This is a genomic window from Paracoccus sp. Arc7-R13 (genome assembly GCF_004010775.1).
Classification (GTDB): domain Bacteria; phylum Pseudomonadota; class Alphaproteobacteria; order Rhodobacterales; family Rhodobacteraceae; genus Paracoccus; species Paracoccus marcusii.
Genome location: NZ_CP034810.1, coordinates 971,824 through 1,083,952, shown reverse-complemented (window position 1 = coordinate 1,083,952; position 112,129 = coordinate 971,824). Strand labels below are relative to the sequence as shown.

At 68.4% G+C, this 112,129-nt stretch carries 109 protein-coding genes, 2 tRNA genes and 1 pseudogene (2 of these 112 running past the window's edge); 63 read left to right on the top strand and 49 right to left on the bottom strand.

All coding sequences use genetic code 11. The features are described from left to right. Positions 1 to 710, top strand: partial view of a phosphoenolpyruvate carboxykinase gene (locus tag EOJ32_RS05375; protein WP_127897936.1) — the 3' portion only. It extends 886 nt beyond the left edge of the window; only the last 710 of its 1,596 coding nucleotides appear in the window; its start codon lies beyond the left edge, outside the window; its stop codon occupies positions 708 to 710. A gap of 716 nt (positions 711 to 1,426) precedes the next feature. On the opposite strand, the gene argF is transcribed toward EOJ32_RS05375, so the two are convergent. From argF to EOJ32_RS05355, 4 genes are all read right to left on the bottom strand, one after another. Beyond that, positions 1,427 to 2,353 carry an ornithine carbamoyltransferase gene (gene argF, locus EOJ32_RS05370; protein ID WP_046000086.1) on the bottom strand — a complete coding sequence of 309 codons (927 nt, stop codon included), beginning with the start codon at positions 2,351 to 2,353 and terminating at the stop codon, positions 1,427 to 1,429. Positions 2,354 to 2,500: 147 nt separating this feature from the next. Beyond that, the gene (locus EOJ32_RS05365) at positions 2,501 to 2,977 is read right to left on the bottom strand and encodes a GNAT family N-acetyltransferase (RefSeq protein WP_164871397.1); all 477 of its coding nucleotides are present in this window, start codon (positions 2,975 to 2,977) and stop codon (positions 2,501 to 2,503) included. Beyond that, positions 2,970 to 4,142, bottom strand: coding sequence for an aspartate aminotransferase family protein (locus EOJ32_RS05360; RefSeq protein ID WP_127897934.1), 1,173 nt, complete (start codon positions 4,140 to 4,142; stop codon positions 2,970 to 2,972). Before EOJ32_RS05360 ends, EOJ32_RS05365 begins: the two co-directional genes overlap by 8 nt. A gap of 151 nt (positions 4,143 to 4,293) precedes the next feature. Next, positions 4,294 to 5,130 (bottom strand): ABC transporter permease, encoded by an 837-nt coding sequence (locus EOJ32_RS05355; RefSeq protein ID WP_240542500.1) that lies wholly within the window; start codon positions 5,128 to 5,130, stop codon positions 4,294 to 4,296. 117 nt (positions 5,131 to 5,247) lie between these two features. Between EOJ32_RS05355 and EOJ32_RS05350 the strand changes: the two genes are divergently transcribed. The 5 genes from EOJ32_RS05350 (at position 5,248) to rocF (ending at position 11,728) form a co-directional block, all read left to right on the top strand. Next, positions 5,248 to 5,871, top strand: coding sequence for a GcrA family cell cycle regulator (locus EOJ32_RS05350; protein ID WP_127897933.1), 624 nt, complete (start codon positions 5,248 to 5,250; stop codon positions 5,869 to 5,871). A 165-nt stretch (positions 5,872 to 6,036) separates the two neighbouring features. Next, positions 6,037 to 6,726: a metal-binding protein ZinT gene (locus EOJ32_RS05345; RefSeq protein WP_127897932.1), complete on the top strand. Its 690-nt coding sequence runs from the start codon at positions 6,037 to 6,039 to the stop codon at positions 6,724 to 6,726. Between the two features lie 94 nt (positions 6,727 to 6,820). Beyond that, positions 6,821 to 8,539, top strand: a complete 1,719-nt coding sequence (metG, locus tag EOJ32_RS05340) for a methionine--tRNA ligase (protein WP_127897931.1) — start codon at positions 6,821 to 6,823, stop codon at positions 8,537 to 8,539. 154 nt (positions 8,540 to 8,693) lie between these two features. Continuing rightward, positions 8,694 to 10,730 carry a TonB-dependent receptor domain-containing protein gene (locus tag EOJ32_RS05335; RefSeq protein ID WP_240542499.1) on the top strand — a complete coding sequence of 679 codons (2,037 nt, stop codon included), beginning with the start codon at positions 8,694 to 8,696 and terminating at the stop codon, positions 10,728 to 10,730. A 74-nt stretch (positions 10,731 to 10,804) separates the two neighbouring features. Beyond that, entirely contained in the window at positions 10,805 to 11,728 is a 924-nt protein-coding gene (rocF, locus tag EOJ32_RS05330; RefSeq protein WP_127897930.1) for an arginase, read from the top strand. A gap of 52 nt (positions 11,729 to 11,780) precedes the next feature. Here the strand turns inward: rocF and EOJ32_RS05325 are convergent, their stop codons facing one another. After that, complete coding sequence (locus EOJ32_RS05325) at positions 11,781 to 13,805, bottom strand: catalase (protein ID WP_127897929.1); 2,025 nt, start codon at positions 13,803 to 13,805, stop codon at positions 11,781 to 11,783. Positions 13,806 to 14,179: 374 nt separating this feature from the next. Between EOJ32_RS05325 and EOJ32_RS20055 the strand changes: the two genes are divergently transcribed. Then, positions 14,180 to 14,251 (top strand) — tRNA-Leu (locus EOJ32_RS20055). Between the two features lie 49 nt (positions 14,252 to 14,300). Here the strand turns inward: EOJ32_RS20055 and EOJ32_RS05320 are convergent. After that, positions 14,301 to 14,852 (bottom strand): NYN domain-containing protein, encoded by a 552-nt coding sequence (locus tag EOJ32_RS05320; RefSeq protein ID WP_127897928.1) that lies wholly within the window; start codon positions 14,850 to 14,852, stop codon positions 14,301 to 14,303. Positions 14,853 to 14,903: 51 nt separating this feature from the next. On the opposite strand from EOJ32_RS05320, the gene folK reads away from it, so the two are divergent. The 4 genes from folK (at position 14,904) to EOJ32_RS05300 (ending at position 18,823) form a co-directional block, all read left to right on the top strand. Then, positions 14,904 to 15,551, top strand: coding sequence for a 2-amino-4-hydroxy-6-hydroxymethyldihydropteridine diphosphokinase (gene folK / locus EOJ32_RS05315; protein WP_371705972.1), 648 nt, complete (start codon positions 14,904 to 14,906; stop codon positions 15,549 to 15,551). Between the two features lie 70 nt (positions 15,552 to 15,621). Next, a complete protein-coding gene (rpoZ, locus tag EOJ32_RS05310) occupies positions 15,622 to 15,978 on the top strand; it encodes a DNA-directed RNA polymerase subunit omega (protein ID WP_042245492.1) in 357 nt (118 codons plus the stop codon). A 33-nt stretch (positions 15,979 to 16,011) separates the two neighbouring features. After that, positions 16,012 to 18,126, top strand: a complete 2,115-nt coding sequence (locus tag EOJ32_RS05305) for a bifunctional (p)ppGpp synthetase/guanosine-3',5'-bis(diphosphate) 3'-pyrophosphohydrolase (RefSeq protein ID WP_127897927.1) — start codon at positions 16,012 to 16,014, stop codon at positions 18,124 to 18,126. Between the two features lie 37 nt (positions 18,127 to 18,163). Then, a complete protein-coding gene (locus EOJ32_RS05300) occupies positions 18,164 to 18,823 on the top strand; it encodes a DUF2062 domain-containing protein (RefSeq protein WP_052714835.1) in 660 nt (219 codons plus the stop codon). On the opposite strand, the gene EOJ32_RS05295 is transcribed toward EOJ32_RS05300, so the two are convergent. The 7 genes from EOJ32_RS05295 to EOJ32_RS05265 all read right to left on the bottom strand — a co-directional run bounded on the left by EOJ32_RS05295 (position 18,817) and on the right by EOJ32_RS05265 (position 27,083). Further along, positions 18,817 to 19,725, bottom strand: a complete 909-nt coding sequence (locus tag EOJ32_RS05295; RefSeq protein ID WP_127897926.1) for a glyoxylate/hydroxypyruvate reductase A — start codon at positions 19,723 to 19,725, stop codon at positions 18,817 to 18,819. The two genes, EOJ32_RS05300 and EOJ32_RS05295, sit on opposite strands and share 7 nt — an antisense overlap. Then, positions 19,722 to 20,861, bottom strand: coding sequence for a rod shape-determining protein RodA (gene rodA / locus EOJ32_RS05290; RefSeq protein WP_045982737.1), 1,140 nt, complete (start codon positions 20,859 to 20,861; stop codon positions 19,722 to 19,724). Before rodA ends, EOJ32_RS05295 begins: the two co-directional genes overlap by 4 nt. Before the next feature lie 4 nt (positions 20,862 to 20,865). Further along, on the bottom strand, positions 20,866 to 22,812 hold the full coding sequence (gene mrdA, locus EOJ32_RS05285; RefSeq protein WP_127897925.1) for a penicillin-binding protein 2: 1,947 nt from the start codon (positions 22,810 to 22,812) through the stop codon (positions 20,866 to 20,868). A gap of 10 nt (positions 22,813 to 22,822) precedes the next feature. Continuing rightward, positions 22,823 to 23,344 (bottom strand): rod shape-determining protein MreD, encoded by a 522-nt coding sequence (locus EOJ32_RS05280; RefSeq protein ID WP_127897924.1) that lies wholly within the window; start codon positions 23,342 to 23,344, stop codon positions 22,823 to 22,825. Then, positions 23,341 to 24,279, bottom strand: a complete 939-nt coding sequence (mreC, locus tag EOJ32_RS05275; RefSeq protein WP_045982735.1) for a rod shape-determining protein MreC — start codon at positions 24,277 to 24,279, stop codon at positions 23,341 to 23,343. The genes EOJ32_RS05280 and mreC overlap by 4 nt, the downstream gene beginning before the upstream one ends. A 23-nt stretch (positions 24,280 to 24,302) precedes the next feature. Then, on the bottom strand, positions 24,303 to 25,337 hold the full coding sequence (locus EOJ32_RS05270; RefSeq protein ID WP_045982734.1) for a rod shape-determining protein: 1,035 nt from the start codon (positions 25,335 to 25,337) through the stop codon (positions 24,303 to 24,305). Positions 25,338 to 25,520: 183 nt separating this feature from the next. Further along, complete coding sequence (locus EOJ32_RS05265; RefSeq protein ID WP_127897923.1) at positions 25,521 to 27,083, bottom strand: 2-isopropylmalate synthase; 1,563 nt, start codon at positions 27,081 to 27,083, stop codon at positions 25,521 to 25,523. Positions 27,084 to 27,438: 355 nt separating this feature from the next. Between EOJ32_RS05265 and EOJ32_RS05260 the strand changes: the two genes are divergently transcribed. From EOJ32_RS05260 to EOJ32_RS05245, 4 genes are all read left to right on the top strand, one after another. After that, positions 27,439 to 27,873, top strand: coding sequence for a universal stress protein (locus EOJ32_RS05260; protein ID WP_045982732.1), 435 nt, complete (start codon positions 27,439 to 27,441; stop codon positions 27,871 to 27,873). Positions 27,874 to 27,899: 26 nt separating this feature from the next. Continuing rightward, positions 27,900 to 29,432 carry a sodium:alanine symporter family protein gene (locus tag EOJ32_RS05255; protein ID WP_127897922.1) on the top strand — a complete coding sequence of 511 codons (1,533 nt, stop codon included), beginning with the start codon at positions 27,900 to 27,902 and terminating at the stop codon, positions 29,430 to 29,432. A 112-nt stretch (positions 29,433 to 29,544) separates the two neighbouring features. After that, positions 29,545 to 30,837 carry an L-fucose:H+ symporter permease gene (fucP, locus tag EOJ32_RS05250; protein WP_127897921.1) on the top strand — a complete coding sequence of 431 codons (1,293 nt, stop codon included), beginning with the start codon at positions 29,545 to 29,547 and terminating at the stop codon, positions 30,835 to 30,837. Between the two features lie 71 nt (positions 30,838 to 30,908). Further along, a complete protein-coding gene (locus EOJ32_RS05245) occupies positions 30,909 to 31,091 on the top strand; it encodes a hypothetical protein (protein ID WP_127897920.1) in 183 nt (60 codons plus the stop codon). Here EOJ32_RS05245 and EOJ32_RS05240 read toward each other — a convergent pair. Both EOJ32_RS05240 and EOJ32_RS05235 read right to left on the bottom strand, forming a co-directional pair. Further along, on the bottom strand, positions 31,088 to 31,792 hold the full coding sequence (locus EOJ32_RS05240; protein WP_045982728.1) for a phosphatidylcholine/phosphatidylserine synthase: 705 nt from the start codon (positions 31,790 to 31,792) through the stop codon (positions 31,088 to 31,090). The two genes, EOJ32_RS05245 and EOJ32_RS05240, sit on opposite strands and share 4 nt — an antisense overlap. A 48-nt stretch (positions 31,793 to 31,840) precedes the next feature. Continuing rightward, entirely contained in the window at positions 31,841 to 32,575 is a 735-nt protein-coding gene (locus EOJ32_RS05235) for an SseB family protein (RefSeq protein WP_046000067.1), read from the bottom strand. Between the two features lie 100 nt (positions 32,576 to 32,675). Here EOJ32_RS05235 and EOJ32_RS05230 point away from each other — a divergent pair, with 100 nt between their 5' ends. Continuing rightward, positions 32,676 to 33,686, top strand: a complete 1,011-nt coding sequence (locus EOJ32_RS05230; protein ID WP_127897919.1) for a serine hydrolase — start codon at positions 32,676 to 32,678, stop codon at positions 33,684 to 33,686. Positions 33,687 to 33,709: 23 nt separating this feature from the next. Here EOJ32_RS05230 and EOJ32_RS05225 read toward each other — a convergent pair whose 3' ends face one another. After that, positions 33,710 to 34,159, bottom strand: a complete 450-nt coding sequence (locus EOJ32_RS05225; RefSeq protein ID WP_045982726.1) for an outer membrane protein assembly factor BamE — start codon at positions 34,157 to 34,159, stop codon at positions 33,710 to 33,712. Between the two features lie 122 nt (positions 34,160 to 34,281). On the opposite strand from EOJ32_RS05225, the gene EOJ32_RS05220 reads away from it, so the two are divergent. The 4 genes from EOJ32_RS05220 (at position 34,282) to EOJ32_RS05205 (ending at position 37,363) form a co-directional block, all read left to right on the top strand. Beyond that, complete coding sequence (locus tag EOJ32_RS05220) at positions 34,282 to 34,818, top strand: DUF177 domain-containing protein (protein ID WP_127897918.1); 537 nt, start codon at positions 34,282 to 34,284, stop codon at positions 34,816 to 34,818. 241 nt (positions 34,819 to 35,059) lie between these two features. Then, a complete protein-coding gene (gene rpmF, locus EOJ32_RS05215; protein WP_042251337.1) occupies positions 35,060 to 35,266 on the top strand; it encodes a 50S ribosomal protein L32 in 207 nt (68 codons plus the stop codon). A 19-nt stretch (positions 35,267 to 35,285) separates the two neighbouring features. After that, positions 35,286 to 36,392, top strand: a complete 1,107-nt coding sequence (plsX, locus tag EOJ32_RS05210) for a phosphate acyltransferase PlsX (RefSeq protein ID WP_127897917.1) — start codon at positions 35,286 to 35,288, stop codon at positions 36,390 to 36,392. After that, complete coding sequence (locus EOJ32_RS05205; RefSeq protein WP_045982723.1) at positions 36,389 to 37,363, top strand: beta-ketoacyl-ACP synthase III; 975 nt, start codon at positions 36,389 to 36,391, stop codon at positions 37,361 to 37,363. Before plsX ends, EOJ32_RS05205 begins: the two co-directional genes overlap by 4 nt. A gap of 1 nt (position 37,364) precedes the next feature. Here the strand turns inward: EOJ32_RS05205 and EOJ32_RS05200 are convergent, their stop codons facing one another. Next, entirely contained in the window at positions 37,365 to 37,640 is a 276-nt protein-coding gene (locus EOJ32_RS05200; protein WP_127897916.1) for a DksA/TraR family C4-type zinc finger protein, read from the bottom strand. Positions 37,641 to 37,825: 185 nt separating this feature from the next. Between EOJ32_RS05200 and ihfA the strand changes: the two genes are divergently transcribed. The 4 genes from ihfA (at position 37,826) to EOJ32_RS05180 (ending at position 39,935) form a co-directional block, all read left to right on the top strand. Then, the gene (ihfA, locus tag EOJ32_RS05195; protein ID WP_042251331.1) at positions 37,826 to 38,128 is read left to right on the top strand and encodes an integration host factor subunit alpha; all 303 of its coding nucleotides are present in this window, start codon (positions 37,826 to 37,828) and stop codon (positions 38,126 to 38,128) included. Between the two features lie 15 nt (positions 38,129 to 38,143). Further along, positions 38,144 to 38,635 (top strand): MerR family transcriptional regulator, encoded by a 492-nt coding sequence (locus tag EOJ32_RS05190; RefSeq protein WP_127897915.1) that lies wholly within the window; start codon positions 38,144 to 38,146, stop codon positions 38,633 to 38,635. Positions 38,636 to 38,714: 79 nt separating this feature from the next. Beyond that, positions 38,715 to 38,792 (top strand) — tRNA-Pro (locus EOJ32_RS05185). A gap of 72 nt (positions 38,793 to 38,864) precedes the next feature. Continuing rightward, complete coding sequence (locus EOJ32_RS05180) at positions 38,865 to 39,935, top strand: 2'-deoxycytidine 5'-triphosphate deaminase (RefSeq protein WP_127897914.1); 1,071 nt, start codon at positions 38,865 to 38,867, stop codon at positions 39,933 to 39,935. Here EOJ32_RS05180 and EOJ32_RS05175 read toward each other — a convergent pair. From EOJ32_RS05175 to argS, 7 genes are all read right to left on the bottom strand, one after another. Then, complete coding sequence (locus EOJ32_RS05175; protein WP_127897913.1) at positions 39,932 to 41,050, bottom strand: class I SAM-dependent RNA methyltransferase; 1,119 nt, start codon at positions 41,048 to 41,050, stop codon at positions 39,932 to 39,934. The genes EOJ32_RS05180 and EOJ32_RS05175 overlap by 4 nt on opposite strands. Before the next feature lie 38 nt (positions 41,051 to 41,088). Then, a complete protein-coding gene (locus tag EOJ32_RS05170) occupies positions 41,089 to 41,322 on the bottom strand; it encodes a hypothetical protein (protein WP_127897912.1) in 234 nt (77 codons plus the stop codon). A 3-nt stretch (positions 41,323 to 41,325) separates the two neighbouring features. Continuing rightward, entirely contained in the window at positions 41,326 to 41,964 is a 639-nt protein-coding gene (gene scpB, locus EOJ32_RS05165; RefSeq protein WP_127897911.1) for an SMC-Scp complex subunit ScpB, read from the bottom strand. After that, a complete protein-coding gene (locus tag EOJ32_RS05160; protein WP_127897910.1) occupies positions 41,948 to 42,754 on the bottom strand; it encodes a ScpA family protein in 807 nt (268 codons plus the stop codon). Before EOJ32_RS05160 ends, scpB begins: the two co-directional genes overlap by 17 nt. A gap of 49 nt (positions 42,755 to 42,803) precedes the next feature. Further along, positions 42,804 to 43,781, bottom strand: coding sequence for a glycoside hydrolase family 3 N-terminal domain-containing protein (locus tag EOJ32_RS05155; RefSeq protein WP_127897909.1), 978 nt, complete (start codon positions 43,779 to 43,781; stop codon positions 42,804 to 42,806). A gap of 4 nt (positions 43,782 to 43,785) precedes the next feature. Further along, on the bottom strand, positions 43,786 to 44,934 hold the full coding sequence (locus EOJ32_RS05150; protein WP_127897908.1) for an SPOR domain-containing protein: 1,149 nt from the start codon (positions 44,932 to 44,934) through the stop codon (positions 43,786 to 43,788). A gap of 73 nt (positions 44,935 to 45,007) precedes the next feature. Beyond that, positions 45,008 to 46,750: an arginine--tRNA ligase gene (gene argS / locus EOJ32_RS05145; protein WP_045981793.1), complete on the bottom strand. Its 1,743-nt coding sequence runs from the start codon at positions 46,748 to 46,750 to the stop codon at positions 45,008 to 45,010. 270 nt (positions 46,751 to 47,020) lie between these two features. Here argS and EOJ32_RS05140 point away from each other — a divergent pair. Further along, positions 47,021 to 48,571 (top strand): annotated as a pseudogene (locus tag EOJ32_RS05140) (DEAD/DEAH box helicase); the annotation flags it as partial. Between the two features lie 572 nt (positions 48,572 to 49,143). Then, on the top strand, positions 49,144 to 50,661 hold the full coding sequence (gene lnt, locus EOJ32_RS05135) for an apolipoprotein N-acyltransferase (protein WP_127897906.1): 1,518 nt from the start codon (positions 49,144 to 49,146) through the stop codon (positions 50,659 to 50,661). Between the two features lie 19 nt (positions 50,662 to 50,680). Here lnt and EOJ32_RS05130 read toward each other — a convergent pair whose 3' ends face one another. Then, complete coding sequence (locus tag EOJ32_RS05130; RefSeq protein ID WP_046000058.1) at positions 50,681 to 51,310, bottom strand: J domain-containing protein; 630 nt, start codon at positions 51,308 to 51,310, stop codon at positions 50,681 to 50,683. A gap of 82 nt (positions 51,311 to 51,392) precedes the next feature. Between EOJ32_RS05130 and EOJ32_RS05125 the strand changes: the two genes are divergently transcribed. The 5 genes from EOJ32_RS05125 (at position 51,393) to EOJ32_RS05105 (ending at position 57,078) form a co-directional block, all read left to right on the top strand. Next, positions 51,393 to 51,653, top strand: coding sequence for a BolA family transcriptional regulator (locus EOJ32_RS05125; RefSeq protein ID WP_045981785.1), 261 nt, complete (start codon positions 51,393 to 51,395; stop codon positions 51,651 to 51,653). Positions 51,654 to 51,726: 73 nt separating this feature from the next. Further along, the gene (glpX, locus tag EOJ32_RS05120) at positions 51,727 to 52,692 is read left to right on the top strand and encodes a class II fructose-bisphosphatase (protein ID WP_127897905.1); all 966 of its coding nucleotides are present in this window, start codon (positions 51,727 to 51,729) and stop codon (positions 52,690 to 52,692) included. Positions 52,693 to 52,762: 70 nt separating this feature from the next. After that, the gene (gene recJ, locus EOJ32_RS05115) at positions 52,763 to 54,514 is read left to right on the top strand and encodes a single-stranded-DNA-specific exonuclease RecJ (protein WP_127897904.1); all 1,752 of its coding nucleotides are present in this window, start codon (positions 52,763 to 52,765) and stop codon (positions 54,512 to 54,514) included. A 69-nt stretch (positions 54,515 to 54,583) separates the two neighbouring features. Further along, positions 54,584 to 55,276 (top strand): metal-dependent hydrolase, encoded by a 693-nt coding sequence (locus EOJ32_RS05110; protein ID WP_127897903.1) that lies wholly within the window; start codon positions 54,584 to 54,586, stop codon positions 55,274 to 55,276. Further along, positions 55,273 to 57,078, top strand: coding sequence for an aminopeptidase P family protein (locus tag EOJ32_RS05105; RefSeq protein ID WP_240542498.1), 1,806 nt, complete (start codon positions 55,273 to 55,275; stop codon positions 57,076 to 57,078). Before EOJ32_RS05110 ends, EOJ32_RS05105 begins: the two co-directional genes overlap by 4 nt. A 56-nt stretch (positions 57,079 to 57,134) precedes the next feature. Here EOJ32_RS05105 and EOJ32_RS05100 read toward each other — a convergent pair whose 3' ends face one another. From EOJ32_RS05100 to gltX, 3 genes are all read right to left on the bottom strand, one after another. Beyond that, positions 57,135 to 57,800 (bottom strand): SDR family oxidoreductase, encoded by a 666-nt coding sequence (locus EOJ32_RS05100; RefSeq protein WP_046000053.1) that lies wholly within the window; start codon positions 57,798 to 57,800, stop codon positions 57,135 to 57,137. A gap of 88 nt (positions 57,801 to 57,888) precedes the next feature. Further along, positions 57,889 to 59,178: a citrate synthase gene (locus EOJ32_RS05095; protein ID WP_127897902.1), complete on the bottom strand. Its 1,290-nt coding sequence runs from the start codon at positions 59,176 to 59,178 to the stop codon at positions 57,889 to 57,891. Between the two features lie 79 nt (positions 59,179 to 59,257). Continuing rightward, a complete protein-coding gene (gene gltX / locus EOJ32_RS05090) occupies positions 59,258 to 60,646 on the bottom strand; it encodes a glutamate--tRNA ligase (RefSeq protein ID WP_127897901.1) in 1,389 nt (462 codons plus the stop codon). 107 nt (positions 60,647 to 60,753) lie between these two features. On the opposite strand from gltX, the gene EOJ32_RS05085 reads away from it, so the two are divergent. Next, positions 60,754 to 62,895 carry a ComEC/Rec2 family competence protein gene (locus tag EOJ32_RS05085; protein ID WP_127897900.1) on the top strand — a complete coding sequence of 714 codons (2,142 nt, stop codon included), beginning with the start codon at positions 60,754 to 60,756 and terminating at the stop codon, positions 62,893 to 62,895. 107 nt (positions 62,896 to 63,002) lie between these two features. On the opposite strand, the gene EOJ32_RS05080 is transcribed toward EOJ32_RS05085, so the two are convergent. Both EOJ32_RS05080 and EOJ32_RS05075 read right to left on the bottom strand, forming a co-directional pair. Next, positions 63,003 to 63,227, bottom strand: a complete 225-nt coding sequence (locus EOJ32_RS05080) for a DUF2798 domain-containing protein (RefSeq protein ID WP_046000050.1) — start codon at positions 63,225 to 63,227, stop codon at positions 63,003 to 63,005. A 36-nt stretch (positions 63,228 to 63,263) separates the two neighbouring features. Then, positions 63,264 to 64,625 carry an aminotransferase gene (locus EOJ32_RS05075; RefSeq protein ID WP_045981777.1) on the bottom strand — a complete coding sequence of 454 codons (1,362 nt, stop codon included), beginning with the start codon at positions 64,623 to 64,625 and terminating at the stop codon, positions 63,264 to 63,266. A 123-nt stretch (positions 64,626 to 64,748) separates the two neighbouring features. Here EOJ32_RS05075 and EOJ32_RS05070 point away from each other — a divergent pair, with 123 nt between their 5' ends. After that, complete coding sequence (locus EOJ32_RS05070; RefSeq protein ID WP_127897899.1) at positions 64,749 to 66,044, top strand: alpha/beta fold hydrolase; 1,296 nt, start codon at positions 64,749 to 64,751, stop codon at positions 66,042 to 66,044. A 4-nt stretch (positions 66,045 to 66,048) separates the two neighbouring features. Here the strand turns inward: EOJ32_RS05070 and EOJ32_RS05065 are convergent, their stop codons facing one another. Further along, positions 66,049 to 66,369 (bottom strand): TfoX/Sxy family protein, encoded by a 321-nt coding sequence (locus EOJ32_RS05065; RefSeq protein WP_045981775.1) that lies wholly within the window; start codon positions 66,367 to 66,369, stop codon positions 66,049 to 66,051. A gap of 64 nt (positions 66,370 to 66,433) precedes the next feature. Between EOJ32_RS05065 and miaB the strand changes: the two genes are divergently transcribed. After that, on the top strand, positions 66,434 to 67,747 hold the full coding sequence (gene miaB / locus EOJ32_RS05060; RefSeq protein ID WP_127897898.1) for a tRNA (N6-isopentenyl adenosine(37)-C2)-methylthiotransferase MiaB: 1,314 nt from the start codon (positions 66,434 to 66,436) through the stop codon (positions 67,745 to 67,747). A gap of 404 nt (positions 67,748 to 68,151) precedes the next feature. Further along, complete coding sequence (locus tag EOJ32_RS05055) at positions 68,152 to 68,991, top strand: universal stress protein (protein ID WP_127897897.1); 840 nt, start codon at positions 68,152 to 68,154, stop codon at positions 68,989 to 68,991. Positions 68,992 to 69,070: 79 nt separating this feature from the next. On the opposite strand, the gene queE is transcribed toward EOJ32_RS05055, so the two are convergent. The 5 genes from queE to polA form a co-directional block, all read right to left on the bottom strand. After that, positions 69,071 to 69,778, bottom strand: a complete 708-nt coding sequence (gene queE, locus EOJ32_RS05050) for a 7-carboxy-7-deazaguanine synthase QueE (protein ID WP_127897896.1) — start codon at positions 69,776 to 69,778, stop codon at positions 69,071 to 69,073. After that, positions 69,775 to 70,128 (bottom strand): 6-carboxytetrahydropterin synthase QueD, encoded by a 354-nt coding sequence (gene queD / locus EOJ32_RS05045; RefSeq protein ID WP_127897895.1) that lies wholly within the window; start codon positions 70,126 to 70,128, stop codon positions 69,775 to 69,777. Before queD ends, queE begins: the two co-directional genes overlap by 4 nt. Next, the gene (queC, locus tag EOJ32_RS05040) at positions 70,128 to 70,835 is read right to left on the bottom strand and encodes a 7-cyano-7-deazaguanine synthase QueC (RefSeq protein ID WP_127897894.1); all 708 of its coding nucleotides are present in this window, start codon (positions 70,833 to 70,835) and stop codon (positions 70,128 to 70,130) included. Before queC ends, queD begins: the two co-directional genes overlap by 1 nt. A gap of 88 nt (positions 70,836 to 70,923) precedes the next feature. Then, complete coding sequence (gene fnrL, locus EOJ32_RS05035; protein ID WP_127897893.1) at positions 70,924 to 71,694, bottom strand: transcriptional regulator FnrL; 771 nt, start codon at positions 71,692 to 71,694, stop codon at positions 70,924 to 70,926. A gap of 97 nt (positions 71,695 to 71,791) precedes the next feature. Continuing rightward, a complete protein-coding gene (polA, locus tag EOJ32_RS05030) occupies positions 71,792 to 74,590 on the bottom strand; it encodes a DNA polymerase I (RefSeq protein ID WP_127897892.1) in 2,799 nt (932 codons plus the stop codon). 82 nt (positions 74,591 to 74,672) lie between these two features. Between polA and EOJ32_RS05025 the strand changes: the two genes are divergently transcribed. Continuing rightward, a complete protein-coding gene (locus EOJ32_RS05025; RefSeq protein ID WP_045981768.1) occupies positions 74,673 to 74,855 on the top strand; it encodes a DUF2256 domain-containing protein in 183 nt (60 codons plus the stop codon). Between the two features lie 55 nt (positions 74,856 to 74,910). On the opposite strand, the gene EOJ32_RS05020 is transcribed toward EOJ32_RS05025, so the two are convergent. Then, positions 74,911 to 75,156 (bottom strand): zinc-finger domain-containing protein, encoded by a 246-nt coding sequence (locus EOJ32_RS05020; protein ID WP_045981767.1) that lies wholly within the window; start codon positions 75,154 to 75,156, stop codon positions 74,911 to 74,913. Between the two features lie 90 nt (positions 75,157 to 75,246). On the opposite strand from EOJ32_RS05020, the gene EOJ32_RS05015 reads away from it, so the two are divergent. Beyond that, complete coding sequence (locus EOJ32_RS05015) at positions 75,247 to 76,170, top strand: ABC transporter ATP-binding protein (RefSeq protein WP_045981766.1); 924 nt, start codon at positions 75,247 to 75,249, stop codon at positions 76,168 to 76,170. 1 nt (position 76,171) lies between these two features. Here the strand turns inward: EOJ32_RS05015 and EOJ32_RS05010 are convergent, their stop codons facing one another. Both EOJ32_RS05010 and EOJ32_RS05005 read right to left on the bottom strand, forming a co-directional pair. Beyond that, positions 76,172 to 76,546 carry an HIT domain-containing protein gene (locus EOJ32_RS05010; RefSeq protein ID WP_045981765.1) on the bottom strand — a complete coding sequence of 125 codons (375 nt, stop codon included), beginning with the start codon at positions 76,544 to 76,546 and terminating at the stop codon, positions 76,172 to 76,174. Between the two features lie 12 nt (positions 76,547 to 76,558). Further along, on the bottom strand, positions 76,559 to 78,136 hold the full coding sequence (locus EOJ32_RS05005) for a DUF5928 domain-containing protein (RefSeq protein ID WP_045981764.1): 1,578 nt from the start codon (positions 78,134 to 78,136) through the stop codon (positions 76,559 to 76,561). A gap of 166 nt (positions 78,137 to 78,302) precedes the next feature. Here EOJ32_RS05005 and EOJ32_RS05000 point away from each other — a divergent pair, with 166 nt between their 5' ends. Beyond that, complete coding sequence (locus tag EOJ32_RS05000; protein ID WP_127897891.1) at positions 78,303 to 79,121, top strand: sulfotransferase family protein; 819 nt, start codon at positions 78,303 to 78,305, stop codon at positions 79,119 to 79,121. Positions 79,122 to 79,206: 85 nt separating this feature from the next. Here EOJ32_RS05000 and EOJ32_RS04995 read toward each other — a convergent pair whose 3' ends face one another. The 4 genes from EOJ32_RS04995 to ndk all read right to left on the bottom strand — a co-directional run bounded on the left by EOJ32_RS04995 (position 79,207) and on the right by ndk (position 81,871). Beyond that, on the bottom strand, positions 79,207 to 79,440 hold the full coding sequence (locus tag EOJ32_RS04995) for an acyl carrier protein (RefSeq protein WP_042251881.1): 234 nt from the start codon (positions 79,438 to 79,440) through the stop codon (positions 79,207 to 79,209). A 170-nt stretch (positions 79,441 to 79,610) separates the two neighbouring features. Next, entirely contained in the window at positions 79,611 to 80,348 is a 738-nt protein-coding gene (gene fabG, locus EOJ32_RS04990; RefSeq protein WP_127897890.1) for a 3-oxoacyl-ACP reductase FabG, read from the bottom strand. Between the two features lie 63 nt (positions 80,349 to 80,411). Then, positions 80,412 to 81,338: an ACP S-malonyltransferase gene (fabD, locus tag EOJ32_RS04985; RefSeq protein WP_127897889.1), complete on the bottom strand. Its 927-nt coding sequence runs from the start codon at positions 81,336 to 81,338 to the stop codon at positions 80,412 to 80,414. 110 nt (positions 81,339 to 81,448) lie between these two features. After that, positions 81,449 to 81,871: a nucleoside-diphosphate kinase gene (gene ndk, locus EOJ32_RS04980; protein ID WP_045981761.1), complete on the bottom strand. Its 423-nt coding sequence runs from the start codon at positions 81,869 to 81,871 to the stop codon at positions 81,449 to 81,451. Positions 81,872 to 82,024: 153 nt separating this feature from the next. Between ndk and EOJ32_RS04975 the strand changes: the two genes are divergently transcribed. The 15 genes from EOJ32_RS04975 (at position 82,025) to urtE (ending at position 95,691) form a co-directional block, all read left to right on the top strand. Further along, positions 82,025 to 83,104, top strand: coding sequence for an AI-2E family transporter (locus EOJ32_RS04975; RefSeq protein WP_164871396.1), 1,080 nt, complete (start codon positions 82,025 to 82,027; stop codon positions 83,102 to 83,104). Positions 83,105 to 83,222: 118 nt separating this feature from the next. After that, on the top strand, positions 83,223 to 83,987 hold the full coding sequence (locus EOJ32_RS04970; RefSeq protein WP_127897887.1) for a GNAT family N-acetyltransferase: 765 nt from the start codon (positions 83,223 to 83,225) through the stop codon (positions 83,985 to 83,987). A gap of 125 nt (positions 83,988 to 84,112) precedes the next feature. Further along, the gene (locus tag EOJ32_RS04965; protein WP_127897886.1) at positions 84,113 to 84,928 is read left to right on the top strand and encodes an urease accessory protein UreD; all 816 of its coding nucleotides are present in this window, start codon (positions 84,113 to 84,115) and stop codon (positions 84,926 to 84,928) included. 2 nt (positions 84,929 to 84,930) lie between these two features. Further along, positions 84,931 to 85,245 carry an urease subunit gamma gene (locus EOJ32_RS04960; RefSeq protein WP_046000035.1) on the top strand — a complete coding sequence of 105 codons (315 nt, stop codon included), beginning with the start codon at positions 84,931 to 84,933 and terminating at the stop codon, positions 85,243 to 85,245. A gap of 8 nt (positions 85,246 to 85,253) precedes the next feature. Next, positions 85,254 to 85,811: a HupE/UreJ family protein gene (locus EOJ32_RS04955; protein WP_127897885.1), complete on the top strand. Its 558-nt coding sequence runs from the start codon at positions 85,254 to 85,256 to the stop codon at positions 85,809 to 85,811. 1 nt (position 85,812) lies between these two features. Beyond that, the gene (locus EOJ32_RS04950) at positions 85,813 to 86,118 is read left to right on the top strand and encodes an urease subunit beta (protein WP_045981756.1); all 306 of its coding nucleotides are present in this window, start codon (positions 85,813 to 85,815) and stop codon (positions 86,116 to 86,118) included. Next, entirely contained in the window at positions 86,115 to 87,800 is a 1,686-nt protein-coding gene (gene ureC / locus EOJ32_RS04945) for an urease subunit alpha (RefSeq protein WP_127897884.1), read from the top strand. The genes EOJ32_RS04950 and ureC overlap by 4 nt, the downstream gene beginning before the upstream one ends. Before the next feature lie 16 nt (positions 87,801 to 87,816). Next, a complete protein-coding gene (locus EOJ32_RS04940) occupies positions 87,817 to 88,368 on the top strand; it encodes an urease accessory protein UreE (protein ID WP_127897883.1) in 552 nt (183 codons plus the stop codon). Continuing rightward, on the top strand, positions 88,355 to 88,996 hold the full coding sequence (locus EOJ32_RS04935; protein WP_127897882.1) for an urease accessory protein UreF: 642 nt from the start codon (positions 88,355 to 88,357) through the stop codon (positions 88,994 to 88,996). Before EOJ32_RS04940 ends, EOJ32_RS04935 begins: the two co-directional genes overlap by 14 nt. Continuing rightward, complete coding sequence (gene ureG / locus EOJ32_RS04930; protein WP_127897881.1) at positions 88,993 to 89,616, top strand: urease accessory protein UreG; 624 nt, start codon at positions 88,993 to 88,995, stop codon at positions 89,614 to 89,616. The genes EOJ32_RS04935 and ureG overlap by 4 nt, the downstream gene beginning before the upstream one ends. Positions 89,617 to 89,832: 216 nt before the next feature. Further along, entirely contained in the window at positions 89,833 to 91,092 is a 1,260-nt protein-coding gene (gene urtA, locus EOJ32_RS04925) for an urea ABC transporter substrate-binding protein (protein ID WP_205963202.1), read from the top strand. 54 nt (positions 91,093 to 91,146) lie between these two features. Continuing rightward, positions 91,147 to 93,066, top strand: coding sequence for an urea ABC transporter permease subunit UrtB (gene urtB, locus EOJ32_RS04920; protein WP_371705949.1), 1,920 nt, complete (start codon positions 91,147 to 91,149; stop codon positions 93,064 to 93,066). A 3-nt stretch (positions 93,067 to 93,069) separates the two neighbouring features. Then, positions 93,070 to 94,245, top strand: coding sequence for an urea ABC transporter permease subunit UrtC (urtC, locus tag EOJ32_RS04915; RefSeq protein ID WP_127897879.1), 1,176 nt, complete (start codon positions 93,070 to 93,072; stop codon positions 94,243 to 94,245). Continuing rightward, a complete protein-coding gene (gene urtD / locus EOJ32_RS04910; RefSeq protein ID WP_127897878.1) occupies positions 94,242 to 94,982 on the top strand; it encodes an urea ABC transporter ATP-binding protein UrtD in 741 nt (246 codons plus the stop codon). The genes urtC and urtD overlap by 4 nt, the downstream gene beginning before the upstream one ends. Position 94,983: 1 nt before the next feature. Continuing rightward, positions 94,984 to 95,691: an urea ABC transporter ATP-binding subunit UrtE gene (gene urtE, locus EOJ32_RS04905; protein WP_127897877.1), complete on the top strand. Its 708-nt coding sequence runs from the start codon at positions 94,984 to 94,986 to the stop codon at positions 95,689 to 95,691. Between the two features lie 85 nt (positions 95,692 to 95,776). On the opposite strand, the gene EOJ32_RS04900 is transcribed toward urtE, so the two are convergent. Both EOJ32_RS04900 and EOJ32_RS04895 read right to left on the bottom strand, forming a co-directional pair. Next, on the bottom strand, positions 95,777 to 96,226 hold the full coding sequence (locus EOJ32_RS04900) for a DNA polymerase III subunit chi (protein WP_045983585.1): 450 nt from the start codon (positions 96,224 to 96,226) through the stop codon (positions 95,777 to 95,779). A 132-nt stretch (positions 96,227 to 96,358) separates the two neighbouring features. Beyond that, complete coding sequence (locus EOJ32_RS04895; RefSeq protein ID WP_127897876.1) at positions 96,359 to 97,942, bottom strand: leucyl aminopeptidase; 1,584 nt, start codon at positions 97,940 to 97,942, stop codon at positions 96,359 to 96,361. A gap of 110 nt (positions 97,943 to 98,052) precedes the next feature. Between EOJ32_RS04895 and lptF the strand changes: the two genes are divergently transcribed. Genes lptF through rsmA form a run of 6 tightly spaced genes read left to right on the top strand, consistent with a single transcriptional unit; the run spans position 98,053 to position 105,824 of the window. Beyond that, positions 98,053 to 99,174 (top strand): LPS export ABC transporter permease LptF, encoded by a 1,122-nt coding sequence (gene lptF, locus EOJ32_RS04890; protein ID WP_127897875.1) that lies wholly within the window; start codon positions 98,053 to 98,055, stop codon positions 99,172 to 99,174. Further along, on the top strand, positions 99,171 to 100,280 hold the full coding sequence (gene lptG, locus EOJ32_RS04885; protein WP_045983588.1) for an LPS export ABC transporter permease LptG: 1,110 nt from the start codon (positions 99,171 to 99,173) through the stop codon (positions 100,278 to 100,280). Before lptF ends, lptG begins: the two co-directional genes overlap by 4 nt. After that, positions 100,277 to 102,658 carry an LPS-assembly protein LptD gene (locus EOJ32_RS04880; RefSeq protein WP_240542497.1) on the top strand — a complete coding sequence of 794 codons (2,382 nt, stop codon included), beginning with the start codon at positions 100,277 to 100,279 and terminating at the stop codon, positions 102,656 to 102,658. Before lptG ends, EOJ32_RS04880 begins: the two co-directional genes overlap by 4 nt. A 31-nt stretch (positions 102,659 to 102,689) precedes the next feature. Further along, on the top strand, positions 102,690 to 103,961 hold the full coding sequence (locus EOJ32_RS04875; RefSeq protein WP_127897874.1) for a peptidylprolyl isomerase: 1,272 nt from the start codon (positions 102,690 to 102,692) through the stop codon (positions 103,959 to 103,961). Beyond that, the gene (gene pdxA / locus EOJ32_RS04870; RefSeq protein ID WP_164871468.1) at positions 103,958 to 104,923 is read left to right on the top strand and encodes a 4-hydroxythreonine-4-phosphate dehydrogenase PdxA; all 966 of its coding nucleotides are present in this window, start codon (positions 103,958 to 103,960) and stop codon (positions 104,921 to 104,923) included. Before EOJ32_RS04875 ends, pdxA begins: the two co-directional genes overlap by 4 nt. Before the next feature lie 55 nt (positions 104,924 to 104,978). Further along, positions 104,979 to 105,824 (top strand): 16S rRNA (adenine(1518)-N(6)/adenine(1519)-N(6))-dimethyltransferase RsmA, encoded by an 846-nt coding sequence (rsmA, locus tag EOJ32_RS04865; protein WP_045983591.1) that lies wholly within the window; start codon positions 104,979 to 104,981, stop codon positions 105,822 to 105,824. A gap of 123 nt (positions 105,825 to 105,947) precedes the next feature. Here rsmA and EOJ32_RS20625 read toward each other — a convergent pair whose 3' ends face one another. From EOJ32_RS20625 to speB, 4 genes are all read right to left on the bottom strand, one after another. Next, on the bottom strand, positions 105,948 to 106,916 hold the full coding sequence (locus EOJ32_RS20625) for a DUF4167 domain-containing protein (RefSeq protein ID WP_127897872.1): 969 nt from the start codon (positions 106,914 to 106,916) through the stop codon (positions 105,948 to 105,950). 254 nt (positions 106,917 to 107,170) lie between these two features. Next, positions 107,171 to 108,007, bottom strand: a complete 837-nt coding sequence (gene prmC, locus EOJ32_RS04855; RefSeq protein WP_046000019.1) for a peptide chain release factor N(5)-glutamine methyltransferase — start codon at positions 108,005 to 108,007, stop codon at positions 107,171 to 107,173. Then, positions 108,004 to 109,059 (bottom strand): peptide chain release factor 1, encoded by a 1,056-nt coding sequence (gene prfA, locus EOJ32_RS04850; protein WP_127897871.1) that lies wholly within the window; start codon positions 109,057 to 109,059, stop codon positions 108,004 to 108,006. Before prfA ends, prmC begins: the two co-directional genes overlap by 4 nt. Before the next feature lie 110 nt (positions 109,060 to 109,169). Beyond that, positions 109,170 to 110,129, bottom strand: a complete 960-nt coding sequence (gene speB, locus EOJ32_RS04845; protein ID WP_127897870.1) for an agmatinase — start codon at positions 110,127 to 110,129, stop codon at positions 109,170 to 109,172. A gap of 223 nt (positions 110,130 to 110,352) precedes the next feature. Between speB and rpsF the strand changes: the two genes are divergently transcribed. The 4 genes from rpsF to bmt all read left to right on the top strand — a co-directional run. Further along, complete coding sequence (rpsF, locus tag EOJ32_RS04840; RefSeq protein ID WP_045981105.1) at positions 110,353 to 110,793, top strand: 30S ribosomal protein S6; 441 nt, start codon at positions 110,353 to 110,355, stop codon at positions 110,791 to 110,793. Positions 110,794 to 110,806: 13 nt separating this feature from the next. Further along, positions 110,807 to 111,034 carry a 30S ribosomal protein S18 gene (gene rpsR / locus EOJ32_RS04835; RefSeq protein WP_042247758.1) on the top strand — a complete coding sequence of 76 codons (228 nt, stop codon included), beginning with the start codon at positions 110,807 to 110,809 and terminating at the stop codon, positions 111,032 to 111,034. A 13-nt stretch (positions 111,035 to 111,047) separates the two neighbouring features. Further along, a complete protein-coding gene (rplI, locus tag EOJ32_RS04830) occupies positions 111,048 to 111,638 on the top strand; it encodes a 50S ribosomal protein L9 (RefSeq protein ID WP_127897869.1) in 591 nt (196 codons plus the stop codon). Between the two features lie 163 nt (positions 111,639 to 111,801). Continuing rightward, on the top strand, positions 111,802 to 112,129 hold the start of the coding sequence (gene bmt / locus EOJ32_RS04825; RefSeq protein WP_127899291.1) for a betaine--homocysteine S-methyltransferase. It continues 647 nt past the right edge of the window; the window shows 328 of its 975 coding nt (coding positions 1-328); its start codon is at positions 111,802 to 111,804; its stop codon lies beyond the right edge, outside the window.

Genomic DNA, 112,129 nt, shown 5'->3' with positions numbered 1-112,129 from the left:
CGACCGTGATCGAGAACATGGTCTTCGACCCCGAGACGCTGGAGTTGGACTTCGAGGACAACTCGATCACCGACAACATGCGCTGCGCCTATCCGCTGGAGGCGATCAGCAACGCGTCCCAGACCAGCCTTGGCGGGCATCCCAAGAACGTCATCATGCTGACCTGCGACGCCTATGGCGTCCTGCCCCCGATCGCGCGGCTGACGCCTGCACAGGCGATGTATCACTTCCTGTCAGGCTTCACCTCCAAGACGCCGGGCACCGAGGTCGGCGTGACCGAGCCGATCCCGACCTTCTCGACCTGCTTCGGTGCGCCGTTCATGCCCCGCCGCCCCGAGGTCTATGGCAAGCTGCTGCAGGAAAAGATCGCTCAGCACGGGGCATCCTGCTGGCTGGTGAACACCGGCTGGACCGGGGGTGCCTTCGGCACGGGCAAGCGCATGCCCATCGCCGCCACCCGCGCCCTGCTGGCCGCCGCCCTGGACGGCAGCCTGAACACGGTGCAGTTCCGCCGCGATCCGAACTTTGGCTTCGACGTGCCGGTCAGCGTCCCCGGCGTCAGCCCTGTCCTTCTGGACCCGCGCCAGACCTGGGCCGACCCGGCCGCCTATGACGCCCAGGCCAAGAAGCTGGTGCAGATGTTCTGCGACAACTTCGCCCAGTATCTCGACGCGATCGACGACGAGATCCGCGCCGCAGCGATCGGCTGAACGAACTGACGGCCCCTTCGCGGGGCCGTTACTCTATTCGGTCGCAGCGATCGACAGGCCTCGGCTTCGGTATTCATATCCGGCAGAGCTTGTCCTTAACCTTATTAAGACGACCGCTAGCCCAGAGACACCTCGGCCCTTGCAATCGTGCTGTTACCTTTGGTCTTAACCAAACTGGGTCCAACCCGACCCGATCGATTGACGCGGTGATTGTAACGGTAAGACAGCATGAGCTACGTCCGGTCCCAGCCATGTGACACGGCATCGATTTCGGCAAGCGCGCCTCCCACCTGCGTAGCAGCAGCGACATCTTTGACGTAGCAAGCGCGCGGCCAGACTGGTCGCAACCCCTACATCCTGGTGATGGAACACGGTCCCTCGGAAAGCGAAATAGTGAATAGGCTTGCCGTACTCACTTTTGACAAATGGAATAGCCCGTACGCGGCATGCTTCGCTGATCGTCATTACAGCGATTGAGGCACTGCCGACTGATCCTCATAGTTGAGAGCGAATTAGGGCGCCCTTCGCAATGAATAGCGCTGTTTTCAAGATCGTCCCACTTAGCCCAAGTAAAGAGCTAGGTCTAAGGCGCAAAAGTTAGCATCCGCCTTCCTTTGCATTCGGATGCCGATGCAGAGCACCGGACCGAACCTGCCCCGCCCTCGCGGGGCCGGTTCAAGTGTCGTCGGGCGGCCCTTGGCCGCCCGTCAATCAGGTCACAGTCCCAGGCAGTGGCGCATGATCGCCTTCTGGGCGTGCAGCCGGTTTTCGGCCTCGTCCCAGATGACGGATGCGGGGCCGTCCATGACGGCACTGGTCACCTCGTCCTCGCGGTGCGCGGGCAGGCAATGCATGAACAGCGCATCCGGCCGCGCCTGCGCCATCAGGGCCTCGTTGATCTGATAGCCGCGCAGCTGATTGTGGCGCCGCTCCTTGGCCGATTGCGGGTCGTGCATGCTGACCCAGGTGTCCGTCACGACCAGATCGGCACCGATGACGGCCCGCGCCGGATCGCGCTCGATGGTGACGGGACGCCCTTGGGATGCCGCATAGTCGAGGCAGGCCGCTTCGGGATCCAGCGGCGGCGGGCCGGTGAAGGTCAGATCGAAGCCGAACTGCCCCGCCGCGTGGGCAAAGCTTGCGAACACGTTGTTGCCGTCGCCCGACCAGACGACCTTCTTGTCAGCGATGGGGCCGCGATGTTCCTCGAAGGTCATCACGTCGGCCATGATCTGGCATGGATGCGTGCGGTTCGTCAGTCCGTTGATCACCGGAACGGTCGCATGCTCGGCCATCTCCAGCAGCGTCGCCTCCTCGAAGGTCCGGATCATGATCAGGTCGACATAGCGGGACAGCACGCGCGCGGTGTCAGCGATGGTTTCGCCATGACCCAGCTGCATCTCCGAACCCGACAGGATCATCGTCTGCCCGCCCAGCTGGCGCACGCCGACATCGAAGCTGACCCGCGTGCGGGTCGAAGGCTTTTCGAAGATCAGCGCGACCATGCGGCCGGCCAGCGGCTGTTCGTCATCAGGACTGCCCTTGGGGCGGCCGTTGCGAGCGGCCTTCATCGCGTGGGCGCTGTCGATGATGCTGCGCAGGGCAGTGCGGTCGGTGGTGTGAATATCCAGGAAATGGGTCATCGTCTTGGTCTTTCGGCTTTTCTCCAGCAAGCCCCGCCGGACGGGCCGGGTCAAGGGCGGATCGGGGTTTCCGCGCCCCCGCAGGGGTCGCGCCCGACCGGGCCGGAGAAGATGGGTATTTGGGCAAAGAAAAAGGGCGCATGCGCCTCATCGGAGGCGGGTCATCACGCGGACAGGCCGGCCTTGCGCGTCCAGGCGGTGATCGTTGCCCGCAAAGCCCGCCTTGCGGTAGGCGGCAATGGCGCGCTGATTTCCGGGGGCGGGATCGATCGCCAGGGTCGAACAGTCCAGCAGCAGCAGATCGCCCAAGGTGCGCAGCCATGCGCCGCCCTGCCCCACCCCGTCAGGCCCGGAAAACACGTCCAGCGCCACGGCATCCGCCGGCAGCCCCGCAAAATGCGGCGCGGGCCAGTGATGGGCCGGATAGGATTGCGCATAGGCCAGGGCAGTGCCGTCCCGCACCACGATCATCTGCCGCATCACCCGGTGCCCCAGATCGTCGCGGATCAGGGCGATCTGGCGATCGGGGCCGGGCCACCAGGCCGCGACCTCCGGCTGAGCCAGCCATCGGGCCAGCACGGGCAGGTCGTCCCTGGTGACCGGCCTGAAGGCGTAGTCAGCCATCCAGGCTGGCGGCTGCCCTGTCCAGGCGCGCCACGGCCTCGGCGATCTCATCTTCGGTGATGTTCAGCGGCGGCAGCAGGCGCAGCGTGTCATCTGCGGCGGGCACGGTCAGCAGATGCTGATCATAGGCCGCACGCACCAGATCGGTCGGCGCCATGCGGCATTTCAGGCCCAGCATCAGCCCCTGCCCTCGCACGCCTTCGAAGATCTGCGGATGGGCGGCGACCAGCCCCTCCAGCTTCTGGCGGAACAGGGCAGCCTTGCGGTTGACCTCGGCCAGGAAGGCCGGATCGGCCACGATCTGCATCACGCGCGCGCCGACCGCGCAGGCCAGCGGGTTGCCGCCATAGGTGGAGCCGTGCGTCCCTGCGACCATGCCCGCAGCCGCGCCCTCCGTCGCCAGCACCGCGCCCAGGGGAAAGCCCCCGCCGATGCCCTTGGCGACCATCATGATGTCGGGGGTGATCCCGGCATATTCATGCGCGAACAGACGCCCTGTCCGGCCCATGCCGCATTGAACCTCGTCCAGGATCAGCAGCGCGCCGGTCCGGTCGCACAGTTCGCGCAGCCCCTGAAGGCAGGCGTCGGGCAGCGGACGGATGCCGCCTTCGCCCTGTACGGGCTCGACCATGATCGCGGCGGTACGGTCGGTGACTGCGGCCTTGAGCGCCTCGTGATCGCCGAAGGGCAGCGTGCGGAACCCCGGCATCAGCGGGCCGAAGCCCTTGACCATCTTCTCTGACCCTGCCGCCGCGATGGCCCCGGTCGAGCGCCCGTGGAACGCGCCCGAGAACGTCAAGATCTCGATCCGATCCGGATCGCCTGCGTGGTCCCAGTGCTTGCGCACCATCTTGATGGCCAGTTCGGCCGCCTCGGTGCCGGAATTGGTGAAGAACACCGTGTCCGCGAAGGTGTGTTCGACCAGCAGGTCGGCCAGACGCTCCTGCTCGGGGATCTGGTACAGGTTCGACACGTGCCAGATCCGGCCGGCCTGTTCGGTCAGCGCGGCGACCAGATCGGGATTGGCATGGCCCAGCACGTTCACCGCGATGCCCGCGCCCAGGTCCAGGTATCGCGTCCCGTCGGCGGTGACGGCCCAGGCGCCTTCGCCGCGTTCGAACGCCAGGGGGGCGCGATTATAGGTCGGCAGGACGTGCGGGATCATGGCAAGGCTCCGGCGATGGAAGGGGAATGGCGGAAACGGCAACAGGGACGCGGGCCCGCGAAGGGGCCGGCGTCAGCGTCGCGAACGGGTGGTGCGTCGTTTCGTCATGGCGCGAAGGATGCGCAGCTTTGCCTGTCAAGGCAAGCGCTAATCAGGCCTTCATGCGATAGCCCGACCGCAGCCACCGCCACGCCAGATACAGCACGCCCGCGACGACGCCCGCGCAGATCAGCGCGCCGCGCCAGACGGGCGCATCGCTGACTCCGGTCACGCCATAGCGCGCGCCGTCGATCAGGTAGAAGATCGGGTTCCAGTGCGACAGCGTGCTGAACGGCTGCGGCAGCGCCTGCACCGAATAGAAGGTGCCCGACAGGAACGACAGCGGCGTGATGATGAAATTGGTGATCGCCGCCATCTGGTCGAACTTCTGCGCCATGATCCCCGCCAGGATGCCCAGGCCGCCCAGCATCAGCGCGGCCAGCAGCACGAACATCGCCGCCCAGCCCGGATGCGCGATGCCGCGCCCGGTGACCAGCACCATGCCGGTCCCGATGACCGTGGCCACCAGCCCGGCGCGCACCACCGACCCGGCCAGATAGCCGGCCAGCAGCTCTCCGGCGGACAGGGGCGGCATCAGCGTGTCGACGATGTTGCCCTGCACCTTGGCCGCGGTGATCGAGCTGGAAGTGTTCGCGAAGGCGTTCTGGATGACCGTCATCATCAGGATGCCCGGCCCGAGGAAGACCAGGTAGGGCAGGCCCATGATCTGCCCCCGCCCCTGGCCCAGGGCCATCGCGAACACGACAACGAAAAGGCCCGCCGTCATCAGCGGCGCGAATATCGTCTGCTGCCAGACGGCCATGAAGCGCATGACCTCGCGCCGCGCCAGCGTACGCAGGCCCAGCCAGTTGACGCGGCCAAATCGGCGCACGCCCATGGCGGGGCTGTCGGAAAGCAGGGGCAGGCCGGGCATTGTGGGCGGGGTCATCTGGCGGTCCTTGAATTTCTGCGCTTCGGCGGCTAAATCTCGGCATCCCGTATGTGACGGGACCAATCGCAGGTTACAAGATGGGGCGGCAGGTCAGACCCGCCCGGAAAGGCTGCCATGTCCTGGACGGATGATCGCGTCGAGACACTGAAACGCATGTGGTCCGAGGGCCAGTCGGCCAGCGCCATCGCCAAGGAACTGGGCGGCGTGACCCGCAACGCGGTGATCGGCAAGGTCCATCGCCTGGGGCTGTCGAACCGCACCGAGGAGCCGGAAGCCGCAGCCCCGGCTCCCGCCCCCGCGCCGGAACCGGTCGCGCGCGAAAAGCCTGCGGCTCCCCGTGCGGTCCCGCAGCCAGCGACGGCCCCTCTGCGCCCCGAACCCGCGCCCGAGCCCGTGGCGGTCCAGCCCGAACCGGAACCCGAACCCAGCACGCAGCCGGCCTTCGTGCCGGTTCCCCGCCGCCCGATCGTGCCGGCGGGACAGCCTTTGCCGCCCCAGCCTTCGGCCAACGAGATCTCTCCCGAAGCCTTGGCCTCGGTCCGCGAGGTCGAGAAGCGCGCCAAGAAACTGACCCTGATGGAACTGACCGAGCGGACCTGCAAATGGCCCATCGGCGATCCGGCAACCGACAAGTTCTGGTTCTGCGGCCTGCCGTCGGTCGCGGGAAAACCCTATTGCGAGGCGCATGTCGGCGTCGCGTTCCAGCCGATGTCCTCGCGCCGCGACCGTCGCCGCTGATCGCTTTCGGGCGGGCCGCAAAGGTCCGCCCGGTCCCGACCCGCCCTTGCCATCCCCGTACGCGCGCCTTACTGCGGTCCTGTTATGTGATGACATATCATTCCATGATTCGTCAGATCTACAGAAGGACCGCCCCATCCCCTCCGCTCGCCCCTCCCCGCCAGTCTGCTGATCGCCGCGACGCTTGCCCTGACCGGGCCTGCGCGGGCCCAGGACAGTGCCGCCCCAGCCGCACATGACCACTCCCACGACCACGACCACGATCACGATCATGACCATGATCACGCGCACGATCACGCCCATGCCCGCAGCCCCGAGGCGCAGGCCATCTATGACGGCTATTTCGACGACGATCAGGTCAAGGACCGCCCCCTGTCCGACTATGCGGGCGACTGGCAGTCGGTCTATCCCCTGCTGCAGGACGGCACCCTGGCGCCGGTCATGGACCGCAAGGCCCAGAAGGGCGACCAGACCGCCGAGGAATACACCGCCTATTACCGGACCGGCTATGCCACCGATACGGACCGCATCACCATCGAGGGTGACATGGTGACGTTCTACAGCGACGGCACGCAGGTGTCGGGCACCTATGCCAATGACGGGCACGAGATCCTGACCTATGCCCGCGGCAACCGCGGCGTCCGTTTCATCTTTGCCAAGACTGCCGGCGACGCGGGCGCACCCGCCTTCATCCAGTTCAGCGACCATGGGATCGCCCCGGCCCGCGCCGACCACTTCCACCTGTATTGGGGCGACGACCGCGCCGCCCTGCTGGAGGAGGTGACGAACTGGCCTACCTACTATCCCGCCGACATGCCCCCCGCCCAGATCGTGGACGAGATGCTGGCCCATTGACGACCTGCGCACGCCCGGTGCGCCGGGCGTGCGCACCGCTTTTCATCACGGCGCAACAGGGCTAGAGATGCGCGACCCCGAAAGGACGCATGCCATGGCCCGCCACCTGATCACCTCTGCCCTGCCCTACATCAACGGCATCAAGCATCTGGGGAACCTCGTCGGTTCACAGCTGCCCGCCGACCTCTATGCCCGCTATCTGCGGGCGCGGGGCCACGAGGTCATGTTCATCTGCGCCACGGACGAACACGGCACCCCCGCCGAACTGGCCGCCGCCAAGACCGGAGAGGACGTGGCCGACTATTGCGCCCGGATGCATGGCGTCCAGACCGCGCTGGCCGACGGGTTCGGGCTGTCCTTCGATCATTACGGCCGCTCCTCCAGCGACCGCAACCGCGCCCTGACCCAGCATTTCGCGGGCCGCCTGGCCGACCAGGGCTATATCCGCGAGGTCGTCGAGAAGCAGGTCTTCTCCCATGCCGACAACCGCTTCCTGCCGGACCGCTACATCGAGGGCACCTGCCCCAACTGCGGCTATGACAAGGCGCGCGGCGATCAGTGCGAAAACTGCACCAAGCAGCTGGACCCGACTGACCTGATCAACCCGCGCAGCGCGATCTCGGGCAGCACCGACCTGGAGGTGCGCGAGACCAAGCACCTGTACCTGCGCCAGTCCGCGCTGAAGGGCGACATCGCCGCCTGGATCGACGCCAAGACGGACTGGCCGATCCTGACGACCTCGATCGCGCGCAAATGGCTGAACGACGGCGACGGGCTGCAGGACCGCGGCATCACTCGCGACCTTGATTGGGGCGTGCCGGTGAAGCGGGGCGACCAGGACTGGCCGGGGATGGAGGGCAAGGTCTTCTATGTCTGGTTCGACGCGCCCATCGAATATATCGGCGCGACCGCCGAATGGGCCGATGCGGCGGGCGCCGACGATGCCGCATGGCGCCGCTGGTGGCGCCTGGACCAGGGCGCCGAGGACGTGACCTATACCCAGTTCATGGGCAAGGACAACGTGCCCTTCCATACCCTGTCCTTCCCCGCGACCCTGATCGGTTCGGGCGAGCCGTGGAAGATGGTCGACTATATCAAGTCCTTCAATTACCTGACCTATCAGGGCGGACAGTTCAGCACCTCGCAGGGGCGCGGCGTATTCATGGACCACGCGCTGGAGATCCTGCCGGCGGACTACTGGCGCTGGTGGCTGTTGTCGCACGCCCCCGAATCCGGCGACAGCGAGTTCACCTGGGAGAATTTCCAGCAATCCGTGAACAAGGACCTGGCCGACGTGCTGGGCAACTTCGTCAGCCGCATCACCAAGTTCTGCCGCGCCAAGTTCGGCGAGGCCGTTCCCGAAGGCCCGGCCTGGGGCCCTGCCGAACTGGCGCTGATCGACACGCTGACCGCCCGCGTCCGTGCCTATGAGGCGAATATGGAGGCGATGGAGGTCCGCAAGGCCGCCGCCGAGCTGCGCGCCATCTGGGTGTCGGGCAATGAATACCTGCAGTCGGCCGCGCCCTGGACGGTGTTCAAGACCGAGCCCGACCAGGCGGCGATGCAGGTGCGCATGGGCCTGAACCTGATCCGCCTTTACGCGGTCCTGTCGCAGCCCTTCATCCCCTTTGCATCGGCCGCGATGCTGCAGGCGATGGACGCGCAGGATGCGGGCTGGCCCGACGACGTGGCGCAGGCCTTGCAGGCGCTGGCCCCCGGCCATGCCTTCACCGTCCCCGAGGTGATGTTCGCCAAGATCAGCGACGAGGACCGAGAGGCCTGGGCCGCCCGCTTCCAAGGCGTCCGCGCCTGACTGTCGCATTCGTGCCACAGGGGCGCAGGGGGCGGGCGCAGGCCTTGTTCCCCGCGCCCAGCCGCCGTAAAGGCGACTGAATTACCCAGGTAATCGGCTTTTCCCTCTGGCCACGACCCCAGGCAGCATGTCCCCTCCGACCCCGAGGCCCATGATGCCCAAGACCCCCTCCCTTCGCGTGACATTCCTGTCGCTGACCGCCCTGACCGCGCCGGCATTGGCCCAGGACACGGCCCCCATCCTGCTGGACGAGATCGTGATCACCGCGTCCGGGTTCGAACAGAACATCGCCGACGCCCCTGCCAGCATCTCGGTCATTTCCGGAGAGGAGCTGGCGCGGCGCAGCATCACCAGCCTGTCGGACGCGCTGCGCGGGGTGCAGGGCGTGGCCACAACGGGCGTCGCCAACGAACAGGACATCACCATCCGCGGCCTGTCCGGCCAGTACACGCTGATCCTGGTCGACGGCAAACGTCAGGGCACGCGCGAATCGCGCACCAACGGCAGCGCGGGGATCGAGCAGAACTGGATTCCCCCCGTCGCCGCCATCGACCGGATCGAGATCGTTCGCGGGCCGATGTCGTCGCTGTACGGATCGGACGCGATGGGCGGCGTGGTCAACGTCATCACTAAGCCGGTCGCCGACCGCTGGACTGGGTCGGTCACGGCCGAGGCCACCCTGCCCCAGGACGGCGACGACGCGTCCTCGCGCCAGCTGTCCTTCTATGGCAGCGGGCCGGTCGTTGCGGACCGGCTGGGCCTGCAGGTCTGGGGACGCCGCCTCGACCGGTCCGAATCGCGGGTCGTCGACGGGCTGCGCGACCGCGAACTGACGGACCTGTCGGCGCGGCTCAGCTGGACGCCCGACCCCGATCACACCGTCCACCTGGAGGGCGGGCGCACCACAATCGAGGATCTGGGACGCGTCGGCCGCACCATCGCGCCCGTCGATTTCCGCGGCACGCCACAGAACGACAGCCTTCAGGACAACACCCGCGACCGCGCCGCCCTGTCCTATGCCGGGCAGTGGGGCAATGTCGCGGCCGACCTGTCGGTCCTGCGCGAGGTGGGCCAGCGCAAGACGGCATCGGGCAATGGCGCGCTTGTCGCAGGCGACCGCGCGCCAGAGGTCACGAACACCGTCTATGACGCGAAATTCACCGCGCCGCTGGAATGGCAGGGCAGCCATACGCTGGTCTTTGGCGGGCAGGTGAACCGCACGGGGCTGCGCGACCAGAACCCCGGCCTGGGCGACGGGCGGACCTATTCCTTTGCGACCTCGCAGCACGCGGTGTTCCTGGAGGACGAATGGCGCCTGCGCGACGATCTTGCCCTGACCCTTGGGGCGCGGCTGAACGATCATGCCGAATACGGCAGCAACCTGACCCCGCGCGCCTATGCGGTGTGGAACGCGACGCAGGGCCTGACCATCAAGGGGGGCGTGTCGACGGGGTTCCGCGCGCCGGATCTGCGCTCCGTCGTGCCGGGCTATTTCTACACCACCGAACAAGGCGCAGGCGCGATCGTCTCGAACCCTGCCCTGCAGCCAGAGGAAAGCACCAGCTATGAGTTGGCGGCGCTTTACGATGCGCCGACGTGGCAGGTGGGTGCGACGCTGTTCCGCACCGATTTCGACGACAAGATCGAAAGCGCCCGCACCGACGACCAGGTCGTGATCGGCGGCACCAGCTTCAACCGATGGGAATGGTACAATGTCGGCCGCGCCCGCCTGCAGGGGGTAGAGTTGACCGCGGACTGGGACGCTACCCCCGACCTGACGCTGCGCGCAAGCTACAGCTTCACCGACAGCGAACAGCGGACCGGCGATTTCGCGGGCCTGCCGCTGGACCGTACGCCGCGCCATCAGGCCAGCGTGACCGCCGATTGGGTCACCCCCGTCGCGGGGTTGGGGGCCTGGGGGTCGGTGATCTATCATGGCCGGGAAACAGCCGCCGGAGCCCGCATCGGCACCAACGGCCGACCGGTGGCCTTCGACGCGGACGGGACAGCCATCGCCTATGAATACGGATCCTACCTGACGGTGGATCTGGGGGCGGATTACCAACTGACCGACCGGGTCAGCATGAACGGCGCGATCTACAACCTTCTTGACCGCGACATCACCATGGCCGCCAACAACACCGAGGGCGAGGGCCGCCGCCTGTGGCTGGGCGTGACCTCGAACTTCTAGGGGGATGCGCCCGGCCGGTGGACTTTCCCCGGCCGGGCGTGTTCAAACGGGGCACCATCCAGCCGGAGAGCCCCATGACCCATTGCATCCTGATCGGAGCCCCCGTGGACGAGGGCCAGCGCCGCCCCGGCTGCCTGATGGGCCCCGCCGCCTATCGCACCGCGGGCCTGGCCGCCACTCTGTCGACCTTAGGCCACACGGTCGAGGATCGCGGCGATGTCACGCCGGATCCGTTGGGCGACCATCGCTGCGCCAACCCCGCCGTCCATCACCTGCCTGAAACGATCGCCTGGACTGGTGCCCTGCGCCAGGCCACCCAGGACGCCCTGCCGCATGGCATGCCGATCATCATGGGGGGCGATCATTCGCTGGCCCTGGGCACCGTCGCGGGGGTCGCTGCGCATGCCGCCGCGCAGGGCCGCGCGCAGTTCGTGATCTGGCTGGACGCGCACAGCGACTTTCACACTGTCGCCACCACTACATCGGGAAACCTGCACGGCACGCCGATGGCCTATGCCAACGGGTTGGACGGTTTCGACCCCTTCCCGCCCTTCCCCGCCCCCATCCCGGGCGAAAACATCTGCATGTTCGGCATCCGCAGCGTGGACCCCGCCGAACTGGCCCTGATGCAGCCCACGGACATCACCGTGAACGACATGCGGGTGCTGGACGAACAGGGCATCGTGGCCCCGCTGCGGGCCTTTCTGGACCGCGTGCGCGCGGCCGACGGCCTGTTGCATGTCAGCCTGGACGTGGATTTCCTAGACCCCTCGATCGCGCCCGCGGTCGGGACCACGGTGCCCGGCGGCGCGACCTTCCGCGAGGCGCATCTGGTGATGGAGCTGCTGCACGAATCGGGGCTGGTCACATCGCTGGACCTGGTCGAGTTGAACCCGTTCCTGGACGAACGCGGCCGGACCGCAAAGCTGATGGTCGATCTGGTCGGCAGCCTGATGGGCCGCAAGGTCTTTGACCGCCCGACCCGCAGCTATGGATAAGGGGCGGACCACCGGCCCGCCCCCTTTCATTCCGATCCGGAACGGCTGAGGCCTACCAGACCTTGGCTTCGCGGTCATAGAACCGCTGCGCCGCCGCCTCGACGAACGCCGCCGGGTCCAGCTTGGTCACGCCCTTGTCGGGCTGCACCCCGGCCGCCGCCAGCAGCTTGGCGCTGGCATCGTCGGCGCCGATCGCCTTCAGATGCGCAAAGGCATCCGACACGAAGTCGACCGCGGGCTTGAACTTGGCCAGCTTGGCCGCGTCATCGGCGCCGATGACCAGCGCCACCGCATCGAACAGGACCGAAGGCGATCCCGCCAACTGCGCCTCGGCCTTGCCACGCTCCTTGGCGATCAGCATGACGGTGCCGCCCTGGGCCTCGACCGCGCCGCGCAGCGCATCGACCTTGGCTTGATCCCCGCCGTCGCCGATCAGGATGCCGACCTTGCGACCCTTCAGGCTGTGCTTGGCCTGCTTCATGATCGACAGCGCATCCGAAGGCGCCATGTCGATCGGCTCGCGCATGGGGGTCGCGGCGTCGGGCAGGTCCTCGGCCAGACCTTCGGCCACGGTTTCGGCTAGATCCTCGTCGATGACCCGCAAATGACCCAGAACGCGCTGGATCACGTGGCCAAGGCCGACCTTCGACAGTTCAAACGTGATCGCATCGGCGATGTGGGTCTGCTCGACCTCGGTCTGGCTGCGATAGAACAGCCGCGCCTGGCTGTAATGGTCGCCGAACAGGTCCGCCCGCACGCGCAGCTTCTCGTCCGGCTGGTTGCCCAGGTCGGTCATGTCCTTATAGGTCGCGAAGCCCTGGTCGGTGGCACGGGGTCCCGGCTCCTCTCCGGCCTGATCCAGGCTGTTCGGCTCGTAATTGGCGCGGCCTTTGGGCACTGCCATCTGCATCATGCCGTCGCGCTGAAAGTTGTGCATCGGGCATTTCGGCGCATTGACCGGGATCTGGTGGAAGTTCGTGGTGCCAAGCCGCGACTTCTGGGTGTCCATATAGCTGAACAGCCGTCCCTGCAGCAGCGGGTCGTCGGAAAAGTCGATGCCGGGCACGACGTTCGTCGGCAGGAAGGCCACCTGCTCGGTCTCGGCAAAGAAGTTGTCGGGGTTCCGGTCCAGCACCATGCGGCCCACGATGCGGACGGGAATATCCTCCTCGGGGATCAGCTTGGTCGCGTCCAGGACGTCATAGGGCTGCTTGGCGGCCCATTCGGCGTCAAAGGTCTGGATGCCCAGTTCCCATTCCGGGAAGTCGCCCGAATCGATGGCCTCCCACAGGTCCTGGCGGTGATAGTCCTGGTTCGCGCCGGCGGTCTTGACGGCCTCGTTCCAGACCTGGCTCTGCAGGCCCAGCTTGGGCTTCCAGTGGAACTTGACGAAGGTCGACTTGCCCTGGGCGTTGACCAGACGGAACGTGTGGACGCCGAACCCCTCGATCATGCGCAGGCTGCGCGGGATGGCACGATCGGACATCGCCCACATGATCATGTGCATGGATTCCGGCATCAGCGATACGAAATCCCAGAAGGTGTCGTGGGCGCTGGCGGCCTGCGGATAGCCCTTGTCTGCCTCCATCTTGACCGAATGGACCAAGTCGGGAAACTTGATGGCGTCCTGGATGAAGAACACCGGAATGTTGTTGCCGACCAAGTCCCAGTTGCCTTCTTGGGTGTAGAACTTGACAGCAAAGCCCCGCACGTCGCGCGGCGTGTCGACGCTGCCTGCGCCGCCGGCCACGGTCGAGAAACGCACAAAGACTGGCGTCTTGCCCGGATTGGCCAGAACGCCCGCGCGGGTCAGTTCCGGGATCGGGTCGGTGCATTCGAAATAGCCGTGTGCACCCGAACCGCGGGCGTGGACGATCCGCTCCGGAATGCGTTCATGGTCGAAATGAAAGATCTTTTCGCGAAGGACGAAATCCTCCAGCAGGGTGGGACCGCGGGCCCCGGCCTTCAGGCTGTTCTGGTTGTCGGAAATCGGGACCCCGTGATTGGTGGTCAGGGCCTCGCCGCCGGTCTGGTGGGTCTCTCCACCGTTGCCGCGTGTCTCGCTGATGCTGGACATGACGTCCTCCTGTGCTGGCGCGTTGCCTGTCCAACCAAGGCCGATGAAAACGGTTCCTGATTCGGGGGGCTATGTTTTGTTCACCCGCTTGCCCTGCGCCGCGCAGCCTGCGATACGCAGGAGTGATGATGATGCGGACGTGGCGAAATCGGTAGACGCAGCAGACTTTGACAATTGGAGTGCCCGGTCGGGAAACCGCCGGTGCAGAACCGCTCAAATTCGGGGAAAGCTGTGGGGCCCCGGCCCCGTGCCAATCCCGAGCCAAGCCCCGGACACGGGGAAGGTGTAGAGACTAGACGGGCGGCGCCTAACGTCCTTGCGGACCATGGCGAAGGGATAGTCCAGACCACGAACGGGGCATCGCACCCCCGGCGGCGAAAGTCGAAGTGGTACGAAAATCTGTTTTCCGAACGGAAGTGCGGGTTCAAGTCCCGCCGTCCGCACCATCATCGCGTCATGCGGCACCGGCGCTGTCAGGCCCCGGTGCACGCGGGATTAAGTCTCGACTTGAGCCGGGTCGCGCGGCGGGCGGCCAATGATGTCGCGCAGCGCGTCCAGTTCGATGAAGTTGTCGGCCTGGCGGCGCAGGTCGTCGGCGATCATCGGTGGCTGGCTGCGGATCGTGGACACGACCGACACCCGGACCCCCTGACGCTGAAGCGATTCGACCAGCGGCCGGAAATCGCCGTCGCCAGAGAACAGGACCGCGTGATCCATCCGCGGGGCAAGTTCCATCGCATCGACGGTCAGCTCGATGTCCATGTTGCCCTTGACCTTGCGGCGGCCCTGGGCGTCGGTGTATTCGCGCGCCGGCTTAGTCACGACGCAGAAACCGTTGTAATGCAGCCAGTCCACCAGCGGACGGATGGGGGAATATTCCTCGCCCTCGATCAGGGCGGTGTAGTAATAGGCACGCATCAGCTTACCGCGGCGATCGAATTCCTGGCGCAGCAGCTTATAGTCGATATCAAAGCCCAATGCCTTCGCGGCAGCATAAAGATTGGCCCCGTCTATGAAGATTGCCAATCGGTCGTCTTTGTAAAACATGGATGTTGCCTTTGATGAACCCGGTCCTTCACGGCACAAGCGCGGGCCAGGGTGAGGGACCTGAAATGCGCGGGCCCATGCCATGGACCTGTAAGGAAAGAGGAAAGCGTGGTTAACCTATCTTTTGGTATCGTTGCTTTTGGGGCCAACCTTCCCCTGTCGGATCAGGACCCCGTAACGACCCTGTGCACGACGATGGGCATTCTGCACAGCGCCCCGGGCATTTCAATCACCGCGATCAGCCGCATCTGGCGGACTCCCGCCATGCCTGCGGGATCGGGGCCCGAGTTTGCCAATGCGGTGGCGCTGATTGCCACGTCGCTGGATGCACCGCACGTCCTGGAAACGCTGCACCGGATCGAGGCTGACCACGGGCGCAACCGCAGCATGGGCCGTTGGTCGGCGCGCGTGCTGGACCTGGACCTGATCGCTTTGGATGACCGGATCGAACCTGATTCGAACCATCTGCGGACCTGGATGAACCTGCCCCCCGACCGCCAGGCGGTGCAGACGCCCGACCGGCTGATCCTGCCCCACCCGCGGATGCAGGACCGCGCTTTCGTTCTTGCCCCCCTGGCGGAGATCGCGCCGGACTGGCGTCACCCCCTGACCGGGCTCAGCGTCGCGGCGATGCTGAAAGCGCTTGGACCCGGCGCATTGGACGGAATGACGCCGGCCGAATTCCCAGGTTTTCCTTGACAATCGGCACCAAGCCGACCATCAGTCCGGTTCGCCCCGAATGTCCGATTCGCAACTGCACAGGTGATCCATGGCCCGCGTAACGGTCGAAGACTGCGTCGACAAGGTTCCCAACCGCTTTGATCTGGTGATGCTCGCCTCGCATCGCGCCCGAGAGATCGCGGCTGGCAGCGCCCCCACCGTCGATCGCGACAACGACAAGAACCCGGTGGTCGCCCTGCGCGAAATCGCCGAAGAGACCCAGCCCGTCGACGATCTGCGCGAGCGGATGATCGAATCGACCCAGACCCAGATCGAGGTTGACGAGCCCGAGGAGGACGCCATGGCCCTGCTGCTGGGCGCCGAGGTCGATCGCCCCAAGCCGTCCGACGAGGAATCCGAGGAACGGATGCTGCGCATGATGCTGGAAGCCAACCAGCGCGCCTGACACGGTCACACTGCAGAGGTCTTCGACACCATTATGATCGACGTCGAAGACCTGCTGGCCCTTGTCCGCAACTACAACCCGCGCAGCAACTGCACCCTGATCCGCGATGCCTATGAATACGGCATGCGCATGCACGAGGGCCAGTTCCGCCATTCCGGCGAGTCCTACTTTACCCATCCCATCGCCGTCGCCGCCATCCTGACCGAGATGCGGCTGGACGACGCGACCATCGTGACCGCGCTGCTGCACGACACGATCGAGGACACGCGATCGACCAAGGACGAAGTCGTCGGCATGTTCGGCGCCGAGATCGCCGAACTGGTCGACGGGGTCACCAAGCTGACCAATCTGGAACTGTCCAGCACCCAGTCCAAGCAGGCCGAGAACTTTCGCAAGCTGTTCATGGCCATGTCGCGCGACATGCGAGTCATCCTTGTCAAGCTGGCCGACCGGCTACACAACATGCGTACCATCCGGTCCATGCGCCCCGACAAGCAGGTCAAAAAGGCGCGCGAGACGATGGACATCTATGCCCCCCTGGCGGGCCGGATGGGCATGCAGTGGATGCGCGAGGAGCTGGAGGACCTGGCCTTCAAGGTCATCAACCCCGAGGCGCGCAGTTCAATCATCCGCCGTTTTGTCAGCCTGCAGCGCGACAGCGGCGACATCATCGGCCAGATCACAGCTGACATCCGCACCGAGATGGAGAAGGAGGGCATCGAGGCCGACGTGTTCGGCCGCGCCAAGAAGCCCTTCAGCGTCTGGCGCAAGATGCAGGAAAAGCAGCTGGCTTTTTCGCGGCTGTCCGACATCTACGGCTTTCGGATCATCACGCGGACGGAGATGGATTGCTATCGCGCGCTTGGCGTGATCCACCATCGCTGGCGCGCGGTTCCGGGGCGGTTTAAGGATTACATCAGCCAGCCGAAATCAAACGGATACCGCTCGATCCACACCACGGTCTCCGGTCGCGACGGCAAGCGGGTCGAGGTGCAGATCCGCACCCGCCAGATGCACGAGGTCGCCGAGGCCGGCGTCGCGGCGCATTGGGCCTATCGCGACGGCGTGCGCACCCGGAACCCCTTTGCGGTCGATCCGGCCGAATGGATTGCCCAGCTGACCGACCGGTTCGACACCGAGGACCACAACGAGTTCCTGGAACACGTCAAGATGGAGATGTACCAGGACCAGGTGTTCTGCTTCACCCCCAAGGGCGACGTGATGCAGCTGCCGCGGGGCGCGACGCCGATCGACTTCGCCTATGCGATCCACACCCGGTTGGGCAATTCCTGCGTCGGCGCCAAGATCGACGGCATCCGCGTGCCCCTGTGGACGCGGCTGAAGAACGGGCAGTCGGTCGACATCATCTCTGCCTCGGGGCAGCGCCCGCAGGCGACCTGGCTGGACATCGTGGTCACGGGCCGCGCCAAGGCCGCGATCCGGCGCAGCTTGCGCGAGGAGGACCGCGACCGCTTCATGCGCCTGGGGCGCGAACTGGTGCGCGTCAGCTTCGAGCATGTGGGCCGCAAGGTCACCGACAAGGCGCTGCGGACGGCGGCCAAGCAGATGGGCCTGCCCTCGGCCGAGGATCTGCTGGCCCGCATCGGCAGCGCCGAGAATTCCGCCAAGGAGGTCCTTGGCGTCCTCTATCCGGAGCTGGCCGACCACCAGGACGAGATCGACGGCAAGCGCCCCTTCGCGGGGCTGGAGGCCGACGCGAACTTCAAGCGCGCGCCCTGCTGCGCCCCCCTGCCCGGCGAGCGGATCGTGGGCATCACCTATCGCGGCGCCGGCGTGGTCATCCACGCCATCGACTGTCCTGTGCTGGCCGAGTTCGAGGATAGCCCCGACCGGTGGGTCGACCTGCAATGGCGCGAGGGGCGCCACCCCGCCGCCTATTCGACCGTGCTCAATTTGACGATCCGCCACGACGCAGGCGTGCTGGGACGCATCTGCACCTTGATCGGGGCGCAGGGGGCGAATATCTCGAACCTGGAGTTCATCGCCCGCAAGCCCGACTTCTACCGCATCGAGGTCGAGGTCGAACTGCGCGACCATGAACATCTGCACAACCTGCTGACTGCCCTCGAGGCGGAAAGTGATGTCGCGCAGGTCTCGCGCGTGCGGGACCCGGCGCTGAAACCCTGAGGCAGGCGCCCCCTGCCCGTCACGGATCGGGTTCGCCTTGTTCAAACGCCGCAAACCGCGCAGCTACGGCCAACTGGCCAGCCAGATGATCTATCCGCCGGGCGGCTGGCGGCGGGCCAGCGCCTACGTGGCCCACAGGCTGCGCCGCCTGCCCGACCAGCCGCATCGCATCGCGCGCGGGGTCGCGGCGGGGATCATGGTGAATTTCACGCCGCTGTTCGGGTTCCACTTCCTGTCGGCGGCGGCGGTGGCCTGGATCATCCGCGGCAACGTGCTGGCCGCGCTGTTGGCGACCTTCGTGGGCAATCCGGTGACCCTGCCCTTCATCGCGCTGATGTCGGTCAAGCTGGGCCGCGAGATCCTGGGCCAGGAGGGCGAGCTGACGCCCCAGTTCATCTTCCACGAATTCTCGAAGGCCACCGGAGAGCTGTGGCACAACCTCAGCGCCCTGTTCGGCCCGTCCGAGATGCACTGGTACAACCTCAGCGACTTTCTGGCGCAGGTATTCTGGCCCTACATGGTTGGCGGCGTCATCCTGGGGTCCGTCGCGGGGGTCATCACGCATTACCTGACCGTGCCGATCTTCATCGCCTATCAGCGCCGCCGCGAGAAGAAGATGGCAGAGCGCATCGCCCGCGCCTCGGCCCGCGCGGCACAGCTGAAGGCGGATCGGGCCAAGGGCGGTCCGGGTCAGTAACCGCGGTCGCGGTCCACTAGATGCAGCAGCGGCCGTCCCGCCATCGCGCGACGCAGGTTCTGGGCGACGACGGGGGCGGCGGTCGCAGGGCGGGTCTCGGCGGCGATATGGGGCGTGACGGTGACCGCGGGATGGGCCCAGAACGGGTGATCCTGGGGCAGCGGTTCGGTGCGGAACACGTCCAGCACCGCGTGCCCCGGCCGCCCCCGGTCCAGCCCCCGCAACAGCGCCTCGTCATCGATCAGCGTGCCACGTCCCGGATTGATCAGCCAGGCGCCGTCAAGCAGGCGCGACAGGCGGTCCGCATCCAGCAGCCCGCGGGTGGCGGGCGTGTCGGGCAGCAGGCAGACCAGAATCTGCGCGCGGGCCAGGGCCTGGTCCAGCTGCGCGATGGGCAGCACCGAAACCCCCGGCACCGCCCGCCCCGAGGCGCTGACCCCGGTGACCGGAAAGCCCAGGGCGGTCAGCATGGCGGCGGCGGCCTGTCCCAGTTCGCCCATGCCCAGGACGGTCACCGGGCGTTCGGCGGCCAGCGGCGGGATCTGCCCGTTGCGCCAGATGCCGTCCTGGGCATAGCGGTCCATGCCCAGATGGGCACGCATGGCCCATCCTGCGCAATATTCGGCCATCCCCTGGCGCAATCCAGGATCGACCATCCGCGCCAAGGGCTGGGTCAGCGTGGCGTTGCCCACGATGCGTTCGACCCCGGCCCACAGGCTCTGCACCAGCCGGACATTGGCGTAGGGCGCGAAATCGGTGATGTCGCCGCCCGGGGCGTAGATGATCGCATCGAACGTGGCCGGATCGCCGTCGCGGTCCAGATGCATCTCGGGGCAGGCCGCGCGCAGGGCCGGGGCCCAATCGGACCACGCATCGTCGCGGGCAGAGAACCGGACCCTCATCGGGGCCTGTGGACATGGGCGGATTGCACCAGACCAAATCCCAGCATCAGGATCATCAGCGACGTCCCCCCATAGCTGACCAGCGGCAGCGGCGACCCCTTGGCGGGCAGCAGGCCCATCACCGTCGCCATGTTGATCGAGAAGTACAGAAAGAAGGTCGCGCTGATGCCGATGGTGATCAGGCTGGCAAAGCGGTCGCGGTTGCTGAGTGCGGAATACAGGCAGAAGCCCAGGATCAGCATGTACAGCACCAGCAGCGACGACGCGCCGATGAAGCCGAACTCTTCGGACAGGACGGTGAAGATGAAGTCGGTGTGCTTTTCGGGCAGGAAGTTCAGCCGCGACTGCGTGCCCTGCATGAAGCCGCGCCCCGACAACCCGCCCGAACCAAGCGCGATCTGGCTCTGGATGATGTTGTAGCCGGCCCCCAACGGGTCGGAGGTCGGGTCCAGAAAGGTGTCGATCCGGCGGAACTGATAGTCGCGCAGCAGCTGCCAGTCCGTTCCGCGGCTGCGCATGACGGCCACGACCAGGCCCACCGCGGCGCCGATCACCGCCCCGAAATACCACAGTGACACACCCGCCGCGAACATCACGATCCCGCCCCCCGCGATCAGCATGATCGACGTGCCAAGATCCGGCTGCATCAGGACCAGCGCGGTCGGCGCCAGGATCAGCACCACCGGCACGATCACCCACAAGGGACGCGACACGCGGTTCAGCGGCAGCCAGTCGTAATAGGCCGCCAGCAGCAGGACCAGCGCGATCTTCATCAGTTCGGACGGCTGGATTCGGATCGGGCCGATGTCGATCCATCGCTGTGCGCCCATGCCGATGACCCCGAACAGGTCGACCGCGACCAGCATCAGGAAGCACATCACATAGGCGGCGACAGAGATGCCGCGCCAGAACCACATCGGCACGAAGGCCAGCCCCAGCATGATCACCATGCCCACGGCAAAGCGGATCATCTGCGGTTCCGCCCAGGTGTCCATGCGGCCGCCCGCGACCGAATACAGCATCAGGAACCCGATGCAGCACACGGCGGTGATCAGCAGGACCAGCGGCCAGTTGATGTAGAGGACCTTGCGGAACCCCGTCGGAACCTGCGCCACCTGATAGTCGAGATAGGACATCGCCTTACGCCCTGCTGCGGCCGGGGCGCGGGGCCTCGGGCTGGTAAAGGTGCATGGCGTTGTGACGCTCCTCCAGCGCGGCGCGCTGATCCGAGGGCACGGCGTCCACGGGCGGCAGCCCGCCGTTCAGCGCGAACAGCAGGATGTCGCGCGCGATGGGCGCGGCCACGGCCGATCCGCCGCCGCCATGTTCGACCACCACCGAGATCGCGTATTTCGGCGCATCATAGGGGGCATAGGCCACGAACAGCGCATGGTCGCGCCGCGCCCAGGGCAGCTGCTCGTTCGAGATGACGCCGCGCGCGCGTTCGGCGGCGGTGATGTTGCGGACCTGGCTGGTGCCGGTCTTGCCGGCCATGCGCCATTCCTCGCGCGTGATGCGGGCGCCGCGGGCGGTGCCGCGGGCGCTGTTCATCACCGCGTCCATGCCAAGCCGCGCGACGCGCAGCGATTCCGGGCTGATGTCCAGCGGCGGGTATTCGGGCGGCGCCTGCCGCACGCCGTCGACGGACCGGATCAGCTGGGGCCGAACCTCGCGGCCCGACGCGATGCGGGCGGTCATCACCGCCAGCTGCAGCGGCGACGCCAGCACGAAGCCCTGCCCGATCGAGGCGTTCAGGCTGTCGCCGATCTGCCAGGCCTGGCCGTGGCGGGCCATCTTCCATTCGCGGTCGGGGGCGATCCCTTCGGCCACCGCCGACATGGGCAGGTCGTGGCGCTGGCCCAAGCCAAGCTTGCGCGCCATGATCGCGATCCGGTCGATGCCCACCCGCTGCGCCAGTTCGTAGTAGTAGACGTCGCAGCTTTCCTCGAGGCTCTTGATCGCATCGACGGTGCCATGCCCGCCGCGCCGCCAGCAGTGGAACCGCCGGCCGCCCAGTTCGGTGTAGCCCGGACAATAGAACCGGGTGCCCGCATCGATCACCCCGGCCTCCAGCCCGGCCATCAGGGTGACCATCTTGAAGGTCGATCCGGGCGGATAGACGCCCTGCACCGTCTTGTCGGCCAGGGGGCGGTGGTCGTGATCCATCAGCGCGCGGTATTCGGGGCTGCTGATGCCGCGCACGAACTTGTTGGGATCGAAGCTGGGCGACGAACAGATCGTCAGCAGCTCTCCGGTCTGGCAGTCGGTGATGACGGCGGCGGCGCTTTCGGTGCCCATCCGCTGCGCGGCATAGTTCTGCAAGGCGGCATCCAGCGTCAGCTGCAGCGTGGCCCCCTGTTCGCCCTGCTGGCGCGACAGCTGGCGCATCTCGCGGCCTTGGGCGTTGACCTCGACGCGGCGGGCGCCCGCCTTGCCACGCAGGATCTCCTCCATGCGGCCCTCGACGCCGATCTTGCCCAGCTGAAAGTCCGGCAGCAGCAGGACCGGGTCAGGGTCCTCGATCCGCGACAGGTCGTAATCGCTGACGGGGCCGACATAGCCCATGACATGCGCGAAATCGCCCGCCCGCGGATAGGCGCGCGACAGCGCCGATTCGGGCGTGACGCCGGGCAGCGACGGGGCGTTGACCGCGATGGCGCTGAACTGCTCCCAGGTCAGGCGGTCGGCCAGCACGATGGGGGTGATGGCACTGCGGCGGGAAAACTCCTCCATCAGCTCGGCCATGCGGGCGTCGGTCATTGGCACCAGCCGCGACAGGCGGCGCAGCACGGCCTGGACGTCGCCGCCCGCCTCCTCGCGCGTCAGGGTGACGCGATAGTTCTGTTCGTTCCCCGCGATGATGATCCCGTTGCGGTCCAGGATCAGCCCGCGCGACGGCGGCAGCAGCCGGATTTTGATCGAGTTGCCGTCCGCCAGCGTGCGGTATTCCTCGGCATGGTCCAGCTGCATCGACCGCATCTTCAGCGCCAGCGTGGTGACGGTGGCCACCTGGATGCCGGCCAGCATCAGCCCGCGCCGGGTGATCTGGCGGGAGCTGTCCAGGATCTCGCGTTGGGACTTCTTCATGCCCTTGTCCTCATGTCGGATCGCCGCGGCCAAGGCGGCGCAGCCCGATCAGCCAGCGTGCCCCGAAGACGACCAGCGGATAGGCCGCCACCGTCGCCAGAAACTGCAGGATCACCTGCCCCAGGGCCGGCACCTGCAGCACGAACACGACCTGCACCAGGCGATAGCCCAGCATCATCAGCCCGATCAGCACGCCCACGCGGAACCATTCAACCATGAATGGCTGATCGCGCCAACGGGGCTCTCGCAGACGTGCGGCCTCGGATCCCAGCAGCACGATGGCGGTCCACAGGCCCAGGGGGCGCATCAGCAGCACGTCCTCGACCAGGATGGCCAGCACGATGACCGGCGCGGCCAGCTGGTCGGGGCGGCGCAGCACCCAGGCCAGAATAAGCGCCAGCGCCAGGTCGGGGCCGGGCCAGCCCATGATGCCCGCCGACAGGGGCAGCAGCCGCACGAACAGCAGCGCCCAGACCGAGGCCAGAAACACCAGCGTTCCCAGGGCGAAGCTGCGGCTGGGCAGCTGGATCATGGCGTGGAACCCGGGTCCAGCGGATCGCTGGCCGCCGCCGCGTCGACCGGAGAGGCCGGCAGCTGCGGCCCGATCAACCCGCTGTCCTGGCCCAAGATGATGGCGGCGCTGTCGACCACCGCCTCGGCCGGATGCGATCGCAGGACGCGCAGGAACTCCAGGCGTTCGTAATCGGCCGCCATGCGCAGGCGCAGCCGCCCGTCGCTGCCCTGCGCGACCTGGCCCACCAGCACCCCGGCGGGAAAGACGCCCCCGTCGCCCGAGGTCACGACCCGGTCGCCGGGACGGACGTTATCGGCCTGCTCGACGAATTCCAGCAGCGGCAGCGGCGTGTTGTCGCCCGTCAACAGCGCCCGTTCGCCGGTCGGCTGGACCGTCACCGGCAACCGCGACGACGGGTCCGTCAACAGCACGACGCGGCTGGTCCGGTTCCCAACGCCGGAAATGCGCCCGACCAGCCCCAGCCCGTCCATGGTGGCCCAGCCCTCGATGATCCCGTCCTGAGCGCCGACGTTCAGCAGCACCGACTGGCGGAAAGCCGAACCGCTGTCGACCATCACCACGCCCGTGACGCTGGTCAGGGCCGGATCGATGCGGACGTTGTTCTGCGCCATCAGCTTGGAGTTCTCCTGCTCCAGCTGGACGGCGGCCTCGCGCCAGGCGGACATGCGCTGCAATTCGCGGCGCAATTCCTGGTTCTGCTCATAGATGCGCGCATAGCTTTGAAAGCCCGCGACCATCTGGGTAACCTTGGTCACCGGGGCCACGGCCCATTCGAACCGCGGCACGATGCGGTCGATCATCGCCGTGCGCATCATCTCGGCCCGCGGGCTGTCGATGCGCCAGAACAGGAACACCGCCAGCAGCGCAAGCGCCAGCACCGCGATCAGGACGCGGCGCACGGGTGTGGCGAAATCGGTGCTCTTCTGCGCCATTCAGGCGCTCCCTGCCTGCGCGATCAGCTGTCGTAGTCGATGACGTGACGCAGCTGCTTTTCGAACTCCAGCGCCTTGCCGGTGCCCAGGGCCACGCAGCTCATCGGCTGGTCGGCCAGGCTGATCGACAGGCCGGTCTGCTCGCGCAGCGCCAGGTCCAGCTCACCCAGCATGGCGCCGCCGCCGGTCAGCATCACGCCGCGATCGACGATGTCGGCGGCCAGATCCGGGGGCGTCGCCTCCAGCGCGACCATCACGGCCTCGCAGATGGCCTGGACGGGCTCGGACAGCGCCTCGGCGACCATGGCCTGGCTGATCTCGATCTCCTTGGGGATGCCGTTCAGCAGGTCGCGGCCGCGCACCATCAGGGTCGCGCCGCGCCCGTCATCGGGCATGCGGGCGGTGCCGATGCTGGTCTTGATGCGTTCGGCGGTCGATTCCCCGATTAGCATGTTCTGGTTGCGGCGCAGATAGTTGATGATCGCCTCGTCCATGCGGTCGCCGCCGATGCGCACCGAGCGCGCATAGACCACGTCGCCCAGGGACAGGACCGCGACCTCGGTCGTGCCGCCGCCGATGTCCACGACCATGCTGCCGGTGGGTTCGGTGATGGGCATGCCCGCGCCGATGGCCGCCGCGATCGGTTCGGCGATCAGGCCCGCCTTGCGCGCGCCCGCGGACAGGACCGACTGGCGGATGGCGCGTTTCTCGACCGGGGTCGCGCCGTGCGGGACGCAGACGATGATCTTGGGTTTGGAGAAGGTCGTGCGCTTGAACACCTTCTTGATGAAATGCTTGATCATCTGCTCGGCGCTGTCGAAATCAGCGATGACGCCCTCGCGCATCGGGCGGATGGCCTCGATACTTCCCGGCGTGCGGCCCAGCATCAGCTTGGCGTCCTCTCCGACCGCCAGGACGACGCGCTTGCCGTCCTTGACGTGATAGGCCACGACCGAGGGCTCGTTCAGGATGATGCCCTTGCCCTTGACATAGATCAGCGTGTTCGCCGTCCCCAGGTCGATTGCGATGTCGGTCGAAAACAAACCGCCGAATGCCATGCCCGTATCCTTTTCCCGCCGGTTGGCCCGGCCTGCCCTGTTTTGATGGTGCGTGATCGCCCTGACGGACGTGGCCCCGTATAGAGCCGCGCGCCGCACCGGAAAAGCCCCGATGCGCGCATTGGGCCGACAGCGGCATTTCTCGCGGGGGTGGTGCCGGGGGGACACGATGCCCCCCGCGCCTCAGTGCGAATACATGCTGATCTGCTTGGCGTCAGTGTCGCGACCGGTCATCGCGCGGCGCAGAATCAGCCGGTTCAGCGCCCCCACATAGGCCTTGACCGAGGCCAGGATCGTGTCCGTATCGGCGGCCTGGCCGGTGACGATGCGGCCCTCCTCCTCCATGCGGACGCTGACGGTGGCCTGCGCATCGGTGCCCTCGGTCACGGCATGGACCTGGTACAGCTGCAGCCGCGCGTCGTGCGGAAAGATTTCCCGCACCGCATTGAAGCATGCATCGACCGGACCGTCGCCGGTCGTCTCGGCCCTCTTCTCGACCCCGTCCACGATCATGGTCAGGGCTGCGGACTGGCCGTCGCTGCCGCAGACGACGCGCAGGTGCTTGACCTGCAGGTGATCCTCGGCCGTGTTGGCGGCGGCGTCCAGGACAAGGGCCACGATGTCGTCGTCATAGACCTCCTTCTTGCGGTCGGCCAAGGCCTTGAACCGCACGAAAATGTCCTTCAGCTGGTTGTCCCCGACCTCGTATCCCAGATCGGCCAGCTTGGCGCGCAGCGCGGCGCGGCCCGAATGCTTGCCCATGGCGATGTTGTTCTCGGTCAGGCCGATATCGGCAGGGCGCATGATCTCGAAGGTCTCGACGTTCTTCAGCACGCCGTCCTGATGGATGCCGGATTCGTGCAGGAAGGCGTTCTTGCCGACGATGGCCTTGTTGAACTGCACCGGAAAGCCCGACACGGCCGCCACGCGACGCGAGATGCCCATGATCTTGGTCGTGTCGATGCCCGTGCGGAACGGCATGATGTCGTTGCGGACCCGCATCGCCATCACCACCTCCTCCAGCGCGGTGTTGCCGGCGCGTTCGCCAAGACCGTTGATCGTGCATTCGATCTGGCGGGCACCGGCCTCGACCGCGGCCAGGGCGTTGGCGGTCGCCATGCCCAGGTCGTTGTGGCAATGCGTGGCAAAGATGATCTGGTCCGCGCCGGGCACGCGCTCCAGCAGCATTGCGATCAGGGCGGCGCTTTCGCGCGGCGCGGTATAGCCCACCGTGTCGGGGATGTTGATCGTGGTGGCGCCGGCCTTGATGGCGATTTCCACCACCCGGCACAGATAATCATGCTCGGTCCGGGTGGCGTCCATGGGCGACCATTGCACGTTGTCGCACAGGTTGCGCGCATGGGTCACCGTCTGGTGGATGCGGTCTGCCATCTGGTCCATGTCCAGGTTCGGGATCGCCCGGTGCAGCGGCGAGGTGCCGATGAAGGTGTGGATGCGCGGCTGCCGGGCATGCTTCACGGCCTCCCAGCAGCGGTCGATATCGGGCAGCTGGGCGCGGGCCAGACCGCAGATCACGCTGTTTTTCGACTGTTTCGCGATCTCGGACACGGCGGCAAAGTCGCCTTCCGAGGCGATGGGAAATCCGGCCTCGATCACGTCCACGCCCATCTCGTCCAGCATGGCGGCGATTTCCATCTTTTCGGCATGGGACATGGTGGCGCCGGGCGACTGTTCGCCGTCGCGCAGCGTGGTGTCAAAGATCACGACGCGGTTCTGTTCGGTCATTGGCTTGGTCCTTCTTACGTGGTCCTGTGGGGTTTCCCGGGCGCTGACCTGTCTGAGCGGCGGCCCGGAAGACCCGCTCAGCGCAGCGTAAGAAGCAGCAGACCGCGAAGCTGCACGGCCAGACGCGCGCCGTGGGGCGCGGTGCGGGCGGTGGCGATGTGGCGCATCCGGGTCATGGCCGCGAATATGCCCCCCCGCGCGCATCTTGAAAACCCCTGATCGACACCGCCCGTCCGCAAGGCAGTTCCGACCTTTGCCATTGTAGCGACACATTTATGTCTGGCCCCGCCCGGCAAGCCTGCCTATCCTTTGATCACGACAACGAAAAACGACAACCAACAGATGAGGGCAACGAATGTCACGCAAGATCGTCGTCGGTTTCGACGGCAGCGATGCCTCGATCCGCGCCTTGGACTTTGCCATCTCGCGCGCGCAGGCGCAGGGCGACCACATCCTGATCGCGCATGTTCTGGAATGGTCGCCCTACAGCTTCCTGACGCCAAGCGAGGTCGAGGAACGACACCGCCGCCGCAAGGAGGAGCTGCAGCGCGCCGAAGCCGCCATCCTGACCCCCATGGTCAAGCGGGTCGAGGACGCGGGCATCCCCTGCGCGACCACGCTGCGATACGGCCACATCGCCGAAACGCTGTGCCGCATCGCCAAGGATGAGGGCGCGGCGATGATCTTCATAGGCCGGATGGGCGATTCGGGCTTTGCCTCGCGCATCTTCGGATCGGTCGCGGCGACGCTGGCGCAGGTCGCGCCGGTGCCCGTGGTCATCGTGCCTTGACCGGCCAACCAACAGGGACAAGAGCAATGAGAACACGCATGACAGCCGCGGCCCTCGCGGCACTGGCCGCAGGCCCCGCCGCGGCCCAGGGCATCGACGAGACCGTGAACCAGGTCTTTGCCAATTCCACGGGCTGGTTCGTCAGCCTGATCTTTTCCAACTTTCCCGGCACCAGCTTTCCCTGGATCGTCGCCTGGCTGGTGATCGCGGCCACGACCTTCACCATCTATTTCGGCGTGATCCAGCTGCGCGCCTTCGGCCATGCCATAGCCCTGGTCCGGGGCGACTATTCGGATCCGAACGACGCCGGAGAGGTCAGCCACTTCCAGGCGCTGACCACCGCCCTGTCGGGCACCGTGGGCCTGGGCAACATCGCGGGCGTCGCGGTGGCCGTCAGCATCGGCGGGCCGGGCGCCACGTTCTGGATGATCCTGGCGGGTCTTCTGGGCATGGCGGCCAAGTTCACCGAATGCACGCTTGGCGTCAAATACCGCAATGAATATGCGGACGGGACCGTGTCGGGCGGCCCGATGTACTACATGGTCAAGGGATTCGCCGAACGCGGCCTGCCGGGCGGGCGCATCCTGGCCGTGCTGTTCGCGATCTTCTGCATCCTGGGCAGCTTTGGCGGCGGGAACATGTTCCAGGCCAACCAGGCCCATGCTCAGCTGATCAACGTGGTGGGCGACTATCCCGGCTGGATCACCGGCGTGGTGATGGCGATCATCGTGTTCCTGGTCATCGTCGGCGGCCTGAAATCCATCGCCAGCGTGACCGAGAAGATCGTGCCCTTCATGGCCGCGCTCTACGTCGGGACGGCGCTGATCATCATCGTCATGAACTATGACATGATCGGCCAGGCGTTCTATCAGATCTTCGCGGGCGCCTTCACCAATGACGGCGTCGTGGGCGGGGCCATCGGGGCCCTGATCCAAGGCTTCCGCCGGGCCGCCTTCTCGAACGAGGCCGGCATCGGTTCCGCCGCGATCGCCCACAGCGCCGTGCGTACCAAGGAGCCGGTGACCGAGGGCTTCGTGTCGCTGCTGGAGCCGTTCATCGACACCGTCGTCATCTGCACCATGACCGCGCTGGTGATCATCATCACCGGGCAGCTGATCGCCGACCCCACGACCGGCATGTTCGTCCTGAACGAGGCGGGCGACCAGATCCGCACCGTGACCGGCAACACGGGCGTTGCCCTGACGTCGGATGCCTTCAGCAGCGCGTTCGGCTGGTTCCGCTATGTGCTGGTGCTGGCGGTGGTGCTGTTCGCCTTCTCGACCATGATCTCGTGGAGCTATTACGGGCTGAAGGCCTGGACCTTCCTCTTCGGGGAGGGCCAGACCAAGGAGCTGATCTTCAAGATCATCTTCTGCCTGTTCGTGGTCATCGGCGCCTCGGCCAGCCTGGGCCCGGTCATCGACTTCTCGGACGCGATGATCTTTGCGATGGCGATCCCCAACATCATCGCGCTGTACCTGCTGATGCCCGTCGTCAAGGCCGAGATGAACCGCTATCTGGGCCGCCTGAAATCCGGCGACATCCGCAAGTACGAATAACGCCCGCGACAGCGACGCGACCAGGGGGCGGGGAACCGCCCCCCTTTTCATTCGCGGTGGTCCGCGCGGACGATCTGTGCCAAACGGCGCCGGTCCGCGCAGGAGAACCCCGATGCCAAAGCCCCCCTTCGTCCATCCCGGAATGCGGTTGCCCTTCGCGCTGCTGGTGACCTGCTTCGCGGCCTGGGGGATCGCGGCGAACATGACCGACCCGCTGGTCCAGGTCTTCTCGCGCATCTTCTCGATGTCGACGCTGCAGGCGTCCTTCGTCCAGTTCGCCTATTACGGGGCCTATTTCCTGCTGGCCCTGCCCGCGGCCTTCATCAACCGGCGCTTCTCCTACAAGACCGGCATCCTGACGGGCCTGGGCTGCGCGGTGGCGGGCGCCTTCCTGTTCTATCCGGCGGCGCAGGCCATGACCTTCGGGTACTTCCTGGCCGCGCTGTTCCTGCTTGCGGGGGGGCTGTCGATCCTAGAGACCTCGGCCAACCCCTTCGTCATCGCGATGGGCCCCGAGGGCAATGCCACGCGCCGCCTGAACCTGGCCCAGGCCTTCAATCCGGTCGGCACGAACATCGGCGTGTTCCTGGCCGCGACGCTGATCCTGCCGCGTCTGAACCCGGCAACCGACGCCGAACGCGCCGCCATGCCCGCCGCGACGCTGGAGCAGATCCAGCGCGCCGAACTGTCCGCGGTCATGACGCCCTATGTCGGGCTGGCCTTCGTGCTGCTGGTCATCTGGATCGCCATCGCCTTCCTGCGCATCCCGACCGACCGCGAATCCATCGCCCCCGACGCCGCCCGCGTTCAGTTCGCACCGACGCTGCGGCGGCTGCTGTCGAACCGGCATTACGTGTTCGGGGTGGTGGCCCAGTTCTTCAACGTGGCTGCCCAGACCTGCGTCTGGACCTTCACCATCCAGTACGTGATCTCCGCCATCGGCGGGACCGAGGCGCAGGCCGGATGGTACCTGCAGGCCAGCCTGATCGTGTTCCTGATCGCCCGTTTCGTGATGGTCGGCGTGATGGGCGTGATCCGCCCCGCGGCGCTGCTGACGGTGATGGCCGTGGCGGGGACGGGCCTGTGCCTGTTCGCGGCCACCGGGCCGGGGCTGGCGGGTGTCTGGGCGGTGGTCGCCGTATCGGCTTGCCTGTCGCTGATGTTTCCCACCATCTACGGCATCGCCCTGCACGGCCTGGGCGACGACACCAAGTTCGGCGCGGCGGGCCTGGTCATGGCGATCCTGGGCGGTGCGACCGTGCCGCTGATCCATGGCGCGGTCATGGATTCCCACGGCGCGGCGCTGTCCTATGTGGTGCCGGGACTGTGCTTCCTGGTCGTCGCGGCCTTCGGGCTGTTCGACCTGCGCTCGACCCGCCATGCGGATGCTGCAACGCAGCATTGACCAGGCAGGCGGTTGCCTGCCGGGCTGATAGCGCCAACATAGGGGTCAGGATCTGCGAAAGGACCACCCCCATGCTTGCCTATTACGGACTGTATCTTGACGACGCCGGCCGGGCGATAGCGGGCCGTGCGCCGCGGCCCACCGCGGGGCTGTTCCTGCTGCCCCATCAGATCGGCGCATTGAACGCCACGCGCCACGGCGGAACCCTGCGTGCGCTGCTGCGGCGGCTGACCGGACGGCTGCGCGCGGCCTAAGGGCGGCGGCGGCGACGTACCGGGATCATCTGCTGCGCGCCACCGGCCACCAGCAGCCATGCCGAGGTCAGGACAAGACCCCAGTTCGCCCAGCTTTCCGGGTGGAAGTCGACCACCGCGGCCCAGCCCGCGAACAGCACCCAAGCCAGCGCCACCGGCAACGAGATCGCCTGCCAGCGCTTGGTCCGGACGGGGTGAATGAACTTGATGTTGGTGAACATCGCGGCGCTCAACGCCGTGACGATCAGCAGGATGATGGTCCAGTGCGGCTTGACCGCGAACAGGACCAGGATGACCATGTTCCAGCAGCCGGGAAAGCCCGCGAAGGAATTGTCCCGCGTCTTCATCCGCGTGTCCGCGAAATAGACGACGCTGGTGAACACGATCACGATGATCGCGAACCAGCCCGTCCAGCCCGACAGCAGCCCCGACTGGAACAGCGCAAAGGCCGGGATGAACACGTAGGTCAGATAGTCGATGATCAGGTCCATCAGCACGCCGTCATAGGCGGGCCAGTTCTTCTTGACGTCGTAACGTCGCGCCAGCGGGCCGTCGATGCCGTCGACGACGAAGGCCACCACCAGCCACAGGAACATCAGCGCCCAGTCCGCCTGCACGGCGGCCAGCATGGCCAGCATGGCCAGAACGGCTCCGGTGGCGGTCAAAAGATGGACGGAAAGGGCTTTGTGACGCATCTGCATGCGGTTTAATCGCAGGTTGAACCCCCCAACGCAACCGCACTTGCCCGGTCAGCGCAGGATCGGGGGGCCTTTCGGGCGCGGTGCGGGTTCCTCGGGCGCGGGGGGCGTCAGGTCGAACAGCAGCGCACCGGCCGGGGGCGGCGCGTCCGAAAAGCTGATGTCGACGCCGCCGGGCTGGGCGGGAAGGAACGCCAGCGCCTCGGCCAGGGCCTTGGCGATGGCCGGCTGGCGGTCGACGGGCGCGCCGGTGATGACCAAGAGATGCCCGGCACCGTCCCCCGACGCGCCGACCAGCGCCGCGCCTGCGACCAGTCCGCGCAGGTCGGCCAGCCGTTCGGCCAGCGGATCGGCCAAGGCCTGCGCCACCTGCGGGTCGGGCGCGGTCAGGCGCAGCCGGGCCTGGCCCTCCTGAGGGGCGGCATCCAGCGCACCGGTCAGCCAATCCAGCATGCCGCTGTCCAGCAGCATCTCGGACGGGTGGCCGGGATTGACCAGCAACCCCGCTCCGTCCGCATTCAGCAGTCCCGCCAGCACCCGCCCCGGCAGCGCCGCGTAAGCCACGGGATGGCCGAAGAAATCCGCCAGCCGATCCTCGGCGTCGCAGGCCAGAGCGACACGCGCCCCGTCCAGATCGAAGATCTGCAATTCGACCTGGTCATGGACAGGCTCGCGCAGCAGGGCCACGGTCAGCTCGGTATCCGCCAGCCGCGACAGCATCCGCGCCCGCTGCGGCGCATCCGCGTCGTGGAACGGGACGGGGGCAAGATCATCCAGCGCGCTCATGGTCGGGCCTTTCCGAATTGGCTGGCCAAGCGGTAAAGCCCGCGCCGTGCCCACGCAAGCGTGATTGCCCATGCCCGGCCCCCCGCCCCATATTGTGCGCATGAAAAGACGCGCCCTGATCCTGACCGCCGCCGCCCTGCCCCTGCTGGCAGCCCCCCGCATCGCCCGCGCCAGCCTGGCCCCCCTGCTGTCGCAGGCCGGATCGATGCCGCCCCTGCGCGCCATCGCCCTGTGGCAGGACGACGGCGCACAGGGGGTGGAACTGGCGGCCCAGGGCTATCACGGCTTCACGCCGGACAGCCCGACGAACATCAAGTCGGCGTCGAAATCGGTGGTATCGGCGCTGGCGGGCATCGCCATCGGCCGCGGCCTGCTGGAGAGCGCGGATCAGCCCATCGCGCCGCTGCTGCGCAGCGACCTGCCCGCATCGGCCGACCCGCGGCTGGCGCGCGTCACCCTGGGCAACCTGCTGTCGATGCAGGCCGGGCTGGAACGCCAGTCGGGACAGAATTACGGCCGATGGGTCAGCAGCCCGAACTGGGTGCGCAGCGCGCTGGCCGCGCCCTTCGTCCAGGATCCCGGCACGCGGATGCAGTATTCGACCGCATCCACGCATCTGGTCGCGGCGATCCTGACCCGCGTCACCGGCCGCCCGCTGCTGGACGTCGCAAGCGACTGGCTGTCGCCCATTCCCGGATTTCGCATCACCGGATGGGACCGCGATCCGCAGGGCATCTATCTGGGCGGCAACCAGATGGCGATGAGCACCCGGTCGCTGCTGGCCTTCGGTGCGACATACGCGCGGGGCGGGCGGGCGGGCGGGCGACAGGTCGTCCCCGCGGCCTGGATCGACGAAAGCTGGCGGCGCCGCACCTCCAGCATCTTCAGCGGCCAGGGATACGGCTATGGCTGGTTCCTGGGGCGGATGGCCGGGCGGGACGTGCGCTATGGCTGGGGCTATGGCGGGCAGATGGTCTATGTGTTCCCCGCGACGCGGCGCCAGCCGGCGCTGTCCATCGCGATGACGTCGGACCCGGACCTGCCGTCGGGGCGCACCGGGCACCGCGATGACCTGCACCGCTTGGCGGAACAGCTGGCCGGCGCGGTCTAGGCGACCGCGCGCGGCCTGCGCCGTCAGTCGACGAAATCGCCGGCCTGGAAGTTGCCCAGGTTGCCCAGAAGCTGTCCGATGAACGAGATGTCGGTCACGCTGCCGTCGGTCACGCGGCGCGACAGGCTGACCACGCGGCCGCGTTCCAGGCCAAAGGTCTCGACATTGCTGACCACGCCGGTGGGCGCGAACGAGATGGCGACGACCTTGCGGTCGATCTCGCGCGGGGCGGCTGGGCCGAGGCGGCGCCAGCGCGATCCGACATAGTACCAGCCGGACCCCGTCAGCAGGCCCTGGGCCGACGGGCGACCGATCAGACCGGGCAGTTCCTCCATCGTGGTCTGCCCCGGCACGACCTGCGCCAGTTCCAGATCGGGGGGGACGTATCCGTGGTTCCGTTCGATGGGTGCACAGGCGGCAAGCCCGAGGACAGCCAGAAACGCCAGTGTCATCAGGCTTCTGATGGCGGACATGGGCGGGTTCCCTCCTTGGGGCGGTTGACGCGGCCCGCCCTGCCTAGCAAACTCGGCCACCCTGCTCAAGAATATCAATCCTCGGGGTCACGCGCCCCGCGCCGCATCCACAAAGGCCCGACATGATCACCCCCGAATCGCATCCGCAGCGGCTGCGCGTCGCGCATCTGAACCCGAACACGCCGACGACCTTTCACCTGCGCCCCGACGAAGGCGTGCGTGAGGCCCTGGCGGCCGAGCTGGGGCTGGACGCGCTGACGCGCCTGGACTTTCGCGGCACGCTGCGCGCGCATGGCACCGACAGCTGGCTGCTGACGGCCACGCTGGCCGCGCGGGTGACGCAACCCTGCGTCATCACGCTGAAGCCCGTGCGCACCGACATCTCGGAACCGGTCCGCATCCAGTTCTCTCCGCATGTGGCCGCCCCCGAGGGCGACGAGATCGAGATGCCGGACGAGACGCTGGAACCCCTTGGCAACTTCATCGACCTGACCGCGATCATGGTCGAGGCCCTGTCGCTGGCCCTGCCCGCCTATCCGCGGGCCGAGGGGGCAAGCCTGCCGCAGGCCGCGGCAGCCGACGACGATGCCGCCGGCGACACACGGCGACCCTTTGCCGGGTTGGACAAGCTGCTGGGCGGCAAGGACGGCGAATCCTGACCCAGGCTGCGTGGCCATCGGGCCACAGGCGGGCGCGAAATGCGCCCAAACCCGCCGCCGGGGGGCGCAATCGCGGCCCGTTCGCGGCAAAGGGGGGCCATGTGCGGTGCGTTTGCGGCCGTCCCCTGGCCTTCGGGGCTTGCGGGCGCGGTCGTCATGGCGTATCTGCGCGGTTCATTTACGAATTCAAATCTGGTGTGATCGCGTTCTGGCGCCGCACCCTGACAACCGAGGTGGTGACATGGCTGTCCCTCAGAATCGCGTAACCCGGTCCAAGCGCAACATGCGCCGTGCGCATGATGCGCTGGTCGCGGGCAACCCGAACGAATGCTCCAACTGCGGCGAGCTGAAGCGCCCGCATCACGTCTGCCCGTCCTGCGGCCACTACGCCGACCGCGAAGTGATCGCGAAGGCGAACGAGATCGACCTGGACGACGACGCGGCCTGATTCCGGCGCGCCCGTCCTGATGTCCGTCCCCTCCGCGAGCACGCCGACACCGCGCGTCCCCGAATCCGGGGGCAGCGTGGTGATATCGGTTGACGCCATGGGTGGCGACCGCGGCCCCGCCGTCGTCGTCGCAGGCATGGCCGAAAGCGCCGAGAAGAACCCCGAGATCCGCTTCATCGTCCATGGCGACGAGGCAGAGCTTGCGGGCCTGATCGCGCGCCGCAAGGTGCTGGCGGGTCGCTGTGACATCCGCCATGCCGCGGGCGTGGTGACGATGCATGACAAGCCCAGCCAGGTCCTGCGCAAGAGCGAGGGCACGTCGATGTGGTCCACGCTGGAATCGGTCAAGGCCGGAGAGGCGCAGGTCGCCGTGTCCTGTGGGAATACCGGCGCGCTGATGGCGCTGTCGATGCTGCGCCTGCGCAAGCTGCCGGGCGTGAACCGGCCGGCCATCGCCTGCCTGTGGCCGTCGCGCAACCCCCAAGGGTTCAACATCATGCTGGACGTGGGCGCGGACATCCGCGCCGATGCGCATGACCTGCTGCAATATGCCCTGATGGGGGCATCCTATGCGCGCAACGGCCTGGGCCTGCCCATGCCGCGCGTCGGCCTGCTGAACGTGGGCACCGAGGAACACAAGGGCCGCGCCGAACTGAAGCAGGCCCACGAGATGATCGAGCAGGCCGCCGCCGGCAGCTATACCTATGTCGGCTTCGTCGAGGGTGGCGATCTGCCGTCCGACCGCGTGGATGTGATCGTCACCGACGGATTCACCGGCAATGTCGCCTTGAAGACCGGGGAAGGCACCGCCAAGCTGGTCGGCGACTTCCTCAAGGACGCCTTCTCGAATTCGATCATGTCAAAATTTGCGGCCGTCCTGGCCATGAGCTCGCTCAAGCGCCTGCAGAAGCGGATCGACCCGCGCCGCGTGAACGGCGGCATCTTCCTGGGCCTGAACGGCACGGTCGTGAAATCGCACGGCTCCGCCGATGCGACCGGCGTGTCCGCGGCCATCAAGCTGGCCTTCACCCTGGCCAAGTCGGGCTTCCAGGACCGCCTGGCCGCCCGTGTGGCCCAAGGTGCCGCGGCATCCGCCAGCGCCACCGATACAGGAGCATCGTCGTGACGCGTCGTTCGGTCATCTGCGGCACCGGGCATTACCTGCCTGAACGCATCGTCGAGAATAGCTGGTTCGAGGACAAGCTGGACACCACCGACGAATGGATCCGCTCTCGCACCGGGATCGAGCGTCGCCACTTCGCGGCCGAGGGCCAGACCACCAGCGACCTGGCCATCCGCGCCGCCAAGGCCGCGCTGGACCGCGCAGGCATGACTGCAGACGACATCGACGGTGTCGTGCTGGCGACCTCGACCCCCGACTTCACGTTTCCGGCCGTCGCGACCATGGTCCAGGCCGGTCTGGGGATGAAGCGCGGCTTTGCCTATGACGTGCAGGCCGTCTGCGCGGGCTTCGTCTTTGCGCTGGCCAATGCGGACGCGATGATTCGCGCGGGCCAGGCTGACCGCATCCTGGTGATCGGGGCCGAGACCTTCTCGCGGATCATGGACTGGACCGACCGCGGCACCTGCGTGCTGTTCGGCGACGGCGCCGGCGCGGTCGTCCTGCAGGCTGAGGACGGTGCGGGCACCAGCGATGACCGGGGCATCCTGGCCAGCGACCTGAACAGCGACGGCACCTATCGCGAGCTTCTGTATGTCGATGGCGGCGTGTCCTCCACCGGAACGGCAGGCCAACTGCGGATGCAGGGCAACCTGGTCTTCCGCCACGCGGTCGAAAAGCTGGCCAAGACGGCGCATACCGCGCTGGACCGTGCCGGGCTGACGCCTGCCGACGTGGACTGGCTGGTCCCGCATCAGGCGAACATGCGCATCATCACCGCCACCGCGCAGAAGATGCAGTTGCCACTGGACAAGGTCGTGCTGACCGTGGCCGATCACGGCAACACCTCGGCCGCGTCGATCCCGCTGGCCCTGTCCGTCGCCGATGGCCAGGGTCGGTTCGCGCCGGGCCAGGTTCTGGTGACCGAGGCGATCGGCGGCGGTCTCAGCTGGGGCGCCGTCGTCCTGCGCTGGTAGGCTATTTCAGCAACGAATCCTTGCTGGCGCGGCGGTTCATCCCGCCCGCGGGCCGTTTTGCGCGATCATGGCCCGACTGACAGGCCACGCACAGTTGCACCCCGGGCTGCGCGGCGCGGCGCGCCTCGGGGATCGGTTCATCGCATTCCGCGCAGACCCGTGCGCTGTCGCCCACCTGACGGCGCGACGCGGCCAGCCGGGCGCGGGCGATCGCCTCGGCCGTGCTGACATCGATCTGGTCGTTCACCGCGTCGTCGCGGGCCCATCCACCTGCCATCCTGTCCTCCATCGCTATCCTGCGTCCTCAACAGATGGGAAGCATCGCGCCGGAATCAATCGCCCTACCCTGTCCAAGGGCGTGCCAGCGCATGACAAGTATCGGGCGGGGAACGATTTCCCCGCGGGCCTCGTTGACAGCCATGGGAATTCGAACCATCCTTCCCGCATTCAAGAGGATCAATCATGGGCGACAAGACCTTGACCCGGATGGACTTGGCCGAAGCGGTATTCCGTGACGTCGGCCTGTCCCGTCACGAATCGGCACAGCTGGTCGAAAGCGTGCTGGACCACATCTCGGACGCGCTGGTGCAGGGAGAGCAGGTCAAGATCTCGTCCTTCGGCACCTTTTCGGTGCGCGACAAGAACGAGCGGATCGGCCGCAATCCCAAGACCGGCGAGGAGGTGCCCATCACGCCCCGCCGCGTGCTGTCCTTCCGGCCCTCGCACCTGATGAAGGATCGCGTGGCAGCCGGAAACAAGCGATAGCCCCGGCCCGACCCCATGGCGAAAGGCGCAGAGGCATTCCGGTCGATCGGAGAGGTGGCGACCCTGATCGGCGTCGCGCCGCATGTCCTGCGCTATTGGGAAACCCAGTTCTCGGCGCTGAAGCCGATGAAGCGCCCCGACGGCAGACGCTACTATCGCCCCGCCGATGTCGAGATGGCAGCGGGCATCTGTGCCCTGCTGCGCGACGACGGGCTGACGATTCGCGGAGCGATTCGCCAGATCGCGACCGACCGCGGACAATCCGTCCGCAGGCGGGGCGCACAGCAGCTCTCTCCGCCGCGGGACACAGCACCCCCTGCCCCCGCACCCGCACCCGCACCCGCGCGCATCGCCCCTGTCAGCCCTCCGTCGCAACCGCCCGTCTGGCTGGCACGCCTCAGCGATATGGCGCGTCATCTGCAGCAGATTTCACCCGCCGATCGACGCTGGCCGCGGGCCAAGCCTGTTGTCATCCGGCTGGCGCAGGCCATGTTGAGCCTGTCCTGATCCCCGCATGCGATTTGTCAAAGTTTTCCGCGCCCAGGCCCTTGTGCTGGCCTGCCGGATCGCTTTATAGCATGCGCGTCGGGCCGTGGCGCAGCCTGGTTAGCGCGTCCGTCTGGGGGGCGGAAGGCCGAGAGTTCGAATCTCTCCGGCCCGACCATTCCGAAAACGCCCATCCTTTTCCAAGGGTGGGCGTTTCCCTTATCCCCCACCCGCATCAGGGGCTTGCGACATGAATGGCGTTCTGCCCGACAGCGATATCCGCGATCTGATCGACCAAGGCGTCATCCGCGCCGACGCCCCCGTCACGTCCGAACAGATCCAGCCCGCCAGCCTTGACCTGCGGCTCGGCCGCACCGCCTATCGCCTGCGTGCCAGCTTTCTGGCCGGGCGCAGGCGGCGCATCGCAGAGCGGTTGGCCGATTTCCAGATGCACCAGATGGACCTGTCCGACGGCGCCGTGCTGGAACGCGGCTGCGTCTACCTGATCCCGCTGCAGGAGCGGATCGCCATGCCCGCGGGCATGTCGGCGGTCGCCAACGCCAAGTCATCGACCGGGCGGCTAGACCTGCTGACGCGGTTGGTGACCGATGACGGCACCGAATTCGACCGCCTGCCCGAGGGTTACGACGGACCGCTTTACGCCGAGATCTGCCCGCGCAGCTTTTCGGTGCTGGTGCGGCCTGGCATGCGCCTGAACCAGCTGCGCCTGCGCCGGGGTCAGGCCGTCCTGTCGGACGCCGATCTGACCGCGCTGCATGCGGATCAGCCGCTAGTGGGCGGTGCGCCGGTGCTGATCGATCACGGTCTGGGCTTCTCAGTCGATCTGCGTCCTGCGCAGGGCGATCTGGTCGGCTATCGCGCCCGGCCGCATAGCGGGGTGATCGATCTGGACCGCATCGGCGCCTATCCCGTGGCAGAGTTCTGGGACGAGCTGCGCACGACCGAGGGCCGCCTGATCCTGGACCCCGGCGCCTTCTATATCCTGGTCAGCCGCGAATCGGTGGCGATCCCCGCCGAGTACGCGGCCGAGATGGCGCCCTATCTGGCGATGGTGGGGGAATTCCGGGTCCATTACGCGGGCTTCTTCGATCCCGGCTTTGGTATCGGGGATGAGGGGCACGGGGCACGCGGCGTCCTCGAGGTACGCTGCCACGAGGCGCCCTTCGTGCTGGAACACGGCCAGACTGTCGGCCGCCTGGTCTATGAACGCATGGGCGCCCGCCCGCAGCGCCTTTACGGCGAGGGGATCCGATCGAACTATCAGGGTCAGGGCCTGAAGCTGGCCAAGCAGTTTCGCTAAAGCGGCCCGGTCTGCCACAGGCGGACCTTCAGCCCGCCATGGGCCACGATCGGACCCGGTGCCTTCCATGGCAGGGCGGTGGCCTTGGCCAGTCCGGCCTCGGACGTGACGATGCCGATGCGCCACCCCTGAAACCGGTCGCGGAACACCGTGCCCATCTGGCCGTGCAGGCCGAACAGCGGACCCTTGTTGCCGATCCGGGTGCCATAGGGCGGGTTCACGATCACGATGCCCGGCGGGCCGTCGGGGCGCTGCAGGTCGGTCACCTGCCCGGCCTGGAACCGCGTCACCGCGGACACGCCCGCACGGGCGGCATTCGCCTCGCTCATGCGGATCGCGCCGGGATCACGGTCGAAACCCAGGAACCGGAGGGACAGGTCGCGCGGCGCGGGCGCAGCGTTCATCGTGGCGAATGCAGCTGCGTCGTAATTCGCAAATCGCTGGAACGCGAAGCCGCGGCTGCGGCCGGGCAGCAGGCCCAGGGCGATCTCGGCAGCCTCCAGCACGAATGTGCCTGATCCGCACATCGGGTCCAGCACCGGCTGGCTGCCGTCAAAGCCCATCTCGGCCAGGAACATCGCGGCCATGGTCTCGCGCATGGGGGCCTTGGCGACGGCCTCCTTATGGCCGCGCTTGTGCAGCGATTCGCCGGTCGTATCCAGGCTGAAGGTCACCAGGTCGTCCTCGATCCGCGCCTTGACGGTGATCGACGGGCCGCGATCCTCCGGCATGGCCAAGGGGGCGCCCAGTTGTTCGGTGATGGCGCGTTCGATGCGCTGAGTCGCAGCGCCGGCATGATAGATCCGGGAGGCGCGGCAGATGCTCTCGACCCGCACGGGCAGGTCGCGGGGCAGCAGGTCCGCCCAAGGGAACTTTCGGGCGCGCTTGTCCAGCTGGGCCAGGTGCATGGCGCGGAATCCGCCGATGCGGGCCAGCACGCGCGTGGCCCCTCGCAGCATCAGGTTCGCGCGCCAGACATCGGTCCAGCCGCCCGTGATGGCGACGCCGCCGGGCTGGATCACGCCGGTCCAGCCAAGGGCCTTTGCCTCGGCCGCCAGCGGCGCCTCGAGGCCGGGGGTGGCCACCAGAAAGATCTTGAAAGAGGTGTTGTCCATCGCGCAGCCCTAGCGCGCGTCGCGGGCAAAGCCCAGCCTCAGCGACGCGTCAGCCGCGACAGGGTCCGCATCTTGCGCGCCAGGTCCTGCATCTGCGCATCGCTGCGGCGCTTGCCCAACCCCGACTTGCCCAACCCCGGCTTGCCGAAACCCGTCTTGCCGGACCCGGTCTTGCCACGCGACAGGGTGCCCAGCCCCTTGTTGATGCCCCAGGTCATCGCACGGCGCGCGACAAGGCGGGTGAACATGCTGATCAGCTGGTTGGCGTTCATCGCTTACTCGTCCTCGAACAACTCTTCGGGGTCGATATCGGGGTCCGCATCCCCGCCGACAAGGGGCAGGCCCAGACCATCGGCGGGCGGGCGCGATTCCAGCAACCCCGCCGCGCGCAGTTCCGCAAGCCCGGGCAGATCGCGCGCAGATTCCAGGCCGAAATGGTCCAGGAACGCCTCGGTCACGATATAGGTCGCGGGACGGCCGGGCGTCATGCGGCGGCGGCCGACACGCACCCATTCCATTTCGATCAGCTGGTCCAGCGTGCCGCGGCTGAGGGCAACGCCGCGCACCTCCTCGATCTCGGTCCGGGTGACCGGCTGATGATAGGCGATGATCGCCAAGGTCTCGATGGCGGCGCGCGACAGGCGGCGGGTGTCCACCGTCTCGGTCTGCATCAGGTACGACAGGTCGGGCGCGGTCCGAAAGGCATAGGCGTCGCCGATGCGTTCCAAGACCACGCCGCGCCCCTGATAGGTGGCGTGCAGCCGGGCCACCGCCGCGGCCGGGTCGCAGCCCTGCGGCATCCGCGCGGCCACATCGCGCAGGCTCATAGGCTGCACGGCGGCAAACAGGATCGCCTCGACCATGCGGGCCTGTTCGTCCAGCGCCGGAGAGGTGGGGTCAGTTGTGGTCGTCATGGGACTTTTGCCGGTAATGGATGGGCGCGAAGGTCTGCGCCTGCCGTATCTCCAGCCGGCCCTGGCGCGCAAGCTCCAGCGAGGCGGCAAAGGTCGCGGCGGTGGCGCTGCGCCGTCGCTTTGGATCGTCCGACCAGCCGTCGGGTAGGAACACCGACAGGTCGGTCCACTGGCCGGTGAACCCGATCATCCGCCGCAACCGGTCCAGGGCCTGTTCCATGGTGAAGATGTCATGCCGGTCGAACGCATAGGGGCGGAACTCGTCACGCGTCTTGAGCCGGGCATAGGCGCGCATCAGGTCGATCAGCCCCGCCTGCCATTGGGTGCGGCGGGTGCGCGCGACGGTTTCGGGGGCGCCGCGGGCAAAACGCGACAGGCCAAGCCGGTCGCGGCCCATCAGCTGCGCCGCCGCCTGCCGCATCGCGGCCAGACGCTCCAGCTGGAAGGCCAGATGGGCGGCCATGTCCTGGGCCGAGGGACCTTCGGCCTCGGGGTCGGGGGGCAGCAGCAGGCGGGATTTCAGGAAGGCCAGCCAGGCGGCCATGACCAGATAGTCGGCCGCAAGTTCGATCCGCAGGGCGCGGGCCTTCTCAACGAAGGCCAGGTACTGTTCGGCCAGGTCCAGCACTCGAATCTTGAGCAGATCCACCTTTTGCGTGCGCGCCAGCGTCAGCAGCAGGTCCAGCGGTCCCTCATAGCCGTCGACATCGACGATCAGCGCCTCGTCCGCGCGCCGCTGCGCGACATCGGCATCGGCGACGGGCTGAAGATAGGGAACCTGTCTGGCCACAAAGCCTCCTTGGCACGGGCGCAAAGGGTCATGCCCCCGCGCCTGCCTGTCAAGCGCTCAGCACCCGCCACTGATCGGTCAGGGCGGCGATGTCGGCCTGTGCCGGAGTCTGTCTGCGGGTCAGGGCGGCGTCGGCGCGGCGCATGGCGTCCCGCGTCATCGGACCGGCGGCCTCGACCACAGGCGCCATCTGGTCGATCGTGCCGTTGCAATGCAGCACCAGATCGCAGCCCGCCGCGATGGATGCGGCCGCGCGTTCGGCCTGCGTCCCCGACAACGCGTTCATCGTGATGTCGTCGGTCATCAGCAGGCCGTCGAACCCGATCCGGTCGCGGATCAGCCCGATCATCCGGCGCGAAGCCGTGGCCGGCCCGTCATCCAGCGCCGGAAAGCGGATATGCGCGGTCATGCCCATCGGCAGATCGTTCAGCGCCCGGAACGGCGCGAAATCGACCGCGTCCAGTTCGGCCTCGGTCGCGTCGACCACGGGCAGGCCGTGATGGCTGTCGACCTGCGCGCGGCCATGGCCGGGCATGTGCTTGACCACCGGCAGAACGCCCGCGGCCAGCAACCCGTCCGCCGCCGCGCGGCCCAGTTCGGCCACGCGGTCAGGGTCGGTGCCCAAGCAGCGGTTGCGCAGGAAGGGATGTGTCCCGTCCTGCGCCACGTCCAGCGTGGGGGCGCAGTTCGAATCAATGCCCACGGCCCGCAGCTCCTGCCCGATCAGGTGATAGTACAGCCACATCGCCTGCGGTCCCGCCCTCGCCTGGTCCAGCGGCGCCGGCCAGTCGGTCCAATGGGGCGCGCGCATGCGCTGCACACGCCCGCCCTCCTGGTCGATGGTGATCACGCAGTCGCGGCCCACGGCCTCGCGCAGCTGCGCGGTCAGGCGGCGCAGCTGATCGGGCGCGTCGACATTGCGTCCGAACAGGATGAAGCCCCAGGGGTCGGCCTCGCGAAAGAACGCGGCCTCGTCCGGCGTCAGGGACAGGCCACCGACGCCGCCCAGAATGGTTGCGTTCTGCACGGCCTCAGCCGCCAAGCGCCAGGCAGTCGGTCCCCGAGGATTGCAGCGCGGAACAGAACTGCCGCGCCTCGGACAGCGAATCAAAGCCCGCGACCCGCAGCCGCCAGAAGGTGCGGCCGTTCGACTGATGTTCCTGGATAACCGGCGACTTGCCCGAGAACAGGCCGCCATTGCGTCCCGCCAGCCGCTGCCACTCGCCATTGGCGATGGAGTCGCTGTCGAACGCGCCGACCTGCACGACGGGACCGCTGGCGCTGCGCGCTGCGGCGGGTGCCGGGGCCGGCGTGGGTGCTGCCGCGGGACGGTCGGGGGCCGGCGCCGGGGCCTGGGCCAGGGCGGTCTGCGCGGCGACGGGTGCGGGTGCCGCGGCAACCTGCGTCACGCGGGGGCGCGGCGTGGGGCGGGCCGATGCGACGACCACGGCGGGGTTCGCCTCGGCCTGGGCCTGGGCCAGCGCCTCGGCGATGGCTGCGGACTGTGCAGGAAGGCCGTTCTCGTCGGTGACGACCTCGGTCACCGCACCCTCGCTGGCGGGGGCGTCGATGATCGCGGCCTGGTTGACGGCGTGATCGGCCAGGGCGCGTTCGGCGGCGGCGGCCGCCTCGGCCTCGGCCAGGGCGCGGGCCTCGCTGTCGGACAGCGGCACGATGGGCTCGCCCGCGAAGGTCAGCGGCGTCTCCGACGGGTTCGAGGGTTCGCGGGCGATGGCGCCCAACTCTCCCATGGCGACGTCATCGGCGGACAGGTCCACCGGCGCCGGCGCGATCGCGACCTGCTCGGTCGGCGACAGGACCTGCCCACCGGCGACCGAATTCACGGCCAGTCCGGTATGGTTGGTCAGCTGACCGCCCGGATCCTCGGCGGTGGTGCGGGCCTCGCCCTGGACGGCGCGGATGACGGGCACGCCCGACACGTCGCGCGACACCAGCTGCCAGCCCCAGGCCATCAACCCGACCATCAGCGCCACCGATGCGACCGCGCCCATGTAATGGGTCACCCGCGCCAGCCGCGCCGGCAGGCCGTCGGCCTGCCCGGGGTGCTGTGCCTGACCGGCAGCTGCCGCCGGCTGTCCGTTCTGATCGTAAGAGAATTCGCGCTTCACCTTGTGACGCGAGAAAACGTAGCCGCCTTCGCGGAAGTCCATCACTGCCATGTTCGCCTGCCCGCCGGTTGCCCCGGATTAACTTTTGCCTGCTCTCAGCCTTCCCCGACGGCGACGCATTCGGTCAGCGCATTTCTTCCGCCGGAGTGACGCCCAGAATAGCGAGACCAGATGAAATAACAACGCCAACCGCCCGGACCAGCGCAATTTTTCCTTGGCTTGTGACCGCGTCGCCATCCTGGATGAATCGCAGCGACATGTCGTCATTGCCGCGATTCCACAGCGAATGCAGGTCGGATGCCAGTTCATACAGGAAGAACGCCACGCGATGGGGCTCGTGCGCGCGGGCCGCGTTCTCGACCAGGCGCGGCCATTCGGCGACCTTGCGGGCCAGCTCCAGCTCGGCCGGGTGGGACAGGACGGACAGATCGGCATCCGCCAGGGTCGAATCGTCGACCGCGATCCCGGCCTCGGTCGCGCGGCGCAGCACGGAATGGACGCGGGCGCTGGCATACTGGACGTACCAGACCGGGTTGTCCTTGGACTGCTCCAGCACGCGGGCAAAATCGAAATCCAGCGCCGCGTCGTTCTTGCGCGTCAGCATGATGAAGCGCGTGACGTCGGCCCCCGCCTCCTCGACCACGTCGCGCAGGGTTACGAAGGTGCCGGCGCGCTTGGACATCTTGAACGGCTCGCCGTTCTTGTACAGCTTGACCAGCTGGATCAGCTTGACGTCCAGCGGCACGCGGCCGTTCGACAGCGCCTTGACCGCCGCGTTCATCCGCTTGACATAGCCGCCGTGATCGGCGCCGAAGACGTCGATCAACTGATCGAAGCCGCGGTCGATCTTGTCCCAGTGATAGGCGATGTCGGGCGCGAAATAGGTCCAGGCCCCGTCCGACTTCTGGATCGGCCGGTCCACGTCGTCGCCATGCGCGCTGGACCGGAACAGCAGCTGCTCGCGCGCCTCCCAGTCCTCGGGCAGCTTGCCTTTCGGCGGCTCCAGCACGCCGCGATAGATCAGGCCCTGCGTGTCCAGGCGCGCGATCGCATCCTCGATCCGCCCGGTGCCGTACAGCGCCTTCTCGCTGGAATAGACGTCCATCTCGACGCCCAGGATCGCCAGGTCGCCGCGGATCTGCTCCATCATCGCCTGCGTCGCGAATTCGCGGATCTCCTCCAGCCATTCGGCCTCGGGGCGGTCCAGCAGGCTGTCGCCGTACTTGGCCTTCAGCGCCTCTCCGACGGGGATCAGATAGTCGCCGGGATACAGCCCCTCGCGGATCTCGGGCTCCAGCCCGTTCGCCTCGCGATAGCGCTCGTATGCCGAGCGGGCCAGCACGTCGACCTGCGCGCCGCCGTCATTGATATAGTATTCGCGCGTGACGTCATGGCCGGAAAACGCCAGCAGCCGCGCCAGCGCATCGCCGAAGACCGCGCCGCGGACATGGCCCACATGCATCGGACCGGTGGGGTTGGCGCTGACGAATTCGACGTTGACCTTGGCATTCGCCCCAAGGTCGGACCGCCCGAATTCGGTGCCGGCCTGCAGGGCCGACCGGATCACGCCCTGCCAGACCACCGGAGACAGGCGCAGGTTCAGGAAACCGGGGCCCGCGACCTCGGCCGCGCTGATGCGGGGGTCGGTCAGGCGCGCGGCCAGGCGGTCGGCGATCTCGCGCGGCTTCATGCCGGCGGGCTTGGCCAGCACCATCGCGGCATTGGTTGCCATGTCGCCATGCGCCGGGTCGCGGGGCGGTTCGACCGTGACATTGGCGGTATCCAGGCCTGCGGGCAGCTCTCCTGCGGCGGCCATCTGGTCCAGCGCCTCGACGACGACGCCGCGCAAATCGGTGAAAAGGTTCATCATGGGCTTCCTGATTGACCCCCGGGGGTTACCCTTTCGGACGGGGAGAGGTCAACCGAAAGCCCCGCGCCACCGCCCCGCCGGCGGGACGGACGACGCAAAAGATTGACGCGGCAGCGCCTTTGGTCTACGCGATGCGGGCCTGCATCCGGCAGGCATCAAGGCGGGGCGTCCGTGTTTGCGTCCCAACTTAGCCGCCACTGCGCCAGACGGGCGCGCGGCTTGGAACGCATCGCGCCAGAACGGGCGCGGCTTAATGGAAAGCCCCGAATGACCAAGTTCTCTGATCTGAAGCTGGACCCCAAAGTGCTGCAGGCCGTGCTGGAAGCCGGCTACGAGACGCCGACGCCCATCCAGCAGGGGGCGATCCCGCCCGCCCTGGAAGGCCGCGACGTGCTGGGGATCGCGCAGACCGGAACCGGCAAGACCGCCAGCTTCACCCTGCCGATGATCACGCTGCTCGGCCGTGGCCGGGCCCGCGCGCGCATGCCGCGCAGCCTTGTGCTGTGCCCCACGCGTGAACTGGCCGCCCAGGTGGCCGAGAATTTCGACACCTATGCCAAGCACACCCGCCTGACCAAGGCGCTGCTGATCGGCGGCGTCAGCTTCGGCGAACAGGACAAGCTGATCGACCGCGGCGTGGACGTGCTGATCGCCACCCCGGGCCGCCTGCTGGACCATGTCGAGCGTGGCAAGCTGCTGCTGACCGGCGTTCAGATCATGGTCGTCGACGAGGCCGACCGCATGCTGGACATGGGCTTCATCCCCGATATCGAGCGCATCTTCCAGCTGACGCCCTTCACCCGCCAGACGCTGTTCTTCAGCGCCACCATGGCCCCCGAGATCGAGCGGATCACCAACACCTTCCTGCACTCGCCCGAACGGGTCGAGGTCGCGCGCCAGGCCTCGGCCAGCGAGACGATCACGCAGCGCCTGATCCAGCTAACCCCCACCCGCCGCGACATGGCCGCCAAGCAGAAGCGCGACCTGCTGCGCGCCCTGATCGACGCCGAGGGCGAGGGGCTGACCAACGCCATCGTCTTCTGCAACCGCAAGACGGACGTCGACATCGTCGCCAAGTCGCTGGCGAAATACGGATACGACGCGGCCCCGATTCACGGTGACCTGGACCAGAGCCAGCGGACCCGCACGCTGGAATCGTTCCGCGACGGCAAGCTGCGCCTGCTGATCGCGTCCGACGTCGCGGCGCGCGGCCTGGACATCCCGGCGGTCAGCCACGTCTTCAACTATGACCTGCCCAGCCACGCCGAGGACTATGTCCACCGCATCGGGCGCACCGGCCGCGCGGGCCGTCTTGGCACCTCGATCAGCATCGCCGTGCCGTCCGACGACAAGTATCTGGCCGCGATCGAGCAGTTGCTGAAATCCTCGCTGCCGCGGGTCGAGGCGCCGGCAGGATTTGCCGGTGGCGACGCACCTGCGCGCGACGACCGCAAGGCCGAAGGCAACGCCACGGAGGATCGCAAGGGCGGATCGCGCGAACGCGGCCGTCGCCGCCGTCGCGACGAACCCCGCCCCGAGGCGGAAGCCGCAGCGCCCCCCGCACCCGTCGCGACCGCAGCCGAACCGGAGGCCCGCATGGAGCCCAAAGTGCAGCCTGAACCCCGCCCCGAACCCGAAGCCCGCGCCGAGCAGCCGCGCCGCGAGGAGACCCGCAAGGACGAACGCCGCGAGGATCGTCGTGACGACCGCCGGGATGACCGTCGCGACGGACGCCGTGGTCGCGATCAGGACAACCGCGGGTCACAGGTGATGGGCATGGGCGATCACATCCCCCAGTTCATGCTGGTCGAACTGCGCAGCGTCGGCCTGTCGGACGACACCCCGACCGAGACCGTGGCAGAGGCCCCCGCCGCCGATCCCGCCCCCAAGCCCGCACGCCGGTCGCGCGGCCGCGGTCGCGGCAAGGCGCAGGCCGAGACGGCGACCGAAGCCCCCGTCGAAGCCCAGCCCGAGGCCCTGCAGCCCGAGACCGTACCGGCCGATGCCGTGCAGGACGCGCAGCCCGTGGCTGAAGCGCCCGTTCAGGCAGAGGCACCGGCGGTCGAACCCGCCGCGGAACCCAAGCCCAAGCGCACCCGCGGCCGCAAGAAGGCCGAGACGGCCGAAACCGACGCCCCCGCCGCCGAGCCGGTCGAGGAGACAGCGCCCAAGCCCAAGCGGACGCGCAGCCGCAAACCCGCCACCGATGTGGCAGAGGCGCCCGCCGAAGCCTCGGTCGATGCGCCCAAGCCCACCCGTCGCCGCAAGGCCGCGACCGCCGATGCGCCCGCCGCCGATGCCGCGACGGACGCGCCGGAAAAGCCCAAGCGCACCCGCCGCGAGAAGGCCGACGCCGACGCGCAGCCCAAGGACGCTGACGCGCAGGCCTGATGCGCGGCACGCCTCGCCCGCTATCCCGACTGCGCGGGGGCCGTCCGCCCCTGCGCAGTCTTCTGCCCGATCTGGCCCTGGGCCTGATCGCCGCCCTGGGCCTTGCACCCCTGGGCATCTGGGCCGCGACGCCGCTGGCGATGGCCGCGCTGATCTGGCGGCTGTCCCCCCTGCCCGCCGCCGCCGTGTTCTGGCACGTGCTGGCCGCGGGCTTTGGCTGGTTCGCCCTGTCGCTGTCCTGGATCACCGAACCCTTCCTGGTCGACATTGCCCGCCACGGCTGGATGGCGCCCTTTGCGCTGATCCTGATGGCGCTTGGGGGTGCCCTGTTCTGGGCGGTGCCGGCCGGCGCGGCCGCGCGTCTGGCCCGTGGTCCCGCTGCGCAGGCCACGGCGATCGCTGCGGCACTGGTCCTGTCGGACTGGCTGCGGGGCTGGATCTTCACCGGCTTCCCCTGGGCCCAGATCGGCCACGCATGGATCGACACGCCCGTCGCCCAGATGGCCGCGTGGACCGGGGCCCTGGGCCTTGGCACGCTGACGATGGCGCTGGCCGCAGTGCCGGTCCTGTTGCGCGGGCGCGCGGTGATGGCGACAGCCCTGGCCGCGGCCCTGCTGGCAGGCCCGTGGATCGCGGGGACGATGCGGCTGGCCGCACCGATGCCCGCCGACCGGCCCGTGACCCTGCGGATCGTGCAGCCCGATGCGGCGCAGCACCTGAAGTGGGACCCCGAATGGTCCACGGTTTTCTTCCAGCGCCTGCTGGACCTGTCCGCCGAACCCGGCCCCCGCGATCTGGTCATCTGGCCCGAGACGGCCGTGAACTTCCTGCTGGAGGATGCCGACGCGGTCCTGCCGATGATGTCCCAGGCCGCGGGCGCGCCTTTGGTCATGGGCATCCAGCGCCGCGAGGGCAGCCGCTTCTTCAACAGTCTTGCGACCGTCGTGCCGGGCGGAGAGGTCACCCAGGTCTATGACAAGTTCCATCTGGTGCCGTTCGGCGAATACGTCCCCTGGGGCGACGCGCTGGCCCATCTGGGCATCGGCGCCTTTGCCGCGCGGCAGGGCAACGGCTATTCCGCCGGTCCCGGACCGCAGATCATGTCCGCGCCGGGCGTCCCCGACTTTCAGCCGCTGATCTGCTATGAGGCGATCTTTCCCCAGCACCTGCGCCATCTGGACCAGCGCCCCGGCTGGCTGCTGCAGGCCACCAACGACGCATGGTTCGGCACCTTGTCGGGCCCGTACCAGCATCTGGACCAAGCCCGCCTGCGCGCGATCGAGACGGGGCTGCCGCTGGTGCGCGCCGCGAATACGGGGGTCAGCGCGGTGGTGGACGCCCGCGGGCGCATCCTGGCCAGCCTGCCCCTGAACCAGCCCGGCAAGATCGACGCGGCGCTGCCCGGCGCGCTGCCCGCGACGCCGTGGCTGGCGGTCGGGAACGTGCCGGTCGTGACGCTGCTGCTGCTGGTTCTGGGCCTGGCCCTGTGGCCGCGCCGCCGAGGGCGCGCGGCCTGACGCTGTCCGCCTGGCGACCCTAGTCGCGGATGAACCGGCTTTCCTTGATCTGATCCCAGGCCCAGACCACCTCGGACAGGCGATCCTCGTCGGAACGGTCGCCGCCGTTCATGTCGGGGTGCAGGTCCTTGACCAGCGACTTGTACTGCTTGCGGATCTCGGCGCGGGTCCAGTGATCCTTGGCCTCCAGGATGTCCAGAGCGCGGCGTTCAGTGGGCGGCAGCTTGCGCGCGCTGGACTGCGCGCGCGATTCCGGCGCGGTGCCGTTCGCGCCCAAGATCTCCAGCGGGTCGCTGACGCCGTGGCGGGCCCACTTGTCCTCGGCCGCGGCGCGACCGAAGGGCTTGGTGGGGCGTTCCCAGACCGTCGCATTGTCGATGAACTGCTGGAACTCCTCCTCGGACTGGCCTTGGAAGTAGTTCCAGTTCGCGTTGTAGTCGCGGACATGCTCTTTGCAGAACCAGAAATAGTCGTCCAGGTTGCGCGGGTTCTTGGGCGCGCGATACTGGCCCGGCTCGTCGCATCCCTCGCGCTCGCAGGTGCGGGTCGAGGTCTCGAACGCCCCCGACATGCCGCGCCGCCCTTTGGTCTTGCGCTTCTTGTCCTTGGCGGCGGAAATGTCGAAACCGAACGGGTCGTTCTTGCTCATCCTGGGGCACCTTTGCGACTCAAGGCGGGCAGTTTAGGCTATCTGACGGGACATGAAACCCCTTGACGGAAAGGATATGCGGATGATCGCGGACCAGATGACCGAACGGCTGGCAGCCCTGCAGCCCACAACCCTGCAGGTGCTGGACGAAAGCGAGGATCATCGCGGCCATGCAGGCTTTCGCGACGGGGGCGAAAGCCATTTCCGCATTCGCATGGCCAGCCCGGCCTTTGCCGGACTGACGCGGATCCAGCAGCACCGCCTGGTCCATGCGACCCTGGGCGACATCGTGCCGCGGATCCACGCGCTGGCGCTGGAACTGTCGGAAAGCCCGGACCGTTAGCGCCGTCAGGCTTGCTGCCCCCTGCCCCGCCCCCTAGAAAGCCCCCAACCTGCAGCACGAAGGGATGAGGGACATGACCGCGCCGAAGGATTTCAACGACAGGATGCTGTCCCTGGGCCTGGCCCGCGTCAGCGAGGCGGCGGCCCATGCCTCGGCCCGGCTGATCGGCCGCGGCGACGAGAAGGCCGCCGACCAGGCCGCGGTGAACGCGATGCGCGACCAGCTGAACATGCTGGACATCAAGGGCGTCGTCGTCATCGGCGAGGGCGAGCGCGACGAGGCGCCGATGCTGTTCATCGGCGAGGAGGTCGGCACCGGCGAGGGCCCCGAGGTGGACATCGCGCTGGACCCGCTGGAAGGCACCACCCTGACCGCCAAGGACATGCCGAACGCGCTGACCGTCATCGCGATGGCGCCGCGCGGCACGCTGCTGCACGCGCCCGACGTCTATATGGACAAGCTGGCCGTGGGGCCGGGTTATCCCAAGGACGTCGTCGGCCTGGACATGAGCCCGTCCGAACGCGTGCGCGCCCTGGCCCGCGCCCGCGGCTGCGAGGACGGCGACATCACCGTCTGTATCCTGGAGCGTCCGCGCCATGAGGAGATGATCGCCGAGGTTCGCCAGACCGGCGCCGCGATCCGCCTGATCACCGACGGCGACGTGGCCGGCGTGATCCACTGCGCCGAGGCCGAGCTGACCGGCATCGACATGTACATGGGTTCGGGCGGCGCGCCCGAGGGCGTCCTAGCCGCGGCCGCGCTGAAATGCATGGGCGGGCAGATATGGGGACGCCTGATGTTCCGTAACGACGACGAACGCGGACGCGCGAAGAAGGCCGGGATCACTGACCTGGACCGCATCTATGCCCGCGACGACCTGGTCACCGACGACGTGATCTTTGCCGCGACCGGCGTCACCGACGGCTCGATCGTCGCCGGCGTCAAGCGCGAGCCGGGATACCTGACGACCGAGACCATCCTGATGCGGTCCAAGACCGGATCGGTGCGGCGCATGACCTATCGCAACCCGGTGAAGTGAGGTAAGGGGGGCCCCGCGCCCCCCTGTCCCGTCCCGGGACGACCCCGGGGCCCTTGGACAAAGAAGACACATGACGGCATTTCTGGGCATCGACAGCTCGTTGACCGGGCGGCGGTGGATCGGACCGCCCGCCGATCTGGAACGGCTGGCCGAAGGGCTGGCCCAGCAGGCGGCCCTGCCCCTGCCGGTGGCCCGCGTGCTGGCCGAACGCGGCGTGCCGCCCGCCGAGGCGGCCGGGTTCCTGACGCCCAAGCTGCGCGACCTGCTGCCCGACCCGCTGACCTTGCGCGACATGGACGTCGCCGCCGAACGGCTGGTCGATGCCGCCGTCAACGGCCAGCGCATCGCGATCTTTGCCGATTACGATGTCGACGGCGGATCGTCGGCCGCCCTGCTGATCGACTGGCTGCACCAGCACGGGCGTCAGGCGACGCTTTATATCCCCGACCGGATCGACGAGGGCTATGGCCCCAACGTCCCCGCCATGACCGCGCTGGCGGCGGCGCATGACCTGATCGTCTGCGTCGACTGCGGGACGCTGTCCCATGACGCGCTGGCCGCCGCTGCGGGCTGCGACGTGATCGTCCTGGACCACCACCTGGGCGGAGAGACCCTGCCCCCCGCGCTGGCGGTCGTGAACCCCAACCGCATGGACGAGGACGGCGCCCTGGGCCATCTGTGCGCCGCGGGCGTGGTGTTCCTGACGCTGGTTCAGGCCGGTCGCGTGCTGCGCCAGCGGGGCCTGCCGCAGCCCGACCTGATGGCGATGCTGGATCTGGTCGCGCTGGCCACGGTCGCCGATGTCGCGCCGCTGGTCGGCGTCAACCGCGCCTTTGTCCGCCAGGGTCTGGCCGTGATGGCGCGCAGGCAGCGGGCGGGTCTGGTCGCGCTGTCCGACATCGCCCGGCTGGACGGCGCGCCAAGCGCGTTCCACCTGGGCTTTCTGCTGGGGCCGCGCATCAATGCGGGCGGGCGCGTGGGTCGCGCCGATCTGGGCGCACTGTGCCTGTCCTGCCGCGACGCGTCGCAGGCCGATCAGCTGGCCCGTCAGCTGGACGCGCTGAACAACGACCGCCGCGCGATCGAGGCCGCCGTCCGCCTGGAGGCCCTGTCCCAGGTCGAGGCGCGGGGCGATGCGCGCCTGTCCTGGGCCGCGGGCGCGGGCTGGCATCCGGGCGTGGTCGGCATCGTCGCCGCCCGCGTCAAGGAGGCGACCGATCTGCCATCCGTGGTGATCGGGGTCGATCACGGCATCGGCAAGGGCAGCGCCCGGTCGGTCCCCGGCGTCGATCTGGGCCGCGCGATCCAGCGTCTGGCGCATGAGGGTCTGCTGCTGAAGGGCGGCGGGCACACCATGGCCGCAGGCCTGACCGTCGAGGAGGCAAAGATCCCCGCCGCGATGGACCGCTTGGCCGAACTGATCGCCCGCGATCTGGCGGGCCGCACCGGGTCGGGCGACCTGCGCATTTCGGGCCTCTTGGAGCCGTCGGGTGCCACCGCGCCCATGTACCGCATGCTGGAGGATGCCGGTCCCTTCGGGCAGGCCGCCCCCGCGCCGCGCTTTGCGTTTTCCGACCAGCTGATCGACAGCGCCGCGACCATGGGCGACCGCCACCTGCGCCTGCAGTTCCGCAGCCCCGGCAGCCCCCCGATGGAGGCCGTGGCCTGGGGCGCGATGGACGGCCCGCTTGGTCCCGGCCTGATCGGCGCCAAGGGGCGGCGGTTCCACCTGGCCGGCAAGCTGGAGCTGTCGACCTGGGGCGGGCGGGAACGCCTGCGCCTTCGCCTGGACGATGCGGCACCCGCGACCGGCAACCTTTGACCCCGCCGGGGGTTCTGGTCACGACCGGACGCGGCCGCTAACCTGCCGCGACAGCGCGAAGGAGACCCCATGAAACTGACCTGGCTTGGCCATTCCGGCTTTCGTCTGCAGATCGAACAGGCCGTGATCCTGATCGACCCTTGGTTCAGCGGAAACCCCGTCTTTCCCGACGACCGGCGCGCCGAGGCCATCGACGGCGCCACGCATATCCTGATCACCCACGGCCATGGCGATCATACCGGCGACACGCTGGCCCTTGCCAAGGAGCTGAAGATCCCCGTCGTGGGCATCTTCGACCTGATCGGCCATTGGGAAAAGACCGACAAGATCGAGGGCATCGGCTTCAACAAGGGCGGCACGGTCGATCTGGGTGGCGCGCAGGTGACGATGGTCAACGCGACGCATTCCAGCTCGATCAGCGGGCCGGACGGTCCTGTCTATGCGGGCCACGAATCGGGTTACATGATCGCGGGCGACGGGCATGTGATCTATGTCTCGGGCGACACCGACATCATGGCCGACATGGAATGGATGGGCGACCTGCACAAGCCAGACATCGGCATCCTTTGCGCGGGCGGGCATTTCACCATGGACATGTCGCGCGCGGCCTATGCGGCCAAGCGCTATTTCGACTTTAAGACCGTGATCCCCTGCCATTACAAGACCTTCCCCCTGCTGGAACAGTCGGCGCAGGTGCTGATTGACGCCCTGTCCGGCGTCAACGTGATCGAACCCAAGGTGATGGAGGCCATCGCGCTGTGAGCTTTCAGACCTTCGACGACCCGGCGGGCGGTGGCGATCATGCCGCCCGCCTGACCGCCCTCCGCCAGTTGATGGCCCGCGAACAGCTGGACGCGGTCATCGTGCCGCGGGCCGATGTGCATCAGGGCGAATACGTGGCCGATGCCGACGCCCGACTGGCCTGGCTGACCGGGTTCACCGGCAGCGCAGGATTCGCGATCGTGACGGCTGACCAGGCGGGCGTCTTCATCGACGGCCGCTATCGCGTGCAGGTGCGCAGCCAGATCGACCTTGGTCATTTCACCCCGGTGCCCTGGCCCGAGACTCGTCCCTCCGCCTGGCTGGCCGAGGCCTTGCCGCAGGGCGGGCGCGTGGGTTTCGACCCTTGGCTGCACACCCGCAAGGAGATCGCCGGGATGGAGGGCGCGCTGACCGACACCGGCATCGCCCTGATCGCGCTGGACCACAATCCGGTCGACGCGATCTGGCCCGACCGCCCCGCCCCGCCCGTGGGCCCTGCCCGCATCCACCCCGACGCCATCGCCGGAGAGAGCGCGGCGCAGAAACGCGCCCGCCTGGCCACCGATCTCAAGGCGCAGGGCCAGGCAGCGGCGCTGCTGACGCTGCCCGATTCGATATCCTGGCTGCTGAACATCCGCGGCAGCGACCTGCCCAAGAACCCGGTGGTGCAATCCTTTGCGGTGCTGTCGGACAGCGGCGATCTGGCGCTGTTCGCGGACCCGGCCAAGTTCGACGCCGACCTGCGGGCGCATCTGGGCAATCATGTCCACATTTTGCCGCATGATGCGCTGGCTGCGGCGCTGACCGACCTCGAAGGCCCCGTGCGCCTCGATCCCGGCTCCGCGCCCGAGGCCGCGTTCCGCATCCTGGAGACCGCGGGCACCACCGTCGTCGCAGGCCCCGACCCCGCCGTCCTGCCCAAGGCCCGCAAGAACGCGGCAGAGCTTTCGGGCATGCGCAGCGCCCATCACCGTGACGGGCTGGCCATGGTGCGCCTGTTGGCATGGCTAGACCGTCAGGACCCCGCCGCCCTGTCCGAGATCGACGTGGTCCGCCAACTGGAGGGGCTGCGCCGTGATCAGGGCATCCTCGACATCAGCTTCGACACGATCATGGGCGCCGGTCCGAACGGCGCCATCGTCCATTACCGCGTGACCGAGGCGACCAACCGTCGGCTGGCCGCGGGCGACCTGCTGCTGATCGATTCCGGCGGCCAATACGCCGACGGCACCACCGATATCACCCGCACCGTGCCCTTGGGCGATCCGCGCCCGGACGCGGTCGGGCCCTTCACCGCAGTGCTGCGCGGCATGATCGCCCTGTCGCGGGCGCGCTTTCCGACCGGCGTGACCGGGGGGCATCTGGACGCCCTGGCGCGTCAGTTCCTGTGGTCGCAGGGTCTGGACTACGATCACGGCACCGGCCACGGCGTCGGCGCGGCACTTTGCGTGCATGAAGGCCCGGCGCGGATCAGCCGCGTCAGCGACGTGCCGCTGGAACCCGGCATGATCCTGTCGAACGAGCCCGGCTACTACCGCGAAGGCAGCTTCGGCATCCGGATCGAGAATCTGATCGTCGTGACCCAGGCCGATGCCGAACCGGGCCGCCAGATGCTGGGCTTCGACACGCTGACGCTATGCCCCATCGACCGCCGCCTGATCGACCGCGCCGCGCTGTCGGCCGACGATGTCGCCTGGCTGGACGCCTATCACGCCCAGGTTCGGATCAGCCTGTCGCCCGATCTTCAGGGACAGGACCTGGACTGGCTGACGGAGGCGACCGAACCGCTCGGCCAGGTGTGACATCCGGGGGGTGCGGGGGGGCAGGCAGCCCCCCGCGCCGCCGCGGGACGCAAACCTCACAACAGCGACAGGATGCGCGCCGCCTCGTCCCTGCACGGTGCCAGCGCGCCGCGATCCTCGCCCGGATGGAACCGCGCACGGACCGCGGTCGGCATGGGCGCCGGCGAATCGATCAGCACCCGCGGGCCGGTCTGCACCGTCTCGGCCTGCCAGCTGCGCGCCAACGCGATCTGCGCGGCCTTGGACGCGCCATAGGCGCCAAAGAACTTCTGCCCGCCCCGCGCATCGTCAAAGAACAGCGCCGTTCCCCGGCGCTGGCGCAGCAGCGGCTCCAGCATGGCGATCAGGCCGCGGGTGACCTCGACATTGACCAGCATGGACTTGGACCAGTCGCGCCCCTCGATATGGGGCGCCGGCGACATCGGCGCCGCATGAACCGCGCAATGCGCCCACAGGTCCAGCCCGCCCCACCGGCCGGCGATGGCCTGGGTCATCTGCTTCATCGCCTCGGGTTCGGTCACGTCCATCGGCGCCAGTGTCGCCTGGCCACCGGCCGCACGGATGCGGTCGTCCAGCTCCTCCAGCGCGCCCACGGTCCGCGCGACCGCCAGCACGTGATAGCCCTGCGCCGCCAGCCCTTCGGCCAGCGCCGCCCCAAGCCCCCGAGAGGCCCCCGTCACCAGCGCCAGCCGGGTGGCGCCTGTCTGTTCGATCTCGCTCATGTCCGGTCCCTTGCCACCGCGCGTCCCCCCGCGCAACCACGAAAAAGGGGCCCCCGAAGGGACCCCCATGCCTGACCTGCCAGGACGCTCAGCGCGCCTTCAGGTCCACATAGTCGCGGCGGTCGCTGCCGACATACAGCTGGCGCGGACGGCCGATCTTGTTCTGCGGATCGCCGATCATCTCTTTCCACTGCGCGATCCAGCCCACCGTGCGCGACAGCGCGAAGATCGGCGTGAACATCGACGTGGGGAAGCCCATCGCCTCCAGGATGATGCCCGAATAGAAATCGACGTTGGGGTACAGCTTCTTCTCGATGAAGTACTCGTCCTCCAGCGCGATCTTCTCCAGCTCCTTGGCGACCTGCAGCGTCGGGTTGTCGCCCACGCCCAGCAGGTCCAGGACCTCGTCGGCCGATTCCTTCATGACCGTCGCGCGCGGGTCGAAGTTCTTGTAGACCCGGTGGCCGAACCCCATCAGCTTGAACGGGTCGGACTTGTCCTTCGCCTTGGCGATGTATTCCGGGATCCGGTCGACGGTGCCGATCTCGCGCAGCATCTCCAGGCAGGCCTGGTTGGCGCCGCCATGGGCGGGACCCCACAGGCAGGCGATGCCCGCCGCGATGCAGGCAAACGGGTTCGCCCCCGATGATCCCGCCAGGCGCACGGTCGAGGTGGACGCGTTCTGCTCGTGATCGGCATGCAGGGTGAAGATGCGGTCCATGGCGCGGGCCAGGGCCGGGTTCACCTCGTATTTCTCGGCCGGGACCGAAAAGCACATGTTCAGGAAGTTCGACGCGTAATCCAGGTCGTTCTGCGGATAGACGAAGGGCTGGCCGATCGAGTATTTATAGGCCATCGCCGCGATCGTGGGCAGCTTGGCGATCAGGCGGATCGCCGCGACCTCGCGCTGCCATTCGTCGTTCACGTCGGTCGAGTCGTGATAGAAGGCGGACATGGCTCCCACGACGCCGACCATGGTCGCCATCGGATGCGCATCGCGACGGAAGCCGCGGAAGAAGTTGTGCATCTGCTCGTGCACCATCGTGTGGCGCGTGACGCGGGCGCGGAAATCGTCCATCTGCACCTCGGTCGGCAGCTCGCCGTACAGCAGCAGATAGCAGACCTCCAGATAGCAGGACTTGGCGGCCAGCTGCTCGATCGGATAGCCGCGATACCACAGCTCGCCCTTGTCGCCGTCGATGAAGGTGATCGTCGAATCGCAGCTGGCGGTCGAGGTAAAGCCGGGGTCATAGGTGAAGACGTCCGCCTGGCCATAGAGCTTGCGGATGTCCAGGACATCCGGCCCCTTGGTCGGGGACAGGATCGGCAGGTCGTAATCCTGCCCGTTCAGATGCAGTTTAGCGGTCTTGTCGGCCATGCGAAGGCGTCCTTCCGGCTAAGGCCGGGCGGTCCGCCGCGTAAACCCGTCAGACAGCCCTGGCATGTAAGGGCAGGCTTCAGCCTGCCAAATCGGTCTGGTCCTGCAGCCGGGCCAGCGTCTCCTCGCGGCCAAGCGCAGTCATCATGTCGAACACACTGGGGGTTGCGCTGGTCCCGGCCAGGGCGGCGCGCAACGGCCCCGCGATCTTGCCCAGTCCGACGCCGTTCTGCTCTGCGACCGCCTTGGCCGCCCCCTCCAGATCGTCTCGGCTCCAGCTAGCATTCTGCACTGCGGCAGTCAATGATTTCAGCATACCACGGGATACCGTATCCAGCGCCTCGGCCGACTTCTCGTCGACCGCGACGGGCCGGTCGATCATCGCGAAGCGCGCCTGGTCCAGCAGCGCAGGCAGGGTTTTCGCCTTTTCCTTCAAGGCCGCCATCGCGCCCAGGATGCGCTGACGTTGCGTCGCGGTCAGCGCGGGGGCGCCGGTCTCGCGCAGATAATCCTCCAGCGCGGCCAGCACCTGATCGTCTTGCATTTGACCGATATGGTGCCCGCTGACATGCTCAAGCTTCTTGAAGTCCAGACGCGCGGGCGCGCGCCCGATCCCCTCCAGCCCGAACCAGGCGCGGGCCTGGGCATCGTCGAACAGCTCGTCGTCGCCATGGCTCCAGCCAAGCCGCGCCAGATAGTTGCGCATCGCCGCCGGCGGATAGCCCAAGGCCGCGAATTCGTGCAGGCCGACAGCGCCGTGACGCTTGGACAGCTTCTTGCCGTCCTCTCCGTGGATCAGCGGGATATGGGCATAGGTCGGGCGCGGCCAGCCCATCGCGTCGATGATCTGGATCTGGCGGGCGGTGTTGGTCAGGTGGTCGTCGCCCCGGATCACATGGGTCACGCCCATGTCGTGATCGTCCACCACCACGGCCAGCATATAGGTGGGCGTGCCGTCGCTGCGCAGCAGCACCATGTCGTCCAGCTGGTCGTTGGCCACGCGCACCGCGCCCTGCACCTGATCGTCGATCACCGTCTCGCCGTCGCGCGGCGCCCTGAGGCGGATCGCATGGGGCGCGTCGGGCAGGTCGGTCGCATCGCGCCAGGGGCTGAGGAAGGGCTGGCGCGGGTTCGCCTCGCGCCAGGCCGCGATCTCGTCGGTGGTGGAGAAGCACTTGTAGGCCGAGCCCCGCTCCAGCATCTGGCGGGCGACCTCGGCATGGCGGTCCTTGCGTTCGAACTGGCTGACGGGTTCGCCGTCCCAGTCCAGGCCCAGCCAGGTCAGGCCCTTCAGGATTGCCGCGGTGGCCTCGGGGGTTGACCGGGCGCGGTCGGTATCCTCGATCCGCAACAGGAACTTGCCGCCCCGCCCCCGCGCGAACAGCCAGTTGAACAGCGCCGTCCGGGCGCCGCCCACATGCAGGTATCCGGTGGGAGAGGGGGCAAAACGGGTAACGATCTGGGTCATGGCGGCCTTCGGGCAGGGTCTGGCGCGGCACGGCGTTAACGCTTTGGTAAGCATCCCCGTGCCATCTTGCGGCCAAGTGATAGTCACCGGGTCGCGAAAGGACAAGGATGTTGCCCCAATCGGGTGCGGTCGCGCCTCCCCTGCCCCAGACCGCAACCCGCCCTGTGGCCGCCCCGCGCCCCGCCGCGGCGCTGCGCGCGGGACTGTTTCCCTGGGTGCCGGTCTGCCTGTCCGCCGGGATCGGGCTGTGGTTCCTGCATCCGACGCTGTTCGGCGCGGCCCATTGGACGGTGATGGCCTGCCTGCTGGCGCTGTCGCTGACCATAGCACGCCACGCGCCCCTCTGGGCCGACCGAGGCCGGATCGACTGGCCGCAGGCCGATGCCGTCCATCTGGCCGCGCTGGCGCTGTCCTTCGTGATCGCCGGCACCGGCCTGGTCGCGTTCCGCGCCGCGCATGTCGCGGCCCCGGTCTTGGAATGGCGCTATTACGGCCCGGTCGAGGGGCGGGTGATCCAGATCGACCGGTCGGGGCGCGACCGGATGCGCCTGACGCTGGACGGGGTCGTGCTGCATGACCTGTCGCCCGACCGCACGCCCGCGCGGGTGCGCCTGTCGCTGATGGGCGACGACGCATTGCCGCCCCTGGGCCAGCGGGTGATGCTGACCGGGCATCTGGGCCCGCCCCCCGCCCCGTCGTCCCCGGGCAGCTTCGATTTTCGGATGTTCGCATGGTTCGACGGCCTGGGCGCCGTCGGCTATTCGCGCACGCCGATCATGGCCGTGGCGCCGCCGCAGGGGGGCGTATGGTGGGCGCACCGGGCGCGCATGTCGATCAGCGCCGCGATCCAGGACCGCATCGGCGGACAGGCCGGGGCCGTGGCATCCGCCCTGATGACCGGCGACCGCTCCGGCATCGCCGAGGAGACGAACGAAGTGATGCGCGCCTCGAACCTCTACCACATCATCTCGATCTCGGGGCTGCACATGGGAATGCTGGCGGCCTTCGTCTATGGCGCGGTGCGCATGGTCCTGGTGGGGGTGCAGGGCGCGGGGATCGGCTTGGCGCGACCGATGCACAAATGGGCGGCCGGCATCGCGCTGGCGGCGGCGGCGGCCTATCTGTGGCTGTCCGGCGGCGGGGTCGCGACCGAACGGTCGTTCATCATGGTCGCCGTCATGCTGGGCGCGATCATCGCCGACAGGCGGGCAATTTCCCTGCGCACGGTCGCCCTGGCCGCGACCATCGTGCTGATCTACTCGCCCGAGGCCGTCGTCAGCGCCGGCTTCCAGATGAGCTTTGCCGCCACCGTGGCCCTGATCCTGGTCTATGGCCCCTGGGCGCGGGTGTCCCCGCGCCTGCCATGGTGGCTGCGCCCGGTGGCGATGCTGATCGTGTCGTCGCTGATCGCCGCCGTGGCGACATCGCCCATCGCCGCGGCGCATTTCAACCGCATGGCGCAATACGGTCTGCTGGCGAACCTGCTGGCGGTGCCGGTCATGGGCACGCTGGTGATGCCCGCTGGCGTCATCGGCGCCGTCCTGGCCCTGGTCGGCATGGAGGCGCCGGCCCTGTGGGTCATGGGCATCGGCACGGAATGGATGCTGTGGGTCGCGCGATTCGTGGCCGATCTGGGCGGGGCGGTGACCGGTGTGGCCAAGCCGCCCGCCGCCGTGGTGCCGCTGATTGGCTTTGGCGCGGTGCTGGGCATCCTCTGCTGGCGCCCCGCGGCGCGGCGTGGGGTGCTGACGCAGGCAGGCTTCGTGCTGGCGATGACGCTGCTGATCGCCACCGCCGCGCAGTGGATGACTGCCCGCCGCCCGCTGCTGCTGATCGCGCCGGAGGGCGAGGCCGTGGGCCTGATGACCCCCGAGGGCCGCGCCATCTCGAAGCCCTCTGGCGGCGCCTTCGTCGTCTCGACCTGGCTGCAGGAGGACGGCGACATGGCCGACCAGGAAACCGCCGCCGCCCGCCCCGCCTGGACCGGCGACCGCCGCGACCGGCTGGCAGCCCTGTCCGGCGGCTGGCAGGTCTGGCACCTGACCGGAAAGGGGTCGGGGGCCCGCGCCGCCGCCGCCTGTCGTCCCGATCGCATCGTGGTCGCGACCGAACCCGTCGACATCGACGGCACGCCACGGTGCCTGCTGCTGGACCCGACACGCCTCCGCCGCAGCGGCGCCGTCGCGATCCGCATGACCGCGGATGGACCGCAGGTTACCACGGGTCAACCGATGCGGCTGTCGCGATAGCACGGGCCCGCGGCCCGGGGCGCGATCGCCGCGCACGGTCGTCCGGACAGGTTCTTACGACCCGCAGGCGAACCCCGCGCCATGCGCAACCGCCGACAGGGTCGTCGTCAGGCCCGCGTCAGTCGCGCGACCAGATGCCGCGTCACCGGGGCCACCACCAGCACCGCCGGAAAGGCCACCGCCCAGCTGGACAGCCAGTTCCCCAGCCACAGCCCCGCGACCCCGTCGGACAGACCCACCGCCCGGACCGTGGCGATCCCCGACACCAGCGACGACATCAGCCCCGACAGGAAGAAGCCGAACAGGATCGGGGCATAGCGTGCGGGTATCATCCGGCGATCTTTCCGAAACCCATCCCCGCCCCTCGCTCAGGCCAGCTCGGCAAAGACCTTGCCCAAGGCCTTGTCCAGCTTCTCGAACATCTCGTCCATCTGCGCGGGCGTCAGGATGAAGGGCGGGCACAGCACGATCGACTGCCCCAGGGGGCGACAGATCAGGCCCATGTCGGTGCACGTGTTGGCAATCCGCTCGCTGACCGACAGATGCCCCTCGAAGGGCGTCTTGGTCGCCTTGTCGCGCACCGCCTCCAGCGCCCACATGAAGCCCACGCCGCGATATTCGCCGATATTCGGGTTCTGCGCCAGCTGCCGCAACCCGTCCTCGAAGCGCGGAGCCAGGTCGATGACGTTCTGCGCCAGCCCCTCGTTCATCACCACGTCGATGGCCTTCAGCGCGATCGCGCAGCCCACCGGGTGGCCCGACGCGGTGAAACCGTGCGGGAACTCCTCGATCTTGTCGATGGCGGCCTGCAGGCGGTCGGTCAGTTCCGGCCCCAGGATCACCGCGCCCATCGGGAACAGCCCCGCCGTCAGGTTCTTGGAGCTGATGATCGCGTCGGGGACGAAATCATAGGTCACCGACCCCCAGGTGTTGCCCGTACGTCCGAACCCGGTGATCACCTCGTCCGCGATCATCGGGATGCCGTGCTTTTTCAGCACCGGCAGGATTGCCTGGAAATACCCCTCGGACGGCGGAATGACCCCGCCCGCACCCTGCACGGGTTCCGCGAAAAAGCCCGCGATGGTGTCCGCGCCCTCGCGCTGGATCGTCTCGTCCAGCTCGCGCGCCAGGCGCTGCGTGAACGCCGCCTCGGTCTCTCCCTCCTCTCCGAAACGCCAGTAGTGCGGGCAGGTCAGGTGGATGAAGCCCGGCAGAGGCAGGCCGAACACCTCGTTATAGGGCTTGCCCGTCATGCTGGCCGACACGGCGGTCACGCCGTGATAGGCGTTCCAGCGCGTCAGGATCTTGCGCTTTTGCGGATTGCCCTCGCTGGCATGCATGAACCACAGCATCTTGACCATGGTGTCGTTCGCCTCAGAGCCCGAGTTCGTGTAGAACACCTTGCCACGCGAAAACGGCGACACCTCGACCAGCTTCTCGGACAGCATCACGGTCTGGTCGGACATCCGCCCGAAGAACGCGTGATAGCCCGGAAAGCGGTCGTACTGATCCTTGGCGGCCTGGGCCAGGCCCTTGTGGTCGAAGCCCGCGACCATGTTCCACAGGCCCGAATTGGCGTCCAGATAGCGGTTGCCGTTCACGTCGACGACATAGGGGCCCTCGCCATGGGTCAGGACGACGGCGCCGCGCTTGTGGACGCTTGGCAGGTCGGTGAAGCCGTACAGCGAGTATTCGTCGGCGCGTGCTTCCCAGCTTTGCGGGGTGGTCATGGTCGGTCTCCTTGCCGGATCTTGGGGGCAGGCTAGCCGGGCGCCGGGCGGCGTTCAATGGGGGACGCTTGTGCAGATCGTGCAACCGGGGCACAGTTCGCCCGAACCGCCGGAGGAGCCCCCATGAGACACCTGATGCTGGCCGCTGCCGCCACCCTGGCCTGCGCCGCCCCCGCCCTGTCCGAAAACCGCATCGACCTGATCCGCCCCGACGCGCCGGAACTGGCCGCGCGCGGCCCGCATCCGGTCGGCGTGCGCGCCGCCAGCTTCACCGACCCCGACCGCATCGACGTGATCGCGACCACCGCCACGGGCACGCCCCCCACCGCGGAACGCACCCTGCAGGCAGAGATCTGGTATCCTGCGGCCGACGGCACCGAACCCGGCACCACCTATGACACGATCCTGCGCGACGGGGTCACGCCCACCACCCTGTCCGGCAGCGCCGCCCGCGACGCGGCGCCGGCCGAGGGGTCTTTCCCGCTGGTCATCCTGTCGCACGGCTATCCCGGCAACCGCTATCTGATGAGCCACCTGGCCGAGAACTTGGCCTCCAAGGGATACGTCGTTGTCGCCGCAGACCATCCCGACAGCACGTACGACGACATGGGGGCGTTTGCCTCGACCCTGGTGAACCGGGCGGTGGACCAGCGGTTCCTGCTGGACAGCATGGCCGGGCTGGAGGACGAGATCGGCGCGATCACCGATGCCGACACGGCGGCCGTCGTGGGCTATTCCATGGGCGGATACGGCGCGATGATCTTTGGCGGCGCGGGCCTGTCGCAGACCGCCATCGACCGGACCGAGCCCGAACGCTTCATCCCGCCGCAGAAGCTGCTGTCCCGGCTGGCCGCGGGCAGCGAGGATCACGCCGCCCTGGTCGATCCGCGCGTCAAGGCCATCGTGGCCATCGCCCCCTGGGGCCGCCAGCACGAGTTCTGGGACGCGGACGGGCTGGCCGGCATGACCAAGCCGCTGCTGCTGGTCGCGGGCAGCGATGACGACGTGTCGATCTATGACGCGATCCGGCAGATCTTCGACCAGACGACCGCGGCGACACGGCACCTTCTGACCTTCGATCATGCCAACCACAACGCCGCTGCCCCGATCCCCGCCCCGGTCGAGGCCTGGGCCTTCTCGGAATCCCTGGGCCGCGCGCCCTTCGACCATTACGCCGATCCGGTCTGGGACAGCGTGCGAATGAACAACGTCCTGCAGCATTTCACCACGGCCTTCCTGGACCAGCACCTGAAGGGCGAGGATCGCGGCGCCTTCCTGGACCTGGTGCCCGATGCCGAGGACGGGGTCTGGTCGGTCGATGACGCGGGCACGCCAGATGCGACCCACAGCTATTGGCCGGGCTTTCCCGAGCGCAGCGCCAAGGGGCTGATGTTCGAAACCAAGAACGCCGGTCAGTAGGCCGTCAGGGGCGGCGCAGGCCGATCTGGTCCAGCGCCGCCTCCAGCGCCGTCATCGGGCGACGCTCGGCCACCAGCGCGTCGAACCGCGCGCGCAGGGCGGCCTTTTCGGCGCCCTTGCAGTCGTTCCAGGGCCGCCCCTGCAGCGCCATGTGCAGCACGTAATATCCGATGAAATGCGGACGCTCTCCGGCGTCCATCAAGGCGCGATAGGCCGCGTCCGCCCCCATCGCCCGCAGCGCCGCCGCGTCCGGCACGCCGGCCGCGATCAGCGCCTGCGCGGTGGCGGGGCCGATGTTGCGGATGGTGGTCAGGTCGCTCTCCATCCCGTGCCTTTCCAAAAGCCTGCATTTCCTGTATCGCTGCGCGACCTTCAGGAACAGGCATGACATGACCGCCCATAACCCGGCCGCGAAGAAACTGTTCATCAAGACCTACGGGTGCCAGATGAACGTCTATGACAGCCAGCGCATGGCCGAGGCGATGGGCGCCGAGGGCTATGTCCTGACCGAGGATCAGTCGGACGCCGACATGGTCCTGCTGAACACCTGCCACATCCGCGAGAAGGCGGCCGAGAAGCTGTATAGCGACCTGGGCCGGCTGAAGCCCCTGAAGGCCGCGCGCCCCGACCTGAAGGTCGGTGTCGCGGGCTGCGTGGCCCAGGCCGAGGGGGCCGAGATCATCCGCCGGATGCCGCTGGTTGATCTGGTCGTCGGGCCGCAGACCTATCACCGCCTGCCCGCCATGGTGCGCGGCGAGGCGCCCGCCATCGACACCGATTTCCCCGAAGAAGACAAGTTCGACCACCTGCCCGCCCCCCGCGCAACGCGGCGCGCGCCCGCGGCCTTCCTGACCGTGCAGGAGGGCTGCGACAAGTTCTGCGCCTTCTGCGTGGTGCCCTATACCCGCGGCGCCGAGGTCAGCCGCCCCGCCGAACGCATCCTGGCCGAGGCCCGCGACCTGGTCGGACGCGGCGTGCGCGAGATCACCCTGCTGGGCCAGAACGTCAACGGCTGGCATGGGGGCCCGGGCGGTTTCGGCGCCCTGATCCGCGCCCTGGGCGAGATCGACGGGCTGCTGCGGATCCGCTATACCACCAGCCATCCCAACGACATGGCAGATGACCTGATCGAGGCGCATCGCGACGTGCCCCACCTGATGCCCTATCTGCACCTGCCCGTGCAGTCGGGCAGCGACCGCATCCTCAAGGCGATGAACCGAAAGCACACGTCGGACCAATATCTGCGCCTGATCGACCGCATCCGCGCGGCGCGTCCCGACATCCTGCTGACCAGCGACTTCATCGTCGGCTTTCCCGGAGAGACGGACCAGGATCACGCCGACACCCTGCGCCTGATCGAACAGGTGGGCTTCGGCATGGCCTACAGCTTCAAGTATTCGCCGCGTCCGGGCACCCCCGCCTATGACCGCCCCGAGGTCGACGCCGCCGTGGCCGACGCCCGCCTGCAGGAGTTGCAAGCCCTGCTGACCCGTCAGCAGCATGCGGTCCAGGACGGCATGATCGGTCGCACCGTCAACGTGCTGTTCGAGAAGGCGGGCCGCGAGGCGGGCCAGATGATCGGCAAGTCCGACTATCTGCATTCCGTCTTCGTCGACACCGACCGCGTCCAGGTCGGTGACCTGCGCCCCGTGCGCATCATCGGCAGCCAGCGCAACTCGCTGCACGGCGAACTGGTCGCATAGCCCGGCGGCGGGGCGGCCCGTTCGGGTCTGTGACCGGGTCATCCGCCGGGTCCGGACCGGCCTGCCGCCACATGCGACATGCGGAACGGCCCTGGACCGGGGTCATGAACCAGGCGGCAGGTCTGTGCCCATGCCGCCACCGTCGTCGGAACGGCAGGATCCGTGATGACGCGGCACTCCTGCATCGCCCCTCCAGTGCTGCCAGCGCTGCGCCCCGCATCGCCCGCGACCAGGGCCGGCGCGCTACCAGAGCCAACGCGCGGCCGTGACAAGCGTCCTGATGGATCCCCGCGGCACGATTGACGGCGTCCCTTCGCTGCTGCGCATCGCGCGGGGTTTGATCAGGATCAAGGCGCCGCCCGCTCCGCACCGCTACGATGGCTTATCCGCAACAGGAGGCGATCATGGCCTACAAGACGATCCTGACAGTCCTCAGCCACCCGTTCCAGGTGCCGCAGCTGGACGATGCCGCGGCGCTTGCCGCGGCGCATGACGCGCATCTGGATATCCTCTGCCTGGGCATAGACCACAGCCAGGCCGGGTACTTCTTTCCCGGCGGCACATCCTATGGATGGCAGGAGGCGATCGACAGCGCGCTGACCGATGCCAATGCGCTGGACCGCAAGGTGCGCGACCGCATGGCCGCGTCCCACGACCTGCGCTGGTCCTGCGAGGCCGCGGTGACCCAGTCCCTGGGCATCGCATCGCTGGTGGGCCTGCGGGCGCGGTTCTCGGACCTGGCGATCCTGGCCAGCCCCTATGCCAAGGGCCAGCCCGGCGACGCCGAACTGATCACCGAGGCCGCGCTGTTCGAGGGGGCCTGCCCCGTCCTGGTCCTGCCGCAGGGCTGCGAGCCGGTTGCCGCGCCGCGCCGCATCCTGATCGCCTGGAACCAGTCCGCCGAGGCCCTGGCCGCCATCCGCCGCGCCCTGCCCCTGCTGCGCGCCGCCGAGATGGTCGAGGTCACCTGCATCGATCCGCGCAGCAGCGGGCCGGAACGCTCCGATCCGGGGGGGGCGCTGACGCAGATGCTGACGCGGCACGGCGTCCACGCCCAGATCGCGGTGCTGGCCCGCACCGCCCCCCGCATCAGCGACGAGATCAACCGCCGCGCGATAGAGGTCGATGCCAACATGGTGGTGATGGGCGCCTATGGCCATTCCCGCCTGCGCGAGGCGATCCTGGGCGGTGCGACGCGCAACATGCTGGAACAGGCGCGCGTGCCGGTCTTCCTGGCGCGTTGAAGACGTACGCCGCCTTGCGGGGATGCGCGCAGGGGGGTGCGGGGGGACGGCCAGTCCCCCCGCCGTCGCGGAACGCAACTCAGACGCCGCGCCGGTTGCCCCACAGCAGGACATGCAGCTGCGGCAGCAGACGGGGTCGGAACCAGCCGTCCGCCATCACCTTGTCGACCAGCCATAGCAGCCGGTCCGCGACATCCTGCGCCGCGACGGGCACGTCCGGGTCCACCTCCGGGTTCCCCGGCTGCAAAACCAGGTCCAGATCCGGATACCGCCCCGCCCAATCGCGCGCCCAGGCATAATCGGCATCGTCGAAGACGACGATCTTCAGCACCGTCCGCGTGCCCTGCGCCGCCGCCAGACAGGCCTCGAAGGCCGCCGGGTCGGGCGTCTCGCCGCTGGAGGGCGGCTTGGGGCTCAACACCAGCAGCGTCAGGTCCGCGAACCAGTCGCGCGCCACCGATCCCTGCGTCTCCAGCGCGAAGCCGTAGCCCTCGGCCCGGCCCGTCGCGATCAGCGGCCCAAAGTCCTGGATGGCCGGATTGCCGCCGGAAATGGATACCGTCAGCGGCCGCCCGCCCGACAGCGCGCGCACCTGCGCCCAGACCTCGGCGGTCTGCATCGCGGCCCAGCTATCGCGAAAGGCGCTGTCGACCGCATGCATCGAATCGCACCACGAACAGCGGTAATCGCACCCCCCTGCCCGGACAAAGACCGTGGGCTGTCCGATCAGGGCGCCCTCCCCCTGGATGGTGGGGCCAAAGATTTCCGCGATGCGCAGGGGTTTCATGGCCGGTACTCGGCCCAGGTCTTGGGCGTCTCGCTGACCTTGACGGCGCTGGTCTCGGGCCAGCGTGCCCGGCACCAGTCGAAGAAATGCCGCGCCAGGTTCTCGGCGGTCGAGGGCACGTCCAGCACTTCGTTCAGATGCCGGTGGTCGAACGTCCCGTCGACATAGGCCTTCAGCGCCGCCAGTTCGTGGTAATCGCGCACGAAGCCGTCGGCATTCAGATCCGGCGCCGCCAATTCGACCACGACGATATAGTTGTGCCCGTGCAGCCGCGCGCATTGATGATCGGGCGCCAGATGGTCCAGGCGGTGCGACGCGCTGAAATGGAACTCCTTGCTGATGCGGAACATCACGCGCCCCCCGCGGCATGGGCGGCCACCGCCGCCTGCCAGAAATCGGCATCGTCGTAGTCGGTCGGATCGGCCACGCCCGCCAGGTGGAACGCCTCGCGCCGCTCCACGCAGGTGCCGCAGCGTCCGCAATGGCGCGCCCCGCCCTTGTAGCAGGACCAGGTCTGCGCAAAGGGCGTGCCCGCGGCAGCGCCCGCCGTTACGATGTCGGCCTTGGTGCGGTGAACGAAGGGCACGTCCAGCACGACATCGGCATACCCCTCCAGCGCCGCGCGCTGCATGGCGGCGAAGGCGTCCGTGAAACCGGGCCGGCAATCGGGATAGATGAAGTGATCGCCCCCGTGGACCGCGGCCGCCACCGCCGCATCGCCATTGGCGGCAGCGATGCCGAAGGCCACGGTCAGCATGATCGCGTTGCGGTTGGGAACCACCGTCACGCGCATCGTCTCTTCGGCGTAATGGCCGTCGGGCACGGCCAGATCGTCGGTCAGCGCCGATCCCGACAGCGCCGCGCCCAGTCCCGACAGGTCGACCAGGTGGAACGGCACGCCCAGCCGCAGGGCGCAGGCGCCGGCAAAATCCAGCTCCTTGCGATGGCGCTGGCCGTAATCAAAGCTGACGATGCGCGACAGGCGCCCCTGGGACGCAAGGACATGGGCAAGCGAGACGGAATCCAGCCCGCCCGAGCAGACAAGTGCAGTGTGCATGTTTGAACCCTTGTTTTTGTGACCCGGGTAGGCTGCGACCGGGAAGCTGCCGCTTAGCAGAGCGAGCACGCGATGAAAAGCGCCGCCCTCAGGCGGTCGCCCCGTCGTCGCCCGTCCCGCCCGATTCGGCGATCAGCCGGGCGTAATCGGTCAGGGTGACGCCACGCTTGCCCACGATCTCGATGATGCCGTCGCGGCGCAGGGCGGTCATCTGGCGGCTGACCGTCTCGATGGTCAGGCCCAGATAGGCGGCCATCGCCTCGCGCGTCAAAGGCAGCTCCAGCACGATGCGGCCCGCCGGGCGGCGCTTCTGCGAGGCCGCCTGCCGCCGCGCGATGATGGCGATGAACGAGGCGATCTTCTCGCGTGCCGTCTTGCGGCCCAGAAGCAGCATCCATTCGCGCGCCGCGTCCAGCTCGTCCAGGGTCATCTCCAGCAGGCGATGCGCCAGATGCGGGATGCGCTGCATCAACTGGTCGAACGGCCCGCGCCGGAAACAGCACAGCACCAGCCCCGTCGCGGCGGTGGCGTTGTAGGCGGCCGTGTCGCGCCCCGGCCGGCCCAGGAAATCGCTGGGCAGCAGCAGGCCCACCATCTGGGCGCGCCCGTCCTCCAGCGTCCGGGTCAGCGTCGCCACCCCGCTGACGACCGAGGCCACGAAATCCATCCGGTCGCCCTCCCAGACGATCGGCTGGCCGGCCTCGAAGCTGCGATAGAACTTCATCCGTTCCAGCAGGGCCAGCTCGTCGCCCTCGCATTGCGCACAGACGGCGCGATAGCGGATGGGGCAGTCGCCGCAGCGCGCACCGCCTTGCAGGGGGCTTGACGGTTGAACCTGGGTCGGAACGGGGGGGCGCATGGTGACCCCAAGATAGGCCCATGGGGTGCGCGGCGCAACGACAGGCGAACCGAATCGTTCGCCCGCCACAAAGCGCCGGCAGGAGCGAGGTGTGGTGTCAGTGCGCCTCGGCCCAGTTCATCCCCTGCCCCGCATCCACGACCAGGGGCACCGACAGGCGCACCGACGGTTCGGGCGCAGCCTCCATGATGGTCCGGGCGCGGGCGATCAGGTCGTCCACCGCATCCTCGCGCACCTCGAAGACCAGTTCGTCATGCACCTGCAGCAGCATTCGCGCAGGCAGGTCGCGGATCGCGTCGGGCATGCGGATCATCGCGCGGCGGATGATGTCGGCCGCAGCCCCCTGGATCGGCGCGTTGATGGCCGCGCGCCGCGCGCCCCCGGCAGCAGGCCCTGAGGTGTTGATGCCCGGCGTGTTGATCCGCCGCCCGAACAGCGTTGTGACGTATCCGTCCTGCTTCGCGTCGGCGACGGTCTTGTCCATATAGGCGCGGATTTCGGGGAAGCGTTCGAAATAGGTGTCGATGAAGCTCTGCGCCTCGGCCCGCGGGATGCGCAGGTTCCTGGACAGCCCGAACCCCGAGATGCCGTAGATCACGCCGAAATTGATCGCCTTGGCGCGCCTGCGGATCATGGGGTCCATCCCCTCGACCGGGACGCCGAACATCTGGCTGGCGGTCATGGCGTGGATGTCGATCCCCTCGCGGAAGGCTTGCTTCAGCGCCGGGATGTCGGCCACATGCGCCAGGATCCGCAGCTCGATCTGGCTATAGTCCAGAGCCACCAGCCTGAACCCCTCGGGTGCGATGAAGGCCTGGCGGATGCGGCGGCCCTCCTCGGTCCGGATCGGGATGTTCTGCAGGTTCGGCTCGGTCGAGGACAGCCGCCCCGTCTGCGCCCCGGTGATCGAATAGCTGGTATGGACCCGCCCCGTCTCGGCATTCACATAGGTGGGCAGCGCGTCGGTATAGGTCGATTTCAGCTTGCTGATCTGGCGCCAGTCCAGCACCCGCGCGGGCAGGTCGTGGCCTTCGGCGGCCAGATCCTCCAGCACGTCGGCGCTGGTGGAAAATGCCCCGGTCTTGCCCTGCTTGCCGCCGCTCAGTCCCATCTTGTCGAACAGGATCTCGGCCAGCTGCTTGGGGCTGCCGATGTTGAAGCTCTGCCCCGCCAGCCCGTGGATCTCATCCTCCAGCCCGGCCATCTTCTGCGCGAATGCGTTCGACATGCGCTTCAGCACGTCGGTGTCGATGCGGATGCCCGCCATCTCCATCTGGGCCAGGACCGGAATCATCGGGCGTTCCAGCGTGTGATAGACGGTCGAGACCTTCTCCACCGGCAGCATCGGCGCGAAATGCTGGAACAGGCGCAGCGTGACATCAGCATCCTCCGCCGCATAGGGCGCGGCCTTGTCGATGGCGACCTGGCCGAAATGGATCTGGCTCTTGCCTGAACCGATCAGCTCCTTGATGGGGATGCACTTGTGGCCCAGATAGCGTTCGGCCAGCTCGTCCATGCCGTGATTGTGCGTGCCCGCGTTCAGCGCATAGGACATCAGCATCGTGTCGGCGATCGGGGCCATCTGGACCCCGTGGCGGGCCAGCATCTTCCAGTCGTATTTCAGGTTCTGCCCGATCTTCAGGATCGCGGCATCCTCCAGCACCGGCTTCAGCGCGGCCAGCACGGCGGCGGGGTCCAGCTGCCCCGCCACCCGCGCGGACTGGCCGAACAGGTCGTCGCCCCCCGCGACATGGCCCAGGGGGATGTAACACGCCCGCCCCGGCGCGACCGCCAGGCTGATGCCGACCAGATCGGCCTGCATCTCGTCCAGGCTCGTGGTTTCCGTGTCGATGGCGACCTGCCCCGCCTCGCGGATCGCGGCGATCCAGGCGTCCAGCGCCTCGGGCGTGGTCACCGTCTCATAGCCGCCGGTGTCGATGGCGGGTTGATCAGGGGCCGCGGGCGCCTCGCTGGCGGGGGCCGCCTGTACGGCCGGGGCCTCGGCGCCCAGGGATTCCGCCACGCGGTTCGTCAGCGTGCGGAACTCCATCTCGGACAGGAAGGCCAGCAGGCGGTCTGCATCGGGGGCCTTCACCTCTAGCGATTCCAGCGTCACGTCCAGCGGCGTGTCGCAATCCAGCTGGACCAGGCGCTTGCTGACGCGGATCTGGTCTGCATGCTCGATCAGGGTCTGACGGCGCTTGGGCTGCTTGATCTCCTCGGCACGCGACAGCAGCGTCTCCAGATCGCCGTATTCCTGGATCAAGAGGGCCGCGGTCTTGATGCCGATGCCCGGCGCACCCGGCACGTTGTCGACCGCATCGCCCGCCAGCGCCTGCACGTCCACGACGCGGTCGGGACCGACGCCGAACTTCTCGAAGACCTCGTCGGGGCCGATCAGCTTGTTCTTGATCGGGTCCAGCATGTCGACGCCATCGCCGATCAGCTGCATCAGGTCCTTGTCGCTGCTGATGATCGTGGCCGTGCCGCCGGCATTGCGCGCCGCGCAGGCCATGGCCGCGATGATGTCGTCGGCCTCATAGCCCTCGGTCTCGATGCAGGCGATGTTGAAGGCGCGGGTCGCGTCGCGGGTCAGCGGGAATTGCGGGCGCAGGTCCTCGGGCGGTTCGGGGCGCTGCGCCTTGTAGGCGGGATAGATCTCGTTGCGGAAGGTTTTGGAGGAATGATCGAAGATCACCGCCGCATGGGTCGGCGCGGTATGCCCGTCATCGGTCTGCACATAGCGCCACAGCATGTTGCAGAACCCCGCGACCGCGCCCACCGGCAGCCCGTCCGACTTGCGCGTCAGGGGCGGCAGCGCGTGATAGGCGCGGAAGATGAAGGCCGATCCGTCGATCAGATGCAGATGACAGCCCTTGCCGAAACGCTCGCCCATGATCACCTATCCTTGCTGGTCAGGGCCGCCTTGTGCCACGACCGGGACCGATCTTCCAGCGCGATGCCCCCAGGAAACCGTCATGCCCAAGATGCGCCGCAAATCCGACCTGCCGACCAAGATCTGCGCGGCCTGCGGCCTGCCCTTCGCGTGGCGCAAGAAATGGGAACGCGATTGGGACAATGTCCGCTACTGCTCGGACCGCTGCCGGGGCAAGGGCAAGACCCGCGGGGATGCGCCGGGCGGCAAGGCCGCCCCGGTTTGACGGCCCCCTCGATGGGGGCGGCAAACCGACGCGGGTCGGGACGATCCTCAGCGGGTCAATGGTCGTCGTGGGCGTGATCGCGGTCGATCACAAAGCGCTTGTCGCAATAACCGCAATCGACAAACCCCATGTCCGGGCTGATCGCCAGCCAGACGCGCGGATGGCCCAGGCCCGCCGCATCATCGCCGTCGCAGCTGACGCGCCAGCGGGTCACCACCTCGGTCACGGGGGCGGGGCGGGTCGTGGCCTCTGGCCCGGTTTCGGTCGACAGGGGGGTCTCGGGCGTCACGTGCTGCGTCATGGCTGGCCTTCTTGTGGCGGCGTGCATCATCTGGTCTAACCCCATTAGCGCAGCGCCGCCTGCCTTCGCAAGCTCTGCAAGGATCATCCCATGCCCGACGCCATCCAGATCACCGGTCTTCGCAAGACCTATGCCGCCCAAGGCAACGCCCCGGCCAAGGACGCGCTCAAGGGTGTCGACCTGACCATCCGCGCCGGCAGCATCTTCGGCCTTCTGGGCCCCAACGGCGCGGGCAAGTCGACGATGATCAACATCCTGGCGGGGCTGGTGAACAAGACTGCCGGAAAGGTTTCCATCTGGGGGTTCGACCAGGACGTGAACCCGCGCCAGTCGCGCGCCGCCATCGGGGTCATGCCCCAGGAACTGAACATGGACCCGTTCTTTTCTCCCCGCGCCAGCCTGGAGGTCCAGGCGGGCCTTTACGGCGTGCCGAAATCCGAACGCTGGACCGATGAGCTGCTGGCACTGGTGGGCCTGACCGACCAGGCCAACGCCTATGCCAGGAACCTGTCAGGCGGGATGAAGCGGCGGCTGCTGCTGGCCAAGGCGCTGGTCCATCGCCCGCACATCCTGGTCCTGGACGAACCCACCGCGGGCGTCGACATCACCCTGCGCGAGATGCTGTGGAAGAATGTCCGCCGCCTGAACGAACAGGGCATGACCATCATCCTGACCACCCATTACCTGGAGGAGGCCGAACAGATGTGCGACGAGATCGCCATCATCAATCACGGCCAGGTGGTGGTGCGTCAATCGACCCAGGACCTGCTGTCGCGTACTGACGGCAAGACGCTGGTGCTGGACACGGGCGGCGCGGTACCGCACCCGCCCCTGCCCGCGGGCGCGCGCCCAGAGACGCGGCCCGACGGGCGGCTGGCGATCACCTATCCCCCGTCGCGGCTGCGCGCCGACCAGATCCTGGACGCGGTGCGCGCCGCGGGCGTGCCGATCCTGGACGTCGCCGCCGAACAGCCCGACCTGGAGGACGTCTTCGTCGAACTGACCCGCGACTAGATCAGCCGCGCGCCCCGATCATCGGCCCCATGATCGACCCGCCCATGATGTGCAGGTGGAAATGGGGCACCTCCTGCACGCCGTCATGGCCTGCATTGGTGATGGCGCGGAACCCGTTGCCCCGATCCAGGCCCACCCCCTCTAGCGCGCAGACCTGGGCGCACAGCCGCATGAAGCCCGCGATCTCGGCCTCGGACGCGTTGGCCGCGAAATCGTCGAAGGCGACATAGCGGCCCTTGGGGATCACCAGGACATGGCTGGGCGCCTTGGGCGCGATGTCACGGAACGCCAGGGCGTGATCATTCTCGGCCACGGTGTCGTTGGGGATCTCTCCGCGCAGGATGCGGGCAAAGATGTTGCTGTCGTCATAGGCCATGAATGTCTTCCTTCAGTCGGCAAAAAGATGCGGCGTCTCCGCCAGGGCGCGGGCCTGCGGCTCGGGCACCCCAAGGAACGCGGCCAGCGCCGCGGCGTTGCGATCGGGCCCCGCGGATTCCGAAATGGTCGCCAGATGGCGGAACCCCGCCTCCCTAAGGCGGTCCGCCTCGTGCTGCAGGTCGTTGCGCACGATGGGCAGCAGGCGGTGGACGATGTCGGACGGGGCGTCCGGGCTGACCAGGCCGACCCTGCCCATATGACCGCGGACGTAATCGTCGTCGAACCGGCTGTCCACGAACAGCACCCGCGTCTGCGCCCGGTCGGCGTCGAAATCGGCGATCAGGCTGACCGCCGACGGATCGACGCAGAACACCAGCCGGTCGCTGCCGAACTGCTCGAACATCAGCTTGACCAGCGCGCGGCGGTGACGCTCGCGCTTGTCCACGGTCGATGCCACGCCGCCCATGTCCGGCAGGTGCGCGTCCTGTTCGTTGAACACGTAATCGACCGCAGGAATGTCCGTAGCGGCGCGGATGGCCGCCGTCAGCCGCTTGGCGACGTGCCATTTCTTGGCCACCACGATCTGGACCACGCGTTCGGCGCCCAGACTGCCGTCCGTCTCCCAGAACCGCGGGGCAAAGCGGCGCCCGATGCGCCCGCGGCCGGTCAGAAAGCTGAACAGCCGCCGCCCCTCGGCCGAGATGGTGAAATCCTGCCCCGTGGCCTGCCACAGCGCGCCAAGGCGGGCGCGCAGTTCCTGCGCCTCGGGGCTTATCTTGCGGGCGAACAGGTAATCCTGGCGCAGCAGCAGGTCGTAATGGTCGTTGTGGAAATTGATCGGCATCCCGTAATCGCTGAAGATCAGGAAGGTCAGCGTGCGGGTGCGGATCTGCTGGCGCGGCACGACATGGGCCACCAGGGTCTGAAAGAACGTCTCGTCCGGGATCCAGGTGGTGCTGAAGAAGCGCACGATCTCGGGGCGCGCGCGGATCAGGTCCAGGATCGCCTCGACCGTCTGGCGGCGCAGGCACCACCATTGCGACCCGATCATCACCTGCAGATCGTCGGGCACCCGCCGCGTCAGCCCAAGCCGCTGCTGCAGCTGCAGGCTGGCATAGAACAGCGCCTTGTGGCTGCGTTCGTTGAACCAGTGGCGATAGATCAGCCGCTCCTTGCGCAGGCCGGTCTTGATCCAGTCGCTGTTGAAGAAGTCGAAGCTTTCGATGTAGTCGCAATCTTCGGCATCCAGATAATTGTACGCGAATTCCGCCGACTTGATCGGCATGCAGTCGCCCGACAGCATGTAGAAATGCGTGGCCTGGGGAAACGCCGTCTCGGCCGCGCGCAGAGCCTCCAGGGTGGCGGCGACCAGCGACCATTCCCCCCATCCGCATCTGCGCCGACGCGCCGCAAAGGTCACGCGGGGATGGTCGTCCAGCGCATCGCGGATCTGCTGGAACATCGCCCGCGGGGCACGCTTGTCGAAATGGATCGACACGTAATCCCCCGTCGCCGTCAGACGCCGCGCCTGATCGATCACACCCTGCGGGTCCTTGTGCATCAGCAGGATGAAGGCGATGCGTGCCATGCGCTGGACGGTCCCCCGGGGCCAAATAGGTGCAGTTTGACGTAAGGCGTTGAATATGTCTGCGGGTTTTGGTTTGAATGTGTAACCTTTTTTGTCGGTGGGACAAGCAGGACGGCCCGACGCCAGGACCTCTGACCCGCTGATCGCAAGCGAAGTGGATGTCACGATGGGTTTCCCCGGTGTCTGGATGACGGAAAGCGAAAGCCTGATCTATCGGGTGGTGCCGAAATGCGCCTGCTCGACGATCGGCCAGATCATGTTCCATTCCGACCACGGCCGCTTCTTCGACGGGGACATCCACGATTCGACCGACGGGCTGCACAAATGGGCCCAGGACCACAGCCACGATCCGATCGAACGCGCGGTCCGGGCGCGTTCGGGCGTGATTTTCACCTGCGTGCGCAACCCCTATGCCCGGCTGCTGTCGTCGTTCTTCGACAAGATCGCGGGCATCCAGCGCAACGGCCGCCGCTATCGCGGCAACCTGGTCCCGCAGCTGGTCCAGCGTTACGGCATCGACGTGGGCAGCCCCGACAACGGCTTCGAATTCGACCAGATCGCCAGTTTCCGCCGCTTTCTGCTGTTCGCGCGCGACACCGTCCGGTTCCGCAAGCCGATGGAGCCCGACATCCACTGGTCGGCCATGTCGGGCCACATCTCGACCTTCATCGTGAACGGCGGGCGCTACGACCAGATCTTCTTCACCGAGGCGTTCAACGAGGGCATGGCAAAGGTGCTGGCCGCCGCCGACACCAAAGTCGCGATCGATCTGGATCAGGTGCCCCGGTTCAACGAATCCGAAGGCCACGGCCCCAAGCGCGCGCATAAGGTCAGCGATTATTTCGACGACCTGTCGCGGCACCTGATCTGGGAGATCTACAAGGACGACTTCCGGCTGTTCCGCTACGACTTCGACGATCCGGACAACAAGATGCCCCTGGGCGAGGTCGACCTGGACGAGGTGCACGCCAAGCTGGGCCGCTGATCCGCCACCCGGCCATGAAAAACGGCGCCTCCCTTTTGGGGGCGCCGCAAATCCTGCCGCACCGGGGCGCGGCCAAAAGCGTGGATCAGACCGCGCCCTTGATGAAGGTCACCGCGTCGCCGACGGTCTGGATGGTTTCGGCGGCATCGTCGGGGATCTCGATCCCGAACTCTTCCTCGAACGCCATGACCAGCTCGACGGTGTCGAGGCTGTCGGCACCCAGGTCGTCGATGAACGAAGCGGATTCGACCACCTTGTCCTCGTCGACACCCAGATGCTCGACCACGATCTTCTTCACGCGATCAGCGATATCGCTCATGTCATATCCTCATTCTCGCGGGCATCCGCCCAAGTTTTGCACGGACACGCGGTCCGGTTCAGCACAGGGCGGTTCCCCTGCTGCTAAAGGCGGGGATATAGCACCCATGAACCCTCATGCAACCGATTTCGCACGGTTTCGTGCGCGCAATCCCGGCCGCGGACGCCGGGTCAGACCATCGCCATGCCGCCGTTGACGTGCAGCGTGGCCCCGGTGACATAGCTGGCCTCGGGGCTGGACAGGTACAGGACCGCGGCGGCGATCTCCTCGGCGCTGCCCATGCGGCCGGCGGGGATCTGGGTCAGGATCTTGCCCTTCTGGTCGTCGGTCAGCTTGTCGGTCATCGGCGTCTCGATAAAGCCGGGCGCCACGCAGTTCACCGTGATCCCGCGGCTGGCGACCTCGTAGGCCAGCGATTTCGACATGCCGACCACGCCCGCCTTGGCGGCGGCATAGTTGCCCTGCCCCGGATTGCCCGTGGCCCCCACGACCGAGGTGATGTTGACGATCCGCCCCCACCGCGCCTTCATCATGCCGCGCAGCACCGCGCGCGACAGCTTGAAGGTGCTGGTCAGGTTCACGTCCAGCACCTGCGCCCATTCGTCATCCGACATGCGCATGAACAGGTTGTCGCGCGTGATTCCGGCATTGTTGACCAGGATGTCGATCGACCCCATCGCCTCGGCCGCGGCCTTCGGCAGCGCCAGGACCGATTCCGCATCGCCCAGGTTCGCGGTCACGACATGCGCCCGCTCGCCCAGTCGGTCGGCCAGCGCGCGCAGCGGCGCCTCGCGGGTCCCGGACAGCGCAACCGTGGCTCCCGCCCCATGCAGCGCCTCGGCGATCGCGCCGCCGATCCCGCCCGACGCGCCAGTCACCAGCGCGGTCTTTCCCGTCAGATCGAACATCCCAAGCCTCTTCTTTTTTGTCCAAATACCCCCGGGGTCCGGGGCGGCGCCCCGGTCCGCCGGTCAGCCCTTCAGCGCCGCCACATCGGCAGGAGTGCCCACGTTGCGCACCGTCACGTCCTTGGCGATCCGCTTGATCATTCCCGACAGGGCCTTGCCCGCGCCGATCTCCCAAAACTCGGTGACGCCGCCCTCGGCCATCGTGGCGATCGACTCGCGCCAGCGCACGGTCCCGGTCACCTGCTCGACCAGCAGGCGGCGGATGGCGCCGGGCTCGGTCACGGCCTCGGCGCGCACGTTGGCGATCAAGGGCACGGCGGGGGGCTGGATGTCCACGCCCGCCAGCGCATCGGCCATGACCGCCGCGGCGGGCTGCATCAGCACCGAATGGAACGGCGCGGACACCGGCAGCATCAGCGCCCGCTTGGCGCCCGCGGCCTTCATCGCCTCGGCCGCGACCTCGACCGCCCCCTTGTGCCCCGAGATCACGACCTGCGCAGGGTCGTTGTCATTGGCGGCCTGCACGACCTCGTCGCCCCCGATCTCGCGGCAGATGCGGTCGACGGTCTCGAAGTCCAGACCCAGGATCGCGGCCATCGCGCCCACGCCCACCGGCACGGCCTCCTGCATGGCCTGACCGCGCAGGCGCAGCAGATGCGCGGTGTCGGCCAGCGTCAGCGACCCGGCCGCGCACAGCGCCGAATATTCGCCCAGTGAATGGCCCGCGACGAAATCGGCATTCGCGATGCTCAGGCCCTCCGCCTCCATCGCGCGGAACGCCGCGATCGACGTGGCCATCAGCGCGGGCTGGGCGTTCTGCGTCAGGGTCAGGGTGCCGGCGTCCCCCTCCCAGATCAGCGCGGACAGGCTCTCGCCCAAGGCCTCGTCCACCTCGTCGAAGACGGCGCGTGCCGCCGGATAGGCTTCGGCCAGTTCGCGGCCCATGCCGATGGTCTGGGCGCCTTGCCCCGGAAACACGAATGCCCGCATGGCGGTCCCCCCTGTGATCATTGCGTTGCAGATGGGCATAGCCGTTGGCGGCGCAAAGAAAAAGGGGCCACCGGGGGCCCCTTTTCAAACGTCAGGGACGGTGGACCCGATCAGCCGACCAGTTCCAGGCCCGAGAAGAAGAACGCGATCTCTTCCTTGGCGGTGTCGGCGGCGTCCGAACCGTGGACCGAGTTCTCGCCCATGGACAGCGCGAATTCCTTGCGGATGGTGCCCTCGTCGGCGTTGGCCGGGTTGGTGGCGCCCATCACTTCGCGGTTCTTGGCAATGGCGTTCTCGCCTTCCAGGACCTGCACGACGACCGGCTCGGAGGCCATGAACTCGACCAGCTCGCCATAGAAGGGACGGTCCTTGTGGACCTCGTAGAACTTGCCGGCCTGGGCGGGCGACAGGTGGATGCGCTTGGACGCGACGATGCGCAGGCCGGCCTCCTCGAACTTGGCGGCGATCTTGCCGGTCAAGTTGCGGCGGGTCGCGTCGGGCTTGATGATCGAGAGGGTGCGTTCGATGGCCATGGTCTTCACCTTGTCTGATGCGCGGGCCGGGCCCGCATGAAAGGAAATCCGCGCCCGGTTAGCAGGCTTGTCCGCCCCCGGCAAGGCGCGCGCGCAGGGCGGAACCCCCGGCCGCATCGGCGCCTTGTCCCGGTGCACTCTGCAGGAGACCCAATGACGCAGCTTTCCCCGGCCCCCGCGCCCGCCCCGCCGACGGCCCGGCGATCCCTGACCACCGGCACCATCGTGGCCACGCTGGCGCTGGCCGTGCTGCTGGCGGCGGCCTGGTTCTGGTCGAACCTGCTGCTGATGTCCTTTGCGGCGATCCTAATCGCCATCGCGCTGCGCGCCGGCGCACGGGGGCTGAACCGGCTTCTGGGCCTGAACGTCAAGCTGGGCGTGCTGGTCGTGCTGCTGGGGGTGATGGCGGTGCTGGCGCTTCTGGTGCGGCTGGCCGGACCGTCCGTCGGGGACCAGTTCGGTCAGCTGGCCGATGCCCTGCCCGGCTCGTGGCAGGCCATCCAGGACTGGGCGTCATCGTGGCCCGTCGCCGACACGGTGATCCAGCGCGGAGAGGCTGCCGCCGGAGAGGACAACGCCATGCAGCTGGCACAGCGCCTGCCCGACGTGTTCGGCATGGTCCTGGGCGGCCTGAATTCGGTCCTGGGCAGCCTGTCCTCGGCCTTCCTGCTGCTGATCCTGTCGCTCTACATCGCGATGGAGGCGGACCTGTATCACGGCGGCGCCCTGCGCCTGGTGTCCCTGCCCCGCCGCGCGCGGGCGGCGCAGATCATGGACGAGCTGGGCGAACAGCTGGGCCGCTGGATGGCGGGCCAGGCGCTGGACATGGGCATCGTCGCCGTGCTGGCCGGGATCGGCCTTTACCTGCTGGACGTGCCGCTGGCCTTCATCCTGGCGGTGATCGCGGGCCTGACCAACATCGTGCCGATCATCGGGCCGTTCTTCTCGGGCGCGATCGCGGTGGTCGTGGCGGCGCCGCAGGGGCTGGATACGGCCATCTACGTCGCGCTGCTGTTCACCGTCATCCAGGTCTTCGAGGGCGAGGTGCTGATGCCGATGATCCAGAAATACGCGGTCCAGCTGCCCCCGGCCCTGACCGTGCTGGCCATCGTCGCGGTCGGTGCGCTGTTCGGGCTGGTCGCGGTGATCCTGGCCACGCCGCTGCTGATCGTGGTCATGCATCTTGTCCGCCGCATCTATGTCGAGGACGTGCTGGGCGACCGCATGGACTGACCCCCTGCCGCATCGCGCGGCAGGGCATGCAACTTTTGCGTGCGCGGATGCACGCCCGGTCGTGATTTCGACACATGATCCGCCTATGCTGCGGGTGACATTGACCGGGGGTCGCGCGATGCAACCGTTCTGCAAGGGCCGCTATCGTGCCCGCCTGGCCGAAACGCCGGGCGATCTGCGCGAATCACAGCGGCTGCGCTGGTTGGCCTTCGTTGCGCGCACGGGCCGGTCCGACGACGGACAGTCACTGGACGCGGACCATCTGGACGACGACTGCCGCCACATGCTGATCCACGACCTGCGGGATGATCGGCTGGTCTGCAGCTTCCGATTTCTGCCACTGGCCGACGGTTCCCAGATCGCGCGCAGCTATTCGGCGCAGTTCTACGATCTGGCCGCGCTTGGCCGATTCGACGGTCCGATGGTCGAGATGGGGCGGTTCTGCCTGCATCCCGACTGCCACGACCCGGACGTGATCCGCCTGGCCTGGGGCGCGCTGACCCGTTTCATCGAGGAGACCGGGATCGAGATGCTGTTCGGCTGTTCCAGCTTCAGCGGCCTCGACCCCGAGACCCATGCCGAGGCCTTTGCCATGCTCAAGGACCGCCACCTGGCGCCACGACGCTGGTGGCCGCGCGTCAAGGCGCCGACCGTGTTCCGCTTTGCCCGCGCCCTGCGCCTGCGCCAGCCCGACCCCCGCCGCGCGGCAGAGACGATGCCGCCCTTGCTGCGCAGCTATCTGGCGATGGGGGGCTGGGTCAGCGACCATGCCGTCGTCGATCCGGCGCTGATGACCATGCATGTCTTCACCGGGGTCGAGATCCGCGCCATCCCTCCCGCCCGCCGCCGCCTGCTGCACGCGCTGGCCCAGCAGCCCGCCTGACATCCGCCCCGAAAACGGGCACGCTGCCCAAACCGTGGGCACATGCGGGCGATCTGCCCTTGGCGGGTGCAGGATGGCCGGGGGCGGTGATTGACCTTGCCCGATGTCCGGCGCCCCTTGCCCCCATGTTCGACACCGGTGCCCCATCCATCCGCATGCAGCGCAGCCACGGGGCGGCGCATGTGGTCATGGGGCCGCGCGGCCTGATCGACCTGGCCCAGCGCGGGTCGGCCAAGGCGATGCTGCCCCGCATGACCGCGGGCCTGCCCGAGATCGTGTTCCTGAACACCGCGGGCGGGTTGGCATCGGGCGACGGGCTGTCCTTTGGCGTGGACCTGCGGGCGGGTACGCGCGCCCTGGCCACGACCCAGACCGCCGAACGCGCCTATCGCGCGACGGGCGCGCCTGCGCGGGCCTCGGTCGCAATAACGGTCGGCGCCGGCGGCTGGCTGGACTGGGTGCCGCAGGAGACGATCCTTTATGACGATGCGCGGCTGGAGCGGGACACGACCGTCGATCTGGCCCCCGGCGCGGGCTGCCTGCTGCTGGAGATGCTGGTCCTGGGCCGCCTGGCCATGGGCGAACGCCCAACGCGGCTGCATCTGCGCGACCGCCGCGTGGTGCGCCGCGCGGGTCGCGTGATCCACCACGATGCGCTGTCGCTGGACGACGACGCGCTTGCGCGGCTGGCGAACCCGGCCATGACCGCGGGTGCCCCGGCGCTGGCCACGCTGGCGATGATCGCGGATGACGCGCCCGACCGGCTGGCCGCCGCCCGCGCCGTTCTGGACGAGCCCGGCGTGACGGCCGCCGCCAGCGCCCCCCCCGGCCGGCTGGTCATCCGCCTGCTGGCCGTCGATGGCTGGCCCCTGCGACGGCAGATCAACCGAGTGCTGCGCGCCTTGCGCCCCGATCCCCTTCCCCGCATCTGGCAGGTCTGACGATGAACCTTTCCCCCCGCGAACGCGAGAAACTGCTGGTCTCGGTGGCCGCCATGGTGGCGCGTGGCCGCCTGTCGCGCGGCGTCAAGCTGAACCACCCCGAGGCGATCGCGCTGATCACCGATTACGTGGTCGAAGGCGCGCGCGACGGACGATCCGTCGCCGACCTGATGCAGGCGGGCGCCCATGTGATCACCGCCGATCAGTGCATGCCCGGCATCCCCGCCATGATCGAATCCGTCCAGGTCGAGGCGACCTTTCCCGACGGGACCAAGCTGGTCACCGTCCACCACCCCATCCGCGAGGCCGCAGAATGAACGCCCTGATGAAACGCCTGACGCTTGCCGCCACCCTGCTGCCCTCGGCCGCGCTGGCCCATCCCGGCCATGTCCACGATGAGGGCCAGCTCATCCACGGACTGGCCCACCCGGTGGGCGGGGCCGATCACCTGCTGGCGATGGTGGCGCTTGGCCTGCTGGCCGCGCAGTTGGGCGGGCGGGCGGTCTGGGCGCTGCCCGCGACCTTCGTGGGCGCGATGCTGGCGGGCGGCGCGATGGGCGCGGGCGGCATGGGCTTGCCAGTGGTCGAGCCGATGATCCTGGCCTCTGTCGTGATCCTCGGCGTGCTGGTCGCGATGGCCGCGCGTCTGCCGATGGCGGCGCTGGTCCCGATGGTCGCGCTGTTTGGCGCGGCCCATGGCTGGGCGCATGGGGCCGAGGGTCCGGCGACCGGCCTGCCCCTCTATGCGGCGGGCTTTGCGCTGGCCACCATGGCGCTGCATCTGGGCGGCATCGCCTTTGGCCGCCTGTTGTCGCGGGGGCTGGAGCTGCGCGTGTTGGGCGGCGGCACTGCGCTGGCGGGCCTGGCGCTGACGGTGGCGTGACATGATTCCGGGTGAGATCCTGCCCGCCGAGGGCACCATCGCGCTGAACGACGGACGCGCGACGATCACGCTGATGATCGCCAATACCGGCGACCGGCCCATCCAGGTCGGCAGCCATTACCATTTCGCGGAAACCAACGCCGCGCTGGACTTCGACCGCGCGGCGGCGCGCGGCATGCGCCTGGCCATCCCCGCAGGCACCGCCGTTCGGTTCGAGCCGGGCCAGTCGCGTCAGGTCACGTTGGTGGGCTATGCGGGCGACCGCATCGTCCACGGCTTTCGCGGCCAGATCGGGGGTGCGCTGTGACCACCCTGTCGCGCGACGATTACGCGGCGCTTTACGGCCCCACGAAAGGCGACCGCATCCGGTTGGCGGACACGGAAATCATCATCGAGGTCGAGCGCGACCTGACCATCCCCGGAGAGGAGGTCAAGTTCGGCGGCGGCAAGGTCGTCCGTGACGGCATGGGCCAAAGCCAGATCACCCGCGCGGGCGGCGCGATGGACACGGTCATCACCGGCGTCGTGGTCTTTGACCACCAGGGCATCGTCAAGGCGGACGTGGGCATCCGCGACGGCATGATCGCGGGCATCGGCAAGGCCGGCAACCCCGACACCCAGCCCGGCGTCACCCTGATCATCGGCCCCGGGACCGAGATCATCGCCGGAGAGGGGCGCATCCTGACCCCCGGCGGCTTTGACTGCCACATCCATTACATCTGCCCGCAGCAGGTGGACCACGCGCTGCATTCCGGCGTCACGACGCTTCTGGGCGGCGGCACCGGGCCCGCGCATGGCACGCTGGCCACGACCTGCACGCCGGGCCCGTGGCACATCGCCCGCATGCTGGAGGCCTGCGCCGACCTGCCGGTCAATATCGGCATCGCGGGCAAGGGAAATGCGTCGATCGCGGCGCCGCTGGAGGAGCAGATCCGCGCGGGCGCCTGCGCGCTGAAGCTGCACGAGGATTGGGGCACCACGCCCAAGGCCATCGACACCTGCCTGAGCGTCGCCGACGCGATGGACGTGCAGGTGATGATCCACACCGACACGCTGAACGAATCGGGCTTTGTCGAGGACACGATGGCCGCCATCGGCGGACGCACCATCCACGCCTATCACACCGAAGGCGCGGGCGGCGGGCACGCCCCCGACATCATCCGCATGGTCGGCATGGCGAACGTGCTGCCGTCATCGACCAACCCCACGCGCCCCTACACCGCCAACACGGTGGAAGAGCATCTGGACATGCTGATGGTGTGCCACCACCTGGACCGCCGCGTCCCCGAGGACGTGGCCTTTGCCGAGAGCCGCATCCGCAAGGAGACCATCGCGGCCGAGGACATCCTGCACGATCTGGGCGCGTTTTCGGTGATCTCATCCGACAGCCAGGCGATGGGCCGGATCGGAGAGGTGATCATCCGCACCTGGCAGACCGCGTCCAAGATGCGCCAGCAGCGTGGGCGGCTGGCGGAGGAGCAGGGCCAGAACGACAACATCCGCGCGCGCCGCTACATCGCGAAATACACGATCAACCCGGCCATCGCGCATGGGGTCAGCGGCCATATCGGCTCGATCACCCCGGGCAAGCGCGCCGATCTGGTCCTGTGGTCGCCCGCCTTCTTCGCGGCCAAGCCCGAGATGGTGCTGGTCGGCGGGCAGATCAGCGTGGCGCAGATGGGCGATCCGAACGGCTCGATCCCGGTGCAGCCGATCTTTTCGCGACCCATGTGGGGGCATAACCGCCGCGCTTCGGCGCTGTTCCTGTCGCGTGCCGGTCTGGAGGCCGGGGCCGGAGAGGCGCTGTCCAAGACCCTGATCGCGGTCGAGAACACCCGCGACATCGGCAAGCGCGACATGGCGATGAACGACGCCATGCCCGCAATCGAGGTCGATCCCGAGACCTACGAGGTCCGGGCCGATGGACAATTGTTAACCTGCGAGCCCGCGACGGAACTGCCGCTGGCACAGCGCTATTTCCTCTTCTGAGAGGGAGGACCCCACCATGATCGCAACCGCACATTCCATCATCCGCAACGCCCCTGCACCATTCGACGCCGAGGTCAGCCTGGACTATGAAGGCCGCCTGCTGCGCCGCAAGCGCCTGTCCTGCGAGGGGGGCGACTTCATGGTCGACCTGCCCGAGGTCACCAGCCTGGACGACGGCGACGCGTTCGAGCTGTCCGACGGCCGCCAAGTCGTCGTGCGCGCGGCGCCGGAACCGGTGCTGGTCATCCGCGGCAACCTGCCCCGGCTGGCCTGGCACATCGGCAACCGCCACACCCCCTGCCGGATCGAGGCCGACCGCCTGGTTATCCGCCAGGATCACGTGCTGGAGGCGATGCTGAAGCAGCTGGGCGCGGACATGTGCCGCAAGGACATGCCCTTCCGTCCCGAAGGCGGCGCCTATGGCCACGGCCGCACCTTCGGCCATGACCACGGCCCCGCAACGAACCACCCCCATGGCGCGGGCGAACACACGCATTCCCACGCGGAAAGCCATAGCCACGCGCATGCGCATGCCGAAAGCCACAGCCACGCGCATGACCACGCCTGAGGCCGCCCGCCTGCAGCTGTCGCAACTGCTGTCGCCCGCCTTTCCGGTGGGCGGCTTTGCTTGGTCGCAGGGCTTGGAATACGCGATGGACGGAGCTTGGGTAACGCGCGCGACGCTGCCGCAATGGCTGGCCGATTGGCTGGACCACGGCGCGGGCTGGGCCGATGCGGTGCTGCTGTCGCTGGCCCTGCGGCCTGATGTTGACCACGCAGATCTGGACGACCTGGCCCGGGCGGCCTGCATGAGCAGCCAGCGCCTGGCCGAGACCACTGAGCAGGGCGCGGCCTTCGCCGCCAACATGGCCGCGCTGACCGGGTCGCCGCAGCCGCCCGTGGCCCTGCCCGTCGCCATGGGCCGCGCCTGCGCCGCCCTGCCCCTGCCTCCGGCAGAGATCATCGCGGCCTTCCTGCAGGCGCAGGCGGCGGCGCTGATCAGCGCGGCGGTGCGGTTCCTGCCCCTGGGCCCGGTCGAGGGACAGCGAATGCTGGCCGCCCTGCAGCCGCGCATCCTGGACCGGGCCGCCTGCGCCGTCACGGCCATGCCCGACGATCTGACCAGCGCCACCTGGGGCGCCGACATCGCCGCGATGGCCCACGAAACCATGACCACAAGGATCTTCCGCTCATGAGCTTGAATGGCCCTCTCCGCGTCGGCATCGGCGGTCCCGTCGGCGCCGGCAAGACGACGCTGACCGAACAGATCGCCCGCGCGCTGGCCCCCCGCCTGTCGATGGCGGTGATCACCAACGACATCTATACCCGCGAGGATGCCGAGGCGCTGATGCGCGCCCAGGTCCTGCCTGTCGAACGCATCCGCGGCGTGGAAACCGGCGGCTGTCCGCATACCGCCATCCGCGAGGATGCCAGCATCAACCTCGCCGCCATCGCCGATCTGAACGCGGCCTTCCCGGATCTAGAGCTGATCCTGATCGAATCGGGTGGCGACAACCTGGCCGCGACCTTCAGCCCGGAACTGGCCGACCTGACGATCTATGTGATCGACACGGCCGCGGGGCAGGACATTCCCCGCAAGCGCGGCCCGGGCCTTGCGCGGTCCGACCTCTTGGTGGTGAACAAGACAGACCTGGCCCCGCATGTCGGCGTCGATGCCGCACTGCTGGAAAAGGATGCACATGAGGCACGGGGACCCCGTCCCGTGGTCATGGCCCAGCTGCGTCACGGCCGCGGCGTGCAGCAGATCGTCGATTTCCTGGTCGAACAGGGCGGCCTGACGCCTCGCGCGGCGTAACTTTGCCCGGCGGGCGGGCATTTGCCCCGCCCACTGCCGAAGTCCGCGCCACTGCCTGCGCGGGGCGCGCAGGGACTGCTGAAATCCTGTCCAACTGCCCGATTTTCCCCTCTTTCTGCACATGCGAAGGCCGCGCGCCTTCCCAAGGACAACAGGGACACCGGCCGACGCGCCGGGGGGAAAAGGGTAACGATGACCAAGCTGACCAAGATCCTGATGCTGACCAGCGCCCTGACGCTGGCCCACGCCGCCCATGCGCAGGAGGGCGAGCCGATCAAGATCGGCGTGCTGCATTCACTGTCGGGCACCATGGCGATCTCGGAAACCACGCTGAAGGACACCGTCCTGATGCTGGTCGAACAGCAGAATGCCAAGGGAGGCGTGCTGGGACGCCCGCTGGAAGCGGTGGTCGTCGATCCGGCCTCCGACTGGCCGCTGTTCGCCGAAAAGGCGCGCGAGCTGCTGACCGTCAGCGACGTGGACGCGATCTTCGGCTGCTGGACCAGCGTCAGCCGCAAGTCGGTCCTGCCCGTGATCGAGGAGCTGAACGGCCTTCTGTTCTATCCCGTCCAGTACGAGGGCGAGGAATCGTCCATGAACGTGATCTATACCGGCGCCGCCCCGAACCAGCAGGCGATCCCCGCCGTCGACTACATGCGCGACGAGCTGGGCGTGGAAAGCTGGGCGCTTCTGGGCACCGACTATGTCTATCCGCGCACCACGAACAACATCCTGGATGCCTATCTTAAGGATAACGGCACCGCACCCGAGGACATCTTCGTCAACTACACCCCCTTCGGGCATTCCGACTGGTCCAAGATCGTGGCCGATGTCGTGGCGCTTGGCGCGGGCGGCAAGAAGGTCGGCGTCGTGTCCACCATCAACGGCGACGCGAACGTTGGCTTCTACAAGGAGCTGGCCGCGGCCGGCGTGTCGGCGGACGACATTCCGGTCATGGCGTTTTCCGTGGGCGAGGAGGAGCTGTCGGGCCTGGATACCGCCAACCTGGTCGGCCACCTGGCCGCCTGGAACTATTTCCAGACCGCCGAATCGGAGGCGAACACCGCCTTCATCGAGGAGTGGAAGGCCTTCACCGGCGATGCGGACCGCGTGACCAACGACCCGATGGAGGCCACCGTCATCGGCTTCAACGCCTGGGTCGCTGCGGTCGAGGCTGCGGGCACCACCGACGTGGACACGGTTCTTGACGCGATCGTCGGCGTCGAGGTGCCGAACCTGACCGGCGGCACGGCCACCGTCCTGCCCAACCACCACATCACCAAGCCCGTCCTGATCGGAGAGATCCGCGAGGACGGCCAGTTCGACATCGTCAGCCAGACCGACCCCGTGCCGGGCGATGCTTGGACCGACTTCCTGCCGGAATCGGCGGTGCTGGACGCCGACTGGCCGGGCAAGGACTGCGGCATGTTCAACACGGAAACGGACAGCTGCGTCCAGGTCCAGTCGAACTACTGACGTGACGGTCGGGCGGCCCCGCGCCGCCCGGCCCTTCGTGCGAAGGAAGCCCCCGTGATCCGCCATCGTCTTCTTGCCTGCGCGCTTGCGCTGATCCTGCCGTGGTCGGCGCAGGCCAACCCGGCCCTGCAAGCCGTCATCGACGCGAACCTGGACCAGATTGAACGTCCCTCGCGCCAGACGGTCGGGCCACTGGTCGACCAGATCGCGGCGACCGGCCCCGAGGGCCTGGCGATGCTGCAGGCCTGGGCCGACCGCAGCCTGGGCCTGACGGAAACCGGCCAGGTTCTGATCATGGACGACGACACGGCCACGGACGCTGTGACCGGCGATGCGGTCGCGGGGGCCGATCCGCGCATGCTGCGCCCCAATTCCGGCGTGCGCGGCGTGATCGAGGCGGCGCTGGCCGCGGGCGCGCTGACCGACCCAGACCCCGCGCGGCGGGCGGCCGCGCTGCAGTCGCTGGAACGCGGCGCGGCACCCGACCAGCTGCCGCTGCTGCGCGCGGCCTTGGACGATCCCGACCCCGTGCTGGCGGCGCGCAAGGCGCGGCTGGAACGCCTGCTGACCATCCAGCACGACCCCGACAGCGCCGCCCGCGTCGCCGCGATCGAGGAGATGGCGGGCGACGTCGGCTTGGATTTCCGCGCCGCGCTGAACCCGCTTCTGGTGACCCGCGCGGTGGTGGCCCCCGACACGCCGCCGGGCGCCAATGTCGCGCGCGAGCTGACCCCCGGCGACGCGGGCCTGCCGCGCGAGGCGGCCCTGGCCCAGCTGGTCCAGCAGGACCTGCTGCAGCCGCCCCTGTCGGGTGCCGATCAGCGCGCGGCGCTGGCCGCCAACATCACCGACGGGGCGGTGGCGGGCGTGCCCGTGGACCACCTGTCCGACCAGGCCGCCCGCGACCGCGCCTATCAGGCGCTGGAGGCGGCAGGCGCCGTCCCCCCCGCCGCGACCGAGACCGAGATCCAGGCCGCCCTGGACGCCAGCCGCTTCTTCGAGGTCTATGCCGAACCCGACCCCGCGGTGACGGACGCGGCCAAGGCCGCCCAGATCCGCGCCCAGGTGCGCCTTGGCGCGATGACCGGGATCGACCTGGGGCTGGACGCGCTGTCGCTGGCCTCGATCTATTTCCTGGCGGCGATCGGGCTGGCCGTCACCTTCGGCGTCATGCGGGTCATCAACATGGCCCATGGCGAATTCATCATGATGGGCGCCTATACCGCCTACACGGTCCAGACCGTCATCGCGGACCGCACGCTGTCGCTGGTGGTGGCGCTGCCCCTGGCCTTCGTGGTGACCGCGCTGGCGGGGGTGGTTCTGTACCGTCTGGTGATCCGGCACCTGGCCAACCGCCCGCTGGAGACGCTGCTGGCGACCTTCGGCGTGTCCATCGCGTTGCAGCAGCTGGCCAAGAACATCTTCGGCACCCAGGCCCGCCCGCTGACCGCCCCCGCCTGGCTGGAGGGGTCGATCACCGTGAACGACGTCATCGGCATCAGCGCGATCCGGGTTGCGATCTTCGTGCTGGCACTGCTGTTCCTGGGGCTGTTCCTGTTCATCATGAAGCGCACACGCTTGGGCCTTGAGGTCCGCGCCGTCACCCAGAACCCCGGCATGGCGGCATCCATGGGCATCAACCCCGACCGAATCGCCATGATGACCTTCGGTCTGGGGTCCGGCATCGCGGGGATCGCAGGCGTGGCGATCGGTCTGTTCGCGCAGGTGACGTCGGAAATCGGCCAGCAATACATCGTCCAAAGCTTCATGACCGTGGTCGTGGGCGGCGTGGGCAACATCTGGGGCACGCTGGCGGGGGCCACCCTGATCGGCGGACTGTCCAAGGTGATCGAGTTCATGAACCCCGCCAATACGCTGGCCGCCCAGACCTTCATGATCCTGTTCATCATCATCTTCATCCAGTTCCGGCCGCGCGGGATCATCCCGCAGCGCGGTCGCGCGGCCGAGGCGTAAGACATGACCCGAACCCCCTTCATCCTGAGGAATCCGTCGGTCCTGGCGATGCTGGCCGTGCTGGCGGTGCTGACACTGGCCGTCACGCTGACCAGCCAGGCCTATGGCACCGGCGCGCTGCCGACATCAACGGTCAAGATCCTGGGCATGACGCTGTGCCTGGCGCTGGCGGCGGTCGCGATGGACCTGGTCTGGGGATACCTGGGCATCCTGTCCCTGGGCCAGATGGCGTTCTTCGCGCTTGGCGGCTACATGATCGGACAATGGCTGATGTATGCGCGCATTGAAGCCATCGTCGCGCCGCAGCTGGCGCAATCGCCCATCCCCCCCACCCCGCAGGAGGTCCGCGACGCGGTCACCAACCAGATCTTCGGCGTGGTCGGGTCGTCCGACCTGCCGCTGGTCTGGTCCTTCGCGCATTCGCTGTGGCTGCAGCTGCTGCTGGTCGTGGCGGTGCCGGGGCTTCTGGCGCTGATCTTCGGCTGGCTGGCCTTCCGCAGCCGCGTCAACGGCGTCTATCTGTCGATCCTGACGCAGGCGATGACCCTGGCGCTGGCGCTGTGGCTGTTTCAGAACGACAGCGGGTTCCGGGGCAACAACGGGTTGTCGGGCCTGCAGAACCTGCCGGGGCTGGACCATGTGGGCCAGGCGACCCTGTCGGTGTGGTTCCTGTGGGCATCGGCCGCGGCGCTGGCGCTGTTCTATGCCCTGGCCGCCTGGCTGGTCAGCGGCAAGTTCGGCAGCGTCACCCGCGCCATCCGCGACGACGAGACGCGTGTGCGGTTCCTGGGCTATCCGGTCGAGGGGTTCAAGCTGGTCGTCTTCACCCTGGCCGCGATGATCACCGCCATCGCCGGGGCGCTGTACTATCCCCAGGCCGGGATCATCAACCCGGCCGAAATGATGCCCATCGCCTCGATCTACCTGGCGGTCTGGGTGGCGATCGGCGGGCGCGGGCGGCTCTACGGCGCGGTCATCGGTTCGGTGGTCGTGTCGCTTCTGTCCAGCTGGTTCACCGGCGGGCGGACGCCGTCGATCCACCTGCCGGGATACGTGGTGAACTGGGTCGACTGGTGGCAGGTGCTGCTGGGCCTGTCCTTCGTGCTGGTCACGCTGTTCGCGCCCAAGGGCATCGCCGGGGTGTTCGACCTGTTCAGCCGCAAGGGAGACCGGGCATGAGCGCGCTTCTGGAGGTCAGCGGGATCAGCAAGTCCTTCGACGGGTTCAAGGCGATCAACAACCTGTCTTTTTCCATCAACGCGGCCGAACTGCGCGCGGTGATCGGGCCGAACGGCGCAGGCAAGACGACGTTCATGGACATCGTGACCGGCAAGACGCGCCCCGACACGGGCGAGGTGCTGTGGGGGGCCACGTCGAAATCGCTGCTGAAGCTGTCCGAGGCGCAGATCGCCCGCGAGGGGATCGGTCGCAAGTTCCAGCGACCCACCGTGTTCGAGGACCAGTCGGTCGCCGACAACCTGGTGATGGCGCTGAAGGCCGACCGCAGCCCGTTCGCGGTGCTGGGCTGGCGGCCCACGGCCGCGTCGCGGGACCGCGTGAGCGAGCTAGCCACCGAGGTCGGGCTGGCCGACCAGCTGTCCCGCCCGGCCGGAGAGCTGAGCCACGGCCAGAAGCAGTGGCTGGAGATCGGGATGCTGCTGGCATCCGACCCGCGGCTGCTGCTGGTCGACGAACCCGCGGCCGGCATGACCCTGGCGGAACGCGAACAGACGACGACGCTGCTGTGCCGGCTGGCGGAAACGCGTGCCGTGGTGGTGGTCGAACACGACATGGATTTCGTGCGCCGCCTGAACTGCAAGGTGACCGTGCTGCACCAGGGGTCCGTGCTGGCCGAAGGCAGCCTGGACCACGTGACCCGCAATCCCGACGTCATCGACGTCTATCTGGGGCGATGAGATGATCGAGGCCAAGAACCTGACCCTGCATTACGGCGGTAGCCAGATCCTGCACGGGATCGACCTGGTGGCGCGCCCCGGAGAGGTCACCTGCGTGATGGGCAACAACGGCGTGGGCAAGACCAGCCTGATGAACCTGCTGGCCGGCAGGCATCCCCGGTCAGGCGGGGACATCACCTGGGACGGCAAGCCCCTGGGCCGGCTGTCGGCGCAGCGGATGGCGCGGATGGGCGTGGGCTATGTCCCGCAGGGCCGCGCGATCTTTCCGATGCTGACGGTGCGCGAGAACCTGGAGACCGGGTTCGCCTGTCTGCCCCGCGGCGACAGGCGCATCCCGGACGCGATCTTCGACAGCTTTCCGGTGCTGGCCGACATGGCGCATCGGAGGGGCGGCGATCTGTCGGGCGGCCAGCAGCAGCAGCTGGCCATCGCCCGCGCGCTGATCACCCGGCCCCGCGTGCTGCTGCTGGACGAGCCGACCGAGGGGATCCAGCCCAACATCATCGCCCAGATCGGGCAGGTGATCGCCGGGCTGCGCGACCGGGGCGACATGGCGATCGTGCTGGTCGAGCAGTTCTTTGACTTTGCCTGGGATCTGGGCGACCGGTTCCTGGTCATGGAACGCGGGCGCGCGGTGCTGCAGGGGCCGAAATCCGATCTGGCGCGGTCGGACCTGCACGCCCGCCTGGCGGGACATGCCAGCGCCTGAAGGACGTCGTCGCGGACGGTGGCAGGGGGGCTGCCAGCCCCCCTGACCCCCCGGAAGGCCGGCACCCGGACATGACCGTCCTGCCCTAGCGCTTGCGTTCCCACTTGCCCGATTCTTCGGACCAGTATTCCGCCTCGACGCCCGCGGCGGTCAGCTCGCGCCATTGCGCGCGGGCGCGTTCCAGCGCCTGCGCGTCGCCCCCGTCGAACAGGATGCAGGTCCGCTGCACGGCCTGCGCGCGATCGGGCGCAACCGGAGCACCGTCCAGCGCCATCAGGCAGGACGGGTCGTTGGCGGCAGGCTGATCGGGCAGGGTCAGCAGGATCGGCTGTCGCGCGTCATGGGGGCCGCCGGACAGGCCGTGCGGCAGGAAGCCGTCGCCCTGCCACAGCTGCTGGTCCAGCCGGTCCAGGCGATCCGGGTCGGGGGCCGACAGTTCGACCCGCCAACCCGCGGACAGAGCCTTGGTCAGCAGGACCGGCAGCAGCGCCTCGGCCGGGGACCGGGTCAGGTGATAGAACAGCGCCTTGCCCATGTCAGCGCAGCACCCCGGCGATGGCGGCGCGACCGCCGGCAAGGGGCAGCGTGGCCCCGGACGCCGACGATCGCGGGCGTCCGGGGCGTGCGCAGGCGGTGCACGGGGCGTGCACCGCAGACGTCGCGGGGCTCACACGTCCTCGAAGCCGTCGCGCACCAGGCGATCCAGCGTCATCACGCCCCAGCCCGACGCGCCCTTGGGCGCCAGGTCGGTGCCGCCCGGCGGCAGGGCCACGCCCGCGATGTCGATATGCGCCCAGGGCTGGCCTTCCTTGACGAAACGCTGCAGGAACTGCGCCGCGGTGATGGAACCCGCCGCGCGCCCGCCCGAGTTCTTCATGTCCGCCAGGCGGCAGTTGATCAGCCCGTCATAGGCCGCGCCGAGGGGCAGGCGCCATGCGCCCTCTCCCTCCGCCTTGGCGGCCGACAGGAGCTGGCCCGCCAGCATGTCGTCGTTCGAGAAGACGCCCGCATTGTCATGGCCAAGCGCGATGATGACCGCGCCGGTCAGGGTCGCCAGGTCGATCATGGCGCGGGGGCGATAGGTTTCCTGCGCGTACCAGAGGACGTCGGCCAGGACCAGGCGGCCCTCGGCGTCGGTGTTCACGACCTCGATCGTGTCGCCCTTCATCGACTTCAGGATGTCGCCGGGACGATAGGCGCGCCCGTCGGGCATGTTCTCGACCAGGCCGACCAGGCCCACGACATTGGCCTTGGCGCGGCGCAGCGCCAGGGCGCGCATGGTGCCCGCGACGACGCCCGCGCCGCCCATGTCCATGGTCATCTCCTCCATGCCGGCGCCCGGCTTGATCGAGATGCCGCCGGTGTCGAAGACGACGCCCTTGCCGACCAGCGCCAGCGGCGCCTCGTCGCCGCCGCCGTTCCAGCGCATCACCACGACCTTGGAGGGCGATTCGCTGCCCTGGCCCACGGCCAGCAGGGCGCGCATGCCCAGCTTGGCCAGCTGATCCTCGTCCAAAACCTCGACCTCCAGGCCGATCTCCTGCATGGCCAGCAGGCGGTCGGCGAAGTCGGTGGTGGTCAGGACGTTGGCGGGTTCGTTGACCAGGTCGCGGGTGAAGAACACGCCCTCGGCCACCGCGGCGGCGTCCTGGGCGGATTTCGCCAATGCCTCGGGGTCCTTGACCATCACGGTGACGCGGGCCTTGTCGCCGATGGGCGCATCGGCGCTGTCGGGGGCCTCGGTCGCCTGCGCGTCGCCCAGGACGGCGTCGTCCTGTCCGGCCTGCTGTTCGGGGATCAGCCCCTCGGCCTGGGCCGGGGCGGCGTCCGGCGTCGCGGGCTTGGTCTTGTAAACCGAGAAATCATAGCCGCGCAGCGCCAGCCCGAAGGCGATCTGTCCGGCCTGCTTGTGGCTGCCCGCCAGAACCAGCGTGTGCCCGGTGCCCAGCTTGGCGCCCAGGGCGGCCCCGGCGCGGCGTGCCTCGGCCTGGGTGGCGGAATTGGGAAGCATCACCAGGATCAGCGCGTCGGCGGCCATGCCCGCGGGAAAGGCCAGCTCCAGCGCCTGACCGGGCTTGAGCGCGCGGCCCGCCTTGGAGGCCAACGCGCGTGTCGCGGCGTCGCGGATCACGCGGGGCAGCTTGCCCGGCAGCTTGGACGCGTCGGTCATGATCAGGGCCACGCGGCCCTTGTGATCGGCCAGCTTGTCCAGCGCGACCTCGGTGAAGTTGATTTCGACAGGTTGGGTCATTGCAAAACGGTCCTCACGTCTGGTTGCGCCGACCCTAGACCCCCGCCCGGCCCTTTTCCAGAGCCGCCCTTGCCGCTAAGCAGGACGGAACGTCACGCCAAGGACCATCCATGCCGCGCATCGACCGATACATCCTGGGACAGCTGCTGACGCTGTTCGGGTTCTTTGCCCTGGTGCTGGTGTCCGTCTACTGGATCAACCGGGCGGTCAGCCTGTTCGACGATCTGCTGAACGACGGCCAGACCGCCCTGGTGGTGCTGGAGTTCACGGCGCTGACGCTGCCGCTGGTCATCTCGGTCGTGCTGCCGGTGGCGGCATTCGCGGCGACCGCCTATGGCACCAACCGCCTGGCCGGCGAATCCGAACTGGTGGCGATGCAGTCAGCGGGCCTGGGGCCGTGGCGGCTGGCGCGGCCAGTGCTGATCTTCGGCGTCTTCGTCGGCGTGATGGTGGCAGTGCTGGTTCACGGGCTGGTGCCCATGGCCCGCGCCCGCCTGGCCGACCGCAGCGCCGAGATTGCCGAAAACGTGACCGCGCAGTTCCTGCGCCCCGGCAGCTTCCAGTACCCGGCGCGCGGGGTCACGCTGTTCATCCGCGACGTGGCGGGCGACGGTCGCCTGCTGGACCTGTTCATCGAGGATTCGCGCGATCCCGCCGACCAGGTCACCTATACCGCGCAGGAGGCGCTGGTCGTCCGGAACGATACCGGCCCGGTCCTGATCCTGCTGGAGGGCATGGCGCAGAACCTGCGCCCCGGCCCCGACGGCCCGGTCCTGTCGGTGACCCGTTTCGACGAGTTCAGCTATGACGTGGGGGCGATGTTCGCGGGCGGCGGCAGCCGGGGCCGCGACCTGCGCGATTTCGGCACGCTGGCGCTGCTGCAGGCCGACCCGGCCGTCCTGGAGGCTACCGGCGCGACCGCCGCCGACGCCCAGCGCGAGGCGCATGAGCGGCTGGCCCAGCCGCTGCTGTCGCCGATTGCGGCCATGCTGGGCTTTGCCACGCTGCTGATCGGCGGGTTCTCGCGGTTCGGGGTGTGGCGGCAGGTGGGCTGGGCCACCCTGTCGCTGATCGCGGTGCAGTTCCTGACCAACGCGGCCGCGAACCAAGTTGGCCGCGATGCCGCGCTGTGGCCGCTCCTGTATCTGCCCGCCGTCCTGGGCGCGGGGCTGTGCCTGGCCTTCCTGTGGCTGGCCGCCCGACCGCGCGGACCACGCGAGGTCGCCCGATGATCCTGGCTCTTTACGTCGCGCGCCGCTTCCTGCGCGCCTTCATGATGATCGCGGGGGTGTTCCTGCTGATCCTGTTCCTGATCGACATGATCGAGATCATCCGCCGCTTTTCGGGCCGCGACATCGGCCTGGGCGGGGCGGCGCGGCTGGCCGGGCTGAACATCGCCGGCAGCTTCTATTCCATCCTGCCGCTGATGACGGTGCTGGCCGGGATCACGCTGTTCCTGGGCCTGGCCCGCAGTTCGGAAATGGTGGCGATCCGCGCATCGGGCAGGTCGGCACTGCGCGTGGTGCGGGCCCCGGTGGCCACCGCGATCGTGCTGGGGGCGCTGACCGTTGGCCTACTGAACCCGCTGGTCGCCGCCACTGGCTCGCTTTACGACGACGCCGTGGCCGAGATCGACCGCGCCGGCAGCCAGACCGTCAGCCTGGGCGACAGCGCCGTATGGCTGCGCCAGGCCGTCCAGCAGGGCGGGGAGGAGGCCGGCCAGATCGTGATCCGCGCCAGCCGCGCCAGCCCCGATGCCGTGACCCTGTATGACGCCAGCTTCCTGGTCTTCGGCGCCGAGGCCGGTCCGATCCGCCGCATCGAGGCCCGAGAGGCGCGGCTGACCCCCGGGGCCTGGGACCTGCGCGATGTCAGCGACTTTCCCCTGGATCAGCCCAATCCGCAGGCGGCCGTCACCCGCAGCGCCGCGATGACCCTGGCGTCGGACCTGACCGCCCAGCGCATCCGCGAAGGGTTCGGTCGTCCCGAATCAGTGCCGGTCTGGCAGCTGCCGCAGTTCATCGCCGGGCTGGAACGCGCAGGCTTTTCCGCCGCCCGGCACAAGGTCTGGTTCCAGACCGAACTGGCACGCCCGTTCCTGATGGCCGCGATGGTGCTGATCGCCGCGGCCTTTACCATGCAGCATGTGCGGGGCCGCAACACCGGCGGTGCCGTGCTGATGGCGTTCGGCGCGGGGATCGCGCTGTTCTTTCTGCGCAACCTGGCGCAGGTTCTGGGGGATAACGGGCAGATCCCGCCCGCGATGGCGGCCTGGACGCCGCCCCTGGTCGGCGCGATGCTGGCCCTGGGGCTGATCCTGAGACGGGAGGACGGATGAGCGCGCGCATGGTAAGCCGGGGCCTGCTGCGGGCTGGGGTGGCGCTGATCGCGCTGTCCGGTCCGCTGGCCGCCCAGTCGATGTTCGATGCCGATGACGGCATGGGCGTGCAGCCGCTGACGGGCATGCCGGGCAGCATGTCCGCCGACAGCGGAGTGACGGCCCTGGCGCCCGAATCGGTTGCCCTGGGCAGCGCGCCCGTGGCCGACCGCACCCCCTCGCCCCAGAACCCGATGGTGGTGGGACCCGATGCCGACGTGACCCTGCCCGGCGGCGGGCCGCGCGATCCGCAGTCCGGGGCCGCCACGCTGCTGGCCGACCGGATCGACGTCGCGGGCGACCAGACCCTGACCGCGTCCGGCGGCGTCGTGGTCTGGCACCAGGGCGCCCGGCTGGTTGCCGACCGGATCGTCGTCGACGGCGACAGCGGCGATCTGACCATCGAGGGGCCGATCCACCTGTCCCGCCCCGGCGCCGCCGACCCCGAGACCGACGCCATCCTGATCGCCGACAGCGCCCAGCTGGACAGCGAACTGCAGGACGGCATCGTCCTGGGCGCGCGGCTGGTGCTGGCCCGCGAACTGCAGCTGGCCTCGACCCGGCTGGAGCGGCGCGAGGACGGACGGATCAGCCAGCTGGACAATGTCGTGGCCTCCAGCTGCCAGATCTGCGCGACCGATCCGACGCCCCTATGGGAGATCCGCGCCCGCAGCATCATCCACGACGCCGACACGCGGCTGATCACCTTCGACCGCCCGCAGCTGCGCGCCTTCGGCGTGCCCCTGGCCTATGTGCCCTTCCGTGTGACCGCGCCCGACCCGTCGGTGGAACGCCGCTCGGGCTTTCTGCGCCCCGAGATCCGTACGACCTCGGGCCTGGGGTTCGGGGTCAAGCTGCCGTATTTCCAGACACTGGGCGACAGCACCGACCTGACCGTCACCCCCTATGTCAGCGAAAGCCGCACCCGCACGCTGGAGCTGCGCTATCGCCAGGCCTTCACAACCGGGGCCACGGAATGGAACGGCGCGATCAGCCGCGACGACCTGCGCCCGGGCGAGACGCGCGGCTATCTGTTCGGCGCGGCCCAGTTCCTGCTGCCGCGCGACTATCGCCTGGCGCTGCAGGTCCAGCATGCCAGCGACCGCGCCTATCTGCTGGATTACGGCGTCACCGATGCCGACCGCCTGTGGAGCGGCGTCAGCGTCGAACGCGTGCGCCGCGACAAGCTGTTCTGGGGCCGCGTCGGCAACTATGAGACTCTGCGTGAGGACGAGGACAACGCGACCTCTCCGGCGCAGGTGGCCGACGCCATCTGGATGCGCCGCCTGACGCCACGCCTGATCGGCGGCGAGGCGCTGCTGGAATGGTCGGCCCATGCCCATCGCCGCCCGTCGGACAGCGACCTGGTCGGTCGCGACGTGGCGCGCGCATCCGTGGGCCTGGACTGGCGGCGCAACCAGATCCTGCCCGGCGGCATCGTCGCGGCCGCCCTGGCCGGGCTGGACGCGGATCTGTACCGCATCGCGCAGGACGACCAGTTCGACGACGTCGTGACCCGCGTCGATCCGCAGGTCGGGGTCGAACTGCGCTGGCCCCTGGCCGGCGGCACGGGCGGCGCCACCCATATCGTCGAGCCGGTGGTCCAGGTCCTCTATTCGCCGCGCGGCCGCGACCAGGACATCCCGAACGAGGACAGCCGCCTGATCGAGTTCGACGAAGGCAACCTGTTCTCGGACAACCGCTTTCCGGGCTGGGACGTGCGCGAGACCGGGCTGCGCGCCAACATCGGCGCCACCTGGACGCGGATCGATCCGACAGGCTGGTCGATCGGGGTGACCGGCGGGCGCGTGCTGCGCGCGCGCGATGCCGACAACTTTGCCGCCGACAGCCCCCTGGGCGGGCGCAGCTCGGATTGGCTGCTGGCCGCGAACTTCGACAATGGCGGCGGGCTGGCCGTGGCCAACCGCGCGCTGTTCGACGATTCGGCGCGCATCTCGCGCAATGAATTGCGGGTGGGCTGGCTGCGCCCGGACCTGAACCTGTCGGCCGGCTACATCTGGATCGACCGCGGCGAGGACGAGGGCCGCGTCGTCAACGCCAGCGAACTGGCCGCCAATGTCGGATGGCAGATCGCGGACGGCTGGTGGGGCGAGGCCGAGACGCGGTATGATTTCGCCGCCGACCGGGCACAGCGCGCGGCCTTGCGCGTGGCCTATCGCAACGAATGCATCACGCTGGAAAGCGGCCTGTCGCGGCGCTTCAGCAGCAGCGACCTGCTGCGCGCGGAAACCAGCTTCGACCTGTCGGTCCGCCTTGGCGGGTTCGGCGCACAAGAAGACGGCCCCGGCACGGTGGCGCGCCGCAACTGCATGCGCTAACCTGCGGGCCAAGGACCAGATGAGGGCAGACATGCGGCAATTTCTTTCGGGTATCGCCCTGGCGGCGATGATCGCCACGGGCGCCGTGACGCCGGCGGCGGCGCAGAACCTGTTCGCGCCCGTCGTCTATGTGAACGACAGCGCCGTCACCCGCTATGAGGTCGATCAGCGGATGCGGTTCATGCAGGTGATCGGCGCCCCCGACGCCAGTGCCGCCGCCGCCGAACGGGCGCTGGTCGACGACCGCCTGCGCATCCAGGCCGCCCGCCAGATCGGCGTCGAGATCACCCCCGAGGGGCTGCAGGCCGGTCTGGAGGAATTCGCAGGCCGCGCGGGTCTGGACGCGGCGGGCTTCATCGCCCAGCTGGAACGCGCCGGCATCGAGGAAGGCGTGTTCCGCGATTTCGTCGAGGCGGGCACCGTCTGGCGCGACGTCGTGCGCGCCCGCCTGCTGCCCCGCGTCAACGTCACCGACGCCGAGGTCGACCAGGAGCTGGAGCGCGTGATCGAGACCCCGATCATCGACCGCGTCCTGCTGTCGGAGCTGATCATCCCCGCCCCGCCGGGACAGGAGGCGCAGGCCCTGCAGCTGGCCGAACGCATCGCCGCCTCGCGCCCGACCGAGGCCCAGTTCGCCGAAGCCGCGCGGCAGTATTCGGCCACCCCCTCGGCCGAGGCGGGCGGGCGGCTGGAACTGCTGGCGCTGGACAACCTGCCGCCCAGCCTGCGTCCGATCATCGCCGGCCTGCAGCCCGGCCAGACCACGCCGCCCCTGCCGGTCGAAGGCGCGGTGGTCCTGTTCTTCCTGCGCGACGCCCAAGGCACGCTGCGCCCGGGCGCGCGCGAACAGGTGCTGGACTACATGACCCTGCGGCTGGCCTCGGTCACCGATGCGGCCAGCCTGGCCGCGCGGGCCACCAGCTGCGACGACCTTTACGTCCAGGCAGGCCCCGAGGCCGCCGCCCAGATCCAGCGCCAGACCGTGTCCCAGGGCGCGATCCCGCAGATGATCGGCGCGCGCCTGGCCTCATTGGACGCCAACGAGGCCGGGGTGGTCCCGTCGGGCGCGGGGGCCGATCTGGTGATGCTGTGCTCGCGCCAGCCCGCGCTGGCCGCCCAGGCCCAGGTGGCCACCACCGCCCTGCCCGATGACGGGGTCGAGGCCGCGATCCCCCAGCCCGAAGTCCAGGGCATCCCCTCGCGCGAGGCCGTCCGCGACCGACTGTTCAACGCCAAGATCAACACCGCCGCCGAAGGGCTGCTGGCCGATCTGCGGGCCGACGCGATCATCCGGCGGCCCTGATGGCGCGCATCCTGCTGACCTGCGGCGAACCCGCGGGAATCGGCCCCGAACTGGCGCCGCTGGCGCTGGCCGCGGGCGTGGACCTGATCTGGATGGGCGATCCGCGCCACCTGCCTCCGACCGCCGCCTGGACCCCGGTCGCGGACCCCGACGATGCCGTTCCGCCCGGCCACCTGCCGGTGCTGCGCCATGACTTCGCAGGCCCCGCCACGCCCGGCCGCCCCGACCCTGCCCATGCGGCCGATGTCATCGCGGTCATCGCCCGCGCGGTCGATCTGGCGATGGCGGGCCGCGTGGCCGCGATCTGCACCGCCCCCATCAGCAAAGAGGCCCTGATCCGCGGCGCGGGCTTCGCCTTCCCGGGCCATACCGAATTCCTGGCGCATCTGGCGGGCGACGTGCCGGTGGCGATGATGCTGGCCTCGACCACGGTGACGCCACCCTGCCGGGTGGTGCCCGCGACGATCCACATCCCCCTGGCCGACGTGCCCACGGCCCTGACCGAACAAGCATTGGAACAGGCGATCCGCCTGACCCATGCCGCGATGATCCGCGATTTCGGCCTGCTTACCCCGCGCATCGCGGTTGCGGGGCTGAACCCCCATGCGGGCGAAGGCGGCATGATGGGCACCCAGGACCGCGACATGATCGCCCCCCTGATCGCCCGTCTGCGCGATCAGGGCCTGCACGTCACCGGCCCCCATCCGGCGGACACCCTGTTCCACGCCCCTGCGCGGGCGCGCTATGACGCGGCCGTCGCCTGCTATCACGACCAGGGCCTGATCCCCATCAAGACGCTGGATTTCGACGGCGGCGTGAACGTGACGCTCGGCCTGCCCTTCATCCGCACCTCGCCCGATCACGGCACCGCCTTTGACATCGCGGGCAAGGGGCTGGCCGATCCTTCCTCGACCATCGCCGCGCTGCGTCTGGCGCGCTCCATGGCGGACAGCCGGGCATGAGGTTTCTCCTTTGTCCAAATACCCATTGGCGCGCCCCCGCCCCCAGGACCTCGCGATGATCGACAACCTGCCCCCCCTGCGCGAGGTGATCGCGACCCATGACCTGCGCGCGAAAAAGCAGCTGGGCCAGAACTTCCTCCTGGACCTGAACCTGACGCACAAGATCGCGCGGCAGGCGGGCGACCTGACCGGATGCGACGTCCTCGAGGTCGGTCCCGGCCCCGGCGGTCTGACCCGCGGCCTGCTGGCCTGCGGCGCGCGCCACGTGCTGGCCATCGAAAAGGACCCCCGCGCCCTGCCCGCGCTGGAACAGATCGCCGACGCCTATCCCGGCCGCCTGACGGTCATCACCGGCGATGCGCTGCAGATCGACCCGCTGGCACACCTGACGCCGCCGATCCGCGTGGCCGCGAACCTGCCCTACAACGTGGGAACCGAGCTGCTGATCCGTTGGCTGACGCCCCGGGACTGGCCACCCTTCTGGCAATCGCTGACGCTGATGTTCCAGCGCGAGGTGGCCGAACGCATCGTGGCCCGTCCCGGCTCCAAGGCCTATGGTCGGCTGGCGCTGCTGGCGCAATGGCGGGCGGACGCGCAGATCGTGATGTCCCTGCCGCCCGAGGCCTTCGTGCCCGCGCCCAAGGTCCATTCCGCGGTCGTCCACCTGACCGCCCTGCCACAGCCGCGCTTCCCCGCCGATGCGGCGATCCTGTCACAGATAACAGGGGCCGGCTTCAACCAGCGCCGCAAGATGCTGCGCGCCAGCCTGAAAGGCCTGCACCCCCAGATCGAGGCGCTGCTGGACAGCGTCGGCATCCCCCCCACCGCCCGCGCCGAGGAAATCGAGCTGGAACGCTTCTGCGCCCTGGCTCGCGCGCTTCAGGCGGCCCGGCAGGGCTGATCCCGCGCCATCGGCCCCGCAACGACGGCGGACGCCCAAAATGACGCCCTTCATGGGATCTTTACGACAAAGGGCGCGCCGATCTGGCGCGCCCTTTCCCATCTTTCCGATGATCGGCCCGGATCAGTCCTGATCGCCCTCGGGGCGGACAGGGGCCGGACGCTCGGCCTCGGCCACGGGCTTGCGGCGGCTGCGGGTCGGCGCGGGCGTCCCGTCCTCGGCCACCGCACGCGGCGCGCGGGGACGCGAGACGCGGGTCCGTGCGGGCTTGGCCGGGGCTTCCGCCTCGGGCGTGCGGACGGCGGCGCCGCCGTCGTCCTCAGTGGCAGGCATCACCTCGGGCAGGCTGGGCTGCTGCAGGAACTGCGGCGCGTTCTCCTCGGACAGGTCGGGACGCGGGTCCTGACGCGGCTCGACGCGCGCGTCCTGGCGCGGCTCGGACCGCGGGCGCTGCTCACGCGGCTGGTTGTCGCGCTGGCTGTCACGACCCTGATTGTCGCGGGCCTGATTGTCACGATTCTGATTGTCGCGGGGTTGGCTGTCGCGACCCTGGTTGTCACGGGGCTGACCATCGCGGGCTTGGTGATCGCGCTGACCGTCGCGGGGCTGGTGTCCGCCATCGCGCTGCTGGTCCCGCTGCTGTCCGCCGTCGCGCTGCTGATGGTCGCGGCGCTGGTTGCCCTCGCCCTGCTGGCCCTGGTTGCCGTTCTGGCCACCATTGTTCCGATCGCCGCTGTTCTGACCACCGTTGTTCTGACCGCCGCTCTGGCCGCCCTGGTGATAACCATGGCTGCCGATGTTGCTCTGATAGCCGTCATCGTCGGGGCGGCCCTGGCGTTCGGCCATCTCGCGGTTCGCCTCGCCCAGCATGCGGGTGTAATGCTCGGCGTGCTGCAGAAAGCTCTGCTCCGCGACGCGGTCATGGGACAGCTGCGCGTCGCGCGCCAGCGTCAGGTATTTCTCGATGATCTGCTGGGGGGTGCCACGCACCTTGCCCTCGGGCCCCGAGCTGTCAAAGACGCGATTGGTGATGTTCCCCAGCGTGCGCTGGCGGTTCGATTTGCTACGCGAGCGGGATTTTGATGATCTCATCAGTCTTGTCTGTAATGTTTCCGGGCGTCGGGATGCCAGCGTGAACTGGACGGCGGTGTCGGACGGATACGGGGGCTGTGACCACTCCGTTCAGCCCTGCCTTGCCCAACCGCGGCGCACCAGATGCACCCCTTCGGTATCGGCAGTTGTCAGGCTGACCCATGCGACGGCTAGGGCCTGTCGCACGCTGCCGACTAACCATGCAATGACGGGCCAGACAAGGGAAAACTGCGGAAATCACGATGAAATGGGCGTCAAACCGCCGCAGCGGGCGCGAAATCCGCCAGCACCACCCGGTCGCGCCCGTCCAGATCGGGCAGCACGCGCACCTGCGCGCCCTGCGCCCGGAACAGCGCCGCGACCGCCGCGCCCTGGGTCGGCCCTATCTCGACCAGGGCGGCGCCCTTTGGCGACAGCAGGCCGCGCACGCCCGCCGCGATGGTGCGATAGGCGCCCAGCCCGTCACCTTCGTCCGTCAGCGCATGGCGCGGTTCCCAGTCGCGCACGTCGGGGTCCAGCAGCGCCATCTCGATCGCCGCGATATAGGGCGGGTTCGACACGACCAGATCGAACGGCCCCTCGACCCCGTCCAGCCAGTCGGCCTGGCGGAACCGCGCGTCGACGCCGATCCGCCGGGCATTGTGCCGCGCCACCTGCAGCGCGGCCTCGGATATGTCGGTGCCCAGGCCCGTCGTCCCCGGACGTGCTGCAAGAAGAGAGATCAGGATTGCCCCCGTTCCCGTCCCTAGGTCCAGCACCCGCCGCCAGGGCCGCGCCAGCGCCGCCTCGACCAGCGCCTCAGTCTCGGGGCGTGGGTCGAGCGTGTCGCGCGTGACCTTGAAGCGATGCGCCCAGAAATCGCGGAAACCGGTGATCTGGGCCACTGGCTGGCGCAGGGCGCGGGCCGCGATGCCGCGGTTGAACTGCGTCGCCTGATCGTCGGTCAGCGCGCGATCGTCGGTGATGCGCAGCTGGCCCGGCTCGATCTCCAGCACCGCGGCCAGTATGCGGTCGGCGTCGCGCGACGCGCCCGCGATGCCCGCCGCGCGCAGCAGCGCCGTGCCCTGGGCCTGGGCATCCGACAGCCTCACTGCGCCTCAGCCAGGCGGGCGGCCTGGTCATGGGCGGTCAGGGCGTCGATGATCTCGGTCAGGTCGCCGGCCATGACCCGGTCCAGGGCATACAGCGTCAGGTTGATGCGATGATCGGTCATGCGGCCCTGCGGAAAGTTGTATGTGCGGATGCGCTCGCTGCGGTCGCCGCTGCCGACCTGCGCGCGCCGGTCGGCGGACCGTTCGGCATCGGCGGCGGCGCGCTGCATGTCATACAGGCGCGCGCGCAGCACGGCCATCGCGTTGGCGCGGTTCTGGTGCTGCGACTTCTCGCTGCTGGTGACGACGATGCCGGTGGGCAGGTGGGTGATGCGTACGGCCGAATCGGTCGTGTTGACATGCTGGCCGCCCGCGCCGGACGCGCGCATCGTGTCGATGCGGATGTCGGTCGCGGGAATGTCGATCTCGACGTCCTCGGCGGCCTCGGGCAGGACGGCCACGGTGGCCGCGCTGGTATGGATGCGCCCGCCCGATTCGGTCGAGGGGATCCGCTGCACCCGGTGCACGCCGGATTCGTATTTCAGGCGGGCAAAGACGCCCTCGCCCTCGATCCGGGCGATGGCCTCCTTGATGCCGCCCAGCTCGGTCCGGGTCAGTTCCAGCGTCTGGAACTGCCAGCCCTGGGCCTCGGCGTGGCGGCGGTACATCTCCAGCAGGTCGCCCGCGAACAGCGCGGCCTCGTCGCCCCCGGTTCCGGGGCGGATCTCCAGAATCGCGGGGCGCGCGTCCGCCGCATCGCGCGGCAGCAGCGCCAGCCGCAGGTCCTGCTCCAGCGTGGGCAGCAATGCGCCCAGACGGCGCAGCTCGTCCTCGGCCAGGTCGCGCATCTCGGGATCGGCCAGCAGGGCGCGGGCCTCGACCAGCCCGTCCTGGGCGGCGCGCCAGCGGTCGATCTGGGCAACGACCGGCTTCAGCTCGGCATATTCGCGGCTGATCCTGGCGATCTGGTCGGCGGCGGGGCCGGCATTCAGCTGCGCCTCGAGAAACTCGAAGCGGGCGGCGATCTGGTCAAGGCGGTCCTGGGGCAACATGGATGCGGCTTACCCCCCGGCCCCGGACCGTACAAGCGCCCTTGCATTCCGACACGACGCCGGGGGGGTCCGGGGGGCGCGCAGCCCCCCGGCGCGGCGCGGGACGCAACTCATCGCCGCGACCAGCCGAACAGCGCGATCAGCTCCAGCGCGACATGCGCGCCCGCGATCGCCGTGGCCCCGGTCGTGTCATAGGGCGGAGAGACCTCGACCACGTCGCCGCCGATCAGGTCGATCCCCGCAAGCCCGCGCAGCAGCGCCGCCGCCTGCCAGCTGGCCAGCCCGCCCCAGACCGGAGTGCCGGTGCCCGGCGCAAAGGCCGGGTCCAGCGCGTCGATGTCGAAGGTCACATAGCAGGTCCGGTCGCCGACCACCGCCCGCACCCGCGACAGCGTCGCCTCGATCCCGTCCCGATGCACCGACGGCGCATCCAGGATGGTCACGCCCAGCGTGTCGGGATTGTCGGTGCGGATGCCGATCGACACGCTGGCCGCCGGGTCCACGATCCCCGCCTTGATCGCCTTGTACAGGAACGTGCCGTGGTCGATCCGGTCCGGGTCGTCGTCGACCCATGTGTCGGAATGCGCGTCGAACTGGATCAGTGCCACGGGCCCCCGCCGCGCCGCGACTGCGCGCAGGATCGGCAGCGTGATGAAATGATCGCCCCCCAGGGTGATCGGCGCCGTACCCGCATCCAGGATCGCGCCGACATGCGCCTCGATCCGGGCGGGCACCTCGCGGACATTGGCGTAATCGAACGCCATGTCGCCGTAATCGACCACATCCAGCACCGCCATCGGGTCATAGCCCCAGCCATAGGGCGGATCGAAGGCCTGCAGGCTGGACGCCTCGCGGATCGCGCGGGGCCCGAACCGGGTGCCGGGCCGGTGGGTCACCGCCTGGTCGAAGGGGATGCCCGTCACCGCGACGTCGACGCCGCCCAGGTCCTTGGTATAGCGGCGGCGCAGAAAGCTGGTGGCCCCGCCAAAGGCGTTCTCGAAGGACAGCCCGCGCAGGCTGTCGCGCGTGAAGGCCTGATCCACCTGGGTCTTCGCATCTTCCAGCGCCATCGCCGCTCCCCCTGTCGTGCCGGCGGCCAGATTGGCCGCGCGCATGGACGGGCGCAAGGGGCGCCGGACGCGGCCGGGGGCGAAAACCCTTGCATCCGCGCGGTTCGCTGCTATGACACGCCATCCTTCCGCCTGAGCTTGACTGTAACGGCGCAGCCTCTCGTGACGGGTGCGGAAGGGACGGCCCGTCGATGAAATGCGCATTCAAACCGAAAGGATCGCCATGCCTCTGTACGAGCATGTGCTGATCGCCCGCCAGGACCTGTCGAACACGCAGGCCGAAGGGCTGATCGAACACTTCTCGACCGTTCTCGCCGACAATGGCGGCAAGGTCGTCGAGCACGAATACTGGGGTGTGCGCACCCTGGCCTACAAGATCAACAAGAACCGCAAGGGCCACTATGCCTTCCTGCGCACCGACGCCCCCTCGGGCGCCGTGCTGGAAATGGAACGCCTGGCCCGCCTGCATGATGACGTGATGCGCGTGATGACCATCCGCGTGGACGAGCATCAGGAAGGCCCCTCGGTCCAGATGCAGAAGCGCGAAGAGCGTGGCGAGCGCGGTGACCGTGGCGACCGTCCCCGGGGCGACCGTGGCGACCGCGATCGCGGCGACCGTGGTGATCGTGGCGGCGACCGCGGCGAACGCCGCGAGCGGAACTGAGAGGATCTGACGAATGGCCAACAAACCCTTCTTCCGTCGTCGCAAGGTCTGCCCGTTCTCGGGCGATAACGCACCTGCGATCGACTACAAGGACACCCGCCTGCTGCAGCGCTACATCAGCGAACGCGGCAAGATCGTGCCCTCGCGCATCACCGCCGTCTCGGCCAAGAAACAGCGCGAGCTGGCCCGTGCCATCAAGCGCGCGCGTTTCCTGGCCCTGCTGCCCTATGTCGTCAAGTAAGGAGACCTGAACGATGCAAGTCATCCTGCTGGAACGTGTGGCCAAGCTGGGCCAGATGGGCGAAGTCGTGAACGTCAAGCAAGGCTTCGCACGCAACTATCTCCTGCCCCAGGGCAAGGCGATGCGCGCGTCGGAAGCCAACATCAAGGCGTTCGAAGGTCAGAAGGCGCAGCTGGAGACCCGCAACGCGGAGTCGAAGGCCGAAGCCCAGAAGATCGCGGACAAGCTGGACGGCCAGACCTTCGTGGTCATCCGTTCCGCATCCGATTCGGGCGCGCTGTACGGCTCGGTCACCACGCGTGACGCGGCCGAGGCCGCGACCGAGGCCGGCTTCACCGTCGACCGCAAGTCGGTCGTCCTGCGCGAGCCGATCAAGGACCTGGGCCTGCATGACGTCACCGTCGTGCTGCACCCGGAAGTCGAGGCGACGATCACCATGAACGTCGCCCGCTCGGCCGAAGAGGCAGAGCTGCAGGCGCAGGGCAAGTCCATCCAGGACATGGCCGCCGAAGCCGACGCCGAGGCCGAGTTCGAGATCGCCGAACTGTTCGACGACATCGGCGGTGCCGATGACGGCGAAGGCGACGACCGCGACCGCAACTGATCCCACCGGATCAAGCGCAGAGTTTTTTGCCGCGCCGGGAAACCGGCGCGGTTTTTCATTCGTTCCTGTCAAAATTCTCCTTGCTGTGACACATCCCGACATGGACCTGATGACTGGACCCGACATCGCCCCGGCCCCCTTGGCCGTGGCCAAGGAAGTGGTGATGACCGACGCGCTGTCCCTGATGCTGCAGACCCGCCCGCACGTGCTGGCCGACGGCGCAACGGGGACCGCCCTGTTCAACATGGGCCTGGACGCCGACACCCCGGCCGAGATCTGGAACGCCACCCATCCCGACCGCATCGCCGCCCTGCACCGCAGCGCGATCGAGGCCGGGTCCGATCTGTTCCTGACCAACAGCTTTGGCGCGAATGCCAGCCGCCTGGCGCGCCACGGCGCAGCCGCCCGCGTCACCGAACTGAACCGCCGCGCCGCCGAGATCGCCCGCGATCAGGCCGATCGTGCGGGCCGCACCGTCATCGTCGCGGGCA

Coding starts and splice junctions, on each gene's coding strand:
- argF (WP_046000086.1), bottom strand. CDS start 2,353: ATGACCCATTTCCTGGATATTCACACCACCGACCGCACTGCCCTGCGC.
- EOJ32_RS05365 (WP_164871397.1), bottom strand. CDS start 2,977: ATGGCTGACTACGCCTTCAGGCCGGTCACCAGGGACGACCTGCCCGTG.
- EOJ32_RS05360 (WP_127897934.1), bottom strand. CDS start 4,142: ATGATCCCGCACGTCCTGCCGACCTATAATCGCGCCCCCCTGGCGTTC.
- EOJ32_RS05355 (WP_240542500.1), bottom strand. CDS start 5,130: ATGACCCCGCCCACAATGCCCGGCCTGCCCCTGCTTTCCGACAGCCCC.
- EOJ32_RS05350 (WP_127897933.1), top strand. CDS start 5,248: ATGTCCTGGACGGATGATCGCGTCGAGACACTGAAACGCATGTGGTCC.
- metG (WP_127897931.1), top strand. CDS start 6,821: ATGGCCCGCCACCTGATCACCTCTGCCCTGCCCTACATCAACGGCATC.
- EOJ32_RS05335 (WP_240542499.1), top strand. CDS start 8,694: ATGCCCAAGACCCCCTCCCTTCGCGTGACATTCCTGTCGCTGACCGCC.
- rocF (WP_127897930.1), top strand. CDS start 10,805: ATGACCCATTGCATCCTGATCGGAGCCCCCGTGGACGAGGGCCAGCGC.
- EOJ32_RS05325 (WP_127897929.1), bottom strand. CDS start 13,805: ATGTCCAGCATCAGCGAGACACGCGGCAACGGTGGAGAGACCCACCAG.
- EOJ32_RS05320 (WP_127897928.1), bottom strand. CDS start 14,852: ATGTTTTACAAAGACGACCGATTGGCAATCTTCATAGACGGGGCCAAT.
- rpoZ (WP_042245492.1), top strand. CDS start 15,622: ATGGCCCGCGTAACGGTCGAAGACTGCGTCGACAAGGTTCCCAACCGC.
- EOJ32_RS05305 (WP_127897927.1), top strand. CDS start 16,012: ATGATCGACGTCGAAGACCTGCTGGCCCTTGTCCGCAACTACAACCCG.
- EOJ32_RS05295 (WP_127897926.1), bottom strand. CDS start 19,725: ATGAGGGTCCGGTTCTCTGCCCGCGACGATGCGTGGTCCGATTGGGCC.
- rodA (WP_045982737.1), bottom strand. CDS start 20,861: ATGTCCTATCTCGACTATCAGGTGGCGCAGGTTCCGACGGGGTTCCGC.
- mrdA (WP_127897925.1), bottom strand. CDS start 22,812: ATGAAGAAGTCCCAACGCGAGATCCTGGACAGCTCCCGCCAGATCACC.
- EOJ32_RS05280 (WP_127897924.1), bottom strand. CDS start 23,344: ATGATCCAGCTGCCCAGCCGCAGCTTCGCCCTGGGAACGCTGGTGTTT.
- mreC (WP_045982735.1), bottom strand. CDS start 24,279: ATGGCGCAGAAGAGCACCGATTTCGCCACACCCGTGCGCCGCGTCCTG.
- EOJ32_RS05270 (WP_045982734.1), bottom strand. CDS start 25,337: ATGGCATTCGGCGGTTTGTTTTCGACCGACATCGCAATCGACCTGGGG.
- EOJ32_RS05265 (WP_127897923.1), bottom strand. CDS start 27,083: ATGACCGAACAGAACCGCGTCGTGATCTTTGACACCACGCTGCGCGAC.
- EOJ32_RS05260 (WP_045982732.1), top strand. CDS start 27,439: ATGTCACGCAAGATCGTCGTCGGTTTCGACGGCAGCGATGCCTCGATC.
- EOJ32_RS05255 (WP_127897922.1), top strand. CDS start 27,900: ATGAGAACACGCATGACAGCCGCGGCCCTCGCGGCACTGGCCGCAGGC.
- fucP (WP_127897921.1), top strand. CDS start 29,545: ATGCCAAAGCCCCCCTTCGTCCATCCCGGAATGCGGTTGCCCTTCGCG.
- EOJ32_RS05245 (WP_127897920.1), top strand. CDS start 30,909: ATGCTTGCCTATTACGGACTGTATCTTGACGACGCCGGCCGGGCGATA.
- EOJ32_RS05240 (WP_045982728.1), bottom strand. CDS start 31,792: ATGCAGATGCGTCACAAAGCCCTTTCCGTCCATCTTTTGACCGCCACC.
- EOJ32_RS05235 (WP_046000067.1), bottom strand. CDS start 32,575: ATGAGCGCGCTGGATGATCTTGCCCCCGTCCCGTTCCACGACGCGGAT.
- EOJ32_RS05230 (WP_127897919.1), top strand. CDS start 32,676: ATGAAAAGACGCGCCCTGATCCTGACCGCCGCCGCCCTGCCCCTGCTG.
- EOJ32_RS05225 (WP_045982726.1), bottom strand. CDS start 34,159: ATGTCCGCCATCAGAAGCCTGATGACACTGGCGTTTCTGGCTGTCCTC.
- EOJ32_RS05220 (WP_127897918.1), top strand. CDS start 34,282: ATGATCACCCCCGAATCGCATCCGCAGCGGCTGCGCGTCGCGCATCTG.
- rpmF (WP_042251337.1), top strand. CDS start 35,060: ATGGCTGTCCCTCAGAATCGCGTAACCCGGTCCAAGCGCAACATGCGC.
- plsX (WP_127897917.1), top strand. CDS start 35,286: ATGTCCGTCCCCTCCGCGAGCACGCCGACACCGCGCGTCCCCGAATCC.
- EOJ32_RS05200 (WP_127897916.1), bottom strand. CDS start 37,640: ATGGCAGGTGGATGGGCCCGCGACGACGCGGTGAACGACCAGATCGAT.
- ihfA (WP_042251331.1), top strand. CDS start 37,826: ATGGGCGACAAGACCTTGACCCGGATGGACTTGGCCGAAGCGGTATTC.
- EOJ32_RS05190 (WP_127897915.1), top strand. CDS start 38,144: ATGGCGAAAGGCGCAGAGGCATTCCGGTCGATCGGAGAGGTGGCGACC.
- EOJ32_RS05180 (WP_127897914.1), top strand. CDS start 38,865: ATGAATGGCGTTCTGCCCGACAGCGATATCCGCGATCTGATCGACCAA.
- EOJ32_RS05175 (WP_127897913.1), bottom strand. CDS start 41,050: ATGGACAACACCTCTTTCAAGATCTTTCTGGTGGCCACCCCCGGCCTC.
- EOJ32_RS05170 (WP_127897912.1), bottom strand. CDS start 41,322: ATGAACGCCAACCAGCTGATCAGCATGTTCACCCGCCTTGTCGCGCGC.
- scpB (WP_127897911.1), bottom strand. CDS start 41,964: ATGACGACCACAACTGACCCCACCTCTCCGGCGCTGGACGAACAGGCC.
- EOJ32_RS05150 (WP_127897908.1), bottom strand. CDS start 44,934: ATGGCAGTGATGGACTTCCGCGAAGGCGGCTACGTTTTCTCGCGTCAC.
- argS (WP_045981793.1), bottom strand. CDS start 46,750: ATGAACCTTTTCACCGATTTGCGCGGCGTCGTCGTCGAGGCGCTGGAC.
- lnt (WP_127897906.1), top strand. CDS start 49,144: ATGCGCGGCACGCCTCGCCCGCTATCCCGACTGCGCGGGGGCCGTCCG.
- EOJ32_RS05130 (WP_046000058.1), bottom strand. CDS start 51,310: ATGAGCAAGAACGACCCGTTCGGTTTCGACATTTCCGCCGCCAAGGAC.
- EOJ32_RS05125 (WP_045981785.1), top strand. CDS start 51,393: ATGATCGCGGACCAGATGACCGAACGGCTGGCAGCCCTGCAGCCCACA.
- glpX (WP_127897905.1), top strand. CDS start 51,727: ATGACCGCGCCGAAGGATTTCAACGACAGGATGCTGTCCCTGGGCCTG.
- recJ (WP_127897904.1), top strand. CDS start 52,763: ATGACGGCATTTCTGGGCATCGACAGCTCGTTGACCGGGCGGCGGTGG.
- EOJ32_RS05110 (WP_127897903.1), top strand. CDS start 54,584: ATGAAACTGACCTGGCTTGGCCATTCCGGCTTTCGTCTGCAGATCGAA.
- EOJ32_RS05100 (WP_046000053.1), bottom strand. CDS start 57,800: ATGAGCGAGATCGAACAGACAGGCGCCACCCGGCTGGCGCTGGTGACG.
- EOJ32_RS05095 (WP_127897902.1), bottom strand. CDS start 59,178: ATGGCCGACAAGACCGCTAAACTGCATCTGAACGGGCAGGATTACGAC.
- gltX (WP_127897901.1), bottom strand. CDS start 60,646: ATGACCCAGATCGTTACCCGTTTTGCCCCCTCTCCCACCGGATACCTG.
- EOJ32_RS05085 (WP_127897900.1), top strand. CDS start 60,754: ATGTTGCCCCAATCGGGTGCGGTCGCGCCTCCCCTGCCCCAGACCGCA.
- EOJ32_RS05080 (WP_046000050.1), bottom strand. CDS start 63,227: ATGATACCCGCACGCTATGCCCCGATCCTGTTCGGCTTCTTCCTGTCG.
- EOJ32_RS05075 (WP_045981777.1), bottom strand. CDS start 64,625: ATGACCACCCCGCAAAGCTGGGAAGCACGCGCCGACGAATACTCGCTG.
- EOJ32_RS05070 (WP_127897899.1), top strand. CDS start 64,749: ATGAGACACCTGATGCTGGCCGCTGCCGCCACCCTGGCCTGCGCCGCC.
- EOJ32_RS05065 (WP_045981775.1), bottom strand. CDS start 66,369: ATGGAGAGCGACCTGACCACCATCCGCAACATCGGCCCCGCCACCGCG.
- miaB (WP_127897898.1), top strand. CDS start 66,434: ATGACCGCCCATAACCCGGCCGCGAAGAAACTGTTCATCAAGACCTAC.
- EOJ32_RS05055 (WP_127897897.1), top strand. CDS start 68,152: ATGGCCTACAAGACGATCCTGACAGTCCTCAGCCACCCGTTCCAGGTG.
- queE (WP_127897896.1), bottom strand. CDS start 69,778: ATGAAACCCCTGCGCATCGCGGAAATCTTTGGCCCCACCATCCAGGGG.
- queD (WP_127897895.1), bottom strand. CDS start 70,128: ATGTTCCGCATCAGCAAGGAGTTCCATTTCAGCGCGTCGCACCGCCTG.
- queC (WP_127897894.1), bottom strand. CDS start 70,835: ATGCACACTGCACTTGTCTGCTCGGGCGGGCTGGATTCCGTCTCGCTT.
- fnrL (WP_127897893.1), bottom strand. CDS start 71,694: ATGCGCCCCCCCGTTCCGACCCAGGTTCAACCGTCAAGCCCCCTGCAA.
- polA (WP_127897892.1), bottom strand. CDS start 74,590: ATGGGCGAGCGTTTCGGCAAGGGCTGTCATCTGCATCTGATCGACGGA.
- EOJ32_RS05025 (WP_045981768.1), top strand. CDS start 74,673: ATGCCCAAGATGCGCCGCAAATCCGACCTGCCGACCAAGATCTGCGCG.
- EOJ32_RS05020 (WP_045981767.1), bottom strand. CDS start 75,156: ATGACGCAGCACGTGACGCCCGAGACCCCCCTGTCGACCGAAACCGGG.
- EOJ32_RS05015 (WP_045981766.1), top strand. CDS start 75,247: ATGCCCGACGCCATCCAGATCACCGGTCTTCGCAAGACCTATGCCGCC.
- EOJ32_RS05010 (WP_045981765.1), bottom strand. CDS start 76,546: ATGGCCTATGACGACAGCAACATCTTTGCCCGCATCCTGCGCGGAGAG.
- EOJ32_RS05005 (WP_045981764.1), bottom strand. CDS start 78,136: ATGGCACGCATCGCCTTCATCCTGCTGATGCACAAGGACCCGCAGGGT.
- EOJ32_RS05000 (WP_127897891.1), top strand. CDS start 78,303: ATGGGTTTCCCCGGTGTCTGGATGACGGAAAGCGAAAGCCTGATCTAT.
- EOJ32_RS04995 (WP_042251881.1), bottom strand. CDS start 79,440: ATGAGCGATATCGCTGATCGCGTGAAGAAGATCGTGGTCGAGCATCTG.
- fabG (WP_127897890.1), bottom strand. CDS start 80,348: ATGTTCGATCTGACGGGAAAGACCGCGCTGGTGACTGGCGCGTCGGGC.
- fabD (WP_127897889.1), bottom strand. CDS start 81,338: ATGCGGGCATTCGTGTTTCCGGGGCAAGGCGCCCAGACCATCGGCATG.
- ndk (WP_045981761.1), bottom strand. CDS start 81,871: ATGGCCATCGAACGCACCCTCTCGATCATCAAGCCCGACGCGACCCGC.
- EOJ32_RS04975 (WP_164871396.1), top strand. CDS start 82,025: ATGACGCAGCTTTCCCCGGCCCCCGCGCCCGCCCCGCCGACGGCCCGG.
- EOJ32_RS04970 (WP_127897887.1), top strand. CDS start 83,223: ATGCAACCGTTCTGCAAGGGCCGCTATCGTGCCCGCCTGGCCGAAACG.
- EOJ32_RS04965 (WP_127897886.1), top strand. CDS start 84,113: ATGTTCGACACCGGTGCCCCATCCATCCGCATGCAGCGCAGCCACGGG.
- EOJ32_RS04960 (WP_046000035.1), top strand. CDS start 84,931: ATGAACCTTTCCCCCCGCGAACGCGAGAAACTGCTGGTCTCGGTGGCC.
- EOJ32_RS04955 (WP_127897885.1), top strand. CDS start 85,254: ATGAAACGCCTGACGCTTGCCGCCACCCTGCTGCCCTCGGCCGCGCTG.
- EOJ32_RS04950 (WP_045981756.1), top strand. CDS start 85,813: ATGATTCCGGGTGAGATCCTGCCCGCCGAGGGCACCATCGCGCTGAAC.
- EOJ32_RS04940 (WP_127897883.1), top strand. CDS start 87,817: ATGATCGCAACCGCACATTCCATCATCCGCAACGCCCCTGCACCATTC.
- EOJ32_RS04935 (WP_127897882.1), top strand. CDS start 88,355: ATGACCACGCCTGAGGCCGCCCGCCTGCAGCTGTCGCAACTGCTGTCG.
- ureG (WP_127897881.1), top strand. CDS start 88,993: ATGAGCTTGAATGGCCCTCTCCGCGTCGGCATCGGCGGTCCCGTCGGC.
- urtA (WP_205963202.1), top strand. CDS start 89,833: ATGCTGACCAGCGCCCTGACGCTGGCCCACGCCGCCCATGCGCAGGAG.
- urtC (WP_127897879.1), top strand. CDS start 93,070: ATGACCCGAACCCCCTTCATCCTGAGGAATCCGTCGGTCCTGGCGATG.
- urtD (WP_127897878.1), top strand. CDS start 94,242: ATGAGCGCGCTTCTGGAGGTCAGCGGGATCAGCAAGTCCTTCGACGGG.
- urtE (WP_127897877.1), top strand. CDS start 94,984: ATGATCGAGGCCAAGAACCTGACCCTGCATTACGGCGGTAGCCAGATC.
- EOJ32_RS04900 (WP_045983585.1), bottom strand. CDS start 96,226: ATGGGCAAGGCGCTGTTCTATCACCTGACCCGGTCCCCGGCCGAGGCG.
- EOJ32_RS04895 (WP_127897876.1), bottom strand. CDS start 97,942: ATGACCCAACCTGTCGAAATCAACTTCACCGAGGTCGCGCTGGACAAG.
- lptF (WP_127897875.1), top strand. CDS start 98,053: ATGCCGCGCATCGACCGATACATCCTGGGACAGCTGCTGACGCTGTTC.
- lptG (WP_045983588.1), top strand. CDS start 99,171: ATGATCCTGGCTCTTTACGTCGCGCGCCGCTTCCTGCGCGCCTTCATG.
- EOJ32_RS04880 (WP_240542497.1), top strand. CDS start 100,277: ATGAGCGCGCGCATGGTAAGCCGGGGCCTGCTGCGGGCTGGGGTGGCG.
- EOJ32_RS04875 (WP_127897874.1), top strand. CDS start 102,690: ATGCGGCAATTTCTTTCGGGTATCGCCCTGGCGGCGATGATCGCCACG.
- rsmA (WP_045983591.1), top strand. CDS start 104,979: ATGATCGACAACCTGCCCCCCCTGCGCGAGGTGATCGCGACCCATGAC.
- EOJ32_RS20625 (WP_127897872.1), bottom strand. CDS start 106,916: ATGAGATCATCAAAATCCCGCTCGCGTAGCAAATCGAACCGCCAGCGC.
- prfA (WP_127897871.1), bottom strand. CDS start 109,059: ATGTTGCCCCAGGACCGCCTTGACCAGATCGCCGCCCGCTTCGAGTTT.
- speB (WP_127897870.1), bottom strand. CDS start 110,129: ATGGCGCTGGAAGATGCGAAGACCCAGGTGGATCAGGCCTTCACGCGC.
- rpsF (WP_045981105.1), top strand. CDS start 110,353: ATGCCTCTGTACGAGCATGTGCTGATCGCCCGCCAGGACCTGTCGAAC.
- rpsR (WP_042247758.1), top strand. CDS start 110,807: ATGGCCAACAAACCCTTCTTCCGTCGTCGCAAGGTCTGCCCGTTCTCG.
- rplI (WP_127897869.1), top strand. CDS start 111,048: ATGCAAGTCATCCTGCTGGAACGTGTGGCCAAGCTGGGCCAGATGGGC.